This window comes from Sphingomonas sp. Ag1 (genome assembly GCF_000980895.1).
Taxonomy (GTDB): Bacteria; Pseudomonadota; Alphaproteobacteria; order Sphingomonadales; family Sphingomonadaceae; genus Sphingomonas; species Sphingomonas panaciterrae.
This window is the reverse complement of sequence record NZ_LAZX01000085.1, coordinates 1-107,946: the sequence shown is the minus strand read 5'-3', so window position 1 is coordinate 107,946 and position 107,946 is coordinate 1. Positions and strand designations below refer to the sequence as shown.

Annotated in this window: 77 protein-coding genes and 1 tRNA gene; 34 read left to right on the top strand and 44 right to left on the bottom strand. The window is 66.9% G+C overall.

The window, feature by feature from the left end; translation table 11 throughout:
• Positions 1–40: 40 nt before the first annotated feature.
• The 3 genes from XM50_RS06250 to XM50_RS06240 all read right to left on the bottom strand — a co-directional run bounded on the left by XM50_RS06250 (position 41) and on the right by XM50_RS06240 (position 8,133).
• Positions 41–2,530, bottom strand: a complete 2,490-nt coding sequence (locus tag XM50_RS06250; protein WP_052742469.1) for a TonB-dependent receptor — start codon at positions 2,528–2,530, stop codon at positions 41–43.
• Positions 2,531–2,775: 245 nt separating this feature from the next.
• The gene (locus XM50_RS06245; RefSeq protein WP_197075434.1) at positions 2,776–4,722 is read right to left on the bottom strand and encodes a TonB-dependent receptor; all 1,947 of its coding nucleotides are present in this window, start codon (positions 4,720–4,722) and stop codon (positions 2,776–2,778) included.
• An 87-nt stretch (positions 4,723–4,809) separates the two neighbouring features.
• Positions 4,810–8,133: a VPS10 domain-containing protein gene (locus XM50_RS06240; RefSeq protein ID WP_231621878.1), complete on the bottom strand. Its 3,324-nt coding sequence runs from the start codon at positions 8,131–8,133 to the stop codon at positions 4,810–4,812.
• A gap of 143 nt (positions 8,134–8,276) precedes the next feature.
• On the opposite strand from XM50_RS06240, the gene XM50_RS06235 reads away from it, so the two are divergent.
• Together XM50_RS06235 and XM50_RS06230 are read left to right on the top strand one after the other, a co-directional pair.
• Positions 8,277–8,744 carry an Lrp/AsnC family transcriptional regulator gene (locus XM50_RS06235; protein WP_046408259.1) on the top strand — a complete coding sequence of 156 codons (468 nt, stop codon included), beginning with the start codon at positions 8,277–8,279 and terminating at the stop codon, positions 8,742–8,744.
• A gap of 302 nt (positions 8,745–9,046) precedes the next feature.
• Entirely contained in the window at positions 9,047–9,583 is a 537-nt protein-coding gene (locus XM50_RS06230) for a PepSY-associated TM helix domain-containing protein (RefSeq protein WP_046408258.1), read from the top strand.
• Here XM50_RS06230 and XM50_RS06225 read toward each other — a convergent pair.
• Positions 9,575–11,218 carry an MFS transporter gene (locus XM50_RS06225; protein WP_046408256.1) on the bottom strand — a complete coding sequence of 548 codons (1,644 nt, stop codon included), beginning with the start codon at positions 11,216–11,218 and terminating at the stop codon, positions 9,575–9,577. The genes XM50_RS06230 and XM50_RS06225 overlap by 9 nt on opposite strands.
• A 74-nt stretch (positions 11,219–11,292) precedes the next feature.
• Positions 11,293–12,603 (bottom strand): serine hydrolase domain-containing protein, encoded by a 1,311-nt coding sequence (locus XM50_RS06220; RefSeq protein ID WP_046408254.1) that lies wholly within the window; start codon positions 12,601–12,603, stop codon positions 11,293–11,295.
• A 187-nt stretch (positions 12,604–12,790) separates the two neighbouring features.
• Between XM50_RS06220 and XM50_RS06215 the strand changes: the two genes are divergently transcribed.
• Positions 12,791–14,134: a M24 family metallopeptidase gene (locus XM50_RS06215; RefSeq protein ID WP_046408252.1), complete on the top strand. Its 1,344-nt coding sequence runs from the start codon at positions 12,791–12,793 to the stop codon at positions 14,132–14,134.
• A 91-nt stretch (positions 14,135–14,225) separates the two neighbouring features.
• Here XM50_RS06215 and XM50_RS06210 read toward each other — a convergent pair whose 3' ends face one another.
• The 6 genes from XM50_RS06210 to XM50_RS06185 form a co-directional block, all read right to left on the bottom strand.
• On the bottom strand, positions 14,226–15,578 hold the full coding sequence (locus tag XM50_RS06210) for a M24 family metallopeptidase (protein ID WP_231621877.1): 1,353 nt from the start codon (positions 15,576–15,578) through the stop codon (positions 14,226–14,228).
• A gap of 18 nt (positions 15,579–15,596) precedes the next feature.
• Positions 15,597–16,850 carry a M24 family metallopeptidase gene (locus XM50_RS06205; protein WP_331386560.1) on the bottom strand — a complete coding sequence of 418 codons (1,254 nt, stop codon included), beginning with the start codon at positions 16,848–16,850 and terminating at the stop codon, positions 15,597–15,599.
• Positions 16,847–18,259, bottom strand: a complete 1,413-nt coding sequence (locus XM50_RS06200; protein ID WP_197075430.1) for a M20/M25/M40 family metallo-hydrolase — start codon at positions 18,257–18,259, stop codon at positions 16,847–16,849. Before XM50_RS06200 ends, XM50_RS06205 begins: the two co-directional genes overlap by 4 nt.
• 67 nt (positions 18,260–18,326) lie before the next feature.
• Positions 18,327–21,359, bottom strand: coding sequence for a TonB-dependent receptor domain-containing protein (locus XM50_RS06195; RefSeq protein WP_052742466.1), 3,033 nt, complete (start codon positions 21,357–21,359; stop codon positions 18,327–18,329).
• Positions 21,360–21,458: 99 nt separating this feature from the next.
• Positions 21,459–23,186, bottom strand: coding sequence for a hypothetical protein (locus XM50_RS06190; RefSeq protein ID WP_052742465.1), 1,728 nt, complete (start codon positions 23,184–23,186; stop codon positions 21,459–21,461).
• A gap of 586 nt (positions 23,187–23,772) precedes the next feature.
• Positions 23,773–24,837, bottom strand: coding sequence for an NADH:flavin oxidoreductase (locus tag XM50_RS06185; protein WP_046408247.1), 1,065 nt, complete (start codon positions 24,835–24,837; stop codon positions 23,773–23,775).
• A gap of 224 nt (positions 24,838–25,061) precedes the next feature.
• Between XM50_RS06185 and XM50_RS06180 the strand changes: the two genes are divergently transcribed.
• From XM50_RS06180 to XM50_RS06170, 3 genes are all read left to right on the top strand, one after another.
• Positions 25,062–26,111: a type III polyketide synthase gene (locus tag XM50_RS06180; RefSeq protein WP_046408245.1), complete on the top strand. Its 1,050-nt coding sequence runs from the start codon at positions 25,062–25,064 to the stop codon at positions 26,109–26,111.
• A 92-nt stretch (positions 26,112–26,203) separates the two neighbouring features.
• Positions 26,204–26,857 (top strand): methyltransferase domain-containing protein, encoded by a 654-nt coding sequence (locus tag XM50_RS06175; RefSeq protein WP_046408297.1) that lies wholly within the window; start codon positions 26,204–26,206, stop codon positions 26,855–26,857.
• Positions 26,836–27,936, top strand: a complete 1,101-nt coding sequence (locus XM50_RS06170) for an NAD(P)/FAD-dependent oxidoreductase (RefSeq protein ID WP_046408243.1) — start codon at positions 26,836–26,838, stop codon at positions 27,934–27,936. The genes XM50_RS06175 and XM50_RS06170 overlap by 22 nt, the downstream gene beginning before the upstream one ends.
• A gap of 30 nt (positions 27,937–27,966) precedes the next feature.
• Here XM50_RS06170 and XM50_RS06165 read toward each other — a convergent pair whose 3' ends face one another.
• Complete coding sequence (locus tag XM50_RS06165) at positions 27,967–30,513, bottom strand: PAS domain S-box protein (RefSeq protein WP_082102803.1); 2,547 nt, start codon at positions 30,511–30,513, stop codon at positions 27,967–27,969.
• Positions 30,514–30,754: 241 nt separating this feature from the next.
• Here XM50_RS06165 and XM50_RS06160 point away from each other — a divergent pair, with 241 nt between their 5' ends.
• Entirely contained in the window at positions 30,755–31,555 is an 801-nt protein-coding gene (locus tag XM50_RS06160) for a SirB1 family protein (RefSeq protein ID WP_046408242.1), read from the top strand.
• On the opposite strand, the gene XM50_RS19165 is transcribed toward XM50_RS06160, so the two are convergent.
• On the bottom strand, positions 31,556–31,963 hold the full coding sequence (locus XM50_RS19165; RefSeq protein WP_197075425.1) for a lipocalin-like domain-containing protein: 408 nt from the start codon (positions 31,961–31,963) through the stop codon (positions 31,556–31,558).
• 75 nt (positions 31,964–32,038) lie between these two features.
• Positions 32,039–33,475 carry an aldehyde dehydrogenase family protein gene (locus XM50_RS06150; RefSeq protein WP_046408240.1) on the bottom strand — a complete coding sequence of 479 codons (1,437 nt, stop codon included), beginning with the start codon at positions 33,473–33,475 and terminating at the stop codon, positions 32,039–32,041.
• Positions 33,476–33,556: 81 nt separating this feature from the next.
• On the opposite strand from XM50_RS06150, the gene XM50_RS06145 reads away from it, so the two are divergent.
• Together XM50_RS06145 and XM50_RS06140 are read left to right on the top strand one after the other, a co-directional pair.
• On the top strand, positions 33,557–34,429 hold the full coding sequence (locus XM50_RS06145) for an acyl-CoA thioesterase (protein ID WP_197075423.1): 873 nt from the start codon (positions 33,557–33,559) through the stop codon (positions 34,427–34,429).
• Positions 34,430–34,527: 98 nt separating this feature from the next.
• Positions 34,528–35,046 carry a hypothetical protein gene (locus XM50_RS06140; RefSeq protein WP_046408291.1) on the top strand — a complete coding sequence of 173 codons (519 nt, stop codon included), beginning with the start codon at positions 34,528–34,530 and terminating at the stop codon, positions 35,044–35,046.
• Between the two features lie 49 nt (positions 35,047–35,095).
• Here XM50_RS06140 and XM50_RS06135 read toward each other — a convergent pair whose 3' ends face one another.
• Positions 35,096–36,076, bottom strand: a complete 981-nt coding sequence (locus XM50_RS06135) for an aldo/keto reductase (protein WP_046408239.1) — start codon at positions 36,074–36,076, stop codon at positions 35,096–35,098.
• A gap of 296 nt (positions 36,077–36,372) precedes the next feature.
• On the opposite strand from XM50_RS06135, the gene XM50_RS06130 reads away from it, so the two are divergent.
• The 3 genes from XM50_RS06130 (at position 36,373) to XM50_RS06120 (ending at position 41,660) form a co-directional block, all read left to right on the top strand.
• Positions 36,373–38,925: a sensor domain-containing protein gene (locus XM50_RS06130; protein ID WP_052742462.1), complete on the top strand. Its 2,553-nt coding sequence runs from the start codon at positions 36,373–36,375 to the stop codon at positions 38,923–38,925.
• A 214-nt stretch (positions 38,926–39,139) separates the two neighbouring features.
• Positions 39,140–40,381 carry an LLM class flavin-dependent oxidoreductase gene (locus XM50_RS06125; protein WP_046408286.1) on the top strand — a complete coding sequence of 414 codons (1,242 nt, stop codon included), beginning with the start codon at positions 39,140–39,142 and terminating at the stop codon, positions 40,379–40,381.
• Between the two features lie 43 nt (positions 40,382–40,424).
• Positions 40,425–41,660: an acyl-CoA dehydrogenase family protein gene (locus XM50_RS06120; RefSeq protein WP_046408237.1), complete on the top strand. Its 1,236-nt coding sequence runs from the start codon at positions 40,425–40,427 to the stop codon at positions 41,658–41,660.
• 42 nt (positions 41,661–41,702) lie between these two features.
• Here the strand turns inward: XM50_RS06120 and pbpC are convergent, their stop codons facing one another.
• The 4 genes from pbpC to XM50_RS06100 all read right to left on the bottom strand — a co-directional run bounded on the left by pbpC (position 41,703) and on the right by XM50_RS06100 (position 51,185).
• The gene (gene pbpC / locus XM50_RS06115) at positions 41,703–43,784 is read right to left on the bottom strand and encodes a penicillin-binding protein 1C (protein WP_046408284.1); all 2,082 of its coding nucleotides are present in this window, start codon (positions 43,782–43,784) and stop codon (positions 41,703–41,705) included.
• 79 nt (positions 43,785–43,863) lie between these two features.
• Positions 43,864–49,599 carry an alpha-2-macroglobulin family protein gene (locus tag XM50_RS06110; RefSeq protein ID WP_046408235.1) on the bottom strand — a complete coding sequence of 1,912 codons (5,736 nt, stop codon included), beginning with the start codon at positions 49,597–49,599 and terminating at the stop codon, positions 43,864–43,866.
• 75 nt (positions 49,600–49,674) lie between these two features.
• Entirely contained in the window at positions 49,675–50,511 is an 837-nt protein-coding gene (locus XM50_RS06105; RefSeq protein ID WP_046408234.1) for an undecaprenyl-diphosphate phosphatase, read from the bottom strand.
• Between the two features lie 2 nt (positions 50,512–50,513).
• Entirely contained in the window at positions 50,514–51,185 is a 672-nt protein-coding gene (locus XM50_RS06100; protein ID WP_046408232.1) for a DedA family protein, read from the bottom strand.
• A gap of 195 nt (positions 51,186–51,380) precedes the next feature.
• Here XM50_RS06100 and XM50_RS06095 point away from each other — a divergent pair, with 195 nt between their 5' ends.
• Positions 51,381–52,052 (top strand): response regulator transcription factor, encoded by a 672-nt coding sequence (locus XM50_RS06095; protein WP_046408230.1) that lies wholly within the window; start codon positions 51,381–51,383, stop codon positions 52,050–52,052.
• Positions 52,045–53,406 (top strand): sensor histidine kinase, encoded by a 1,362-nt coding sequence (locus XM50_RS06090; RefSeq protein WP_046408229.1) that lies wholly within the window; start codon positions 52,045–52,047, stop codon positions 53,404–53,406. Before XM50_RS06095 ends, XM50_RS06090 begins: the two co-directional genes overlap by 8 nt.
• Before the next feature lie 45 nt (positions 53,407–53,451).
• Here XM50_RS06090 and XM50_RS06085 read toward each other — a convergent pair whose 3' ends face one another.
• From XM50_RS06085 to XM50_RS06070, 4 genes are all read right to left on the bottom strand, one after another.
• Positions 53,452–53,634 (bottom strand): CsbD family protein, encoded by a 183-nt coding sequence (locus XM50_RS06085; RefSeq protein WP_046408228.1) that lies wholly within the window; start codon positions 53,632–53,634, stop codon positions 53,452–53,454.
• A 128-nt stretch (positions 53,635–53,762) separates the two neighbouring features.
• On the bottom strand, positions 53,763–54,725 hold the full coding sequence (locus XM50_RS06080; RefSeq protein ID WP_046408226.1) for a diacylglycerol/lipid kinase family protein: 963 nt from the start codon (positions 54,723–54,725) through the stop codon (positions 53,763–53,765).
• Positions 54,722–55,402: a DedA family protein gene (locus tag XM50_RS06075; RefSeq protein WP_052742461.1), complete on the bottom strand. Its 681-nt coding sequence runs from the start codon at positions 55,400–55,402 to the stop codon at positions 54,722–54,724. Before XM50_RS06075 ends, XM50_RS06080 begins: the two co-directional genes overlap by 4 nt.
• 221 nt (positions 55,403–55,623) lie before the next feature.
• Positions 55,624–57,378 (bottom strand): histidine kinase famiy protein, encoded by a 1,755-nt coding sequence (locus tag XM50_RS06070; RefSeq protein ID WP_046408225.1) that lies wholly within the window; start codon positions 57,376–57,378, stop codon positions 55,624–55,626.
• 373 nt (positions 57,379–57,751) lie between these two features.
• Between XM50_RS06070 and XM50_RS06065 the strand changes: the two genes are divergently transcribed.
• Complete coding sequence (locus XM50_RS06065; RefSeq protein WP_046408223.1) at positions 57,752–58,273, top strand: ferritin-like domain-containing protein; 522 nt, start codon at positions 57,752–57,754, stop codon at positions 58,271–58,273.
• 280 nt (positions 58,274–58,553) lie between these two features.
• On the opposite strand, the gene XM50_RS06060 is transcribed toward XM50_RS06065, so the two are convergent.
• The 6 genes from XM50_RS06060 to XM50_RS06035 all read right to left on the bottom strand — a co-directional run bounded on the left by XM50_RS06060 (position 58,554) and on the right by XM50_RS06035 (position 64,612).
• Positions 58,554–58,805: a hypothetical protein gene (locus XM50_RS06060; RefSeq protein ID WP_125945627.1), complete on the bottom strand. Its 252-nt coding sequence runs from the start codon at positions 58,803–58,805 to the stop codon at positions 58,554–58,556.
• A gap of 121 nt (positions 58,806–58,926) precedes the next feature.
• Positions 58,927–60,186 (bottom strand): acetyl-CoA C-acetyltransferase, encoded by a 1,260-nt coding sequence (locus XM50_RS06055; RefSeq protein ID WP_046408219.1) that lies wholly within the window; start codon positions 60,184–60,186, stop codon positions 58,927–58,929.
• 64 nt (positions 60,187–60,250) lie between these two features.
• Positions 60,251–61,033 carry an SDR family oxidoreductase gene (locus XM50_RS06050; protein WP_046408218.1) on the bottom strand — a complete coding sequence of 261 codons (783 nt, stop codon included), beginning with the start codon at positions 61,031–61,033 and terminating at the stop codon, positions 60,251–60,253.
• 32 nt (positions 61,034–61,065) lie between these two features.
• A complete protein-coding gene (locus XM50_RS06045; RefSeq protein ID WP_197075421.1) occupies positions 61,066–62,454 on the bottom strand; it encodes a spinster family MFS transporter in 1,389 nt (462 codons plus the stop codon).
• Positions 62,451–63,965 carry an AMP-binding protein gene (locus XM50_RS06040; protein WP_046408216.1) on the bottom strand — a complete coding sequence of 505 codons (1,515 nt, stop codon included), beginning with the start codon at positions 63,963–63,965 and terminating at the stop codon, positions 62,451–62,453. Before XM50_RS06040 ends, XM50_RS06045 begins: the two co-directional genes overlap by 4 nt.
• Positions 63,966–63,967: 2 nt before the next feature.
• The gene (locus tag XM50_RS06035) at positions 63,968–64,612 is read right to left on the bottom strand and encodes a TetR family transcriptional regulator (RefSeq protein WP_052742460.1); all 645 of its coding nucleotides are present in this window, start codon (positions 64,610–64,612) and stop codon (positions 63,968–63,970) included.
• A 301-nt stretch (positions 64,613–64,913) separates the two neighbouring features.
• On the opposite strand from XM50_RS06035, the gene XM50_RS06030 reads away from it, so the two are divergent.
• Positions 64,914–67,781, top strand: a complete 2,868-nt coding sequence (locus XM50_RS06030) for a TonB-dependent receptor domain-containing protein (RefSeq protein ID WP_052742459.1) — start codon at positions 64,914–64,916, stop codon at positions 67,779–67,781.
• 85 nt (positions 67,782–67,866) lie between these two features.
• Here the strand turns inward: XM50_RS06030 and XM50_RS06025 are convergent, their stop codons facing one another.
• The 5 genes from XM50_RS06025 to XM50_RS20030 all read right to left on the bottom strand — a co-directional run bounded on the left by XM50_RS06025 (position 67,867) and on the right by XM50_RS20030 (position 74,000).
• A complete protein-coding gene (locus XM50_RS06025) occupies positions 67,867–69,162 on the bottom strand; it encodes an Hsp70 family protein (protein ID WP_046408214.1) in 1,296 nt (431 codons plus the stop codon).
• 92 nt (positions 69,163–69,254) lie between these two features.
• Complete coding sequence (locus tag XM50_RS06020; protein WP_046408213.1) at positions 69,255–71,750, bottom strand: ABC transporter permease; 2,496 nt, start codon at positions 71,748–71,750, stop codon at positions 69,255–69,257.
• 45 nt (positions 71,751–71,795) lie between these two features.
• On the bottom strand, positions 71,796–72,476 hold the full coding sequence (locus XM50_RS06015; RefSeq protein WP_046408211.1) for an ABC transporter ATP-binding protein: 681 nt from the start codon (positions 72,474–72,476) through the stop codon (positions 71,796–71,798).
• Entirely contained in the window at positions 72,476–73,801 is a 1,326-nt protein-coding gene (locus tag XM50_RS06010) for an efflux RND transporter periplasmic adaptor subunit (RefSeq protein ID WP_046408210.1), read from the bottom strand. Before XM50_RS06010 ends, XM50_RS06015 begins: the two co-directional genes overlap by 1 nt.
• A 40-nt stretch (positions 73,802–73,841) precedes the next feature.
• Entirely contained in the window at positions 73,842–74,000 is a 159-nt protein-coding gene (locus tag XM50_RS20030) for a hypothetical protein (RefSeq protein ID WP_156167190.1), read from the bottom strand.
• Positions 74,001–74,123: 123 nt separating this feature from the next.
• Here XM50_RS20030 and XM50_RS06005 point away from each other — a divergent pair, with 123 nt between their 5' ends.
• A complete protein-coding gene (locus XM50_RS06005; RefSeq protein ID WP_046408208.1) occupies positions 74,124–75,509 on the top strand; it encodes a sigma-54-dependent transcriptional regulator in 1,386 nt (461 codons plus the stop codon).
• Between the two features lie 21 nt (positions 75,510–75,530).
• Positions 75,531–76,844 carry a sensor histidine kinase gene (locus XM50_RS06000; RefSeq protein WP_046408206.1) on the top strand — a complete coding sequence of 438 codons (1,314 nt, stop codon included), beginning with the start codon at positions 75,531–75,533 and terminating at the stop codon, positions 76,842–76,844.
• An 18-nt stretch (positions 76,845–76,862) separates the two neighbouring features.
• On the opposite strand, the gene glpK is transcribed toward XM50_RS06000, so the two are convergent.
• Positions 76,863–78,362, bottom strand: a complete 1,500-nt coding sequence (glpK, locus tag XM50_RS05995; RefSeq protein ID WP_046408204.1) for a glycerol kinase GlpK — start codon at positions 78,360–78,362, stop codon at positions 76,863–76,865.
• A gap of 95 nt (positions 78,363–78,457) precedes the next feature.
• Here glpK and XM50_RS05990 point away from each other — a divergent pair, with 95 nt between their 5' ends.
• The 6 genes from XM50_RS05990 to XM50_RS05965 all read left to right on the top strand — a co-directional run bounded on the left by XM50_RS05990 (position 78,458) and on the right by XM50_RS05965 (position 84,449).
• Positions 78,458–79,978 (top strand): glycerol-3-phosphate dehydrogenase, encoded by a 1,521-nt coding sequence (locus tag XM50_RS05990; RefSeq protein WP_046408203.1) that lies wholly within the window; start codon positions 78,458–78,460, stop codon positions 79,976–79,978.
• A 7-nt stretch (positions 79,979–79,985) separates the two neighbouring features.
• On the top strand, positions 79,986–80,768 hold the full coding sequence (locus XM50_RS05985) for a DeoR/GlpR family DNA-binding transcription regulator (RefSeq protein ID WP_231621875.1): 783 nt from the start codon (positions 79,986–79,988) through the stop codon (positions 80,766–80,768).
• Complete coding sequence (locus XM50_RS05980) at positions 80,768–82,003, top strand: molybdopterin-dependent oxidoreductase (RefSeq protein WP_046408200.1); 1,236 nt, start codon at positions 80,768–80,770, stop codon at positions 82,001–82,003. Before XM50_RS05985 ends, XM50_RS05980 begins: the two co-directional genes overlap by 1 nt.
• Positions 82,000–82,422 carry a c-type cytochrome gene (locus XM50_RS05975; RefSeq protein WP_082102779.1) on the top strand — a complete coding sequence of 141 codons (423 nt, stop codon included), beginning with the start codon at positions 82,000–82,002 and terminating at the stop codon, positions 82,420–82,422. The genes XM50_RS05980 and XM50_RS05975 overlap by 4 nt, the downstream gene beginning before the upstream one ends.
• A 353-nt stretch (positions 82,423–82,775) precedes the next feature.
• Positions 82,776–83,348: a Crp/Fnr family transcriptional regulator gene (locus tag XM50_RS05970; protein ID WP_052742458.1), complete on the top strand. Its 573-nt coding sequence runs from the start codon at positions 82,776–82,778 to the stop codon at positions 83,346–83,348.
• A 69-nt stretch (positions 83,349–83,417) separates the two neighbouring features.
• Positions 83,418–84,449 carry a LacI family DNA-binding transcriptional regulator gene (locus XM50_RS05965; protein WP_046408199.1) on the top strand — a complete coding sequence of 344 codons (1,032 nt, stop codon included), beginning with the start codon at positions 83,418–83,420 and terminating at the stop codon, positions 84,447–84,449.
• 62 nt (positions 84,450–84,511) lie between these two features.
• On the opposite strand, the gene XM50_RS05960 is transcribed toward XM50_RS05965, so the two are convergent.
• Positions 84,512–86,980, bottom strand: a complete 2,469-nt coding sequence (locus XM50_RS05960) for a TonB-dependent receptor (protein ID WP_046408197.1) — start codon at positions 86,978–86,980, stop codon at positions 84,512–84,514.
• A 155-nt stretch (positions 86,981–87,135) separates the two neighbouring features.
• On the opposite strand from XM50_RS05960, the gene XM50_RS05955 reads away from it, so the two are divergent.
• The 4 genes from XM50_RS05955 to XM50_RS05940 are packed head-to-tail and all read left to right on the top strand — an operon-like array spanning position 87,136 to position 92,203.
• Entirely contained in the window at positions 87,136–88,044 is a 909-nt protein-coding gene (locus XM50_RS05955) for an aldo/keto reductase (RefSeq protein ID WP_046408195.1), read from the top strand.
• Complete coding sequence (locus XM50_RS05950; RefSeq protein WP_046408194.1) at positions 88,041–89,117, top strand: LLM class flavin-dependent oxidoreductase; 1,077 nt, start codon at positions 88,041–88,043, stop codon at positions 89,115–89,117. The genes XM50_RS05955 and XM50_RS05950 overlap by 4 nt, the downstream gene beginning before the upstream one ends.
• Before the next feature lie 23 nt (positions 89,118–89,140).
• The gene (locus XM50_RS05945; RefSeq protein ID WP_046408192.1) at positions 89,141–91,135 is read left to right on the top strand and encodes an alpha-glucosidase; all 1,995 of its coding nucleotides are present in this window, start codon (positions 89,141–89,143) and stop codon (positions 91,133–91,135) included.
• Between the two features lie 30 nt (positions 91,136–91,165).
• The gene (locus XM50_RS05940) at positions 91,166–92,203 is read left to right on the top strand and encodes a YeiH family protein (RefSeq protein WP_231621874.1); all 1,038 of its coding nucleotides are present in this window, start codon (positions 91,166–91,168) and stop codon (positions 92,201–92,203) included.
• Positions 92,204–92,212: 9 nt separating this feature from the next.
• Here XM50_RS05940 and XM50_RS05935 read toward each other — a convergent pair whose 3' ends face one another.
• The 3 genes from XM50_RS05935 to XM50_RS05925 all read right to left on the bottom strand — a co-directional run bounded on the left by XM50_RS05935 (position 92,213) and on the right by XM50_RS05925 (position 97,456).
• On the bottom strand, positions 92,213–93,043 hold the full coding sequence (locus tag XM50_RS05935) for a DUF4336 domain-containing protein (protein WP_082102774.1): 831 nt from the start codon (positions 93,041–93,043) through the stop codon (positions 92,213–92,215).
• 69 nt (positions 93,044–93,112) lie between these two features.
• Entirely contained in the window at positions 93,113–94,900 is a 1,788-nt protein-coding gene (locus XM50_RS05930) for a class I adenylate-forming enzyme family protein (protein ID WP_046408191.1), read from the bottom strand.
• Between the two features lie 114 nt (positions 94,901–95,014).
• Entirely contained in the window at positions 95,015–97,456 is a 2,442-nt protein-coding gene (locus XM50_RS05925; RefSeq protein ID WP_052742457.1) for a TonB-dependent receptor, read from the bottom strand.
• Between the two features lie 196 nt (positions 97,457–97,652).
• Between XM50_RS05925 and XM50_RS05920 the strand changes: the two genes are divergently transcribed.
• Positions 97,653–98,267, top strand: coding sequence for a TetR/AcrR family transcriptional regulator (locus XM50_RS05920; protein ID WP_046408189.1), 615 nt, complete (start codon positions 97,653–97,655; stop codon positions 98,265–98,267).
• A gap of 179 nt (positions 98,268–98,446) precedes the next feature.
• Positions 98,447–99,784: a dicarboxylate/amino acid:cation symporter gene (locus XM50_RS05915; protein ID WP_046408187.1), complete on the top strand. Its 1,338-nt coding sequence runs from the start codon at positions 98,447–98,449 to the stop codon at positions 99,782–99,784.
• Positions 99,785–99,791: 7 nt separating this feature from the next.
• Here XM50_RS05915 and XM50_RS05910 read toward each other — a convergent pair whose 3' ends face one another.
• The gene (locus XM50_RS05910) at positions 99,792–100,691 is read right to left on the bottom strand and encodes a fatty acid desaturase family protein (protein ID WP_046408185.1); all 900 of its coding nucleotides are present in this window, start codon (positions 100,689–100,691) and stop codon (positions 99,792–99,794) included.
• Positions 100,692–100,775: 84 nt separating this feature from the next.
• Here XM50_RS05910 and XM50_RS05905 point away from each other — a divergent pair, with 84 nt between their 5' ends.
• The 3 genes from XM50_RS05905 to XM50_RS05895 all read left to right on the top strand — a co-directional run bounded on the left by XM50_RS05905 (position 100,776) and on the right by XM50_RS05895 (position 103,441).
• Complete coding sequence (locus XM50_RS05905; protein WP_046408183.1) at positions 100,776–101,534, top strand: hypothetical protein; 759 nt, start codon at positions 100,776–100,778, stop codon at positions 101,532–101,534.
• Positions 101,535–101,949: 415 nt separating this feature from the next.
• The gene (locus XM50_RS05900) at positions 101,950–102,498 is read left to right on the top strand and encodes a DUF4142 domain-containing protein (protein ID WP_231621873.1); all 549 of its coding nucleotides are present in this window, start codon (positions 101,950–101,952) and stop codon (positions 102,496–102,498) included.
• A gap of 88 nt (positions 102,499–102,586) precedes the next feature.
• On the top strand, positions 102,587–103,441 hold the full coding sequence (locus XM50_RS05895; RefSeq protein ID WP_046408182.1) for an MBL fold metallo-hydrolase: 855 nt from the start codon (positions 102,587–102,589) through the stop codon (positions 103,439–103,441).
• 58 nt (positions 103,442–103,499) lie between these two features.
• On the opposite strand, the gene XM50_RS19585 is transcribed toward XM50_RS05895, so the two are convergent.
• Genes XM50_RS19585 through XM50_RS05885 form a run of 3 tightly spaced genes read right to left on the bottom strand, consistent with a single transcriptional unit; the run spans position 103,500 to position 106,099 of the window.
• A complete protein-coding gene (locus tag XM50_RS19585; protein ID WP_082102772.1) occupies positions 103,500–103,616 on the bottom strand; it encodes a DUF2474 domain-containing protein in 117 nt (38 codons plus the stop codon).
• Positions 103,616–104,623, bottom strand: a complete 1,008-nt coding sequence (gene cydB / locus XM50_RS05890; protein WP_046408180.1) for a cytochrome d ubiquinol oxidase subunit II — start codon at positions 104,621–104,623, stop codon at positions 103,616–103,618. The genes XM50_RS19585 and cydB overlap by 1 nt, the downstream gene beginning before the upstream one ends.
• 3 nt (positions 104,624–104,626) lie before the next feature.
• Positions 104,627–106,099: a cytochrome ubiquinol oxidase subunit I gene (locus tag XM50_RS05885; RefSeq protein WP_046408178.1), complete on the bottom strand. Its 1,473-nt coding sequence runs from the start codon at positions 106,097–106,099 to the stop codon at positions 104,627–104,629.
• A 226-nt stretch (positions 106,100–106,325) separates the two neighbouring features.
• Between XM50_RS05885 and XM50_RS05880 the strand changes: the two genes are divergently transcribed.
• Positions 106,326–107,660 carry a GGDEF domain-containing protein gene (locus XM50_RS05880; RefSeq protein ID WP_046408177.1) on the top strand — a complete coding sequence of 445 codons (1,335 nt, stop codon included), beginning with the start codon at positions 106,326–106,328 and terminating at the stop codon, positions 107,658–107,660.
• A gap of 124 nt (positions 107,661–107,784) precedes the next feature.
• Here XM50_RS05880 and XM50_RS05875 read toward each other — a convergent pair.
• A tRNA-Met gene (locus XM50_RS05875) sits at positions 107,785–107,861 on the bottom strand.
• Positions 107,862–107,946 lie beyond the last annotated feature (85 nt).

The following is a 107,946-nucleotide window of genomic DNA, read 5'->3' as shown; positions in this document are numbered from 1 at the left end:
AGGCCCGATCCGTCAGGCCCGGGCCGTCAGACGTTGCCCGTCAGAAGCGGGTACGCAGGCTGAGGCCGATCACGCGCGGCGGGCTGGAGGTGACATAGACGCTGGGATAGGTCACGCCGTTGCTGACCACCGGCGATAGCGTCGAACTGGTCGCGCTGGTCGACTTGTTCACCGCGCCGATCACGTCGAACACATTGTTGGCGAAGACATAGAGGCCCCAGCGGTCCCCCTTCTGCACGCCGAAACGAAGGCCGACGGTGGCGAAACCGGGCAATTCCATCCCCGCCGCGGTAATGTTCGGCGCGGTACGATCATACACCGTCCACGAGGAGCTGCGGTAGCTGATGTTCCCGTGGTAGAAGATCTCCATGTCGTTGCCGATCGGCTGGGTGTAATCGGCCGACCCCTGCGCGGTCCATTCGGGCGAATAAGGCACGGTATTGCCCTTGCGCCCGATCCCCGCCAGCACCGCGCAGCCGAGGTACGGCGGCGCGCCGGTGCACAGGTTGATCCCCGCCGGCAGCGAAATGTTGTCCTGCAATTTTGCCGAGGTGTAGCTGCCCGAGGCGCGCAGCGCGAGGCCGTCGATCGGGTAATAGGCCGCATCCATTTCTGCACCGCGGATGCGCGTGCCGCTGGGCGTGTTGGTGATGAAGCCGAACGCGCCCTGATAGGAAGCGGAGATCTGAACGTTGCTCCAGTCCATCTGGAACACGTCGACGTTCAGCGTCACCTTGCGGTTGAACAGCGAGGTCTTGAGGCCGATCTCGTAATTCCACAGCTGATCGGAATCATAGGTGGTGGCGTAGCTCGGCAGGCCCAGCGTCTGGTTGACGCCGCCGGGGCGATAGCCCTGCGAGGCGAGGCCGTAGAGCATCACGTCGCGGCTGAACTTGTAGCTGGCGTTGAATTTCAGGAGCGTGCCGTTCTCCTTGCCCGACAGCTCAGAGAACGGCAGCCGCACGTTGCCGGCGACATAATTGGGAATGATGACCTCGGCGCCGGTGCTCTTTTCATATTCGAACCAGCGCGCGCCGGCGGTCAGCTCCAGCTTGTCGTTCACCTGCCACGTCGCCTCGCCAAACACGGCGATCTGCTTCAGCGTGTCGGCGATGGTGCGATCGAGCTGCGTCGTCGAGCCGAAGCCATAGGGCGCGTTCGAATAGCCGCTGGGATACAGCTGCCGCCCAGTCGCGGGATCGACCGTATTGAGCAGGCTGCGCGTGAAATTGTCGCGATTGCTGTGGAAGAAGCCGACCGTCCACTTGATCGCATGTTGCGCGTCGGCGAGGCGGATTTCCTGCGTCGACGTCTTGGTCGATTGCGGCTGAAAGGCGGTCAGACTGCCCCAGCTGGTGACGAAGCGCTGATATTCCTCCGGCGAGCAGCCGTTGGCACCGCCGATCAGGCCGCGATTGCAGTCATTGGCGAAATTGGCATAGCCCGGCACGCGATTGGCCGCGATGTTGCCGGTGAAATAGCGGCTGAAGAACGGCGCGTAATCGAAATTCACCGCCAGATCGCGCTTCGAATAGGAGGCGATCGCGGTCAGCGTGGCGAAGCTGAAATCCCAGTTGAGCGTGCCGCTGTACAATTGGAACTTGTCCGATTGCGGCGTCTGCGTGCGCAGGTCCTGGTCGAAGCGGCGGCCGAACAGCTGCTCGCGCGTCAGGTTCCAGTTCGGGTTGAAGCCGTCACGATCCTGATAGACCGCCATGCCGTCGATGGTGAGATTCTCCATCGGGCGGAAGCGCAGCAGCAGGCGCCCGCCATAGCTGCGGTTCTTGTTGTAATCCTTCAGCCCCAGCACGCTGTTGTCGAGGAAGCCGGCGGTGCGATCCCAATAGCCGACCGCGCGAACCGCGAGCACATCCTCGACGATCGGCACGTTGACGACGCCGTCGACATTGGCACCCGCTCCGCTGCCGTGGCTGACGGTGCTGACCTGCGCATTCACCGCGCCCTCGAAATCATCGAGATCGGGCTTGTTGAAGATCAGGCGGATAGTGCCGCCCATCGAACTGGCGCCGTAGAGCGTCCCCTGCGGCCCGCGCAGCACCTCGGCACGCTCGACGTCGAACAGGCGGATACCCGGCTGCGTGCCACCGGCGTCGTTGCTGACGCCGCTGGTGCCGGTGATCGGCGTCTCGTCATAGTAAAGCCCGACGAGCGGCTCGCCCGGGGCATAGAGATTGCGGATGATGACTCGGCTGCCGCCGTTCGCATTCTCGTTGATGATGAGGTTCGGCGTGGTGCGGGTGAGCTCCTGCGAATCCGTGATGCCCTGCGCCACCAGCGATTCCGACGTCACGGCGGAAATCGCGAGCGGCGTCTGCTGAAGGCTGGTCGCCCGCTTCAGCGCGGTGACGACGATGTCGCCGGGGCTGCTGGTGTCCGCCGCCTCCGGCTCGGCCGTCGGTACGGCGGGCACGTCGGCCTGTTGCGCGAGCGCGGAGGTGGAGGCGGCCAGCAGCGAAACGCCAAGCAGCAGCCATCGTCCGCGGAAACACCGCGTTGAACCCGTCGTCATCTTTGAGCCCCCCTAGAACCCGAATGGTTGGTTTGATCTGCGTCCCTGTTTCGATCGAAAGCGTCCGCCAGTCCGCCAAGCCGTTCACCAGCCAGCCGCAGCGCCGCTTTCTTTAAAAGACATAAAACTGTCGTGAAGCGCCGAACGCAATCCTAAATGTTGCAGCGCCGAACATTTTTTTGAGGTTTAGTGTCCTATGATACGAGTTGTTGTTAGCGCGAAACGTCTAAGTTCCTGGAACTTCTTCATCCACCTGAGATGGTAAGGCCGATTCGGAGCGTTCTGCCCGGAGCCGGCAATCCGATCTGCGGGACGATCCGGTCATCGAACAGATTGTCTCCGCGCGCGAAGACGTCGGCGGCGACCCCGGCAAAGCGCACGCGCTGGCTCAACCTGACGTTCACTGACGCTGATCGCGGCAACGCCACCAGCACGCCGTCCGCATCGGCCGAATAGGCACGGCCGGTGTAAAGCACCTCCGCCAGCGCGCCGAACCCCGACTGGCCGTCGTAATCGCCATAGACCCGGCCGATCATGTCCGGCTTTTCGGCGAGCCGATCGGTCTGGTCGCCGGTCGTCCCCTTGCGCCGCGAGCGGGCGAAGGTGCCATTGCCGCCCAGCGTCCATTCGGGCGCGGGGTGCCAATAGGCGGTCGCCTCGACGCCGATCACCTGCGAGCCGATGAGGTTGATCCGCTGGCGCAGGCGGCCGACGTTGCGCTGGTCGATCGTCCCGTCGAGATCCTGCACGAAGCCCGCGACCGATGCGCCGGCCGCGTCGCTGCGCCATTCCGCGCCGAGATCGGCGCTGACAATGCGTTCGGGCTGAAGATCGGGATTGAGCAGGAAGCGGTTGAGCGCCTGGCCGAACAATTCGCGCATCGTGGCGGGGCGGATCTTCCGACCGACCGCCGCGCGGATGCGCCATTCCTCGGCCGGGGCCCAGGAAAGCCCCACACGGCCGGTCCAGCCCTTGGCATCGGGCGTATCGGGCTTGTCCCCGGTTTCCAGATAATAGACCCGGTCGTAGCCGACGCCGATCTCGCCAGTGATCGCATCGGTCAGCGCGGTGGTGGCATCGAGGCCGAAGCTCCAGTTGCGCTGGCGATAGTGGAGGAAGGCGGGGAGCAGCGCGGGCGGCTGGCCGCGCGTGAATGTCGTGTCACGCTGGTCATGCTGCGAATCCAGCACATTGGCCGAAGCGATGATCCGCGTGCGGCCGAGCTGCTGGGTCAGCAGCACGCGCGCGCCGACGGTATCGTCGCGATTGGCCTCCTGCGAATTGCGCACGGTGTAGGTATCGTCGGTGTAGCTGTCGATCGTCTGGCGGAACCGTTGGTACCAGCCGACCAGATCGAGCGCGGTGGTCGGCCCGAGCACCAGCCCGGCGTTGGCCGACACCAATGAATGCTGGAGCGTCGGATAGCGCCAGTAGCGCGCGCCGTCCGGCCGATCGCTCTCGGGTGCTATCCCCTTGTTCGCATCGACATGGAAGGCGGTAACCGACAGCAGATGATCGCCGATCGAGGTGCCGACACGGCCGAACACGCTGGCGATCTCGCGATCGGTGTTGGTGCGCAGGGCCCCGCGCTGCGAGAAGGGCAGATCGGTATTATCGGCGATCCGCTCGCCGTCGCGGGCGGCGTAGCTGCCGCCGATCATCACATCGGTGCTGCCGCGGGTGAAGGGCGCTACCGCCTCCACCTCACGCAGTCCGCCGCTGCCGATCATGCCGCGGACATGGCCGTAGGCAGGGCGCGGCGGGGTGAAGCTGACCGCCCCCAAGGCGCTGACGCCGTAGAGCGGGGCGAGCGGAGCGCCGGCCACCTGCGCCCGGCCGGCAAGCGCGGCGGGAAATAGGCTGAGGTCCAGCCGGTTGTCCCACGGCACGTTGATCGCCGCGCCATCGTAGAACAGCGCCACCTGCCGTTCGGCGGCATTGCGGACAAAGGCCACCGCCTCGCCGCGCGAGTTCACCGGCACATAGACCGACGGCAGGCGACGCAGGATCTCGTCTGCCGCCACCGCGTCGACCAGCGCGATGTCGCGCGCATCAAGGACATGGCGGGTTTCGAGCGGCTGCGGCGCCCGGCCCTGCGGCAGGGAAACGACGATGTCGCCGGTCGGGTCGGGCCCGTCCTGCGCCATGGCGGTCGTTGCCAGCATCATCGCCAGCAACGCGCCGCCCCCCATTCTTACGCTCACCGACATTATCTCCGTCCCCAATCTCAACGGCGAACGGCCGGGGCAGCACCACACCCCGGCCGCCTTGTTGCGCGCCTAGTGCTCCATCCCGACCTGCTCGTCCTCGGGCATCCAGCTGGCGAGGGCCTCCGCCCGGTCGCGTTCCAGCTGGACGCTCGCGACCAGCTTCACCGGCGCGACGCCCTGCTGTGACAGCTGGCCGTTGAGCTGGGCGAGGTCGCCTGCCTTGATCTGTTCCCATGCGGCAAGCTGCTGATCAGCGACTGCCTTCAGCTTGGCATATTCCTCATGGTGCTGCTGCGCCGGCGCGGTGTCACCCTGCGACACGGTGCTGGCGAGCGAGATCAGCATGTTGTTGAGGCGGATCGGATAGTTGAGCGGATCCTGCGGGGCGACGTTCTTCACCTGGATAAGCACATCCTCGACCGCGGTCGCCTTTGCCTCCACCGCATCGGCGGCGCTGACCAGCGCCGGCTTGCCGGCCGCCGCCTTGCGCACGTCACCCAGCTGCTGATGCAGCGCGCGCAGTTCGAGCACCGCGGTCTGCACGCGATTGAAGTCGCGGTTGATCGCGGAGACCAGATCATATTGCTGCTTCAGCTCGGCCGGGGTCACCGTCAGGTTCGGGTTGGGCGTGATCGTCACCGGCTGGACCTGCGTCTTGCCGTCAACGGTGAGGCGGATCTTATACTGCCCGGGCAGCACCACCGGCCCGCCGCGCGCGTTGCGCCACAAGGATGCCTTGGGCACCTTGACCGGCCCTTCCTCGCGGAAGTCCCAGACGAAGCGGTTGATCCCGGCGTTGCGGGTGAGCTTCGCCGGCTTGCGGCCGCGGCCTTCCTCTTCCTCGCCGTCATCAGCGCCGGGCGCCTCGACGGCGGGATAGGTGCGGATGACGCGATCGGCCGCATCGAGGATCTCGAGCTTGATGCCATTGTCGACCGGCGGCTTGACTGCGCCGGTCGCCGTGGCGCCACCGGTCGAGGGCGCTTCGGTGGTCTTGGGCGTGTAGCTGGCGTCGGCTTTCCCCGCGGCCTTGGGCTCCGCCTGCCCTTCCTTCAGGTGGTAATAGATGATCACCCCCTGCGGCGGATTGGTGCCGGTCGGGCCGCCCGTGCCATTGCCGTAGCCGGTGTAGAGGATGCGCATCGTGTCGCGCGGCTGGAAGAGGTGGACGTCCTTCTTCGCGATGTCGGGCGACCATTGCCGCACCGCGCTGAGATCATCGAGGACCCAGAAGGAGCGGCCGTGCGTCGCCACCGCGAGGTCTCCGGCGCCGGCAATGGCAAGGTCATGCACCGGGCTGCGCGGCAGGCCCATCTGGAACGGCTGCCATTGCTTGCCGCCGTTGAAGGAGATGAACACGCCGTTCTCGGTGCCGGCATACAGCAGCTCCGGCCGCGCCGGATCGGCGCGGATGACGTGCATATAGGCGTCCGCCGGCAAGCCGTTGGTGATCGACGTCCACGTCTTGCCATAGTCGTCGGTGCGGAAGGCATAGGGCTTGAAATCGTCGAGGCGATGGCGGTCGGCGGACACGTACATCGTGCCCGGGCGGCGCGGATCGGGCTCCACCATGTTGACCGTCGCCCATTCGGGCATCGCCTTGGGCGTCACATTCTCCCAGCTGCCGCCTTCGTCACGGGTGACGTGGATCAACCCGTCGTCGGTGCCGACCCAGATCAGCCCCTTTTGCACCGGAGATTCATTCACGCTGAAGATCGTGTTGTAATATTCGACGCCGGTATTGTCCTTGGTCAGCGGACCGCCCGAGGATTGCTGCTTCGACTTGTCGTTGCGCGTGAGGTCGGGGGAGATCTTGGTCCAGCTCTTCCCCTCATTGTCGGTGCGCCACAGCACCTCCGTCGCATTGTAGAGGACGTTGGGGTTGTGCGGCGAATAGAGAAGCGGCTCGGTCCATTGCGGGCGATGCTCCAGGTCCTTCGCGGCCCAGCCCATCGCCTCGCGCGGGAAGGGGCCGATCGGCGTCAGCTGCCCGGTCTTGTGGTCGTAGCGGGTGACGTAATTGCCATAGCTGTTGGCGATGGTGACGTCGGGGTTCTTGGGATCGGCGATGACATAGCCGCTTTCGCCGCCACCGACCGCGTAGAAGCTTTCCTGCCCGATCGGCCCGCGCACGTTGCCGCTGGCGATCGACACGGTGCTGTTGTCCTGCTGCGCGCCATAGATGCGGTAGGGCACCTGCTTGTCGACGGAGATGTGATAGAATTGCGCGGTCGCCTGGTTCATGCCGGTGGTCCAGCTGGCGCCGCCGTTGACCGACACGTTCGCTCCGCCGTCATTCCCCTCCACCATGCGATCGGTGTCGTTGGGATTGATCCACAGCGAATGGTTGTCGCCGTGGAAGGTCGGCATGGTCTTGAACGTCTTGCCCGCGTCCTCCGACTTGTAGGCGTTGACGTTCAGGACATAGACCTTGTCCTTGTTCTTCGGGTCGGCGATGACATGGGTGTAATACCAGGCGCGCTGGCGAAAATCGCCGCGATCGCTGATCCGCTGCCAGCTTGCGCCGCCATCGTCGGTACGGAACAGCCCGCCCTCCGCCGCCTCGATCAGTGCATAGACGCGCTTCGGATCCGCCGACGGGGCGACGCCGATGCGGCCGAGAATCCCCGCGGGAAGGCCGTTGCCGGTCACTTTCTCCCACGTCGTGCCGCCGTCGCGTGAGCGATACAGGCCGCTGCCGGGCCCGCCGCTTTCCATCGTCCACGGCTTGCGATGGACCTGCCACATGCCCGCCCAAAGCGTGTTGGGATCGTTGGGATCCATCTGCACGTCGATCGCGCCAGTCTTCTGGTCGACGAACAGCACGCGCTGCCACGTCTTTCCGCCGTCACGCGTGCGATAGACGCCGCGTTCCGGATTATCGCCGAACGGATGGCCGAGCGCGGCGACGAACACCGTGTTGGGATCGGTCGGGTGGACGACCATGCGGCCGATCGCCTGGCTGTCGCGCAGGCCGGCGAACTGCCACGTCTTGCCGCGATCGGTGGACTTGTAGACGCCGTTGCCGGTGATGACGTTGCCGCGGATGTTCGCTTCGCCAGTGCCGACGTAGATGACGTTCTGGTCCGACGGGGCGACCACGATCGCGCCGATCGAGGGCGATGCCTCGTGCAACTTGTCCCACAAGGGCTGCCAGCTGTTGCCGCCATCCTCGGTCCGCCACACGCCGCCGCCCGACGCGCCCTGGTAGAAGGTATCGGGTTCCTGGATCACGCCAGCGACCGCACTGACGCGCCCGCCGCGGAACGGGCCGATCAGGCGATATTGCATGCCCGCGAATGGCGTCTGCGCGGCGGCCTTCGCCTCCTGCGCGACCGCAACCTGCGGCAGTATCGTCAACGGCATGCCGGCAAGCAACAAGGCGAAAATCACGCGTCTTTTCATGAGCGGTCCTCCGATGGAAAAGTTTGACGATCGCGGCGAGAAGAAGCGCAATCGAATTTGCGGTATGCTCGTCTGCGTGTAAGCGTCGCCACTGGAGATCCGTGAAGAAGCGGGCCAATGGGGACAGCAGAATGGCAACAAAGGCAAAGCTGGATGCATTCGACACGCGCATCCTGCAGATACTGACGAGTAACGGGCGTATTTCGTGGCGTGATCTCGCGGATGAAATCGGCCTTTCGCTGACGCCTACCTTGCGCCGTGTGCGCCGCCTCGAAACCGAAGGCTATGTGCTTGGCTATACGACCCGCCTGAACGAGCGGCGGCTGAGTGGAGCGATCGAGGCGATGATTTCGATCACGCTCGATCGTCAGTCGGACGAGGCACTCACCATTTTCGAACGCAACATCCAGGAGGTGGAGGAGGTCACCGACTGCTATCAGATGACGGGGGATTACGATTATCTGGTGCGCGTCGTCGTCAACGACCTTGAACATTATCAGGCCATGCTCGGCACGCTGTCGCGCATCCCGATGCTGTCGCGCATCAATTCCAGCTTCGTGCTGAAAACGGTGCTTCGGCGCCCGGTGAAGGTGTCGTAATCGATGAACGGGGGCATGGCGAGTGCGCCTGGAACACGGGCCAGCGTCGCGCGACATCGCGCGCGCGCTGGCGCAACCTGGCAACCCCCCCTGCTTCATCCGCCCCCGCTTCCGAAGCCGGCAAGCTAGGCGAGAAGCGTTGAGCCTGTCTCGCCAAAATTCAGTGCGTCATCCATAGGTTTTGGTTAAGTCGAACCAAGATTTGTTTGTCTTTTGGTGCTTATGCGCCGCAAGACACGAAAAGTTACATTGCCAGCGTTCAACATACTTGGCCGCATCGACGCAGCCGGTATGAGAGCCCGATGTCCGCCCAGCGTCTCTTGCGCAAGATCCATTACTGGCTGTCGCCGGCCCTGTTGATCAGCCTGTTCGTGATCGCAATCACCGGGTCGCTGCTGGCGCTGAAGAAGGATGTGGATTTCCTGCAGCCGCCAACGCGGGACGGCATTGCGCCGGGATTGCCCGACCGATCGCTGGCGTCGCTTGTCACATCGGTGAACGCGCTGCCCGCGCATGCCGGGGTGACGTGGAAGGACATCGACCGCATCGACGTGCGTCCCAAGGATGGCATCGCAAAAGTGATCCTGAAGTCGCGGCATGAGGTGCAGGTCGACCTGACGAGCGGGGCGGCGGTCGACACCGGCTATCGCACCTCCGACCTGTTGGAGACGATCCACGATTTCAGCTTCATGGGTGACTGGGCGAAGTATGTGCTGTCGTTCGGATCGGGGATCGCGCTGATCTTCATGGGCGCGACGGGGGTCTATCTGTTCGCGCTGCCGATGCTGGTGCGGCGCCGCAAGCGCATCGACAAGGAACGCCGCCGCCCGTCAGCTTGACCGCGACGGATCGGTCACGGCGTCGAACGCGCGGGCGTCGTCCGCACCGGCGCCCGGCATCGATCCCGTCTGCCGTTCGATCCAGCGGTGGATGACCGATGGCTGCGCATCCAGCCACAGATCGTGCAGCGCATCGCTGTTGGCGATATCGGCGCGGGTACGCCGTTCATTGTGCCGCACATATTCGAGCCAGGTCGGAAAGTGGAATCGCTCCATCCACAATTGCGGATCGGCAAGGTCGCGCATCAACGTCCAGTCGCGCGCGCCGTCGCGCCGCCGGATGCGGCGACGTTCACTCATCACGCTGAGGAAGGCGGGGATGTCTGCCTCTGCGATGCGATGTTCCACCGTGATGACGACGGGCCCGGTGCGCGGTTCCACCGGTACGGCGGTGTCGGGTTCGCGCCAGGTGTTCGCCGGATCCAGGTTGAGCTGGCTGATCTCCGGCAGGCGGCGGATCGCGCCGGCGAGGACGCTGAGCAACTGGATCCCCGCCGCACTCAGCAGCGCGATGGCGACGCCGTGCGTGCCGGCCACTGATCCGAACAGCCAGCTGCCCGCCGCCATGCCGCCGAACGCCGCCATCTGGTACAAGGCGACCGCGCGGGCGACGACCCAGCGCGGCGAGGCGAGCTGGACGCTGACGTTGAAGGTCGACAGCGCCAGCACCCAGCCAGCGCCCGCCAGCGCGAGGGCGGGCAAGGCGAGCAGGAAGATGCCCGCAGCGGTCACTGCGGCACCGACGGCGAGCGCCAGCGCGGCGATCTGCACGATCCCCTCGGTCGCCATGCGCATCCGCAAGCGCCGCGACGCCAAGGCGCCGCCGACCGCGCCGACGCCGAACGCGCCGTACAACAGGCCATAGACCAGCGGCCCGCCGCCGATCAGGTCGCGCGCGACAATCGGCATCAGCGCGGGGATCGCGCTGGCCGCGACGCCGAACAGCGCCGCGCGGCCCAGCACCATGCGGATCGACGGTGACATGCGCACGTAGCGCAGCCCCGCCGCCATCGCGAGGCCGAGCCGCTCGCGCGGCAGCTTGCGCGGCGGCAAGTTCGGGCGCCAGCGCGCAATGACGACGATCAACCCGACGTAGCTGAGGGCGTTGATGAGAAAGGCGGTCGCGGTGCCCGCCGCCGCGATGATCGCGCCACCGATCGCGGGGCCGGCGCTGCGCGCGATGTTGAACCCCATGCTATTGTACGCGACCGCGCTCGACAGCATCGGGCGGGGCACCATGTCGCCGACCGACGCCTGCCAGGCGGGACCGTTGATCGCGGTGCCGCAGCCGATCAGAAAGGTGAAGATCAGCAGCAGCCAGGGCGTGATCCAGCCCAGCCACGTGCCGATCGCGAGCAGCGCGGACACGATCAGCATGAAGCTTTGCGCGGTGAGCAGGATGCGGCGCCGGTCGAGATTGTCGGCCACCGCCCCGGCCCATAGCGACAGCAGCATGATCGGCAGCGTCGTCGAGGCCTGGACCAGCGCGATCATCTGCGCCGAGGCGCCCAGGCTGGTCATCATCCACGAGGCGCCGACCGCCTGGATCAGCCCGCCGAAGTTTGACGACAGGCTGGCGATCCATACCGCGCGAAACAATGGAAGGCTGAAGGGGGAGTCGGCGGCGAAACGCATCCCTGGTGGAATGCAGAAGCCGCCCGCATGATCCGTCCCGCGGGCGGATCATCGATCTTTTGCCGCTGCCGGGCTCAGCCGGCTCGGCCGGCCCCCGCGCGCGCCGTCCTCTGCTGACCCCTCGACGCGGGCAGATCCAGCCAGTCGGTGGGCGGCAGGCCGTACAGCATGTCGAAGAATTCCAGCTGCAGCCGCGCGGCGTTGTACGAGCCGCTGTTCCAGAGCATCACGATCCCGCTCTGCTCGGCCGGATCGAACAGCACCAGCGCGCCATAACCCTCCACTGCGCCGCGATGGCCGACCAGCGCATGGCCGGCATAATTGAAGCTGCGCCAGCCAAGGCCGTAGGAGGCCTGGGTCAGGGCGCGCTCCATGCCCGACCGGCGTCCGGCCGGCGGGGTGGAAACCCGTGGCATGTGCATCGTCTGCAGCATCTCGGCCGAGAGGACGTCTGGCGCCTTCCCCATCTGCGCCAGCATCCAGCGGGCAAGATCACTGACGGAGGAATTGACGCCGCCCGCGGCGGGCACGCGGTAATAGGCGTCCTTGACCGTTACCGGCGTGCGTCCGCGATGCGGCCGGGCCCAGCTGGGTGCGGATTGCAGGCCGAGCCGCCCGACGCTGGCGCTGGTCATGCCGAGCGGCGCGAAGAGCCGGGCGTGGGCGACATCACCATAAGGCTGGCCGGCGGCATGTTCGACGATCTCCGCCGCGGTATCATAGGCGATGTTCTGATAGGCGTAGCAGCTGGCCGGCGGGCAGAGCAGCGGCAGCGTGCCCAATTGTGCGCGCAGCGCGCGGGGATCGGCGCCCTGTTCGAGCCGGTCGTCCCATGCGTTGCGCACAATGCCGACGCGGTGCGAAAGCACGTCGGCGACGGTCACGTTGCGGCCCGCGGGCGATAGCTTCAGGCTGGTGTTCAGCCCCTCGACCGGTGCCTCCAGCGAGACGCGGCCTTCCTTGGCGAGCTTGGTCACCAGGGCGGAGGCCACGCCCTTCGATACCGAGGCCCAGCGGAATACCGTATCGGGGGTCACCGGGTCGCCCGAACCGGCGAGTGTCTCACCATAGCCGCGCAGGAAGCGCACCTTGCCGCGTTCGACCGCAGCGACGGCGAGGCCGACAAAATCCTTTTCCTGCATCAACAGCGCGATGCGCGAATCCAGCCGGCGATAATCGACACGGCCCGGTTCGGTCACGCCCTTGGTCGAGAGGAGATCGGGCACCGCCGGCTTGATCTCCTGCGTCGCCTGCACGACCACCGCGGACGAGCTTCTGAGGCTCATCATCACGACCGCGATCGCGGTGATGATCAGCAGCAGGGCCACCCCCAAGATGCGACGCCGCGTCCATGCCAGCTGCGGCGTGCGAAAGGGTTGAAGCATCGGGTTTCCGGCAAGTGGCAGAGGTCAGCGGGCTTATGCCGCGTCGCCCCGGTGGCGGCAACGTGCCCCGGTCAAAATCCTGGCGCGTTTTTCCGGGTAGTGACTGCCCCTTTCCAACCGTCAACCGGCACGCTAGCCACTCTCCCAAACAACCGTTCGCTATGTGAACAACAAAAGGGGGAGTATCATGATTACCTTGGCCATGGCGCTGGCGATCGGCGCCACGTCACCTGCCATCGCGCAAAGCCCCGCGGACCGGGCGATGCCCGCGATCCTGCCGCTGGAGCGGCGTGCGGAAACGGAGGATCGCTGGTTGAAGCAGCGGCTCGACACGCTGCTGCCGACGCTGATGCGCCGCGACAAGGTGCAGATGTGGGTGCTGGTCGCGGGCGAATATAACGAAGATCCGGTGATGGCGACGATGCTGCCCGCCACCTGGCTTCATGCCCGCCGTCGTACGATCCTCGTCTTCTTCGATCCGGGCGAGGGCAAGCCGATCGAAAAGCTGGCGCTTGCGCGCTACCCGGTCGGCGATTTCCAGCCCTCCTGGAACCCCGACGAACAGCCCGACCAATGGGCCGAACTCGCGAAGATCATCGGCCAGCGCAATCCCGCGACGATCGCGCTCAATCGTTCGGAGGGCTTCCCGCTCGCCGACGGGCTCAGCTCCACCCATTATGAGGCGATCGTACGTGCGCTCGGGCCCGACATGTCGAAGCGCCTCGTTTCGCACGAACGGCTCGCGCTAGGCTGGCTGGAGACGCGCATCCCGGAGGAAATGGCCGCCTATCCGACGATCTCGCGCATCTCGCATGCGATCATCGAGGAGGGCTTTTCCGATCGCGTCATCACGCCGGGGGTCACCACCTCCGATGACGTCGTCTGGTTCTTCCGCAACCGCATCAACGCGCTTGGCCTCGACACGTGGTTCCAGCCAAGCGTCGCCATCCAGCGCGCCGATGGCGGCAAGTTCAGCGTGCAGGAGATGGGCCATCGCGGTGACACGATCATCATGCCGGGCGACATGCTGCACGTCGATTTCGGCATCACCTACCTTGGCCTTAATACCGACATCCAGCGGCTCGCCTATGTGCTGAAGCCCGGCGAGACGCAGGCGCCCAAGGGGCTGCGCGACGGCATGGCGGCGATGAACCGCGTGCGCGCCGCAACGATCGCGGCGCTGAAGCCGGGCCGCACCGGCAACGAAGTGCTCGCCGCGGCGCGCCGGCAGGTGGAGGCGGAGAAGATCGACGGCACGATCTACTCACACCCGATCGGCCATCACGGCCATGGCGCAGGGACGTGGATCGGCGCGTGGGAAAGCCAGAAGCCGGCGCCCGGCCGCGGCGATTATCGCATCGACCCGAACACCGCCTGGTCGATCGAACTGAACGCACAGGCCAATGTGCCCGAATGGGGCGGGCAGAAGGTGCGTTTCATGCACGAGGAGAACGGCTTCCTCGCCGCGGATGGTACCTTCCGCTTCCTCGATGGCGGGCAGGAGGAATTCCTGCTGATCCCGCGCCAGTAGAAAATCGGGCTCATCCCGTAAAATCGGGATGAGCCCAGTCATGGGACAACGCAGACCGGCCGGCGCAACAGGCGCCGGCCGCAAAGGGAATCTAGCGTGCCCCGATTAGGTGAAACTTGGTCTGGCGGCCGTCGATGTAGCGAACGGTCTTGCCGTCGAAGAAGGCGTCTTCCTCGCTCTTGAAATCGACCATCTGGTTATCCCACTCGGGCACGGCCTTGGTCGCCATCAATTCGATCGACCAGGCGATGTTCGGCCGCAGCTTATATTCGCCGGTCGGGACGAACTTCTGTTCTTCCGACAGGCCGATCGAGCTGCCCGCGCCATGGCCGTGATAGCCGATCGGGTGCGAATAGATCGTCGGCTTCAGCCCGGCCGCGATCGCCTTGGCGCGCGCACGGTTGAGCACCTCGTTGCCGGTCGCGCCGACGCGGAACTCGCTGGTCACCGCATCCTGCACCAGATTATTGTCGCGCAGGCCGGCCTTCAGCCCGGCAGGCGCATCGGTCTCGCCGTCACGCAGCACATAGGCGACGTGCTGCGTATCGGTGCTGAAATTGAGGTAATGGATGCCGAAGTCGACGCGCAGCATGTCGCCCTTCTGGATGACGCTCGCCTTTTCCCGCAGCACGCCCGGCACGCCCTTGCGGGTGACCTCCACCGACGGGTGGAACCAGGATGCAAGGCCGAGGTCGGCGACACGCTGGCGATACCACCAGACGAGATCCTCGTTGGTCGTCACACCGGGCTTAACCACCGCCGGCGAGAAGCCTTCGCCGATGATCGCATGGGCGACGCGCACGATCTCGGGATAGACCTTCATCTCCTCCGGCGTGCGCGTTTCCAGCCAGCCGATCGCCAGCGGATAGCCCGAGACGATGCGGCCCTGCTGCTCGGGCGTCAGCGCCTTCATCAGATCGGTATACTGGCTGTGGGTCAGGCCATCGCCGAATGCGGTCAGCGAGGAGATGTTGAGCGCGATCTTCTTCGGGTTACGTTCGGCGATCAGCTCGCGCACGCGGGCGAACTGGTCGGGCTGCTTCTCCATGTCCCAGACGGGCGTGTAGAGATCGCCCATGCCGTGCTTGCTGACGACCAGCCGCTCGATCGGCTTGCCCGCGCCCGGATCGAAGAAAATGATGATCGTCCGCCGGCGCGCGCGCAGGTTCGTCGCGTTCAGCATCGTCGAGACCACCGGGTCCTCGAGATATTCGCGCGCGATCAGCACCCACATGTCGATGCCGTTTTCACGCATCAGCTGCGGCAGCACGGTTTCGAAGCGACGCTCCAGCCACGCGTCACGCAGCTGCGCCTGATCGCGCAGGCTCATGATCTTCGGCAGCGCCGGCGACATGGACTGTTCTTCCTGCGCCATCGCCGCGGGCGCGAGCGCCACCATGGCGAACGCCGCAGCGCCGCCCAACAGGCTCTTCAAACGTGGCATTTCAGCCCCCTCCCCTTTTTATCCGAACGGCTTGTCGAGCGACGAGGGCGGCTGCGTGAAGAAACGCGGCCCCTGCTCGGTCATGTAGAAGCAATCCTCGATGCGGATGCCGAACTTGCCCGGCAGATAGATCCCCGGCTCGTTCGAGAAGCACATGCCCGGCGCCAGCGGCGTCGTTTCGCCATGCACCAGGTTCACCGGCTCGTGCACGTCCAGCCCGATGCCGTGCCCGGTGCGATGCGACAGGCCCGGCAGCGCGTAGCGCGGGCCGTAGCCCAGCTTCTCGTAATAGCTGCGCACCGCATCATCGACGCTGCCCGCCGGCGCACCGACCTTGGCCGCGTCCATCGCGACATTCATGCCCTGGCGCATATGGCCGAACACGCGGCGCTGTTCCGCCGTCGGCTCACCGAAGACGAAGGTGCGCGAGATGTCGGAGACATAGCCGTGCGTGCTGCAGGTGCAGTCCATCAGGACGACCGTGCCCTCGGTCAGCTTCAGCCGCTCCTTCGACCCGTGCGGCAGCGCGCTGCCCGGGCCGACCTGCGCGCTGCTCGACGCGCGCTGGCCGCCGAAACGCTTCAGCTCGCGCTCCATGATTGCGTTGATGTCATTGCCGGTCATGCCCGCCTGCACCTGGCCGTGCGTGGCGCGATAGGCGGCGATCATGACGTCGTTGGCGCGCTGTAGCAGCGCGATTTCGGTCGGGCTCTTGATCATGCGCAGCGCGTTGACGACGTTGGCGCCCGACACGGTTTTCAGCCCCGGCAGCAGGCGGCGCACGCCATCGACGATGAAGAAGCGCACCGTCTCCTCCACCGCGAGCGTGCCGGCGCCGAGCTTCTTTTCCTTCAGCCAGCCGGCGATCAGCGCGAAGGGGCTTTCGTCCTCCTGCCACACGCGCACTTCGCCCGGCACGTCGAGCATTTCGCGGATCGAGGGTTCCTCGAAGAAGGGCGTGACGATCAGCACCGGGCCGTCCGCCGGGATCACGGCCGCGGTGGTACGTTCGCTGCGCCACCAGTCGATTCCGGTGAAATAAACGAGGCTCGATCCGGCCTCGACCAGCAGCGCGCCGATATTCCGGTGGCGCAATTCGGCCTGCATCCGGGCAAGTCTGGCCTCGCGCTCGGCGCGGCTGATCGGTGCGATCGGCGGGAAGGATGGCGTGGGGGCAGCCTGCCCGGCGAACACCGCCCCGGGCAGCGCGGCGAGCGCACTGCCCGCCGCCGCGCCGCGCAGCACATCGCGCCGCGCGAGCCCGCCGATCACTTGCGGCCCCCGAGGTCGCGCAAGAGGAAGTCCCAATAGTCGAGCTGCTTCAGATAGGCCGCGATCGGCACGCGTTCGTCGGTGCCGTGCGCGCGGCTGTCGTCCGCGCCCAGCGCCAGTGCGCCGGCGCCATAGGTAGGAATCCCGGCGCTGCGGAACTCGCGCCCGTCGGTGCCGCCCGACGACATGCTCGGCTTCAGCGTCACGCCGGGATAGGTCGCGTCCATCGCCTTTTGCAGCCGGGCGAACAGCGCCGGATTGACCGGCGACACCGGGCTGGCGACGCCTTCACCGACCAGCGAGACGGTCAGCTTGTCATTGCCGATCGCCTGCGCAATCCTCTTCTGCACGTCCTCCACCGACGTGCCCGGGAAGATGCGGCAGTTCACCGTGGCGGTGGCATTCTGCGGCAGCGCATTGGGCGCATTGCCTGCCTGCAACATGGTGGAGACGCAGGTCGTCCACAGCAGGTTCGACTGGTGCGGATATTTCTCCGCCACGGCGCGCGCCGCGGCATCGTTCGGGTTCGCCAGCATCGTGGTCAACGCGGTGCCGAGCTCGCCGCCCTTCTCCTTCGCCATGTCGGCGACCATGATGCGGGTGATCTCGTTGAACTCGACCGGGAAGCGAAGCGCCTCCAGCTTGGTCAGCGCGCGCGCGAGATCATAGATCGCATTGTCGGCGCGCGGCGCGGAGCTGTGCCCGCCCGGATTCTTCGCCGCGATCGCGAAATTGGCGTAGGTCTTTTCCGCCGCCTGGATGTTGAAGCGGTACTTGCCGTCCTCCCCCATCGCGCCCGAACCGGCGTCGGAATTGAGCGCGAACTCGGCACGCGAGACGAGCGGGTGCTTGGTCAGCGCGCGCGTCGTCATCATGCCGCTTTCCTCGTCGCCCGAGAAGGCGAGCAGCAAGTCACGCTCCGGCACGAAGCCGGACTTCTTCAGGCGGATGAAGCTGGCGACCAGCGCGGTCACGCCGGCCTTGTTGTCGGTCGATCCGCGTCCGTAGATATATCCGTCCTTCTCGGTCGGCACATAGGGGTCGGTCGACCAGTTTTCCTTCAGCGCGTCGACCACGTCCATATGGCCGAGGAACGCGATCGGCTTCGCCTTGGCGTTGCGCCCGGCGTAGCGGACGACCAGCCCGGCGGTCTTTTCGCCGTCGATCTCGACCGGCACGGTCATGATCTCGTCGGCGGTGAAGCCGGCCTCACGCAGCCGCCTGGAATAATTCTCGATCAGCGTCGGCACCTGCCCGCGACCCTTGGCGGTCGGGATGGCGATCGCCTCCTCCAGCATCTGGCGTGCCATCGCCCGGTCGGCGTCCGTCACGGGTGCGGCCGAAGCCGTCACGGCGACAGAGGAGAGGACAAGCGCCATCGCGGCACCGGCACACCAACGCAATTTCATAACAATTCCCCACCCACGAAAGATGCCGGAGGCGCTACAGCGCGCCTCCGGCCATTGGCAATGTTCCTTAGAAGCCAACCGACGCGCTGAGGAAGAAATAACGCCCGGTCGCATCGTAGAACTGCGGGTAGGTATTGCCGTTGCCGCCGTCCTCGATCGCCGCGGTGGTGGTGAGCGGCGGATCCTTGTCGAACAGATTGTTCACACCGGCGCGGAAGGTCAGGTCCTTGCGCACCTGGAATGCGGCGGCGAGATCGAAGTAGCTGCGCGAACCCAGTTCGCGGTTCACTTCGGAGAAGCTGCCGGTCAGCGCCGGCTGGCTGCTGGTCTGCGCGATCTTCACCGACGACACATAACGCCACGTCCCCGTCAGGCTGAACCGGTCGGCCGGTGCCCAGGTGGTCATGAACTTGTGGCGCCATTCCGGCCGCGGACGACCGCACAGGCCGGCATAGAGACCGGCGCATTCATACACGTCGGCCTGCGGCGAATTGGGCAGCGGCACCGTCTTGTAGGAGTCGAGATAGGTGCCGACCAGGTTGAAGCTGAGGCGACCGGCGTTGATGCCCAGATCGTTCAGGTTCAGGCGGTAATCGACGACCACGTCGACGCCCTTCGTCTGCAGCGATCCGGTGTTGACGTTGAAGCGGCGGAAATAGCCGTTCTCGCCCTGCCACAGCGATCCGCTGTCGGGGCTGCGCTGGATCAGGCTGCAGAAATACGGGTCGCCATTCGCCAGGCAGTTGGCGATCGACAGGTTCGGATTGACGCTGCCGACGAGGTTCTCGACCTTGATGTCGAAATAATCGACCGAGATGACGAGGCCGGGCACGAAGCGCGGCTCGAACACCGCGCCCAGCGACAGCGTCTTGGCGGTTTCCGGATCGAGCGCCGGATTGCCACCGATCAGCGAGTTGAACTGGCCGGCCGGATTGTCGACGATGTTGCCATATTGGCCCGCCGTCACGCCGGTACGGGCGCATTGCGCGAAGGTCGCAATCGGCACCGCGCCCGAGCACGGATCGAACGAGCCATTGGCATTCTCGGTCAGTTCGACCTCGAACAATTGCTGGCTGGAGAACAGCTCGATCACGTTGGGCGCACGCACCGCGCGCTGGTACGACCCGCGGAAGCGGAAATCGCGCACCGGCGACCAGTTCAGCCCCAGCTTGTACGTGTCGGTCTTGAAGCCGCTGTCATAATCCGAATAGCGATAGGCGCCTTCGAACGACAGGCTGTGGAAGAACGGCTTCTGTTCGACCAGCGGCACGATCAATTCGCCGAAGAATTCCTTCACCGCGACCGAGCCGTTGATCGGCAGTTCGGGGCTGGCGGCCGCCTGGTAGATTTCGTCCGGCTGGTAATCGACCGAGTTCTTGCGATATTCATAGCCGAACGCGACCGCGACGCCACTGTTGGCGAAGGGCGAGGTGAAGCCCCATTCGCCAAGGTCGCCGTCCACCGCTGCGACGATGTTGACGAGGTTGGTGTCGCCGGTGATCGACTTCACCTCGGCGACATAATCCACCGCATCCTGGCTGGCCGCACCACTGAAATAGTTGAGCGGCGAGCAGCGCGCGTCATTGTTGTTCGGGTTGGCATCGGCGTTGATCGCGCAGACGATCTGCCCGGCCGAATTGCGCACCGCGTTGAACGCATTGGCGGTCCGCTGGCGGTTAGCGTCGCCCGAGAAGCGGCTGCGGTAATTCACCTTCGAATAGATGCCGTAGACATCATATTTGAACGGCCCGGCGATGTCGCCGCGCGCGCCCAGCACGATGCGGTAGCTCTGGTGCGTGATGTCGTCCTGGCGGTTGCCGCCCTCGACGTTGCGGCGCGCGACCAGCACGCCGTTCGCCACCGACTGCGGCCCGACATAATTGCCCGCCGCGTCATAGATGCTGCCGGTCGACAGGCCGCGGCTGGTGCACAGGAAGTTCGCCTGCTGCGCGCTGAGGAACGGGTTGTCGCAGTTGATGCCGCTGATGCTGCCCGCGCCCACGGTGATGCCCGCACTGTTGGTGCCCGGCGCGATCTGCGCGACCGAGCGATCCTCCATGAACGACAGTTCGAGATAGGGGACGAAATTGTCGTTCACTTCATAATGCGCGTTGGCGCCGAAGGAGTAACGCTCGTCCGGGCGCTGGTAGTAATTGTAGGGCGCGAAATTGTAGGTCTGCGTGCCCGGCACGAACTGGCCGTCGCGGGTGGCGCGGAACGAGGTCGGCAGGCCGGGGATGCGGCCGGCGTTGGTGAAGTTCGCCGGATCGTTGGTCGCCGAGCCGCTGCACGAGAAGGCATTGCCGCCCGGGCCCGTCGCGCCCAGGGCGCAGGCGCTGTAATCATAATCCTTCTGCAGGATCGGATTGACCTTGCGATAGGTCGCATAGGCGGTGACGTTGCCGCGATCATCGTCGATGTTGCCGCCGACGACGGCCGACAATTCGGTGGTGAAGCCGTTCCAGACGCTCTTGTCCGGCTTCAGATACGCGCCCGGCACCGCCTGGTTGTTGCGGTCGAGCAGGTCGCGCAGCCCCTCGTCATTGTTGTTGTGCTGGAAACCGGCGATGCTGCCGGAGAAGCGGATGCCGCTGAAATTCTCCAGCAGCTTGAAATTGACGACGCCCGCGATCGCGTCCGAACCATAGACCGCCGATGCGCCGCCGGTCAGCACCTCGACCGACTGGATCAGCGGGGTGGGCACCTGGTTCAAGTCGGACGGGATGTTCTTGGGCGAACCATAAGGCAGGCGGCGGCCGTTGATCAGCACCAACGTGCGCGACGGGCTGAGGCCGCGAAGGTCGACCTGCGCGGTGCCGGTCGCCTCGTTCGAATTGGCCGCGCCCTGCGCCGCGAACACCTGCGGCAGCTGGTTGACGAGATCCTCGGTGCGCACGGTGCCGCGCACCGCGAATTCCTCCGACGACACAGTGGTCACCGGGCTGACGCTTTCCAGGTTGGGCGAGCGGATGCGCGAGCCGGTGATGACGATTTCGCCATCGTCCATCGGGCCGGCGGCCTCGGCAATGCTGTCCTGCGCCATCGCGGGCGTGGCGACGCCGCCTAGCATGACCGCCGAGCACAGCAGGAATTGACGCAAGTGTGACCTGTTCGTCATCATCTGACTCCCTGAATTTTATCGATTTTCGTTGAAGATGGGCGCGCGCCGCCGGCCCCCGCCAGCGACGCGGCCAGTGCCTTACTTGTAGCGCCAGCTCGTCAGGTCAGCGCCCTTGGGTGCCGCCGCCTCGATCCGCTTCAGGATCTTGGGCACGTACATCCAGTTATAGCGCAGCCGTCCGATGGAATTGGGCTGCGTCGGATCGCCGTTCCAGCAATGCTCGTCGCGATCACCATAAAGGATCTCGCCACCATAAGCGGGCTGCGCTTTCTTCAGGAAATCTTCCATCAGATAAACGGCGTTGTTCAGATAGAAATTGTCCATGTCGCCGACATAGATGTGGATCTTGCCCTGCAGCTTTGGCGCCAGCTTCTGCCAGTCGCGCTCCAGGATGTGGCGCATGTCGTAATTTTCTCGCCAGTAGGCGGCGACGCTGGGATCGATCTCGCCGGTCGCCTTGTTCCAGATCCGCTTGGGATAGCCGTCCTCGCCCATCGGCGAATAGACCGCTTCCCACACGTCCCACTGGCCGCCCGAACGCGTCTTGTCGCCCAGCACCAGCTCCAGCCGGTTCTCGTCCTCGATCGTGTGCGACAGATGGCCGAGGTAATCGCGCTTGCCCGGCTTCGAGACCTTCCCGAACGGGCCGGTCCAGAAATAGGCGTTCTTGTCCTTGTAGATGTCCGTCACCATCGTCTGACGGAAATCGATCGGATCCGGGCAGGCGGCAAAGGCGCCGTTATATTCGTCCGGATAGAAGACCTGCGCCGCCAGCGCTTCCCAGCCGCCGGTCGATCCGCCGTACAGGAAGCGCGCCCAGCCCTGGCCGATCCCGCGGAACTTCTTCTCCAGCGCGGGGATGAAGTCATAGGTGATGGCATCGCCATAGGGGCCGATGTTGGCGGAGTTCACCGCATAGCTGTCATCGTAATAGGGGTTCGAATGGTCGATCTCGACGATCAGCATTCGCGGGAAATCGGGCGAGATCCACTTCTGGTAGAAGTCATACGCTTCCTGCTGCTCCGTCCGGGCGTAGCAGGTTTCGTTCTTGAAGCGCTTGCTGGGCTCGCACTTGATGTCCGCATCAGGCGGCGTGGTGCGGAAACCGCCGAAATCCTCGGGGAAATGCCCGTGGAAGATCGCGAGCGGATATTTCGCCTCGGGGTGCTTGTCGAAATCCTTCGGGACCAGCACGTGGCCGCGCATATAGACGTCGCGACCCCAGAATTTTGACAGGCGTTCCGACTTGAACTTGAAGTGCCGGACGAATTCGGTGTCCTTGGGCTCTTCTACCGGGCCGATCACCTCGGTCAGCGCGACCTTGATCTCACCGGGGCGCTTGGGATCGAAGTTCACCTTCATCGGCTTGCTGATGATGTTGCCCGGCTCCTTGCGCCAGTTCTGCCCCGCACCGCGTGCGGCTGGCAGCTTCACCACCTTGCCGTTGCCCAGCTTGAACGTGTCGTATTTATGGAGGACCGCCTGCACCGTGTAGGTGCCGGCCGGCACATCGGCGAGGCTGCGACCCGGATAGCCGAGCACGTCCTTGCCGACGACGCGGGCCTGGCCGTTGCGGAACCCCTCGACCGGGATGCCGAACACCTGTGCGGCGTCGTGGCTGGCATCGACCTGGAAGCGCGGCTCGCTCTTGTCGTCGGCGGCGAGCACCAGGATGACGCGGCCCTCGTAGGGCGCCTCCTTGGCGGCCGGCGCGGAAAGCTCGACGCGAAAATCCTCTGCCTGAAGCGCACACGGTGCCGTTGCCAGCGCTGCCATCGCAGCGCCGACCGCGAATTTCCCTCGCATGTCCAACCCCCCAAAATGCCCCGACCCACTCCCGCTGCGTCGCAACACGGGGATTGCCATAGCCATCCGCCTTGTCAACTTTTATTCGCATAGCGAACTAAAGTTTACCTAGCAGAACTACAGGTTATACTTTGCTGGCGTGGATGATCCGGCGTGCGGCTATCACGCCGGGGTTGTTTCAGGTGCAACTTGTTATGCGGCGGGGCGTGCGGCGGCGGTCTGGAGGAAACTTCGCCCTGTGCAGCAGAGTAAGATGTGCCAATTCTATTGTTTACATGGCCTTAGATGATGGCGGTGGACTTGTGCCAGCCCCGCCAAACAGCCGGTCAGCACTTTTAGTAGGCCAGTAGATCGGGACAGATCCAGTGCTGCTGCCCCGCCATTTGCAATAGCCGCGACCACGGATGCCGCGGCATCGAGTCTCCTCTACGTTCAGATGGTCGCAGTGCGAACATCGCGGCGGCGCGGTGCGGAAAACGAGACGGAGGGCGTCCGATTGCCGGAGTCGCGACGCTTACCAAGCCAGGCGCCTTTCCACCGCTGAGAAAGGAACGGGGAGGCGAGTCGGCGTCGCCTCCCCGCCACATCATTCCGCGGCTTCGCTCTCCACGAAGCCGGGCCAGTTGCGCATGTAGGTGACAAACTGCGGGCTCAGCCCCTCGTCCAGCAGATGCTGGGTGCTGACCGGGATCGGCGGCGAGCGATAATCGGCGTCCTGCGCCACGCGATTGGGGAAATCGTGCCGCAGGATCGCGCCGCGGCCGATCACCGCGAAATCGCAACCGGCATCGATCACCCCGGCGGCGTCGCGCGCCGTCATCACCTTGCCCGCCGCACCGAGCCGCACGTCGCCGCGCGGCAGATCGGTGAAATAGCTCAGCAGCGACCGTCCCTGATGCTCGGCCTCGACCGGCTCCTTGCTCACGTCCCACAGCGACATGTCGAGATAATCCACGTCGCCACGCTTCAGCACCTCGGCAGCGACGTCGCGCACCTCGGCCATCTTCAGGCCGAACCGCTCCGGCGACAGGCGCAGGCCCAGCTGGAAGTCCGGCCGGCAGGCCGCGCGGATGCCGTCGATGATCTCGAAGATCAGCCGCGCCCGGTTTTCCAGGCTGCCGCCGTAGCGATCGTCGCGGCGGTTGATCTCCGGCGAGAGATATTGCGCGAGGATATAACCGTGCGCGCCATGCACCTCGACCCCGTCGAAGCCCGCCCGCTCGGCACGCTTCGCGGCGGCGATGAAGTCATCGCGCACCTGCTCGGTCTCGGCGGTGGTCAGCCCGCGCGCGCCGGTCTCGGGATCGTCCGACGGGCAGACCGGCGTACCGACCAGTTCCTTGGGCGAGCGATTGCCGGCATGGTGAAGCTGGACCGACGATACCGATCCTTCGGCCCGGATCGCGTCGGCCAACCGGGTCAGCCCCTCCAAATGATCGTCGCTGAAGACGCCGAGCTGCCCTTCGAAGCCCTGCCCGCCCTTTGCCACATGCGCGGCGGCGGTCATGGTCAGCGCGAAGCCGCCGGTGGCATGCATCGTCAGCCAGCGCGCTTCCTCCTCGGACAGCCGGCCGTCCGCGTGGCTCTGCTGGTTGGTCAGCGGTGCGAGCATGAAGCGGTTCTTCCACGCCGGTCCGCGCGTCAGGGTCATTGGTTGAAGCAGCGTTTCGACAGGCACAAAGGTCTCCTTGAAAGGTGATCGTGGCGGGCGGGCGGCGCGAGCAGAGAGCGCCCGCGCCGCGCGACCGGTTGCGCACAAGGTAATGGCGCGGGCGGAGCGAACAACCCGTTGGCCAATGATCGATTGACGGGCGATCAGTGTTGGTGCCGATTGCCCATGCCGCGCGTTGACGGCGCGAAGAGGACCCGGTTTTCGTGCATGCGACCATCCAGGCGATCGGGACCGCCGTGCCCGATCAGGATATTCACGCCGCCTTTGTCGACTGGGCGCGCCAGCGGCTGCCCGAGCGGGAGGCGCGACTGTTCGATCGCATGTCGGCGCGCTCAGGCATTGCGCATCGCTGGTCGGTGCTGCCGCTCGCCCCCGGCTCCCCGGTGGCCGAAGGCGGCTTCTACGCGGCCGAGCCGCACCCCGGCACTGCCGCGCGCATGACGCTATATGCCCAGGCGGCGCCTGCGCTGGCCTTGCGGGCGATCGAGCAGCTCGCGCAGCAGCAGCCGCTGGACGGAATCACCCATCTGGTGGTCGCCAGCTGCACCGGCTTCGTCGCGCCGGGGATCGACCAGATCATCGCCGCGCGGCTGGAGCTGTCGCCATCGGTCGAGCGGCTGCTGGTCGGCTTCATGGGTTGTTATGCCGCGGTGGTGGCGCTGCGATCCGCGCGGCACATCGTGCGATCCGATCCTGACGCGCGCGTGCTGGTCGTGACGGTGGAATTGTCGACTCTCCACCTCCAGGCGTCGCAGGCGCTGGAGCCGCTGCTGGCGATGCTCCAGTTCGGCGACGGCGCTGCCGCGGCGCTCGTCTCGGCCGAGCCCGGCGGGTTCACGATCGAGGCACCCTTCGCCACCACGCTGCCCGGCGCGGCGGAGCTGATCCGCTGGAACATCACCGACCAGGGCTTTGCCATGCATCTGTCGGGCGAGGTGCCCGGCCGCATTGCCACGGCATTGGCGGAGCCGGCGCTGCGCGCGACGATCACTGGCGCGCGGCCGGTCGATCGCTGGGCGGTTCACGCCGGCGGCCGCTCGATCCTCGACGCGGTGGAACATTCGCTGGGGCTGGCCGAGGACGCGCTGGCGCCATCGCGCAACGTGCTTGCGGAGGCAGGCAACATGTCATCGGCGACACTGATGTTCGTGCTCGCGCGGTTGCTTCAGGGTGAGCCGGTCGATCACGGCGTCGCCATGGCGTTCGGGCCTGGCCTTGCCGCCGAGGGCTTCCACTTCCGAAGCGCGGCATGACCGACGCTCGCACGCTCCTGGGGAGCCCGCACGCGCCGGGTCGTGCCTGGCTTGGCGGATCGCTGGCGCAGCGCGCCGAGGCGGAGGAGCTGATGGATGCCGAGGATCTCGATCCCGCCATCTACGCCGCCGTGGTGCGCGACCTGGCGAGGGTGAACGTCGTGACGCTCGCCGCGCGGCCGACGCTGCGCTTCCTCGCGCGCACGGCCCGGCCGGGACGACGCTATCGCGTTCTCGACGTGGGGTTCGGCGATGGCGACATGCTGCGGCACATCGCCCGCTGGGGCGCACGACGCGGCATTGCCCTTGATCTCACCGGCGTCGATCTCAACCCGCGCAGCGAGGCGGCGGCGCGGGCCCATACGCCGGCCGAGCTGCCGATCACCTGGATCACGGGCGACTATGCCGATCTGGCGGGGCAAAAGTGGGATTTCGTCATTTCCAGCCTCGTCGCGCATCACATGACACACGATCAGCTCGTCGCCTTCCTTGGCTTCATGGAAAGCGAGGCGCGCGTCGGCTGGATCGTCAACGACCTGCATCGCCACCGGCTGTCGCACCTCGGCTATCCATTGCTGGCGCGTGCGTTCGGCTGGCATCCGATCGTCCGGCACGACGGCCGCCTGTCGATCGCGCGCAGCTATCGTCCGAGGGAATGGGCGCCGATCCTGGCCGAGGCGGGCGTCACCCAGGCGCGGGTCGCGCGCCAGTTCCCGTTCCGGCTGTGCGTCGAACGCCAGCGCTGATCGTCGGCGGTGGGCCCGCAGGCGCCGCCGCCGCGATCGTGCTGGCGCGGGCCGGTGCGCCGCACCTCCTGGTGGAGCGCAGCCGCGAGACGGGCGACGCCTTGTGCGGCGGGTTTCTCAGCTGGCGAACGTTGGCCGAGCTGCAACGACTGGGTGTGGATGAGGCGGCGCTGGGCCCGGCGCGAGTGACCCGCGTGCGGGTGCTGACCGCGACCCGCGTGGCGGAGGCGCGCCTGCCGCGTCCCGCCCTTGGCGTCTCGCGTTATCGGCTCGACACGGTGATGCTGGACCGCGCGCGCGCGCTGGGCGCAGCGGTGGAGCGCGGCGTGGCGGTACGCAGCATCGCAGGCGGCGTCCGCACCGACGATGGCGCGACGATCGGGCATGACGCGCTGTTCCTGGCCAGCGGCAAGCATGACGTTCGCGGCCTGCCGCGCCCGGCGGCTGCACGCGGCGACGATCCCGCGCTGGGGCTGCGCCTGCGCCTTGCCGCCTCACCCGCGCTCGACCGGCTGGTCGGCGACGCGGTCGAGCTGCACCTCTTCGATCGCGGCTATGCCGGCGCGGTGCGGCAGGAGGACGGCAGCGTGAACCTGTGCCTCGCAGTCCGGCGGTCGCGGCTGCGCATGGCGGGCGATCCGGCCGCGCTGCTTCGCGCGATCGGCGACGAGCTTCCTGCGCTCGGCGACCGGCTGGGGCACCTCGACAGCCCCATCATCGATGCGGTGGCCAACGTTCCTTATGGCTGGCGGACGCCAGCGGGGCCGGCGGGGCTGTTCCGACTAGGCGATCAGGCCGGCGTGATCCCGTCACTTGCCGGCGAAGGGCTGGCCATCGCGATCACCAGCGGCAGCGACGCCGCACGGGCCTATGTGCGCGGGGGTGCGGCGGCGGCGCCGAACTGGCAGGCGAGCTTCCGCACGGCGTTGCGCCGGCCGATCGGCCTCGCCGCGATCATCAGGGGCGTGGCAGAGCGCCCTGCGCTGGCGACGCCGATGGTGGCGGCGGTGTCACGCGCGCCCGCGCTGCTGCGGCTGATGGCGCTGGCGACACGCACCCGGGTAGCGCGCCGCGATTGAACGGCAGAGGCGCGGCCGGTTGCGCGGCGCTCAATGCACCGCGTGGCTCAGCCCGGTCGGCGACAGCGCCATCAGGCTGGCGGCAAGCTCCGCCGCACGGAACGGCTTGGTCAGGCGCGGCAGGCTGGCGTCGATCCCCTCCTCCTCGGCATAGCCCGACACGATCAGCACCGGCAGCCCGGGACGAAGCGTCGTCAAGGCATGGGCCAGCTGCGCGCCGCTCATCCCCGGCATCAAGTGATCGGTGACGACCACATCGGGTTCGAGCCCGCCGTTGACCAAGGTCAGCGCCCCTTCGGCGGAGCGCGCCTCCACCACCTTGTAGCCAAGGTCGACCAGCATGTCGGCGGTGCTCATCCGCACCAGATCCTCATCGTCCACGACCAGCACGGTGCCGAGCGCGGTGCCTTGGGTCGGTAGGTGAAGCGTTGGGGCGCTGAGATCCGCCTCGCTGGCGCTCATGGGCAACCACAGGGTGATCGTAGTGCCCTGGCCCGGCGTGCTGTCGATCGTCAGTTCGCCGCCCAGCTGCGCGGCAAGGCCGTGCACCATCGAGAGGCCCAGCCCGGTCCCCTTGCCCACCCCCTTCGTCGAGAAGAAGGGCTCGATCGCGCGCTTCACCGTCTCCGCATCCATGCCGGTGCCGGTGTCGATCACGCTCAGCCGAACATAGCGCCCCGTCGGCAGTCCGCCGGGGCGATCAGCGCGAACCTTGTCGGGATGCGCCGCGATCGTCAGCTGGCCGCCGTCCGGCATGGCGTCGCGGGCATTCACCGCCAGGTTGAGGAGCGCCATCTCGAGCTGGTTTGCGTCCGCCATCGCGGGGGGAAGCTCGGCGGCGAGATCGGTGCGCAGCTCCACCGTCGGCCCCAAGGTGGAGCGCATCAGCCCCATCATTCCCTCGACCACCCGGCCGACATCGACCGCGGTCACCTTCAAGGGCTGGCGCCGGGCGAAGGCGAGCAGGCGCTGCACCAGGGTCTTGGCGCGCTCGGCCGATTGCAGCGCGCCGTTGATCAGCCGCCGCTCGCGATCGCTACCGACGCCGTGGCGGACGAGCATGTCGAGCGAGCCGATGATTGGGGTGAGCAGGTTATTGAAATCATGCGCGACACCGCCGGTCAAGCTGCCCATCGCCTCCATCTTCTGGCTCTGGCGCAATGCCTCCTGCGCAATCTCCAGCTCCGCCTCGCGCGCCTTGGTCTCGCTGAGGTCGCGGCCGACGGCGATGAAATTGACCCCGTCGGGTTCGGGCGCGACGGTCCACTCGATGTGCCTCCAACCGCCGTCGCGCGTCGCGATCCTGTTCTGGAACCGCGCCGCACTGCGCGTCCTGGCCATGTGGGCGATCGCCGCGAGGGTCGGGCCGGTATCCTCGTCATGCATGAAGGTCGCATAGCCGCGCGACAGCAGCTCATCCTCGCTCCAGCCCAGCACCTGAGTCCAGGCAGGGCTGACCGCGGACATCATCCCCTGATAGTCAGCCCGCGCCAGCATGTCCTGCGACAGGTTCCACAGCCGGTTACTCTCGGCGGAGCGCAGCGCGACCTGCGCCTCCAGCGTCTCGTTCAGCTCGCGCAGCGCGAGTTCGGCGCGGGCGCGCTCAATGGCGCTTTTGACGCGCTCACCCACCTCCTGCACCAGGCTTTCCTCGGCCGGGGTCCAGGCGCGTGGCGTCGCGCTCTGCACCGCCACCAGGCCGACCCATTGCTCGCCCTCGAACAGCACCACGTCGATGAAGGCACCCACCTGCCGATCGGTCAGCCCGGCGCGCGCGCCATCGCTGAGCCGATCGTCGTCGGGCACGTCACGCACCACCACGGGGGTACCGATCTGATAGGCGTTGAGGAGGTCGTCGCCGAACGACACGAGCGAATGACGCCCGACGATCGTCGCTACGCCATGATGATAATCATCGGTCACGGTCATCATGCCGTGGTCGATCTCGGCATAGAATACGCGGCTCGCGCCCAGCCATTCACCCAGTCGCACCGAGGCTGCACGGGTGATCTCCGCCGGCGTGCGAAGCGTGCGCAATTCGTCCGACATGGACAGGAGGAACTGGCTGCGCCGCTCCGCCGCCACCCGCTCGGTCGTCTCGGCGAGGATGCAGATCACCCCGGCGGGCCGGCCGCTTTCATCGGGCACCGGCGAGTAATCGAGGTCCATCCAGACCTTTTCGGGCCGGCCGTTGCGATTGAGCGTCAGTTCCTGGTCGCGATAATGGAGGGTGCGCCCGGCCAAGCACACCCGCATGACATTGTCGTTGAAATCGGCGACCTCCGGCCAGCCCTCGCGCACGTTGGAGCCGAGCAGGTCGGGGTGCCTGCCACCGGCGAACACCGAATAAGCGTCATTGTAGAGCATGACGCCCTCTTCGCCCCACAGCATCACGATCGGCACGGGGGAGCGCAGCAGGAGGGCGGTGGCGCTGCGCAGGCTGTGCGGCCAGCCGTCGAGTGGGCCAAGCGGGGTTTGCGACCAGTCCTTTGCGGCAACCAGATCGGCGCACGACCTCTCCACAACCCTGGCACGTCCATTGCCGTGGCGGAGACCCTGCGGCGAAAAATCCAACATCGTCAGAGCAAGATCCTGCATGCCGGGGATAAATACGGTCGGCGTTCGAAAGATTTAACGCGACCTAACCTAAATTGCTCCGCACGGGAATCCGCCGATCGCCCAATCCTGCGATACGATGCATGAAGATGGGACAAGCCGTGCGCGTGGACCCGCACATCGTTGTGCGCGCGGCCGAGCGTTCACCCGCCGCCGCCCCGTCGGCTTTGCAGCGGGGGCCTTGCATCCCCATGTTGCCATCATGGACGACGACGTGAACCGCCTGGGCCTGATCGATGATGAGGACATCGTGCTGGACGAAGCCGCGCTCGCGCTCGCCCGGCTGGACCAGCCGGAGGTTGATCTCGACCCCTATGATCGCGTCCTCGACGCGATCACCGCGGGGCTGGAGCGGATCGGCGAGGATCGCGAGGACGCCGCCGAACAGGCCGCGGCGTTGCAGACGGTGCTGGGCGACGAGTTTGGCTTCATCGGAGACGACCAGACCTATGACGATCCGGCCAATGCCGATCTGATCCGGGTGATCGATCGCCGCCGCGGCCTGCCGATCAGCCTGTCTATCCTCTATGTCGCGGCAGCGCGCCGACTGGGCTGGCGTGCGGAGATCCTCGATTTTCCGGGCCACGTACTGGTGCTGGTCGGGGCCGATGTGGCGCCGGTCATCATCGATCCGTTCATCGGCGGGGCGCGCGTCGATGCGGAGCGGCTGGCGGCATTGGCCACCGCCTTCGCCAGCGACAATGGCCCGGTGACACATGTCAGCGCCATGCCCAATCGCGCGATCCTGATCCGCCTGCTGCAGAACCAGGCGAGCCGCGCCGAACAGGCCGGCCAGGGCCGCCGCGCACTGACCCTCTATGAACGGATGACGCTGGTCGCGCCCGAATATGCCCATGCCTGGTGGCAGCGCGCGCGGCTGGAGCTGGTCGATGGCGACATCGCCAAAGCGCGCGCGAGCCTTGGCACGATCCTGGAAATCACCCGCGACGCCGAATTGCGCCAGCGAGTCACGGACACGCTGAACGCGCTCGCCGCCGCCTGATCAGCCTGCCGCCCCCACCCGCTGCCAGGTCAGCCGGGTGACATAGGTCTGGCCGGATTTCGAGACTTCCGGCTCGGTCACCAGCTCGATCCGGTCCTCGCCCAGCGGCACGATCAGCCGCACGAAGGTGGTGCCGACGCGCGTCGGTTGCGAGGCGAACAAAATGTCGTGCGTGACCCGCTCGCCATCGCGCCGCCAGGTGCCGGCATAGGAGAAGAACTGGGTGAAGCTGTCGGCCTTCGGGTCGCCCGCCGCCGCCCAGGCGGGGTCCATCAGGAACGCCGACATGCGGCCGTCGGCGGTATATTGCAGCTGGCCCGCCGGGGGATTCCCGAACGTGCGGCGCTCCTCGCTGCCGCGCTGGCTGACGCAGGACAGCAACGTCCAGGTGCCGAGAAGATCGATCATGAGGTCCTTGTGCATTCGAGAGCAGGCGCGGGCAGCCGCCAGTGATCGGCTGCCGCCCGCACGATAGCGACAGTGTCAGGCCGCGACGGCTTCCTTGCGCTTCTTGCGCACGATCGTCTGCGTGTTGGTATATTCCAGCAGGCCCTCGATCCCGCCTTCGACGCCGACGCCAGACTGCTTCATGCCGCCGAACGCCGCCATCGGCGACAGGTGCTGCGTCTCGTTGACCCACACGGTGCCGCTGGCGATGCGCTGCGCGATCTCGAACGCCTTGTCCTCGTCATTGCCCCAGACCGAACCGCCGAGGCCATAATCGGTCGCGTTGGCACGCGCGACGACATCGTCCACATCGTCGAACTTCAGCAGCGGCAGCACCGGGCCGAACTGCTCCTCCTGCACGATCCGCGCATCCTCCGGCGGATTGTCGAGGATCGTTACCGGCACGAAATAGCCCGGCACATCGGCCTTCTCGCCGCCGACCAGGAACGTGTAGCCCTTGTCCTTGGCATCCTGAATCAGCTCCAGCACGCGGGCATATTGCTGCTTGTTGTTGATCGGGCCGATCTGCGTGCCCTGTTCGGACCCATCGCCGACCTTCACCGTCCTGGCATAAGCAACCAATGCGTCGCGCAGCTGATCGTAGATGTCCTTGTGGACGTACATCCGCTTGGTCGCGATGCAGATCTGGCCGTTGTTGCGGAACGCCGCCCAGAACAGCTCCTCCGCCACCTTTTCCACGTCCACATCCGGCATTACGATCGCCGCGTCATTACCGCCCAGCTCCAGCGTCACGCGCTTCAGCGTCGGTGCAGCGGACTGCATCACGCGCTTGCCGGTGGCGGTCGATCCGGTGAAGCTGATCTTGTCGAAGCCCGGATGGCTCGTCATCCACGGACCCAGATCGTCGCCGCCGGTGACGATATTGAGCACGCCCGGCGGCAGCAGCTGCGCCGCCAGCTCACCGAATTTCAGCGTCGACAGCGGGGTGAAGGGCGATGGCTTCAGCACCATCGTATTGCCGGCGAGCAGCGCCGGGCCGACCTTGAACATCGCCAGGATCATCGGGAAATTCCACGGCGCGATCGCCCCCACCACGCCCAGCGGCACATGGCGCGTCTCGCTGTAGCGTTCGTCCGAATCCTCGTTGACGGTCACCGGCAGGTCGAGCTGCGAGGCGGCCATCAGCCAGTATCCTGCGCCCATCACCTCGCCCTGCGATTCCGCGTGCGGCTTGCCCTGTTCCTTGGTCAGCAGGCGCATCAGCGGATCGGCATTGGCCATGATCGCCTGCCCCAGCGCCGCGAGCTTCGCCTTGCGCTCGGCAATCGGCGTCGCGGCCCAGCCGGGATATGCCTTGCGCGCCGCGGCAATCGCCTTGTCGAGATCCTCGCGCGTCGCGTCGGGCACGCTGGCGATCACGTCCTCGTTGGCGGGATTGACCACGTCAAGCGTTGCGGAGCCGGTCACCAGCTCGCCGCCGATCAGCATGCGATAGTCACTGTCGAAGTTCATCGCGTCTCTCTCCTGATTCTGTTTGCGCCTCCCATAACAGAAGTTACGGGTGTCGCACCATCATCTGTGCGGGGGAGGATCGTGACGTTGCATTCCGAAGGTCATCAGGAGGTCGCCACTAGCGCGCACCCGGCCAGCGCCACGCCAGCCTCCTTTCTCCAGGTGGAAAATACCCCCGATCCGCTCCGCTACCGCCTCGCGATCACCGACCAGATCTGCGTCGGCCCGCCGGGCAATGTCTTCATGTTCGGCGGCGTCGGGCTGGGCGCGGCGACGATCGCGGCGGAGCGCGCGACCGGGCGGCGGGTGATCTGGTCCAGCGCGCAATTCATCTCCTACGCGCGGATCGGCGACACGCTGGATCTCAAGGTCGAGATGCTGTCCGCCGGGCGCAACATCAGCCAGGTGCGCGTCACCGGCACCGACGCCGGAAAGCCGATCATCAGCGTCAATGCGGCGCTGGGCGATCGCGAGAACATGCCCGCGCATCAATGGATCGCGGCCCCCGAGATGCCCCCGCCCGAGGAATGTTCGCCGCAGCAGATGTGGCCGGCGCAGGACGCGGCATTGATGAGCCGGCTCGACGTGCGCGTCGCGCCCGGCCGCTATGGCGCGGTGCCGCGCGATGGCACGCCCTCACCCGACGGGCGCATGGTGCTGTGGATGCGCCCGCGCGACGGATCGCCGATCGACGCCAGCCTGCTCGCCATCTTTGCCGATTTCGTGCCCTCCGGCCTCGCCGTTGCGTTCGGCCGGCGCGGCGGTGGCAACAGCCTCGACAACACGATGCGCGTGGCCACGCTGGTCCCGACCGACTGGGTGCTTTGCGACGTGCGGATCAGCGCGGCGGCGCGCGGCTTCGGCCATGGCGCGATCCACATGTTCGCCCAGGACGGGACGATGATCGCCAGCGGCAGCCAGTCGGCGATCCTTCGCTTCATGGATGGACCGTGAGATCTGGTTAAGTCTCTGTTTACCCTCATTCGCGCGGAACGATCAGCGATCCGGCGGGCTTTCCCATCATTGCATCAGCTGACGCACATGGAGGGATGATGAGCACGACCATTGTATCCGCGATCTTCGACAGCCGCCACGAGGCGGAGCGCGCCGTGTCCGACCTGCGCCAGAGCGGTGTCAGCGACAGCGCAATCTCGCTGCTCGCCCGCCATGACGAGGAGGGCCACGAGACCGGCCACGATGGTGGCACGCAGGAGTTCGTCGGCAAGGTGGCCGCTGGCGCCGGCATCGGCACGCTGCTGGGTATTGCGGCGCTCGCTATCCCGGGCGTTGGTCCGCTGGTCGGCGCCGGGGCGATCGCGGCATCGGCCGTGCCCGGTGCAGCGATCACCGGCGCGGCGCTGGGCGGTGCGGCGGGCGGCCTGGAAAAGGTGATGACCGACCATGGCGTCAGCCGTGAGGATGCCGCTTATTATGGCGACCGGATCCATCAGGGCGGCGTGTTCGTCTCGGTCGATACCAATGCGGCACGGATCGATCCGGCGACCGCCGCCGATATCCTGTTCCGCGCCGGCGGGCACAGCGCGACGCGGCCGCGCACCGCCGCCGTCTGAACTCGTCGCGGGCGGGGGTGCGTTCACCGCCCTTGCCCGCAACGGTCCCTCAGGCGAAACCGACCACAGCATGCGGCACATAGGCCGCCTCGAGTTCGGCGATCTCCGCATCGCTCAGCACGATATCGAGCGCAGCGATCGCATCCTCCAGATGTGCCACCTTTGACGCGCCGACGATCGGCGCCGACACCTCAGGCTTCGCCAGCACCCAGGCCAGCGCGATCTGCGCGCGCGGCACGCCGCGCCCGGCGGCGACCCTGGCCACCGCCTCCACGACCGTGCGATCCGCCTCGGCGGTGCGCCGGTACAATGTCTGTCCGAACTTGTCGGTCTCCGACCGCGGCGTGCTTTCATCCCAGTCGCGGGTCAGGCGCCCGCGCGCCAGCGGGCTCCACGGGATGACGCCGATGCCTTCCGCCGCGCAGAGCGGCAGCATCTCGCGCTCTTCCTCGCGGTACAGCAGGTTCAAGTAATTCTGCATGCTGACGAAACGGGTCCAGCCGTTCGCCTCGGCGACGTGGAGCATCGTGGCGAACTGCCACGCATACATGGACGAGGCACCGATGTAGCGCGCCTTGCCCGCCTTCACGACGTCGTGCAGCGCCTCCAGCGTTTCCTCGATCGGCGTGTCATGGTCGAACCGGTGAATCTGGTAGAGATCGACATAATCGGTCCCCAGCCGCATCAGGCTGGCGTCGATCTCATGCATGATCGCCTTGCGGCTCAGCCCGGCGCCGTTTGGGCCTGGCCGCATCCGGCCGTGCACCTTGGTGGCGATCACCACATCCTCGCGCCGGCTGAACTCGCGTACCGCGCGGCCAACGATCTCCTCCGAACTGCCGTCGGAATAGACGTTGGCGGTGTCAAAGAAGGTAATCCCCGCCTCGAATGCCTGGCGCAGCAAAGGCCGGCTGCGATGCTCGTCGATCGTCCATTCATGGTTGCCGCGCGCCGGATCGCCATAGGTCATGCATCCCAGGCACAGCCGGGATATTTCAAGACCCGTCATGCCAAGCCTTACATATTCCATCGCGTCTCTCCTTTGTCGCCGTGCTTTATCGCTGCATGATGGCCACCGCACGTCCGATAGCGAGAAGAAGGCGTGCACATGAACATTTGCTGCGACAGGCTATTCCGGCAGCGACGGACAAACGCAGCAGTTGAATGATCGATAAGGTTGCTGACCGTTTGTTCAACACTTCATAGGTTATTTGGCGGTTTTACCGTAGCTTAATTCCTTTGTCGCAGATCAGGGTCGTCGATTCCGTTGCTGGGCGAATCGATCGGGGGGAGCATTCGAGGGTGCAACATGTGTCGGCTCAGGTGATGCGTGCTGGTTCAGCGCCGCTGACCGGGCCGGGCGCGCATCCGCCTGCCGAGACCGCGACGGAGAGCGCCCGGCCGGGCAGCGTGCCGGGGGCGAGCCGCGCCGGGCTGGAAATCGTTCTCAGCCGGGCGCGCGTCGGCATCCTCCATCGCGATCTCGAACGGCGCGTGCTGCTGGTCAATGATGCCTTCTGCGCGATCGTGGGCCGCTCTTCGGACGAGCTGGCCGGGCTTCCGTTCGAGGCGTTCACCCACCCCGACGACCGGGAAAGGTCGAGCCGTCTGTATTTGGAGCAGCTCGCCAGGGCAGAGCCGTTCGAGATTGAGAAGCGCTACATCCGCCCCGACGGGTCGGCGACCTGGTGTGCCGTCCACGTGTCGTTCGTGCTGGATGCCGCGGGTCGCCCGCAATCGACCATCACCGTCGCATCCGACATCGGCGCCCGTTACGAGGCGCAGCAGGGCCTGCGCGAGAGCGAGGAACATTATCGCCACACGGTGGAACTCGCCCCGCAGATCGCCTGGTCGGCCGATGCCCACGGAGCGGTGGTCGAGATCAGCCCGCGCTGGTCGGAGATCACCGGCGTCGATCCCTATGATGCAACACGCGATTCCTGGCTCGACGCGATCCATCCCGATGATGTCGAGCGCACGCAGCGCGCGTGGCGGCGGGCGGTCGACACAGGCGAGCCGATCGACCTGACCTATCGCCTGTTGTGCCAGGGATCGCCGCGCTGGTTCCGGGCCCGCGCCGCGCCGCGCACCGATGCCGCCGGGGAGGTGATGCGCTGGTACGGTACGCTGGAGGACATTCACGAACAGCGGATCACCGAACAGGCCCTGCGTGACAGCGAGGAGCGGTTCCGCCTCGCCGCGCAAGCGGCCGGGCTGGGTATCTGGGATTATGACGCGGTGAACCAGCGCCGCGAATGGTCCGCCGAGTTCAAGGAGATGCTGGGCCTGTCGCCGCATACCGTGCCCTCGCTCGATACCGCCATGTCGGTGGTGGTGCCCGAGGACCGTCATCTGTTGCAGGCGCTGGCGACGGCGGCCTGGTCGGGGGACAGCAGCGCGCAGTTCGACGTGACCTTGCGCATCCGCCGCCCCAGCGACCTCGAGGAACGGTGGATGCAGACCAGCGGCTGGCGCATCCGCGCGTCGACCGGGCGGCTGGAGCGTATCCTCGTCACCATCCGCGACGTGACCGAGGAGCGTACCGCCAAGGAACGGATCCGCTGGACCGCCACGCACGACGCACTGACTGGTATTCCCAACCGCAGCCATTTCACCGGAGAACTTGAGGCGGCACTGGCGGGAACGCCGCCCGGCAGCCAATTGGCGCTGGTCCTGCTCGACCTCGATCATCTGAAGGAGATGAACGACACGATCGGCCATGACGCGGGCGACATGCTGCTGCGGACCTTCGCGCGGCGGCTGCAGCAGGCGTTCGGGCCGCGCGCGGCGATCGGCCGGCTGGGTGGCGATGAATTTGCCGTGCTGCTGAGCGGCGTGCCGGGCGAGCGCGTCCAGGCGCATGTCTCGCGCGCATTGCTGAGGCTGCGCCAGCCGTTCGAGTTCGACGGCTACACCTGCGACACGCAGGCGACCGCGGGCGCTGCGCTGTTCCCCGCGCACGGCACCACCGCCGACGAATTGCTGAAAGCGGCCGATATCGCGCTCTACGTCGGCAAGGCGCAGCGCCGTGGTGAGATATCCTTGTTCGAGCCGGCCATGCGCGCCGATGCACAGCGCCGCACCTCAATGCTGAACGTGGCGCGCGTCGCGGTGCGCGATGCGCTGGTCGTCCCTTATTACCAGCCCAAGATCTGCCTCTCGACCGGTCGGATCGTGGGTCTGGAGGCGCTGCTGCGCTGGCGCGACGACCTGCTGGGCGTGCAGGGGCCCGACACCATCGCCGCCGCATTCGAGGATCTGGGGCTGGCGATCGCGATGAGCGACCGGATGCTGGGATGCATCGCGGACGACATGCGCCGCTGGATCGACCGCGGGGTGCCGCCTGTGCCCGTCGCCGTCAATCTGTCACCCGCCGAGTTCCGCCACGACGGGCTGGTCGATCGCATCACCCGCCCCTTCCGCCAGCGCGGTGTGCCGTTCGACCGGATCGAGCTTGAGATTACCGAGACCGTGCTGCTGGGCCGCGACACCGACCGGCTCGCGGCGACGCTCGCCACCTTCCACGATCATGGCTTCCGCATCGCGCTCGACGATTTCGGTACCGGCTATGCGTCGCTGACCCATCTCAAGACCTTCCCGGTCGACGTGATCAAGATCGACAAGACGTTCGTGTCGAACCTGCGCGCCGAGTCGCACGATGCCGCGATCGTCGATGCGATCATCACGCTCGCCAAGCGGCTCGACATGGCGGTCGTTGCTGAGGGCGTCGAGCAGGACGAGCAAGCGGAATATCTCGCCCGGCGCGGCTGTGATTATGCGCAAGGCTATCTGTACAGCGAGGCTGTGCCGGCGGCGGCCGCGGAGGCGCTGCTGCGTGCTGGCGCACCTGCTGGAGACGAGTGCGCGCCGCGCGCCTGACGCGCAAAGCTGGCCTTACCCATTCCCCGAAAACGACGCCCCCGTTCTTGACACGCGGCCGCGCAACACGGATCACGTCCTCAATTAAGCGATAAGACTTAATTGGCGGGCGGGCCGATGCGGCGCGTCCGGGAGAGGGTGGCAGGATCGTTCGCCTGGGATTTCAATGCCCATGCCGGACCGTCGGGTCGCCGTTCGGTTCGAAAGGCTGGTCATGGCTCGGTTGAAGTTCGGCGCATTTCTCGCACCCCATCATCCTATCGGCGAGCATCCGATGCTGCAGATGCGCGAGGACATTCGCCTCGCCAAGCATCTCGATGAACTCGGCTATGATGAATTCTGGGTCGGCGAGCATCACTCGACCGGCTGGGAAGTGATCGCCTCGCCCGAGCTGTTCCTCGCCGCGGTCGGCGAACATACCCAGCGCATTCGCCTCGGCACGGGCGTCGTCTCGCTGCCCTATCACCACCCGTTCAACGTCGCGCAGCGCATCGTCCAGCTCGATCACATGACGCGCGGGCGTGTGATCTTCGGCACCGGCCCCGGCGCGCTGCCGTCCGACGCATACATGCTCGGCATCGATCCGATGACCCAGCGCGATCGGCAGGACGAGGCGATCGGCGTCATCCGCCGGCTGTTCGCGGGCGAGCGCGTCACCCATGAAAGCGACTGGTTCACGCTGAAGGATGCGCGGCTTCAGCTGTTCCCGCTGCAGGAGGACATGCCGTTCGTCGTCGCTTCCTCGATCAGCCCGTCGGGCATGACGCTGGCGGGGAAGTACGGCATCGGCGCGCTCTCGATCGGGTCCAATTCCGACGCCGGGCTCGCCGCGCTGCCGACGCAATGGGGCTTTGCCGAACAGGCCGCCGCCAAGTCCGGCAAGACGGTCAGCCGCGACAATTGGCGCGTGCTGATGAGCTGGCACATCGCCGAAACGCGCGAGGAGGCCCGCGCCCAGGCCGGCGCCGGCCTCATGAAATGGCACAATGAATATACCGTCGGCACGCTGATGCGCCCGGGCGCCAAGCCCTTCGCCTCGCCCGACGAGGCGGTCGACCTGACGGCCTTCGTCGATGGCGCTGCCGCGGTGATCGGCACGCCCGATGATCTCGTTGCCGCGATCCGCAAGCTTCACGCCTCGGCCGGCGGCTTCGGTACCGTGCTCGGCTTCGTCCATGACTGGGCGAACCGCGAAAATACCGCGAAAAGCTGGGATCTCGTCGCGCGCTACGTCATCCCCGAAATCCACGGCCTGCTCGAGGGCTATCGCACCTCGCGCCAATATGTCGTCGACCACCGCGACGCCTTCGAGCGCGCGGGCCAGGCCGTCCTGTCCAAGATCATGTCGCACGAAGGCGCCGCCGCCGCGCTCAAGGCCGGGCAGCAGGGCAATGTCGCGATGCGATCGCCCAACGCGCCCGATCTCATTAAGGCCGCTGCGGCGATGAAGGAATAAGCACCGGCGACAAGCCCGGGCACCCCATCAGGAGAGTGATCACATGTCGATCGATTTCGAAATCCCGGCCGAGGCCAAGGCGATCCGCGAGCGGGTGCGCCAATGGGTGCATGACGAATGCAAGCCCGCTGAAAAGCGGCTGGTCGCGGGCGAGGATTACAAGACGGTCCTCAATGAACTGCGCGCCAAGGCGCGTGCGCAGGGCCTGTGGTGTCCGTTCATCCCCAAGGAATATGGCGGCATGGGGCTTGGGCCGCTCGCCAACGCTCTCGTCCAGATGGAGCTTGGCGAAAGCCATCTCGGCGCGCTGTCGATGAACACGCAAGGCCCCGATGACGCGACGATGATGACGCTGCTGGCGCACGGCACCGAGCATCAGAAGGAGAAGTATCTCAAGCCGCTGCTCAACGGCGAGAAGCGCATCTGCTATTCGATGACCGAGAAGGCGGCAGGCGCCGACGCCACCGGCATGCAGACCCGCGCGGTGAAGGACGGCAACGAAAATTACGTGCTGAACGGCGAGAAGTGGTTCTCCTCCGCCGCCAGCGTCGCCGACATCGCGCTCGTCATGGCGATGACCGATCCCGACGCGCCGCGCCATCAGCGCTATTCGACCTTCATCGTCGAACTGCCCAACCCCGGCTATAAGATCCTCCGCGATATTGAGACCATGGCAGTGCACGGCCCGCTGACCGAAATCCTCGGCGGCGGCCATTCGGAGGTCGAGATCAAGGATCTCGTCGTCCCGGCCGAGGATCTGCTCGGCGGCGAGGGCAATGGCTTCAACATGGGCCAGCATCGCCTCGCCTACGGCCGCCTGCGCCATGGCATGCACAATGTGTCGATGGCGCAGCGCGCGCTCGACCTCGCCACCGCGCACGTCATCCAGCGCGAGACGTTCGGCAAGCTCCTGAAGGAGCGGCAGGGTGTCCAGTGGATGCTCGCCGATTGCGCGGCGGAAATCTACAAGGCGCGGCTGATGCTGCTCCACATCGCCTACAAGGCGGAGCGCGGCGACGATATCCGGCAGGAAAATTCGATCGCCAAGATCTTCCTTGCGAACATGGTGCATCAGGTGGTCGACACCGCGATCCAGCTGCACGGCGCGCTTGGCTTCAGCCTCGATACCCCGCTCGCCGCCTGGTACACCCATATCCGCTCGCAGCGGCTGGTCGACGGCCCGGACGAGGTCCACCGCTGGACGGTCGGCCGCAACGTCATCAAGGCGTATGAGCGTACCGGCACCACCGCATCGGCCTGCGGCGGCGATCTGCTCTGATCGCAGCCTGGCGCCCGGGTCATCGATCCGGGCGGCGGCCGCTCAGCGGATCGTGAAGCGCACCTCGTCGACGGTGGCGCCGCCGGCGTCGATCAGCCGCAGGCGGTGCTGGCCTGGCGCTGCGGCGATGGGCGGCGCCGCGCTCGCCGGGCCCATATCGCGTCCGTCGAGCACCAGCCGCTGCGCCACCACGTCCCCGGTTACCGCGACGGCGAACCGCTGGCGATCGGGCGGGATGTCGGGATCGATCGCATAGACGGTGCCGGTCACCGGGCTGACGATCCGCGGCCGGCGCGCCTCGCGCGGGGCGGCAGTGATGCGGGATTGCCCGGTGCCGGTAAGGAAATATTCGCGCCGCGGCTGTTCCAGCTGACCATCGAACACGATCTGGCGCGCCTCGACACCTGCCGGCTTCGGCGGCGCCCCACCTGGCGCCCGGGCGTGAAGCGCCATCATGACGTCGCGCCACACCGGCGCCGCGCCGCTGGTGCCCGACACCGCCCGCATCGGATCGCCCTCCACATTGCCGACCCAAACAGCGACGGTGAAGCGATCCGAATAGCCGATGCACCAATTGTCGCGCATCGCCTTTGACGTGCCGGTCTTCACCGCGGCCCAGAACGGCAGCCGAAGCGCGGAATCGAGGCCGAAGGTCGCCGCGCGGGCATTGGGATCGGCCATCATGTCCCCGACGATCCACGCCGCCGGGCCGGTCGTCACCTGTCGCGGCGGCGTGCGCGGTTGGTCCCTGATCACCCGCAACGGCGACCATGCGCCGCCCAGTGCCAGGCTGCGATAGGCCGCCGCCTGTTCCAGCAGCGTCACCTCCGCCGATCCCAGCGCCAGCGAGAAGCCGTAATATTGCCCGGCCTCGGTCAGCCCGCGATATCCCATGTCCCATAGCCGGTCGCGGAATGGATCCACCCCGACCAGCAGCAGGGTGCGCACCGCGGGCACGTTGAGCGAGCCTGCCAAGGCAGCGCGCGCCGATACCGGCCCTTTGAACCCTCGATCGTAATTCTGCGGCACGTAGAGGCCCGACGCAGTGTCCAGCTGAACCGGTGAGTCGTCGAGGATCGACGCCGCGGTCAGATAGCCACGCTCGATCGCCTGCGCGTACAGGAACGGCTTCAGCGTCGATCCCGCCTGGCGATAGCTGCTCGCGCCGTCCACCGCCGGCGCCGTCGATGCGCCGCCAATCCCACCAACATAGGCCAGCACGTCGCCGCTTTCATTGTCGACCACCAGCACCGCGCCGTCGCGCGCACGGCTGCCGCCCAGCCCCTGCAACTGCCGGCGCAGCGCTGCCGCCGCCATGCGCTGGGTTCGGATGTCGAGCGTCGTGTGAACGCGCGCGCCGGCGCTGGTCAGCAGCCGGTCGGACAGGTGCGGCGCCAGTCCGGGATCGAGCGCCAGGCTTCGCGCCGGGCTCAGCATCGATGCCGCCGCCGCCTGATAGCCGGTGCAGTCGCGCGCCTGCGCCAGCCGGCATGCGCGCGCCGCCAGCCGTTCGGCGCTGCCCTGCGGATCGGGCAGAAGCGCGGCGAGCAGCACCGCATCCTCGCGTGACAAGGCCACCGGCGTCTTGCCGAACAGCCCCAGCGCCGCCGCCCCAATCCCCTGCGCCTCGCCGCGGAAGGGGGCGAGGTTGAGATAAGCCTCCAGGATCTGCGGCTTGGTCCAGCGCGCCTCCAGCGCTCGGGCGGTGCGCGCCTGCCGCCATTTGTCGCGCCACCCGCGCGCGCCCGGCGCTGCGAGGTCGGGCGACAGGAACGCCGCGACTTGCATCGACAGCGTACTCGCGCCGCGCGCGCGCTGCCCCTTCACCCGCCCCCACGCCGATCCCGCGAGCGCCAGCCAGTCGACACCGCCATGCTGCGCGAAGCGGCGGTCCTCGGCCGCGACGATCGTCCGCGGCACTGCCGGAGCAATCTGGTCCAGCGGCGTCCATGCCAGTCGTCGCGCGGCGAAATCGACCCGCGAACTGTCCACCAGCACGCCGTTTCGGTCGTACAGCCACGCCTCGGAGGGGCGATAGGCGGCGCGGGCGGCGGCATAGTCCGGCAGGGGTGCGGGATAGGTCGCATAATCCGCGACGCCAAGGCCAAGCGCCGCGACCGCAATCGTGGCGACCGCGACACCCCGCGCGCCGACCCGCGGCCGCGTCTCACCCGTGCCGTCGCGACATTCGTTCGCCGGCACGTTACTGGGCGGCAACGACGACGGGCGCATTGGGGACGGCAGCGCGGATCGCGGGCGAATACAGCGCCTCCACCCGGCTGGGGGGCAGGTTGAACCGGCCGGCGCCGTTCAGCCTCAGGCTGTACGACACCTGGAACCGGCCGCGCGGCACCCAGGCAAAATAGGCGCGCCACGCTTCGCGCCCCCGTTCGACATAGGCAGGCGAGACGCCTTCGCCGTCATTCCCGGCTTGCAGCATCGCCGATTGCCCGCCGAGGTCGCCGACGATCGTCGCGCCAGCGGGGACGGGATCGCTCACCACCACCCAATTGCGCTCGGCCGAGGCGTCGACGGTGATCGTCACCTTCAACACATCGCCGCGGGTCAGCCGCCCGGCGTTGCGCGCCTGCACCACGCTGACCTCGCGCGTCATGCGATAGCCGGCGGCCAGCGGCCTGGTCAGCGGCACCGCAGCCGAGACGGAGACAGTGGCCCATGGCCCCGCCCCGCCCGTTTGCGCGAGCCGCAATGGGGCGGGCGCAGCGGCGAGCGGGAACGCCGCGTTGCGCGCGGACGCGGCGAGCGGCCAATTCTTCGCGATCTGCCGCCCCGCATAGCGCAGCATCGTCGTGCCGCCGATCGCCTCGGGAGGATACAGCGACGCGAACTTGCGCGCCGCAACCACGCCCCAGGCATTGGCGGTCGTCGTGTCCCAATGCCCGCGGTTCTGTCGCAGCGCGGTGCCGACCATCATCCGCGGCGCATCGTCCTGCCACCCCGGCCGTCCCAACGTGACCAGCGTCGCCTTGATCGCAGTCTCGTCACCCGAGGACATCAGCCACCACGGCGCGGCTGCCTGGTCGGTGAGGTCGAGCCGCGTTCCTTCATAGACCAGCCGGGTGCGCAGCACGCGCTCCCCCTCTGCGCGGAGCGCCGGGGCATTGGCCAGCCCCGGGATCCGCTCGATCGCGGCGAGATAATCGGCGAGCGTGCCGGTCGGCATGTCGCCGATCGGCATGCCGATCTGACCCAGCATCGCCGGCGTTGCGGCCCCGGCGCGCGCCAGCGCCGCCAGCGCTGCCACCCGCTGCAGCCTGACGTCGCCGAAGTCGTCGCGCCGCAAGCGGCCGTCGAGCACGGCTTTCAGCGCCTCGATCATCCTGGCCTTGGCTGTCTCCGGAAGGGCGAGCCCCGCTTCCCCCGCCATGGACAGGACATAAGCGGTCAGCACTTCCGATCCGTTGAGCTGATCGCCCGGGAAGTAACGCAACAGGCCGTCAGGCGCCTGATAGGTGGGCAGTTCACCGGCGAGCTGGCTCCACCCCGCACCATCGCCCAGCACCACGATGCGCGACAATCTTTGCTCGAAACACTGATAGGGATAGGCGGCCATATAGGCGCGCACGCCCTGCAGCGGCGGCGCGAGGCTGTCGTCGAGCCGGATGTCGAGCGTGCCGCGGCCGGGAAGCGCGCCGGCCGGTGGTGCGATCGGGATCTGCGTGTCGGCGCCGACGCGGGCGAGCGTCCCCGCCCAAACCTTGACCGGGACCGCGGGAATCACATCCTGCGTGACGGTGATCCTGTCGCTTGCGCGGCCATCGGTGGCACGTGCGCTCACCTGCCAGCGCAGCCTGTCATGTCCCTGGGGTGCGGTCAGGTTCCACGCCACCGCCTTGGCGCCACCCGCCGGGATCGTCACCGTCAGCGGGCGCCCAGCGGCAATACGCGGGAAGACGTCGACATTGGCGGTCACCGTCATCGGCCGGGCGGAGCCATTGCGCAGCGTGAAGGCGGCCGAATAATAATCGCCTGTGCGCACCAGCGGCGGCAGCCCGGCGAAGATCGACAGATCCTGCGCCGTGCGAATATCGGTGCTGCCGGTGCCGAACAATTGCGCGCCGTCGGTGGCGATCCCCACCAGCTTGAACGACGACAGCGCATCCGACAACGGCACGGCGATGCGGGCGCGGCCCTGTTCGTCGAGCGCCACCCGATCGCGCCACAGCAGCACGGGCTCGAAATTCTCACGGTTGAGCGCGGAGGCATCACCGCCGCCACCGCCAGCCTCCACCGCCTTGCGCCCGTAATGGCGCTTGCCCACCACCTGCATCTGCGCGGTGGAGGTCAGCACCGACAGCGGCCGTTCCCCCATCATGGCGGGGAGCAGGTTCCAGCTTTCGTTCGGCGCCAGTTGCAACAGCGCCTGATCGACGGCGACAAAGGCAAGGTCGGCCGACCGTGCCGGCTTCCCGTCGGGGCGGCGGACCTCAACCGCCACTTGCGCGGTATCACGCGGGGCATAACGGTCCCGGTCCGCCTTCACCGCGATGCGCAGTTCGTGCGCTTCCCAGCCGACCTTCACCCTGGCCATGCCCATGCGATAGGCCGGCTTGGCGAGATCAACGAGCGCGGTGGGAGCCTGCGCCTCGTCCGGCTTGCTCGACAACCCCAGTGTGCGCGCGATCCGGTTGATCCACGTCCAGAACCCGCTTTCCACCCGGCCGCGCACCGCCATCACCGATACATAGACGTCGGGGGCAAAGCTGCCGGCCATCGGCACAGACACGACCGGATTGTTGCCCGATAGATGGGTGACGAAGCTGGACAGCACGCCCTCGCGCTCGACCGTTACCAGCGCGGTTGCCTCGCGGAATGGCATGCGCACCTGGAAGCGCGCGGTATCGCCGGCCTTGTAAGTCTGCTGCTCGGGGATCAGGTCCATCCGGTCGCCATTGTCGCCGCCGAACCACCAATCGTCCTCGCCCGCCAGCCACACGCTGCGCACCGCGCGTGCGACATGGCCGTCGGCATCCGTGGTGGTCGCCACGGCATAGACTTCGCCCGACACCCCCGGGTCGACGGTGCATTGCGCCAGCCCCTGCGCGTCGGTGGTCGCGGTGCACCCAGCGTCCAGCTTCGTCGTGCGCATCTGATTGTCATAGGCGTAGAAGCCGCCGATCAGCCGCCGCCGCGCGGTCAACACCTCACGGCGGTACAGCGCCACCGCGATCTTCTGCCCCTTGATCGGCTTTCCCTCGGTGTTCAGCGCGACGAACCGCAGCCTGAGGTCATCCTGCTTCATCAGCCAGCCGTCGGTTCGGATGCCCAGTTGCACCCCGGAGGCATAGATGGGGATGGTGCGCGACGCGGTCAGCGTCTCGCCATTGGCATCCTGGTAATCCATCTCAACGCGCATGTCGGCGCTGCCGTCGAGTGATTGCGGTACGTCGATCGTCTGGCGTGCGGTGCCATCGGCGCCCAGGCGCACTGGCACCGTCTGCGTCGGTGGCAATTCGGTGCGATCCTCCTCGCCCTCACCGTTCAGCGGCCGTACGCCTTCGATGACCGCACGTCCGCCAAAGGTGAAATTGTCATAGCCCGCGGGCGTTGCACTGCGCGCGAACCAGCCGACGCGCAGGTCCACCGGCAGGTTGGATGCGCCGCCGCCCGACAGATAGCCGGCGTAGAGGTCAAGTGGCACACGGGCCGGCCGCACCAGCGCCGCCTTCGGACCTGTCACTGTAGCGCGCATGGTGGGCAGGCGATATTCGTCGACGCGGAAGGACTGGTTCGTCTCGATCGATCGATCGCCCGCGATGATCGAGAGGTCGTAATCCCCCATTGGCGCGCCCTTGGGGGCGGTCCAGCTGTTTTCGCCCACGCCGCTGGCATTGATCGCCAGTGGCAGCTCGAACTGTGTGTCCGATCCGCGGTGCGACAAGCGCAGCGTGCCACGAACGGCGGGCGCCAGGGCGAATCCGGCGCCGATCGGACGGCGCAGGATATGCTTCATGTGGATCGTGTCGCCCCGCCGCACGAGCGCGCGATCGAACACGGTGTGGACCATCTCGCCACGCGCGGTGTAGCCATAGGGCAGGTCGAAATCATACGGCCGGATGCCCTCGCCCCAGTCGGAGAGCGCGAAGCTGAAATCGTCGCCGCGCCGCGCGGAGACCATCAGCGCATGGGGAGAACCGACGGATTCGCAATTGGAATAGGTTTCGGGCCGCGGCAGGCCGGCGGGGATGAAGAGGCCGCCGGTGCGATCGGTCATGCCGCGCGCCAGCAGCTTGCCCGTGCAACTGTCGGTCACCTGCACCAGCGCATTCGCGGCGGGCTTGCCGTCCGACAATTGCGTTACCCAGGCAAGGCTGCGTTCCTCTCCCCATTTGAAATGGACCGCCATGTTGGTGACCAGCGCAGCAGTGGCGACATAGCGCGTCTGATCGCGACCCAGCAGCGCGCGGCCAAGCACCGGACTGGCGAGCTCGACCACGTAGAAGCCCGGCTTGGTCAGCGGAATGCCGACGACTTCGAACTCCTTGCCCTTGCCCGGCAACGTCACCGTGATCGGCGATCCGGCACCAGCGGGGAGGATGGATTTCTCGCCCGTGTGATTGATGCGGATCGTTTCCGATCCCCGTTCGACCGTCTCAATGTCGGTCTCGTCCGCGGTGGCGACCGCGCGCAACCAGCGTGCGATCTCGCCATCGCCGCCAGTCACGCGCAGGCTGTCGCCGCTAACCGCCACGCCGCGGCCCTGCAACTCAGGCTCGACGTTGCGCACCGTCACCGGCAGCACGCCGCCCTCGCCAGCCTCGAGGATGCCGAAGCTCGCGGCGAACTTCACCAGCGGGGGTGCCACATCGAAGCGGACGTCGAGGGGGAAGCGTTCGGCATTGGCGAGCGGGCGCCCGCTCTCATCCTTGATCCCCGCAGGGAGCGTGATCGTGCCGGTGGTGCCCGCCGGCAGCGGCGCGGCAAAGGTCACGTCGGTCACCGTCGCATTACGGCGCGCCTCATCCGACAGCTTGGGCGCGATCTGCTTGCCATCGGCGGTGGTCAGGCGGATCGCAGCGGCCTGGCTCAGCGGCACGGGCGCGGTGAAGCGGACCCGCGCCGGCTGTACCGGGCTGCACCCCGCTTGCGGATTGGTGCGGCTGCATTCGAACCGCGCCGTGAAAGGCGCGCGCACGCTATAGTCGAAACGCTGGTCGGCGCCGGCCAGCCTGCCGCCAGCGCCTGCGATCTTTCCGCCCCACACCAGCGCCATGTCGCGTCCCGGCGGCAGCGGGCGCCGGCATTGCAGCGCCGTCACCGCCCCCAGCATCTTCTGCCGGTCTGCGGCATTGTCGGGGAGCGCGTCGGGAAGGCCGGCATTTTCGAGGAAGCTGCGCACTTCCCAGCGATCGCTGCCCATCCCCGACAGCACCTTGGCCGGCACATCGGCGGGCAGAACGTCGACCGCGATCTTCTCGCCGATCCCATCCACCGCGCAATAGGCATTGGCGGCCACCGAGGCAGGCAAGGCGCGCATATTGGCGGCGACCAGGAACACCTGATCCTCCTCGATCTCGTCACGGCTGGCGGGAAGCACGGCACGCGCACGCGGACCGCCGGCGTCGACGGTGAAGCGCTGCTGCGCGGGCAGCGCATAGCCGCTGACGCTCTTCAGCCCGTCGCGCGTCTTGAGTTCGCAGCTCGTGCCGCCGGGGAGCGGACCGACGAATTCCCACACATAGGTCTGCTGATCGACCCAGCGACCCTCGCCGTTGATCGAACAGGTGACGGTGACGGGTGACGCCGCGCGCGGATCGCCCAGCGGCACCATCGGCTGGCTGAAGCGGATCGTGAAGCGATCGATCGTCCCGCCGCTGCCGCCGGGCGTAGCCATGACGACGCGAGGGCTGTTGTCACCCGACACGCTGGCGGGCACGAGGAGCATGGCCAGCAGCGCAAACCCAATCGTTGGCTTCATGCCCCCACCCCTCCGATGCCCGCCTTCCAGGCTACTTTCCGCGCGGCTCAAGTCCAGCGGAATAGCAGGGTGGGATCAGGCAGTCGCGGGAATGATCCCCGCGCTGACCAGTGCGAATACGGCGAGCCCGATGGCAATGCGGTAGATCACGAAAGGCCAATAGCCGCGTGTGCTCACCAGCCGCAGGAACACGACGATGACGCCATAGCCGACGATGAAGGCGATCAGCGTCGCCAGCGCGGTTTCACCCGGCCCGATCGGGCCCCAGTCACCCCAGCTTTTCGCCAACTGATACAATCCGGAGCCCAGCACGGCGGGCACGGCGAGGAGGAATGAATAGCGCGCCGCTGCCTCACGCGTGTAACCCAGCAGCAGCCCGGCGCTGATCGTGCCCCCTGACCGGGACACGCCGGGAATCAGCGCCATCGCCTGTGCAAAGCCGAGCAGGATGCCGTCGCGCACGCTCATCGATTCCAGCGGCCGGCGCTTCGCCCCGACACGGTCGGCGAAGCCGAGGACAATCGCGAACACGATCAGCATGGTCGCGGTGATGCGCAGGTCGCGCAGCACCGTTTCGATCGCATCCTTGAACAACAGGCCGAGCACCACGATCGGCAGCGTGCCGATCAGCACCAGCCAGCCGGCGCGCGCGTCGGCGTCCATCGCGCGCCACGGCTTGCCCAGCGCGCCCAGCCATGCGGTGGCGATGCGCCACAGATCGCGGCGGAAGTACAGCAGCACGGCCAGTTCGGTGCCGATCTGCGTGATGGCGGTGAAGGCGGCGCCCGGATCCGTTCCGGGGTTCATCAGCGCCCCCACGATGCGCAGATGCGCGCTGGACGAAACGGGCAGAAACTCGGTCAGCCCCTGTACCAGCCCCAGGATCGCCGCCTCGACCCAGCTGCTCGCCATCGTCAGGAGGGGTCGCGCTGCGGCGTGCGCGGGGTCAGGGCGCGGCGCTCACGCGGGGCCATGCCGCGGCGCAGGAACCGCACGCTCAGCGCGCTGCCGCCCAGCGTGATGACCGCGACGATGCCGGCCACGGCGAGAAGGTGCATCTCGGTGATCTGCACGCCGCCGACCGACCGCGCCGCGAGATAGCCGGGCAGCAGCAGCGCGGGCACCCACAGGATCGCCGAGACGACATTGGCGATCTGGAAGGTGCGCTGGCGCATGCCGAGCACCCCGGCGACCAGCGGTACGGTCGACCGCATCGGACCGAGGAACCGGCCCAGCAGGATCGACGCCGCGCCATAACGGCGAAACACCAGCCGCGCCTTTGCCGCCGCCAGCCGATAGCGGTTGAGCGGCCAGCGCCGGAACGCCGCCGGTCCGAACTTGCGGCCGAGCACATAGGATACCCAGTCGCCGAGGACCGCGCCAACGATGGCCCAGATCAGTACGCTCGCCGGATCCAGCAGACCGGTGCCGATCATCCCACCGATCGCGATCATCAGCGCGGTGGCGGGGATCAGCATGCCGATGACGACCAAGGATTCGCCAAAGGTCAGCAGCATGACGATCGGTCCGGCCCAGATGGCATGATCGGCGATGAAGGTGGCGACGCGGCCGATTGCTTCATCCACGTCAGCGGCTCCCGATGGGGCGAGTGGAACGGCGGGTGGCGGGGGACAGGGCACAGGTCACGGGGTTGCGGCACTAGGCGGACCGACGCGGACGCTCAATCGCCCGCCCCGAAGATTGGGAATTTGCAACCTTTCTGCCGCGCGATGCCGCGCAACAGCGTTTATGAGTGAGGGGATCACGGCGGGAGGTGGTGCGTGCGATTGCTGATTGTCGAGGACGAGGCGGAGGCGGGCGCGCGGATCCTCGATGCCTTGACCGCGGAGGGACATACGGCGGTCGTTGAACCCAGCGCCGAGGCCGGGTTGCGCAGCTTGCAGGCGGATGCCCCCGACCTCCTCGTCGTGGACCGCATGCTGCCCGACACGGACGGCGTTTCGATGGTGATCGAGGCGCGCGGCCGCGGCTATCTAGGCCCGGTGCTGATGCTCACGGCGCTAGGATCGATCGAGGACCGGGTAACCGGGCTGCGCGCGGGGGCGGATGATTATCTGGTGAAGCCCTTTGCGGTGGCGGAACTGGTCGCGCGCGTCGAGGCGCTGCTGCGGCGGGGCATGAACCTGCAGGCGGTCGCCACCTTCGGCAGCATCCGGATCGATCGGCTGCGCCGCGAAGCGTGGCGTGGCGACCAGCGCATCGTTCTCCAGCCGCGCGAGTTCGCGTTGCTCGAACGGCTGGTCAGCCAGAATGGAAAGACCGTGTCGCGCACCATGCTGCTGGAGCAGGTCTGGCACCTCCATTTCGATCCGCAGACCAACATCGTCGAAACGCACATGAGCCGGCTGCGGCAGAAACTGAACGCGGGCTTTGCCGTCGACGCCATCACCACGGTGCGCGGTGTCGGCTACCGATTGAATCCCGATGCCTGACCGCGCGCATACGGTCCGGCAGATCACGCTGTTCTTCACCGCCGGCTTCGCGCTGGTCACCCTGCTGCTCGGTGCCGGCGCCTATCTGCTCGGCGAGGACGTGGTGCATGAGCAGCTCGACGCACAGATCATCGCCGAAACCCGCGCGCTGCGGGCCGTTGCCGAGGAAGGCGATCTTGCCGCGCTGATGGAGGCGCTGCGCCGGCGCGACGATCGCGGCGTCAACAGCTTCGGCTATCTCCTGACCGCGCCCGACGGGCAACGGCTGGGCGGCGAACTCGTTACCGAGGCGCTGGGCGAGGGCTGGCACGACATCCGTTTCCGCGATCCCGATGGCGAGGGACACCCCGCGCGATCGCTCGTCACCCGGCTGCCCGGCGGGCTTCAGTTGACGGTGGCGATGGAATCGGACCTGCCCGTCCAGCTGCGCAATCGCCTGCTGTTCCTGTTTGCGCTGGGACTCGTATTGCTGGTCGCCATCGCCATCGTCGGCAGCGCGCTGTTCGGCCGCACCATCATCGGCCGCCTCAACACCATCAATCGCATCGCCAGCGCGGTCAGCCGCGGGCAGCTCGACGCCCGGATACCGGTCAGCCAGCAGAATGACGAGTTCGACCAGCTCGCCGCGACGCTGAACGATATGCTGGATCGCAACGCGGCGCACATCGTCAACCTTCGCCGTGTATCGAGCGACGTCGCGCATGAGCTGCGCACGCCGATCATGCGGCTGCGGCTGCGGATGGAGCAATCGCTGGCCGATGCCGGAGAGGGTACGCCGGAAGCTGCGGCGATCGAGCGGTCGATCGCCGATATCGATTCAATCCTGTCGCTGTTCGCGGCGCTGCTGCGCATCGCCGAGGTCGAAGCAGGCGGGCTTCGGGCCTATTTCCGTCCTGTCGCGCTCACCGCCACGGTCGAGGCGCTCGCGGAAAGCTATGCGCTGGCGGCGGAGGACGGGCGACGCGCGCTTGTCACCCGGCTGGAGCCGGGCATCACCGTCAACGGCGACCGCGACCTCCTGGCGCAGATCGTCGTCAACCTGCTGGAAAACGCCTTGCGCTACACGCCGCCGGGGACGCGCATCACGCTGTCACTGACATCGGGCAAGGACAGCGCCCATCCAACGGCCGAGCTGACCATCGCCGACGATGGCCCTGGCATTGCCGAGGCGGATCGGGCGCGCGCGCTGCAACCGTTTGAGCGAATGGCGAGTGGCGGCAGCGGCCACGGGCTGGGCCTGAGCCTGGTGGCGGCGATCGTCGCCTCGCACGGTGGCACGATCGAGCTGGCCGACAATGCGCCGGGGCTCAGCGTGCGGATCATCCTGCCGCGGATGCAAAAGGCCGCACATTGATCGCCCGCCGCGCCGGACATCTTCCCGGCGCGGCAGGCCATCGGTTCAGATCTTGTCGCCCAGCGCGCCCTTGACGCTGCCCTTCACATCCTGGCCGGTGCCCTTGAGTTGCTGCGCCTGGCCTTCGGCGGCGAGATCGGGATTGTTGGTCGACTTGCCGACCGCTTCCTTGATGTTGCCAGCCAGCTTGTTGCCGGCGGCGGCGAGCTTGTCGGTGGCTTCACCCATGGTCGTTCTCCTTGTCACGGCCCCGCAACGGGGTCGCTTCGGATCATTAACGCGTCACAAGGCGGGCGGGTGCCGTTCGCGCCGGCCGCCGGGCACAACATTGGCAGCTTTCAATGATTGTCGATGGATCAGCGGCCGGCGATGAAGGTCACGACCGGGCCGCGCCGGATCATGATCCGTCCGCCATCGAACCGCTCGCCGTCGATCACGAAGCCGCTTGTGGTGTCCAGCTCCACCTGACGGTCGCGGCAGCGGTGATAGCCGGCCCGTGCGAGCGCATCGTCGGCACCGCCGCGCAGCAGCGCCGGCAAGTAGCGTGGCAAGTGCCGCGGCGGTGCGTCGATGGTGAGGCTGGCGACACGGTCGTCCGCAAACGGCCCATTCCCGAGCGGCGCTAATCCCAGCGGGAAGCGGGTCAGCGCGGCGGCCAGAAACATATAGGTCTGGTGGTCGATCGCGACCCTGCCGTCGCGTGCCAGCGCCATCGGCTCCCCACGGCGCCAGACGCCATTGTCACCGCCAAATAGCGTCCGGCCGATCACCGAGGCGAGCGACAGTCCCACGGCGACCCCGTTGAACGCGCCGAAGCGATGTGCCCGCTGCGCCAGCGCAGTGGCGCGCACGAAGGCGCCGCTGCCCAACAAGAAGCCGTGCAGCACCGTCGCCTCCCCTGCCCGCGTCACTGCCAGCGCGCGGCGCGTGACCCGCCGGCCGTCTGCGATTGCCCGCACGGCATCCTCAAGCGAGCGCGTGCCAATGCCGAGGTCATGCGCCAGCGCATTGGTCTTGCCGGATGGGGCCGGCGCGATCGCCGGCATTCGGGCACCGAAGAGGGGCAGGCCGATCGTCAGGATATCACGGATCGTTCCGTCACCGCCGTCAACGACCAGCGTCTCCACCCCCTCGGCCGCAAGCTGCGCCAGATGGCGTTCCAGCGCCGCCTTGCTGGCAGGCTCGTGCACCGGGATGCCCGCGACCGTGGCTGGCTGGTGCGCGTCGGCCCGACCCCGATTGTGCCGGCTGTAGATGTTGCGGACGATCGCCACGCGATGAGTTGCGGCCGGGATGGCCGCGGCAAGGGCGAGGGTCACGGACGCGCCGCCTCCCGCGCGTCCATCCCACCGCGCACCCGGCCGCGCTCTCCGCCAAACAGCCGCTTCATCGCGGCGGTGCTGATCGCGCTCGTCAGGATCACCATCGCGGCAAACAGGATCAGCTTGCCCGTCGCGCCGATCGCCACCTCATCAAGTGCAGCGGCGGCGAGGCTGCCGATCGTCAGCAGCGACAAGACCCACAGCACTGCGGCCGCCGCATCTGCGATGTGGAAGCGCGACCGGCGCATGTTGAGGATGCCGGCCACCATCGGCACGGTCGCGCGCGCCGGCGCATAATAGCGCGCTGCCAGCAGCAGGGCGACACCGTGGCGGCTGAACAGCAATCGCGCCCGCGCCGCAGCGGGGCGATGGCGCCGGAACGGCCGGCGGTACAGCACCCGCGGGCCAAGCCAGCGACCCATCCGGAACGACAGCCAGCCGCCCAGGATCGCCCCGATGATCGCAGGCGGGCCGATGACGATCGGGTCGAGCAGCCGCGCGCCGACCATCCCCCCAATCGCCAGCATCGTCGCCGTCGCGGGAAACAGCACGCCCACCACCGCGGTACATTCCAGAAAGGTGAGCGCGCCGATCAGCAGGCCCGCGATCTCGCGATGGGCCGCAATCAGCTCGGCAACATCGGACCAGCGATCGTGCATCGTTCGGACGTCCATTCGATCGTCGCTGCGACTACCGGGGGTTGCCCGGTCACATGGCGGCAGCGGCGGAACCGTCGGGCAACCGCCCGACGCAGATGGGGCGCAGACACGCGCCCCGCGTTCAACGGGCGCTAGCCGCCTGTCCCGCTCCTGCGCAATCGCCCCACGGAAAGATTGGGGCTTTTCAATCTACTGGCTGATAGGTGCCCCGGATCGGGCGAGGAAGCGGTAGAGGTTCAGGCCTGCGCCGCGCCGAAATCCGACCGACGACGTCGGTCGCCGTTCTCACCACGCCGATTGAGCGCCTGACGCACCCGGTCCAGCAGTTCGGCACGGCGGTACGGTTTGCTCAGCACGTCCGATGCTCGGGCGCGCGGGCCGTTAACGACCAGTTCCTCATTATAGCCCGTCGTCATCAGGATCGACACCGATGGATCGCGCGAAATGATCGCGTCGCCGAGCATCAGGCCGTTCATGCCGCCCGGCATCACCAGATCGGTGAACAGCAGGTCGATACGCGTCTTGGGGTGCAGTTCATCGAACAGGCGCAGTCCATCTTCGCCGGTAACCGCGGTCGACACCTTGTAGCCCTGGCTTTCAAGGATCTCGCGCGCCAGTGCCAACACCTCGTCATTGTCCTCGACGACGAGGATATGTGCCGGACCCAAGGTATCGTCGAGGCGTTGCTCCTCCTGCTGCTGCTCGCGCGCCGGCTCCACCTCGGCGTCGCGGCGGACCGGAAAGATCATGCGGACGGTGGTGCCGGTACCCGGCGCCGTCTCGATCTCCAGCCGCCCGCCCGACTGGCGCACGAAGCCGCTGGCCATCGCCAAGCCAAGACCCGTGCCCTTGCCCACGCCCTTGGTGGTGAAGAACGGCTCAGTTGCGCGCTCGGCCACGTCGGGGTTCATCCCCGGTCCCTCATCCTGCACCTCAAGGACGACATAGTCGCCGGGTTCCAGGTCGGTGGCGGCGGTTTCCTCGGTCAGGCGCAGCGGGCGCGTGGCAATCGTCACCAGCCCACCGTCGCTCATCGCGTCGCGTGCATTGTTGACGATATTCAGCAGCGCCATTTCGAGCTGGTCAGGGTCGAGCACGACATAGGGCAGGCCGCGCCGCAGGCTGAGATGAATGTCGACCTGCTTGTTGACCGAGCTTTCGATCAGCTCGCTGAATTCCGACACCAGCTGCGTCAGGTTGACAGCGCGCGGCTCAAGCCGGGTCTTGCGTGCGAAGGCCAGCAATTGCCGTGTCAGCTTGGCACCGCGCTCGGCCGCCGATTGCGCCGCCGCGACGTAGCGCCTGATCCGGGCGGGATCGTCAGTCGCGGTGACCAGTTCCAGATTGCCGTTCACCACCTGCAGCAGATTGTTGAAATCGTGCGCCAGCCCAGCCGTGAGCTGGCCGATTGATTCCATCTTCTGGGCCTGGCGGTAGGATTGCTCGGTGTTGCGCCGCCGCGTGACATCCAGCTGACTGGCAAAGAAGAATTGCAGCTTGCCATCGGTGTCATAGACCGGGCCGATGAACACCGCATTCCAGAACGGCGTACCATCGCGGCGATAATTCAGGATCTCGAGCGCGATCGAACCCTTCTCCGCCACGGTCTCGCGGAGCTCAGCGACCGAGTTGCGGTCGGTCTGCGCTCCCTGGAGAAAGCGGCAGTTGCGTCCGAGCACTTCCGATTCCTCATAGCCGGTGAGGTCAAGGAAGGCCTTGTTGGCGAAGACGATCGGATTGTCCTCCCGATTGGGATCGGTGAGGATCATCGGCATCCGCGTCATCTCGATCGCGGCAAAGAACACGCCGCCGCGATTCTGCAGATCGGGATCGGTGATCGTGCTTTCGCGCCAATGATGCAGCCCCGGCTGCGGCATCGTCTCGGTGCTGCCCTGATCCAGCTTCCCTGCCGCGGGGCGGCCGGATGCCTGCCCCCCTCCTTCGGAGTCGGTGTGCTTGGCGGGGTCGGACGGTTCGTGCGGGGCAGGCATCAGTAATGCGGTACGAGCCAGCAGTCTAAAAGTTCAAGCCATGTTTGCGCTTCCTTGCGACGAAACGCAATGATGAGGCCGCGTTGCACGCCAGTCATGCAGACGGCGACCGTGGGCATCTCATCACCTTGCCAGGCATGTAGAGAAGCCGTTTTCCCCTACTTCATTCCGCGATGACAAGCGGAAGCCGCCAAGCAATCTGCGCAGGCTGATCGAAGTTAGCGGGTTTTCCCGTCGTCGCCGGCCTTTGCGCGGAGACGATCCGCCGGCTCATGGGTTGAGGACCGCAGAAGATCGATGGCGGGCATTATCCCATCATATCGGGGTCCTGCCCCCGATCTTCGCTGTCTGTCACGCAAAGGAGTCAAGCCTGATGCCCAGTCACGATGTGCTTCGCGAATTGTTCATCACCGGCCTGGTCAACGCGCATGCGGTGGAAAAGCAGGCCCTTTCGATCATGACCCCGCAAGTGGCGCGCATCGAACACTACCCCGAAGTCGCCGATCGGCTGCGCGCTCATATCGAGGAGACCAACGGCCAGATTGCGCGGCTGGAGGAGATCCTGGCGAGTTTCGAGACCAGCAGTTCCACGATCAAGGACCTTGGCCTCAGCATGTCCGGCAGCATGGCCGCGATCACGCACAGCATGGCGGGTGACGAGATCGTCAAGAACAGCTTCGCGAACTACGCCTTCGAGCATTTCGAGATCGCCGCGTACAAGTCGCTGCTGGTCATGGCCGATGACGGCGGCTTCTCCACTGCCACGGCGGCGCTGAAACAGTCGCTGGGCGAAGAAGAGGCGATGGCCGCGTGGATCGATGAATCGCTACCAATGGTCACGCGCCGTTATGCGACGCTCTATGCTGAGGGCGGCTCCCTGAAGGCCAAGGTGTGAGCGCCAGCGCGGGCGCCGCTCTATAGCCCCCGCTAAGCTCTTGAAAGAGCGGCGATGATTTCCATATCGCCGCTACCCTGCAACAACTGAAAGGAGGTGGTCGAATGTCTCATTGTCTCACGCCGCTCAAGGCTCACTCGATGAACGCGGCCTCCACCAAGGTGGTCGTCGCCTGACGAAGGCCCTGAACGGCTGACAATGGAAAGGCCGTCCTCGCAAGAGGGCGGCCTTTCGCTTTTAAAGGTCGAACGGGAGACGCATTGATCGGGCGCGGGCGCGCCTATTCGGTCGAACCTGCATTGGGCTGCTCGCCGGTCTTCTGCTCGCCGAGCTGGCCGGTGCCATGATAGGCGCGTTCGGACTGGCCGCCGTCGAACTTGCCGCCCTTCTTGCTCCCATTCTTGTCGCTGTGTGGGTTGGGATAGGCGCCGCCCTGGCTCTCGCCGCCGCTCTTCTCCTGCCCGGGCGTTTCACCGCTGCGCGCCGTCTTGCTCGCGGCGCCGTCTGCCTGCATCGGCTGCTTGCTGCTCATCATCACCTCCGGATGCCGATCACGCGGTCACAAGACCCTGATCGGCTTGGGTTCTCCAGAGGCAACGAAGCGCCGGACCGCCCGTTCCCGGCGCGGCCCAACGCCGCCGACGCGGAAAGCGTCAGCCGTCCAGCCGCTCGATGATGATCGCCGGCGCCATGCCGCCAAAGGCGCATTGCGTGATCAGCGCATAGCGTCCGCCGGAACGCTCAAGCTCGTCCAGGGCGGTCCCGATCAACATCGATCCTGTCGCCCCGATCGGATGGCCGAGCGCAATGGCGCCACCATTGATGTTGACCTTGCCACGGTCGAGCCCGAGATCGCGGATCGCCTTTTCGGTGACGACGGCGAATGCCTCGTTGATCTCCCACACGTCGATGTCGTCCACGGTCAGACCGGCACGCTCGAGCGCCTTGCGCGCGGCGGGCACCGGCGCGTTGAGGATCAACGTCGGGCAATCACCCTGGTTGACGGCGGTGACGATGCGCGCGCGCGCCTTCCAGCCATTGGCCCGCAAGCCCTCCTCGGAGGCGAGCAGCAGCCCTGCCGAGCCATCCACCACGCCCGATGACGTCCCGGCATGATGCGCCGGCTCCCATTCCAGCTCGGGATATTTGCGCTGGATCATCTGCTTCATCGTGGTGCCATCAGGGGATGCCGGCACGTTGGCGATCGCGGCGAAGCTGGGCTTCAGCGCCGCGAGGCTTTCCGCGGTGGTTTCCGGCCGGGGATATTCGTCGTGGTCCAGCGCAACCGTGCCGTCGTCGTTATGGACCGGGACGATGCTGCGGTCGAAGCGGCCCTCCGCCATGGCAAGCGCGGCGCGGCGCTGGCTCTCGGCGCCAAATGCATCGAGTTCGGCGCGTCCGATGCCCTCCATCGCGGCGATCGCGTCCGCGGCGACGCCGACGTGCGAGATCGGATGCTCCTCGTACAGCGCGTAATTGCCCTTGGCGCGCCCAAGCTCCGCGAAGGGCGTTCCCTGCTCCCAGCCGTCCGCCTCGGCATGGTGGCTCATCATCTCGGTCCCGCCGGCGATAACGACATCCTCGAACCCGGCGATGATCTGTGACGCGGCAAAGCCGACGCTGCTGATCCCACCGCCGCAGTAACGGTCAAGCGTCACGCCCGACGCCTTGACGTCATAGCCCGCGAACAGCGCGGACAGCCGGCCCAGATCACCGCCCTGCTTGCCGCGCTGCTGGCTGGTCGACCAGATGATGTCGTCCACCCGCGACGTATCCAGCGCGTTGCGGTCGCGCAGCGCCTTCAGCACGGTGGCGCCAAGGTGCTGGGGATGCAGATGCGTCAGGGCACCCTTGCCCAGCTTGCCCCCCCCGCGCGGGGTGCGGGCGGCATCGACGATATAGGCAGCGGACATGGCAGCTCTTCCTTCCATGAGGCATCAAATCGACCCTGCAGCGTTGCCGCAGGGATCGGACGGATCAGCGCGGCGCCATGCGGATGGCGCCGTCGAGGCGGATCGACTGGCCGTTGAAATAGGCGTTGCGCACCAGTTCGAGAACCAGCGAGGCATATTCCTCCGGCTTGCCCAGGCGCTTGGGGAAGGGCACCGACGCGTTGAGATTGTCGAACACCTGCTGTGGCAGCTTGCCCAGCAGCGGCGTGCCGAAGATGCCCGGCATGATCGCGTTCACGCGAATGCCCAGGTCCATGAGGTCACGCGCCATCGGCAGCACCATGCCGTTTACGCCCGACTTGCCGGCGCCGTAAGCCACCTGCCCGATCTGCGCGTCCTGCGCCGCTACCGATGAGGTCAGGATGATCGCGCCACGCTCGCCATCCTCCAGCGGCTCCAGCCCGGCCATCCCGAACGCCGACAGCGAGGCCATGCGGTAGCTGGAGATCAGGATGCCGTCGGTGGCAAAGGCGAAATCCTCGGTGGAGAAGCGGGTGAACTCGCCGGTCTGCTTGTTGCGGCCGACAGTCTTGCCCTTGCGGTTGGCCATCGCGCAGTGAACCAGAATACGCTCCTGCCCGTGGGCGGCACGCGCCTTCTCGAAACCGGCGAGGACCGACTCCTCGCTCATGATGTTCACGTGGCAGGAGATGCCGCCGATCGCGTCGGCGACTTCCTGTCCCGCTTCCTCGTTCAGATCGAAGATGGCAACCTTCACGCCGGCGGCGGCGAGCGCCTCCGCACTGGCGCGGCCGAGGCCGGAGGCGCCGCCGGTCACGACGGCGGCGGTGTCAGCGGTGATCTGCATTCAGTGATTCCCTTCAGAAAAGAAAGCGTTGCTCACGCGCCAGCAGCTTCGCGGCGCATCACGACGGCGGCCCGCCAGAAACAGGCCGCCGACAGGAAGGAGACCAGCGACGTCGCCGCCAGCGCGTAGCGTACCCCCTCCGCCTCGCCGTAGCTGGTGGCGAACAGGTCGCTGATCAGCCCGGTGAGCAGCGCGCCCAAGCCCAGCCCGCCTGCATTGAGGACAAACAGGAAGATCGCGGTGGCAGTGGCGCGTGAGCGCTGGGCGATCATGCCCTGGATGGCGGCGAACACCGGGCCGAACCACATGTTCTTGAAGAACAGGGGCACGGTCAGCAGCACGAGGATCGTCAGGCCGCTGCCGAGAAAGAATACCGCGGCGAGAAGCGGGCCGGAGATCAGCATCGAAATCGCAGCGACCATGCCATAGCCGCCGGGTCCACGCGCGACATAGCGATCGCCGAGGCGCCCGCCGATCAAGGTGCCAAGGCCGCCGGACACGCCCAGCACGATGCCCAGGGTGACGCCGATGAAGGCGAGCGGCCCGGCGAAGCCGACCGCCTGCGCCGCGGCGGTGAGTTCCGGTGTGTAGTTGCGCAGAAAGAAGGAGACGTAGAACGCTTGCTGCCCATAGCCGACGAAGGAGGTGATCGCCGAGCCCGCGGCAAGCCACCAGAAGGCAGGCTGACCGCGCAATTGCTTCAGCACCGCGCTGAGCGGCAGCAGGTTCGCGCGATCCTTCGGCGTTCCCGCGGGGCGCGGGTCGCGCAGCGTGGCAAAGGCGATCACGCCCAGCAGGATGCCCGGCGCGCCAGCGACCATGAAGGCCGCCCGCCAGCCATAGCTTTGCGCAATCAGCCCGCCGATCATCAGGCCCGCGAGCGATCCGATCGGCACGCCCATCGAGAAAGTGCCGAGCGCCGACGCGCGCCGGTTCGCCGGCACGCTGTCGGCAATCAGCGACTGCGCCGAGGGCGTGCACCCCGCTTCCCCCACACCGACACCGATGCGGGCGAACAGGATTTGCGCAAAGGTCGTCGTCAGGCCGCACAGGATGGTGAAGCCACTCCACACGACAAGACACCCGGAGATGATCCGGCCGCGGTGATAGCGTTCCGCGAGGCGTGCCATGGGGATGCCCAGCGTCGTGTACAGCATGGCGAAGCCGAGGCCCGTCATCGCACCCAGCTGCCAGTCGGCGAGCCCCAGATCGCGCTTGATCGGTTCGGCCAGGATGTTGACGATCTGCCGATCGACGAAGTTCAGCATGTAGATGACGGTCAGCAGCCACACCGAATAGCGTGCGGCCGCAGCGCTTGGCAGCGGGAAGGACGCCGCACCCTGCGGTTCCGCCGCCGGTGCAGCGGGTTGCAGACCCCCCGGCACCGTGTCCGATCGACCCATCGTTGCCGCGTCGCTCATTGGATCACCATTTCTGTATCCTCGGCCAGCAAGGTGTCGCGCAGTCGCCGCTTCACCAGCTTGCCCGCATCGGTACGCTCCAGCGTGGGTCGGAAAACGTAGCGGCGCGGCACCTTCACCGGACTGAGGCCCTGGCGGGCGAAGGCGTCGAGGTCGGCGGCCAGCGCTGCTTCGTCCAGGAGCGGCCATATGCGCGGCTCGACCAGCGCCACCACCCGCTCGCCCATCTCGGGATCGGGCAATCCGACGACCGCCACATCGGCGACCTGTGCGTGCTGCAACAGGCGGTTCTCCACCTCCTGCGGGTAGACGTTCACGCCGCCCGAGATGATCATGAAGCTGGCGCGATCGGTGAGGTACAGGAAGCCGTCGGCATCGATGCGCCCGATGTCGCCGAGGGTGGGCCAGCCATGCTGGTTGTACGCCGCGGCAGTGCGTTCGGGATCCTTGTGATAGGCGAAGGGATTGGCGTTGGCGAAGCGCACGAGGCCTTCGTCGCCCGTCGGAAGCGGCTCCCCATCCTCGCCACAGATGCGGATCTCGCCCTGGACCGCGCGGCCGACGGTGCCGGGATGCGCGAGCCAGTCGCTGCAGGTGGCTACGGTGAGGCCGACCCCTTCGGTCCCGCTGTAGAATTCGCCGACGATTGGCCCCAACCACTCGATCGCGCGGTACTTCAGCGGCACGGGACAGGGTGCGCCGGCGTGGAACACGGAGCGGAGCGAGGAGATGTCGTGGCCTCCGCGCTCCTCGGCGGGCAGCGCGAGCATGCGGGCAAGATGCGTTGGCACCACCTGCGCGATGTTCACGCGGTGGCGGGCGATCGCCGACAGCGCCGCGGCGGCGTCGAACCGTTCCATGAGGATGACGGTGCCGCCGAGGCGATGGATCGCAAGGCTCCAGCGCAGCGGGGCGGCATGGTATAGCGGCGCGGGGCAGAGATAGATGCTGTCCTGCGCATAGCCGAAGAAGCGGGTGCCGATTTCGACCGCGCGGGGCGGCTGGTCGAAGCTGGCGGGAAGCGGCGACTTGATGCCCTTCGGGAAGCCCGTGGTGCCCGACGAATAGAGCATGTCGGTGCCGGGCGCCTCGTCGCGCACGGGATGATCGGGGTAGCGGCGCACCGTCGCGCCCAGATCATCGTCGAGGCATGCCGTGCGCCCCGGCAACGGCGGCTCGCCGAGGCGTTCCAGTACGCGCGCCGAGAGGATGGCGATCCGCGCATCGGCGTCGCGCAGGATATAGTCGACCTCCCCGGCGGTCAGCGCGGTCGCGATCAGCAGATAATGGACGCCAATCCGCTGCGCCCCCCAAATGAACTCGTACAAACGCGGGTGATTTTCCGCCATGATCGCGACGACGTCGCCGGCGCGAGCGCCCTGATCGCGCAGCCAGTGCGCCACCTGATTGGCGCGTGCCTCAAGCTCGGCATAGGTGACGGCCTCACCCGTACCGGCCATGATATAGGCCGGTTTGTCAGGGGTTTGCGTGGAAAATCGGCGGGGGTGCATGGCTAGGGTCGCAGCCCGCGCAGGATGAAGTCCACCGCCTCTGCGGTGAAGGTGCGCACGAACGTGTCCTGCGAGGGCGCGCCGTTCATCAGGTCGCCGAAGGGGACGCGGGTGGCGAACAGATACTGGCAGGCGCCGACGATGAGGAAATAGGCGTGGTCGGGATCGATCGCGCGGAATTCGCCTGCGGCGACCCCCTGCTCGATGATCCGGCGCTGGGCGTTGATCAGCGGCTCGACGAAATTGGCCTTGATCCGCTCCGACGCCTCGTTGCCAGAGTCGCGCACCAGGCGGTTGAGCAGCCCGTTCAAATACGGGTGACGGGCATAATTGCGAATGATTCCAGTGACATGCAGGGTCAGTTTTTGGGTGGCCGACACATCCATCGCGAGCAGCCCCTCAAGCTGGGTAAGCGAGCGGCTGGTATCGGCCTCCACCAGCGCGGTGAGCAGCCCTTCCTTGCCACCGAAATAATATTTCACGAGCGGGGCGGTGACGCCGGCGCGGCGGGCGATGGCGTGAAGCGAGACATCGCTGCTGCCGGTTTCGATCATCAGGTCGCGCGCGGCGTCGAGCAGGATATCGCGTGCGGATGCCCCAAGACGGGCCGCACCGGCGGCCGCGCCGCGATCAGTGGCGGCCGTCATGCGGCCTGCCGCCGGCCTGCCAGCGGAGACAATCGGCCACGGAACGCCCGACGCTGGCCACATCCCCGATCATCCATTCCGTCGCCGTTCGCCATCACCCGCCCATTTTTCGTTCGCCGCTGAATAGACCCGATTTTTCACGCTTGTAAAGCAAAGTGTGAAAGGGCATTAAAGGCATTCTTGTTCATCCGTTAAAAAGATGATCAGTCGACCTGCGGCCATGCCCTGCCAGCGATATCCGAGGATACGGAGCGCGCGGGGACCGGGTGGATCGAAGGTGCGTGCAAGGGAGAGGGAAGTCTTGAAGCTCATCAACATGCTGGCGTGCTGCTCCATCATCGCCATCAGTGCGACCAGCGCGGCGGCGCAGACCGCGCCGACCGGCCTTGGCACCGTGCCCGACGATGCGGTCGCCGGTACCGCGCCGACCGGCACCCCCGGCCAGTCGCAGACCGAATCGCTGGAGCCGGCAGCATCGGCCGAGCGCGAATCGGCCTCCTCCACCGATGGTGACATCATCGTCACGGGTTCGCGCGTCGTCAGCAACGGATACCAGGCGCCGACGCCGATCACCGTCGTCGGGAGCCAGGACCTGCGCAACGCCGCGCCGAACCTGACCGAGGCGCTGCGCCAATTGCCGCAGCTGACCGGATCGACCGGGCCGTCGACCCCGAGCTTCACGCCGGGCGGATCGGTATCGAGCACGTCGAGCACTGCCAATCTGCGCAACCTGGGCATCACCCGCACGCTGGTGCTGCTGGACGGGCGCCGTCCGCCGGCGTCGGGCGTGACCGGCACTGCGGACATTTCGATGTTCCCGCAGCAGCTGATCAAGCGCGTCGACATCGTGACCGGCGGCGCATCGGCGGCCTATGGATCGGACGCCGTGGCGGGCGTCGTCAATTTCGTGCTCGACACCAAATTCCGCGGCGTGATGGGCGAGCTGCGCAACGGCATCTCGACGCATGGCGACGGGCATAGCTGGGCCGCCGAGGCATCGGCCGGCTTTGGCTTCGACGACGATCGCGGCAGCATCGTCATCAGCGGATCGATCAACGAACAGGCGCCGGTCGACGGGCGCGCGCGCGAATGGGCCAATCGCGGCTGGGCGATGGTGCCCAACCCGCTGTCCGGCCAGGCGGGGCAGCCGCAGCTGCTGCTGCGCGAGAATGTGAACCTTGCGGCCGCGACCTATGGCGGGCTGATCACCGGGATGCGCCGCGACGGGACGCGGATCACCACCGGGCCGCTGCGCGACATCCAGTTCGGCGCGGATGGTTCGCAATCCGCCTATCGCCACGGCGAGCTGTTCACCGGGACGGTCGAGGTCGGCGGCGACGGCCCGCGCTACCCGGCGGCGATCGTGTCGGAACTGAACGCCAAGAACATCTTCGGCCATGCCGAATATGAGTTCAGCAACAATTTCTCGGTCTTTGCCGAGGGTGCCTATGGCTATTCACGCAGCGAATATCCGCTGCTGGCGCCGTTCTTCATCGGCACCGCGGCGCTGGTGGTGCAGGCGGACAACGCCTTCCTGCCCGACAATCTGCGCAATGCGATGGCCGCCAACGGCTATAGCGCGATCGAGCTGGGCAAGGTCGACATGACCTTTGGCCAGAACCGCGTGACCAACACGACCAAGACGCTGAACCTGACCGCCGGGTTCAAGGCGACGGTCGGCCAGTTCACCATCGACGGCTATTACGAACATGGCGAGTCGCGGTACCTGCTGGAAACCAGCAACCAGCGGATCAACGCCAACACGCGCCTGGCGGCGGATGCGGTGGTCAATCCGGCCACCGGCCAGATCGTCTGCCGTTCGTCGCTGACCAACCCCGACAATGGCTGCGTGGCGTGGAACCCGTTCGGCCAGACGCCAATGACGGCGGAGCAGCGCGCCTATCAGCAGGGTGCCGGTTTCGCACGGTCGATCGCCAAGCAGGACGTCGTCGCGCTGACGGTGCGTGGCAATCTGTTCTCCACCTGGGCGGGCGACGTGGCGGCCGCGGTGGGCGCCGAATATCGCGACATGTCGGGCACGATCACGGTCGATCCGATTTCGCAGGGGATCGGGTTCGTCGCGACCAACCCGCAGCCGTCGGGCGGCGGGTACAATGTGAAGGAAGCGTTCGGCGAAGTGCTGGTGCCGCTGTATCGCGGTGACAATTTCCTGCAGTCGATCGACTTCAACGGTGCGATCCGCCGCACCGATTACAGCACCAGCGGCGGCGTGACGACGTGGAAGCTGGGCCTGACCAGCGAGGTGGTATCCGGCCTGCGGCTGCGCGGCACCTATTCGCAGGACATCCGCGCACCCAATATCGGCGACCTGTTCGGGCCGCGTTCGCGCAACGTCGTGGCGATCGTCGATCCGTTCAACAACAATCTGGTGACGCAGAACGTGTTCACCTTCACCGGCAGCAACCCCGACCTGCTGCCCGAGCGCGCCAAGACGATCGCGGCCGGCCTGTCCTATCGCCCCGAATTCCTGCCGGGGCTCGGCTTCTCGGTCGACTATTACAAGATCAAGATCGACGACGCGATCCAGACGCTGTCGGCGCAGCAGCTGGTCAACCAGTGCTTTGCCGGCGATCAGGGGCTGTGCGCGCTGACGGTGCGCGGCGCCGACGGGCGGCTGACCGACGTCAACGGCGTCGCGCTGAACATCGCGACCGTGGACATTTCGGGCATCGACTTCGACGCGAGCTACCAGACGCGCTTTGCCGGCGGGCAGCTGAGCCTGCGCGGGATTGCCACCTATCTCGACAATTACACGCAGGAAGCGCGCGGCGTGGCGGCGGTGCAATATGCCGGCACGGGTTCCTTCCCGAGCTGGCGCGCGAACCTGCAGGCGACCTATACGTCGGGCGGCACCACCATCGCGATCCAGGAGCGGTTCATCGGCGCGCATCGCCGCGTGATCCCGCCGGTCACGATCGACCAGGATCATGTCCCGGCGGTATTCTACACCAACCTCACGATCCGCCAGCAGATCGAGGCGGGCAACGCCAAGCCGGAGCTGTTCCTGTCGATCAACAATCTGTTCGACAAGGATCCGCCGCCGTCGGACACCAACAACATCTCGCTCGGCACGTCGCGCGTGGTGGACCCGCTGCTGTACGACACGATCGGGCGGTACATCACGGTCGGCGGGCGCATTCGCTTCTGAGCATTGGGCGGGGGTGAGCGCCCCTGCCCTTTTCTCGAAAAGCCACGGCCCGGTCGCAGGTTCGCTGCGGCCGGGCCCTTTGGTGTCAGGCGGTCCAGCCGGCGAGATCGGGCTGTTCGCCGATCAGCGCCAGGCCATGCGCGATCGAGGTGAGTTCGCCGCCGGTGGCGATCCGCTCACTGCCGAAGCGGCGGTCGAAGATCGCGCGGATCGCGGGGATGAGCGACGAACCGCCGGTGAGGAACACGCGGTCGATCGCGGCCGCGTCGGTTGCGGCGCGCGCCAATGCCACGTCCATCGCCGCCTCGATCCGGATGAGGTCGTCGGCGATCCATTGTTCGAACGCTTCGCGCGTGACGGGCGCACGCAGGGCGACACCGCCGCCCTCGAAATGGAACACCGCCTCCTCCCCCTGCGACAGCGCGCGCTTCACCTGCCCCACGGCATCGTAGAGCGGGAAACCCTGTTCATGCTCGATCAGCGCGATCATTCGGCCGATGGGCACGGGATCGATGCAATCGCGCTGAAGCCGGCGAAGCTCCTCCAGCGTGCGACGGTTGCGCATCATGGCGAGGCGCGACCAATCGGCGAAATCGGCGAAATAGCCGCCGGGAATGTCGAGCACCTTGCCGAACGAGCGATAGTGGCCGCCCTTGCCCAGCAGCGGCAGCAGCAGCTGGCTGACGATGCGCTGGTCGAAGCGATCGCCGGCAATACCGATGCCGGCGGAGGCGAGCGGGACACAGCGGCGCGCGGCGCCGGGCGCCTCGACCCGGACGATCGAGAAATCGGTCGTGCCGCCGCCGAAATCGGCGACCAGGATCGTCGCTGGTTCCGTCAGCCGCGCGGCATAGCTGAACGCGGCGCCGAGCGGTTCATAGACATAGTGAAGCTCTACCCCGAAATCGGCCAGCATCGCGTCATAGCGTTGCCGCGCGAGTGCCGGATCGGGCCGCGCGCCGGCATATTCGACTGGACGGCCGACGATGACGCGGCGCGGGCGGCGATCGAGCCGGCCGCCGCTGTGCGCGACGAGCCGCTGCAGGAAACGCTGTCCCAGATCCTCGAAGCGGAACGGCTTGCCGAAGATCAGCGCGCGTTCGAACGAGGCGCTGGCCGCGACGGTCTTGAACGATTGCACGAAGCGGCTGTCGAGCGGGGAATCGAGATATTCGCCGATCGCCCAGGGCCCCGCCTCATGTGCGATGCCGTTCCACGCGTCCTCATCCTCCCAGAAGCATAACGCCGAGCGGAATACCGGGCCGGTGGCGCGATCACCGGCGAAGGAGACGAGGTGCGATTCGCCCGTGCCGTCGGCCAGCGCGGCGACGGTGTTGGTGGTGCCGAAATCGAGGCCGAGCGCAGTGGCGGCGCTGTCCACGCGATGTCTCCCTTGTTGGTCGTGGCGAGACCCGCCGAAAGGGCGGCGCCTATCGCACGGCCGACAGGGGCGAACAAGCGTGGCGGCGGCCGCTATTCGTAGCGCAGCGCGCGGATCGGGTTGGCGCGGGCGACCTTGAACGCATGGCCGGCGATGGTGACGACCGCGATTCCCAGCGCGACGCCGCCGGCGAGGAAGAACGGCACCGGGGTCAGCGCCATGCGCGTGTCGAAGCCGTTCAGCCAGTCACGCATCGCCCACCAGGCGACCGGCCAGGCGATGAGGTTGGCGATCAGCACCGGGCGGCTGAACTGCCAGACGAGCAGCCGGACGATATCGATCGTGCGCGCGCCCAGCACCTTGCGGATGCCGATCTCCTTCGTACGGCGCTCGGCGGTGAAGGCGGCGAGGCCGAACAGCCCGAGGCAGGCGATCACCACCGCGAGCACCGCGAATCCGGCGAAGATCTGCGCGCGCTTTTCCTCCGCATCGTAGAGATCCTCGATAATCGCCTCGCTGAATTTTCCCTCGAACGGTACGTCGCTGGCGGCGGCACGCCACTCGCGCTCGACCGCGGCGCGGACGGCGGCGGGATCACCGTCGTAGCGGATCACCATGGTCGAGGGCCCCTCACGCGAACCGATGAACACGATCGGCTCCAGCGGCTCGCGCACCGAGCGGAAGCGGGAATCGCGCACAACGCCGACGACCGTGATCGGCACGTCGCCATATTGCTCGCCCAGCGCCATGCGGAAGGTCTTGCCGAGCGCCGCCGCGGGATCGGCGGCGCCAAGCTTTCGCGCGGCATATTCGTTGACCACCACATTGGCGCCGCGGGCGACCAATGCGCGGACCTCGGCCGGATCCTCCGGGAAGGAGAGCGTCTGATCGTCCATCGGGCGGGCAGGGTCGAACCAGCGACCGGCGACGAGCTGAAGCCCGATGGCGTCGCGGAAGTCGTGGTCGACGCGGTAGCGGCCGAGCGCGACGGGCTGCGGATTGCCCGGAACGAGCACGCCGGTGGTGTTGGTGTTCTGCGTCGCGACGCCGATGTCGGTGCGGCCGACCGCGACGACCCCGGGCACGCGCTTCATCCGCTCGGCAATCTGCTCGCCCCGGCCGATCAACTGGTAGCGGCTCATGTTGCCGACCTGCAGCAGGTGATCGCGCTGGTAGCCGGGATCGACCGAGCGGGCGTAGACGGTCTGGCCGTAGACGATCGCGGTGCAGATGATGAGGCCGATCGAGATGGCGAATTGCGCCACCACGAGCATGTTGCGCAGCATGCCGGTGCCGGGGGTCTCGGTGGAGGACTTGTTCGCCTTCAGCACGCTGGCCGGCTGAAAGCGCGACAGGAAGAAGGCGGGGTAGAGGCCGCCGGCGACACCGACGATCAGCATCAGCGCGAGCGCCGGCCACAACATGCCGTCGGCGCCGAAATAGCTGAAGCGCAGGTCGGCACCGAGGAAGGCGGCGAAGGGGCGGACCAGCAGCTCACCCAGCGCCAGCGCGATGGCGACGGCGATGGCGGCGATCAGCAGCGATTCACCGACGAACTGAACGATCAGCTGGCGGCGCGTCGCGCCCAGCACCTTGCGCAGCGCGACCTCGCGGGCGCGCTGGCCGGCGCGGGCAGTGGCAAGGTTGGTGAAGTTCACCACCGCCATCAGCAGGATCAGCACCGCGATGATGGCGAAGGTGACGATCGAGCGGTGATCGTTGCCCGGCGCCATCGAGCCGGCCTGCGCGACCCCGAGGTGAACGTCCGCCACCGGAACGAGTGCCCAGTCGGTATCGTCGCCGGCATTGTAGCGCGTGCCGGCGAGATTTTCGTCGGGGATGTTTCGTTTCTCCCAGGCGGGAAGCTGCGCGTTCAGCGCGTCGGCGTCGGTGCCGGGTTTCAGCCGGGCATAGACCCAGCCGGACTGGCATTGCCAGCAGGTGAGGAATTCGGGTTCCTGCGTGAAATAGGAGCCGAAATCACGCCGCACGACCGCGTTGATGCGAAGGTGCGAGTTCTTGGGCAGATCCTGAAGCACCGCATTGACGCGGTAATCATAGGTCTTGCCCTTCTGAATGAGGCTGAGCGTCCGGCCGACGACATCGTCGGTGCCGAACTGGCGGATTGCCTCCGACCGGGTCAGCACCGCGGTGTCGGGGGCGTTCAGCGCGTTCTTCGACCCGCGCAGGATCGGCAGGTCGACCACGGCGAGGAAATCATTGTCGGCAGTAAGATAGTCTTCCGCCGTGCTCACCTGCCCCTGGCGGAGGATCGAGGGGGTGCCGCCGAGCACGTAGCTGACCGCCTCCACCTGCGGGAAATCCTTCTTCAGCCGCTCGGCCGTGATGTAGCTCGACATCTGCAGCATGTACGGCGCGCCATCGCGCGGATTGGGCATCCACGTCTGGAATTGATAGGTATCCTCGCCGCGCGGCAGCCAGCGATCGTAGCTGGTTTCGTAGCGGATGAAGACGAGGATCAGCAGGCACGCCGCCATGCCGATCGCCAGCCCCAGGAGGTTGATGATCGAATAAGCGCGGTTCTTCGCCAGGGCGTTGACCGCAACGGTGAGATAGTTTCGCCACATGGCCGGCGGTCGCTTTCGATCGAGGTGGGGGTCAGGCGATGGCGATCACGCCGCGCGGCGCCGTTCCTGCAGGACGCGGCCATCGAGCATGTTGACCACGCGGCTGGCGTAATCGGCATGCGCCGGCGAGTGGGTGACCATGACGATCGTCGACCCTTCGGCGTTCAGTTGCTGCAACATGCGCATCACCTCCTCCCCGTGATTGGTATCGAGGTTGCCGGTCGGCTCGTCGGCGAGGATGAGCTTGGGCGCGGCGATCAGCGCGCGGGCGACGGCGACGCGCTGCTGCTGGCCGCCCGACAATTGGCTGGGGCGATGGCGCGCGCGGTGCGCGATGCCGACGCGGTCCATCACCACCTCCGCCCGCGCGCGCCGCTCCTTCGCGGAGACATTGTGGTAGAGCAATGCGAGTTCGATATTGTCGCGCACCGTCAGTTCATCGACCAGATTGAAGCTCTGGAAGATGAAGCCGATGTTGGCCTTTCGAAAGTCGGCGAGCTTCGCCTCGGGCAGGCCGGCGACTTCGGTGCCGTCGAACACATAGGAGCCGCTGGTCGGGCTATCGAGCAGGCCGATGACGTTGAGCAGCGTCGATTTGCCGCAGCCCGACGGGCCCATGATCGCGACGAATTCGCCATCGGCGATATCCAGGTCGATCCCGTCGAGCGCGACCGTCTCGACGCTGTCGGTCCGGTACAATCGCATCACGTCGCGCATACGGAGCATCAAACGTCCTTTCCTTGGGCAAGATCGAGCACGTCCTTGTCGGCGAACCCGGTATAGGGGGAGATGATCACACGCTCGCCCGGCGACAGGCCGTCGAGCACCTCGACATGATCGGCATTGCGGCGGCCGAGGCGGACCGTGCGGCGCACCGCCGAGCGCCCGTCCGGCGCGGCGACGAAGACCCACGCGCCGCCGGTGTCGTTGAGGAAGGCACCATAGGGCACCAGGATAGCGGGCGACGGATCGCTGAGCGTCAGGCGCGCCTGCACCGTCTGGCCGCGCTGCAACCCCTGTGGTTCCTCACCGAGGAATTGCAGCTCGACCTGAAACTGGCCGTTCTGCACCTGCGGCAGGATGCGGGTGACACGTGCCCGGTAGCTGCGCCCGCCGGCGTCGATCCGCGCCACCTGCCCTGTCGCGACGCGACCGAGGAAGAATTCGTCGACGCCGGCCTGCAGTTTGTTGCGCCCCGGGGAATCGATCTGGCCGATCCGCTCGCCGCGCTGCATCGACTGGCCGACCTGGATCGAGAAGCCCGACAATTGCCCCGCGACCGGCGCGCGCAGCCTCAACGCGTCGAGATTGGCGCGGGCGAGCTGCAACCCGGCGGTGAGCGAGGCGGTGGAGGCGCGCTGCTGCGACAGCTGGCTGTTCTGCAGCCGATCGTCGGTGGCGCGGCCGCGGCGCACCACCGCGAGCCGTTGCCGCTCGAAGCGCAACTGATCGGTCGTATCGGCGAACTGGCGGCCGGCGACGAAGCCCTTGGCGGCGAGCGGCGCCTCGCGATCGTAAAGCCGCTGCGCCTTTTCGAGCGCCAGTTCCGCCTCCAGCACGGCGCGTTCATTGGCGACGCGGGTCTGGGCGAGGCTCAATTCCTGCGCGCGCATGTTGTTGATCTGCTGCTCGACCTCGGTCTGGCGGGCGAGCGTCGACAGTTGCAGCTCGGCGTTGGAGAGGATGGCGATCGGCTGTCCCTTGGCCAGCATGGTGCCGTCCTCGACCAGCACCTCCTCCACCCGGCCGCCCTCGATCGCGTCGATATAGACCGTCACCAGCGGGGTGACGCGGGTGCGCAGCGGGATGTAATCCTCAAAGGTGCCGCGCTGCACCGTCGCGATGGTGAGCCGGCTGGCGGCGACCGACTGGCTGCCGGCGCGCGGCGCGAACCACCAGAAGAGGAGCGAAGCGGCGAGCAGCACGGCAAGGCCCGCGGCGATGAGCGCGAGGCGCGGCAGGCGGCGACGCTGCACCACCCGGTCCATGCCGCTGCCCGATGCGGGGCGTGCCTCCTCAACGCGGTCCTGCGGCAGGCGAAGGACGCTCATCGTGTCCGCTTCCGGACGATAGTGTTCAGAAGCGGACGCCTCACAGCGAAACCGACAGGCTGAGATGCGGGGTGTGGAGCGACACCGACAGCGTCGGATCGGCGCTGATGCCCGAGGCGGCGGGCCGTTTCACCCAGCCGCCAAACGCGACAATGGCGGCGGCGAGCAGCAGCAGTCGGGAAAGGGGCGCTTTGGTCATGCCGGCGGCTTTGCACGGCCTGTGCCAAGTGATGTCGGTCACCAGTCAGTGGCGTGCCGGGGCGGGATGGCACAGGAATTGATTGTCCGGCCGCGAACACTTGCGTTACGAAAGCGGACGATCATGGGCCCGGAATTTGACCGCTGTGTTGTTGTCGATGACGACGACGACATCCTGCTCGCCGCGCGGTTGCTGTTGCGGCCGTTGTTCCATGAGGTGATTACCGCGCGCACGCCCGACGAGGTGCTGCCCGAGATAACGCGCGCGACGCCCGACGTGATCCTGCTCGACGCCAATTTTGCGCGCGGTGCGACCGATGCGAGCGAGGGGCTCGCGTGGCTCGATCGGCTGACCGGGATCGACCCCGAAATGGTGGTGGTGATGATCACCGCGCACGCCGGGGTGCATGTCGCGGTGGCGGCGATGAAGCGCGGGGCGACCGATTTCGTCCCCAAGCCGTGGTCGAACGACCGGCTGGTGGCGACGGTGCGGACTGCGGCGGCGCTTCGCCGGTCGCGTGTCGCGGCAGGTGCGCCAAGGGCGATTGCGGCGCCGGGCAATGGTTCGCCGCTGCTCGGCCAGTCGCCGGCGATGGCGCGGGTCCAGTCGCTGATCGAGCGCGCCGCGCCGACCGACGCCAACGTCCTGATCCTGGGGCAGAACGGGACGGGCAAGGAAGTGGTCGCGCGTGCGCTTCACGCCCGGTCGCAACGTGCCGGCCAGGTGCTGCAGACGGTGGACCTCGGCGCGATCGCGACCGAATTGATCGACAGCGAATTGTTCGGCCATGTGAAGGGTGCGTTCACCGATGCCCGGGCCGACCGCGTGGGGCGGATCCAGGCGGCGGACGGGGGGACGCTGTTCCTCGACGAGATCGGCAATTTGCCGCTTCACCTGCAACCCAAGCTGCTGACCGCGCTGGAGCAGCGGCAAGTGACGCCGGTGGGGGCGAACAGCCCGGTCAAGGTGAACATCCGGGTGATCGCGGCGACCAACATGCCGCGCGAGCGGCTGATGGACGAGCGGGTGTTCCGCCAGGACCTGCTGTACCGGCTGAACACCGTGGAAATCACGTTGCCGCCGCTCAACGAGCGGCCGGAGGATGTGATCGAGCTGGCCGAGCATTTCCTGGCGCATTACGCCGCCCGCTATGACCGGCCGCGGCCCGAGCTGAGCCAGGCGGCGCGCGCGGCGCTGATCGCGCATGAATGGCCGGGCAATGTCCGCGCGCTGCGCCATGCGGTGGAGCGGGCGACGATCCTGGCGGCGCATCCGGTGCTGGAGCCGGAGGATTTCGGGCTGGAGGCGGCCACCCCGCGGGCCGTCCCGGCCCCGGTGAGCGGTGTTGCAGGCGGCGGCGTGGCCGCTGACCTGAACCTCGACCGGGTCGAGCGGCGGCTGGTGGAGGAGGCGCTGCGCAAGCACGGCTACAACATCACGCTGGCCGCGTCGGAACTGGGCCTGTCGCGCGCGGCGCTGTACCGGCGGATGGAGAAGCACGGGCTGTGAGCGCGACGCGAGCGGCCCGCCATGGGATTTGACCGCCACTTCACGCTTGGCCTGATCTTTCGCATGTCGCTGCTGATCCTGGCGCTGATCGCGGTGGTATGGGCGTTTCGCACGCCGTCGCTGCTGATGGTCCGGGTGGTGATGATCGGGGTCGCGATCCTCGCCGCGATGACGCTGTGGCGGCACGTGTCGCGCACCAATATCGAGCTGGCCCGATTCCTGGAGGCGGTGCGGCTGGGCGATTTCGCGGCGCATTTTCCCGAGACCGGCGGCGCCGGGTTCGGCCGGCTGGGCGCGGCGCTGAACGATACGATCCGCGCACTGCGCGAGCAACGCGGGCAGACCGATGCGGAGCTGCGCTATCTGGAGGCGCTGATCGACGACATGCCGGTCGCGCTGCTGACGATCGACGAGGGGCGGGTGGCGCCGGGCAACAAGGCGGCGCGGGCGCTATTCACCCGCCACAGCGGCGTCCGGCCGGCCGATTATGCGGTGTATGGCGCGACCTTTGCCAACCGGCTGGCGGATGAGGCGGCGGGGGGCGAGGAGATGCTGATCCTGAACCTCGACGGGCGGGCGAAGCGCACGCTGGTGCGGCAGGCGACGCTGAACCGGCTGGGCAAGCGCACCCGCGCGGTGGTGATCCAGCCAGTGCAGGAAACGCTGGATGCGGTGGAAATGGCGGCGCAGACCGACATCATCCGCGTGCTGACGCATGAGATCCTGAATTCGCTGACCCCGGTCATGTCGTTGGCGCAGACCACCGCGTCGTTGCTGGCGGACGAGCGGGTCGATGCGGCGCAGATCGCCGACGCGCGCGACGCGGCGGCGACGCTGGCAAGGCGCACGCAGGGGCTGGGGCAGTTCATCGACAGCTATCGCGTCGTGGCGCGCGAGCCGGCGGTGGTGCGCCATGCCTTCGCCGCGGCCGAGTTCGCCGAGGAACATGCCCGGCTGTTCCGCGCCGAATGGCCCGGCGTCGCGTTCACCGTCGACTGCACGCCGATGACGATCCACGGCGACCGCGCCTTATTGTCGCAGCTGCTGCTGAACCTGATGCGCAATGCAGCGCAGGCGGCGAGCGAGCATCGCGCCGATCCCGCCGTCACGCTGACCATCGCCGCCGCCGACCCGGTCATGATCGAGGTGGCGGACAATGGCCCGGGCGTGCCCGAGAAGCTGCGGCAGGAGGTGTTCCTGCCGTTCTTCACCACGCGTGCGAAGGGGACCGGCGTGGGGCTGAACCTCGCGCGGCAGATCGCGGTGGCGCATGGCGGCACGCTGGAGGTGCATGACGCGCCGGGCGGGGGCGCGGTGTTCCGCCTGCTGCTGTAGCGATCAGGCCTGTAGCGATCAGGATTGGCGCGGCCCTGCGCTGAGCGTGCGGGCGACGGCATCGTGCCAGCCAGTCACCAAGGGCGCGCGCGCCGCCGCCGTCATCGACGGTTCGAACAGGCGATCGGGCGACCACAAGGCGGCAAGTTCATCGAGGCCGGACCACAAGCCGCTGGCGAGGCCGGCATGGAAGGCCGCGCCGCGCGCGGTGGTTTCGAGATCGGCGGGCCGCTCCACCGCCATGTCGGTGAGGTCGGCGAGGAAGCCGCACAGCCAGTCGTTCGCCGCCATGCCGCCATCGACACGCAGCCGTTCGGGCCGATTGCCGCCGTCGGCGACCATCGCCTCCGCCAGATCGAGCGTCTGATAGGCCACCGCCTCCAGCGCCGCACGGGCAAGATGCGCGGCGGAGCTATCGAGCGTCAGGCCGTGGATCGAGCCGCGCGCGGCGGGATCCCAATGCGGCGCACCGAGGCCGACGAAGGCGGGCACCATATAGACGCCATGGCTGTCGGGCACCTTGGTCGCCATGTCGTTGGTCTGGCTGGCATGGGTGATGATGCCGAGCCCGTCGCGCAGCCATTTGATCGCCGCGCCGGCGACGAAGATCGATCCTTCGAGCGCATAGGTGGTGACGCCATCGAGCCGGTAGGCGGGGGTGGTGATGAGGCGATGCTGCGAGCTGACCGCCTCCGTCCCGGTGTTGAGCAGCATGAAGCAGCCGGTGCCATAGGTCGATTTGGCGCTGCCGCGATCGAAACAGGCCTGGCCGAACAGCGCCGATTGCTGGTCGCCCGCCATGCCGGCGATCGGGATCGGCGCGCCGAACAGATCGGTGGCGGTGGTGCCATAGACATGCGCATTGTCGTGCACGTCGGGCAGCATCGCCATCGGCACGCCGATCAGGCGGCACAATTCCTCATCCCAGCAGCCGCGATGGATGTCGAACAGCATCGTGCGGCTGGCATTGGTGATATCGGTCGCATGCACCGCGCCGCCGGTGAGCCGCCACAGGAGGAAGCTGTCGATCGTGCCGAAGGCAAGCTCGCCGCGTTCGGCACGCGCGCGGGCATCGGGGACGTTGTCGAGGATCCAGGCGATCTTGGTGGCGGAAAAATAGGGATCGATCAGGAGGCCGGTGCGCGCGCGAACGAGATCCTCCGCGCCGTCGGCACGCAGCGTCGCACAGCGATCCGCGCCGCGGCGATCCTGCCACACGATCGCGCGATGAATCGGTTCACCCGTGGCGCGATCCCACACCACGGCGGTTTCGCGCTGGTTGGTGATGCCGATCGCGGCGATGCTTCGCGCGGGCACGCCGCTTTCCTCGATCGCCTGGCGCGCGGTGGCGAGCGTGTCGCGCCAGATATCCTCCGGATCATGTTCGACCCAGCCGAACTGCGGATAATGTTGCGGGAATTCGGTCTGCGCGATCGCGACCCGGCGGGCGGAGGCATCGAACAGCACGCTGCGCGTCGAGGTGGTCCCCTGATCGATCACAAGAATGTGGGACGCCATCCTACCTCTCCAAACGAAACCTGAAACGAACCTTGGCAAGTTTCATACGAACGTCAACGCTTTCATTTGAACGCGCCGGTCGGTATGATGGCGCGATGAGCGAAGAGCGCGAGATGGAGCGGATGGTGGACCTGCTGATCGTCGGCGGGGGCATCAATGGCGCGGGGATCGCGCGCGATGCGGCGGGGCGCGGGCTGTCCGTGCTGCTGGTCGAGCAGGACGATCTGGCGAGCCATACGTCGTCGGCATCGACCAAGCTGATCCACGGCGGGCTGCGATACCTGGAATATGGCGAGTTCCGGCTGGTGCGCGAGGCGCTGATCGAGCGCGAGCGATTGTTGAACATGGCGCCGCACATCATCTGGCCGCTGGAATTCGTGCTGCCGCAGAACCAGTCGCCGCGCCCCGCGTGGATGGTCCGGCTGGGGCTGTTCATGTACGATCACCTCGGCGGGCGCGAGAAGCTGCCTGGGACGCGCACGGTGAACCTGGCGACGTCCGCCGCCGGCGCCGGGCTGAGCCCGCGCGAGGGCAAGGCGTTCATCTATTCCGACTGCTGGGTCGAGGACAGCCGGCTGGTCGTGCTGAACGCGATGGATGCCGCCGCGCGGGGCGCGGTGATCGAGACGCGCACCCGGCTGATCGACGCGCGGCGCGAGGGCGATGGCTGGGTAGCGACGATCGCCGATGCGCGAGGCACGCGAGAGGTGCGTGCGCGGGTGATCGTCAATGCCGCGGGGCCGTGGGTGGCCGATGTGCTGGGCCGGGTGCCCGATGCGCGGACCGATCGCGGCGTGAAGCTGGTCAAGGGCAGCCATATCGTGGTGCCGCGGCTGTACCCGGGGGCGCATGCCTTCATGCTGCAGAACCCCGACCGCCGCATCGTCTTCGCCATCCCGTACGAGAATGATTTCACGCTGGTCGGCACGACCGACGAAGTGTGGAACGAGAAGCCGGGCAAGGCGCAGATCAGCACGGGCGAGACCGATTACCTGCTGGAGACGATCGGCCGCTATTTCGCGCAGCCGGTCGACAAGGCGGACATCCGCTGGAGCTATGCCGGCATCCGGCCGCTGTACGACGACAAATCGACCAACGCCTCCGCCGTCACGCGCGACTATGTGCTCGATCTGGATGCGGGCGAAGGCCGCGCGCCGATGCTGAGCATCTTTGGCGGCAAGATCACGACGTACCGTAAGCTGGCGGAACATGCGATGAAGGAGCTGGCGCGCTTCTTCCCGGACGCGTCGGGGGCGTGGACCGCAGGCGCGGTGCTGCCGGGCGGCGACATGGCCGATGCCGATTTCGACCTGTACCTCAGCAGGCTGATGACGAGCCGCCCTGCCCTGCCGCCCAAGCTGCTGCGGCGGCTGGCGCGCGCCTATGGCACGCGTACCGATGACCTGCTGGGCGCGGCGCAGAACGTGCGCGATCTGGGCACGGCGTTCGGCGGCGACCTGTATCAGGCGGAGGTCGATTATCTGGTGGCGCGCGAATGGGCGCGGACCAGCGAGGATGTGCTGTTCCGCCGCAGCAAGCTGGGGCTGCATGTGCCCGCCGGGACGGCAGAGGCGCTGGACGCCTATCTCGCCCGCGTCGTCCCCGTCGCGGCGTGAGCGCGGTGTGAGCCAGACCGGCGCAGACGTGGTGGCGGCGCGGCATCGCGCGATCCTGGAGACGGCGCGGCATACCGGCAGCGTCGCCGTCGACGCGCTGGCCGAGCAATTAGGCGTCACGCCGCAGACGATCCGCAAAGACCTGAACCTGCTGGCGCGGCGATCCATGCTGGCGCGGGTGCATGGCGGCGCGGTGGTGACGTCGGGGGTCGACAATCTGCGCTATGCCGAGCGGCGGCATGTCGCAGCGGACGTGAAGGACGCGATCGGCGCCGCCGCCGCCGCGCTGGTGCCCGATGGCGCGAGCCTGTTCATCAACATCGGATCGACGACGGAGGCGATCGCGCGCCATCTGATCGGGCGGCGCGACCTGATGGTGATCACCAACAACCTGAACGTGGTCGACATATTGGCCGACAGCCCGGGCATCGAAGTGATCGCCGCCGGCGGGCGCGTGCGGCCCGGCGACCGCGCGGTGGTGGGCGCGCTGGCGATGGATTTCATCCGCAGCTTCCGCGTCGATTATGCGCTGATCGGCGCATCCGCGATCGAGCGCGACGGCACATTCCTGGATTTCGATGTCGATGAGGTGCGGGTGTCGCAGACGATCATCGCACAGGCGCGGCAAGTGATCCTGTCGCTCGATTCCTCCAAGCTGGGGCGGCCGGCGCCGGTGCGGATCGGGGACCTTGGCGATATCGACTATCTGGTCACCGACGAGGTAGACGATGAACTCGGCCGGGCATGCGATGCCGCCGATGTGGCGATCGTCGACGTGGAGAAGATGTAGTGGATCGGCTCGATTTCGAGGCTGCGCGCAGCGTGTCGCGGCGCAGGCTGCTGACCGCAGGCATAAGCGGCGGCGCGGCGCTGATCGCGGCGCGCGCGCTGGGCGCCGACGTCGACCTGCGGCTGCCAGGGGGCAATTCCGCCCGGCCGCTGACCAGCGACTTTCCGCAAAAGGGCGAGATGATCCTGCAGCGCGCGCGCCCGGTGCTGCTGGAGACGCCGATGGAGGTGTTCCAGCACAACCTCTACACGCCCAATGACCGCTTCTACGTGCGCTGGCATTGGAGCGACATGCCGACCAGCATCGACGTCGACCAATATCGCATCGCGATTGGCGGGCATGTCGAGCGGCCGCTGTCGATCTCGCTCGCGCAGTTGTTGCGCATGCCGCGGGTCGAGCTGGCGGCGGTGAACCAATGTTCGGGCAATTCGCGCGGATTGTTCGAGCCGCGCGTGCCCGGCGCGCAATGGGGCCATGGCGCGATGGGCAATGCCAAGTGGATGGGCGTATCGCTGCGCCACCTGCTCGACCTTGCCGGGGTGCGCGGCGGCGCCGTGGCGGTGCGGATCGGCGCGCTGGACAAGCCGCTGGTCGAGGGGGCGCCGGCGTTCGAGAAGGCGCTGGCGATCGACCATGCGCGCGACGGCGAGGTGATGCTGGCGTTCGCGATGAACGGCGAGCAGCTGCCGTTGCTGAATGGCTTTCCCGTGCGGCTGGTCGTGCCCGGCTGGTATTCGACCTATTGGATGAAGACGGTGAACACGATCGAGGTGCTGACCGCGCCGGACGACCGATACTGGATGGCCAAGGCGTACAAGATCCCCGACACGCCGCGCGCGCATGTCGCGCCGGGGACGAAGGATTTCCCGACCGTGCCGATCAACCGGATGAACCCGCGATCCTGGATCACCAGCATCGCCGATGGCGCGAGCTATGGCTATGACCCGGTGCTGCCGGTGGAGGGGATCGCGATAGGCGGCGACAGCGGCGTCGCGCGGGTCGAGATTTCGGGCAACGGCGGGCGCACGTGGGAACCGGCGACGCTGGGCCGCGAGGACGATCGTTATGGTTTTCGCCGCTTCACCGCGCGGATCGGCGTGCCGCGGCCGGGGCGTGTGCAGGTGATGGCGCGCTGCACCAACACGGCCGGCGAGACTCAGCCGATGGAGGCGAACTGGAACCCTGGTGGCTATATGCGCAATTGCGTGGAGCCGGTGACGGTGGCGCTGACGTGAGGCGCGCACCATCATTTGCCGCCATCGTCGTCGTCCTGATCGGGGCAAGCCTGTTGGTGCTGATCGCCATCAGCAGCCGCGGGCCAAAGGCGCCCGCCGCGCCGGCGCCCGCGGTTGCCGAGAACGCCGGGATCAGCGCGGGCGGGGTGACGCTGACCTCTACCAGCGTCGAACTGCCCGATGACGCCGCGACCTTCCCGGCGGGGCCGAACGTCGACCTCGTCAACCAGCGGTGTCTGTCGTGCCATTCGGCGAGCATGGTCCTGACCCAGCCGCGGCTGAAGCCCGAGCAATGGACCGCGATCATCGAGAAGATGCGCGACGCCTATCGCGCGCCGATCGGCGATGGCGAGATCCCGGCGATCACCGATTATCTGGTCGCCCGGCAGCAGACGCCGCCGGCGGCAACAGCCCGCTGATCCCGAGCGGAGGATAAATCGCGGCAAAGTGCATGCTAGCTTGATGTGCCTCAAGCCAGCGGGCGTTTGTTCGTGTATGGTGAAGCATCACTGCCCGATCGTCTGCAGGCGGCAGTGACTGAGAGATATTACGCGCTCCCGCTTGCTCAACGGGAGTTGTGCCATGGTAATCGCGAGCGCGCATGGGCTGGCGCCGTTCATTGATCGACTCGCGCTGAGATCGGTCCTGAGCCCCCGGTGAGCAGGACGCGCTGCTGGCGCTGCCGTTCGATGCCATCACCATCGGTGCACGGCGCAATGTCACCCGGCTGGGCGAGATTTCGAGCCACGCGAGTTTTGTCGCCACCGGGCTGGTGGGGCGGTTCGGCCAGACGGCGAGCGCGCAACGGCAGCTGACCGGGATCCACCTGAGCGGCGACATGGCGGACCTGTTGTCGGTGGTTCGGCCGACCGGCGTCGGCGCGCTGCTGGCGTTGACCGAGACGACGATCCTGCGCGTGCCGCATCGCGCGCTGCGCGCCGCGGCGGCGCAATTCCCCGCGATCGCCGAGGCGTTCTGGCGGCATTGCGCGGTCGACACGGCGACGCTGATGCAATGGCTGCTCAACATCGGGCGCGGTGATGCGGTGGGGCGGCTGGGGCATCTGATGTGCGAGATGGCGATGCGCTTCGGCGGGGAGCGTGAGTACCGGTTGCAGTTCGACCTCCCGCTGACGCAGGAGCAGCTGGCCGATGCGACCGGCATCACGCCGGTGCACGTCAACCGATCGCTGCGCCGCCTGCGCGAATTGAAGCTGGTGACGATCTGCCGCAAGCGTGTCGACATCCATGACTGGGACGGTCTGGTCAGCCTGTCGGGCTTCGACCCCGATTATCTGGCGCTGGACATCGGTAACCGGCCCAAGGTGCGCCTGTTGAGCGCGTGATCGCGGGCCGGGGGGCCTGGCGCGTTATGGCTATTGGCCAACGGCTTGGCTGCCCTATGAGGGGCAGTGATGAGCACAGCAACCGACACCGCGCGCCCGACCATTCGTGATGTCGCGCGGTTGGCGGGCGTTTCGATCAAGACCGTGTCGCGGGTCATCAACGACCAGCAATATGTGAGCGCCGAGAAGAAGGCGCGCATCCTTGAGGTGATGGCGGAGACCGGGTTCCAGCCGAGCCATGCGGCGCGCGCACTGGCGGGGCACCGATCGCACCAGATTGCGCTGATCTGCGACAATCCCAATCCCTGGTACATCTACGAAATCCAGCTGGGGGTGCGCGAGCGATGCGCGCGCGACAAGATCCGCATGATCGCCCAGCCCTATGACCGCGCGTCGCCGACGCTGCTGGAGGATATCACCGCGCTGATCGACCAGGCGAGCCCCGACGGGCTGGTGCTGGCGCCGCCGGCCTGCGACGACCAGCGCGTGCTGGACGAACTGAAGCGGCGCGGCATCCCCTTTGCCCGGTTGCAGCCGGGGCTGCGTGTCGAGGAAGGGCCGAGCGCGTCGATCGACAATGACGGCGCGGCGTTCGACATGACCAGCCACCTGTTGACGCTGGGGCACCGGCGGATCGGCTTCATCGTCGGCGACCGCAGCTATGCCGCGTCGGGGCAGCGGCTGGCGGGGCATATCCGCGCGCTGGGCGCGGCCGGCGTCGAGCTGGACATGGCACTGATCCGGCAGGGGCAGTTCGATTTCGCCTCGGGCGAGGCGGCGGCGGATGCGCTGCTGTCGATGGACGCGCCGCCGACCGCGATCTTCGCATCGAGCGACGACATGGCGGCGGGCGTGCTGGCGGCGGCGCACCGGCGCGGCATCCGCGTGCCCGATACGCTGACCGTCGTGGGGTTCGACGACGGGCCGACCGCCCGGCTGGTATGGCCGGCGCTGACCACGGTGCGCCAGCCGGTACGCGCGCTGGCCGATGCGGCAACCGACCTGTTGCTGTCGCCACCGGCGGCGGGTGCCGCGCAGCAGCGGCGGCTGCCGCATGAGCTGGTGCTGCGTGGATCGTCCGCGCCGCCGGGCGGCGGCTGATACGAAAACGGCCCCGGATCGCTCCGGGGCCGCGTCGTTTCAGGCGATCGTCAGGTGCGGGATCAGAAGTTGATCCGGCCGGTCACGCCATAATAGCGATCCGCCTCACGCGGGATCTGGTAGCGGTACGAGCCCGACGGGCCGCCATTGGCGATCGCCGCCGCGAAGCTCTGGTCGAACAGGTTGCGCACCTGGAAGGTCAGGCGGAAGCGATCGTCCTGATCGCCGATGCCGGCCGACAGATTGACCAGGCCATAGCCGTCGATCGTCGCGAGGCTGCGCTGCACGGGATCGGGCGAGAACAGCGCGAGCTGCTCGGACTGGTAATTGCCCTGTGCGCCCAGGAACACGTCAACCGCGCCGCCGGTGCGCACGCGATAGTCGATGCCCAGCGAGCCCTTCCACTTCGGCGCGAAGGCGAGCGAGGTGCCCGGTGCGATGACCGCCGTCGGCGGCGCGCCCGGCGCCTGGAAGAAGCGGTCGACGTGCGCATCGGTGTAGGCGACGCCGCCCGAGATCGACAGGTCGTCGATCGGGCGCAGGACGATGTCCGCCTCCACGCCGCGGGTCGACACTTCGCCCGCGTTGGTGAAGCGGGTGACCACCACGCCAGCGACCAGATCCGGGTTGTTGGCCTGGAAATTGTCGTACTTGGCGTAGAAGGCGGCGAGGTTCAGCGTGAGCGCGCCGTTGAACAGCGTGTTCTTGAGGCCGATTTCATAGCTGTCCGACGTTTCCGGCGCGATCACGTTCGTGCCGTTCGAGTTCAGGTTGTAGAACACGTTGAACGCCGGGCCCTTGTAGCCGCGCGTCCAGCCGCCATAGGCCACCACATCGCGGCTGACATCGAACTGCAGCGAGGCCTTGCCCGACCAATTGTCATTGGTGGTCTTGCCGCGCCACGGGATGCCGTTCGAGGCGGCCACCGCCTGCGTCTGCGCCGCGCCGGGAGCAACGCCCTGGCCGAGCAGCTGGTTGTAGCGATCGAACACGCCCTGGTCGAAATTCGGGTTCACGCCCGGGCCGGCCAGCGACGTCTGGCGGCGATGCCATACGTTGAGCTGGTCAGCGGTGTAGCGCAGCCCGCCGATGAAGCGGAAACGATCGGTGAAGTTGACCGTGAACTGGCTGAAGGCGGCGATGTTCTGGAACACCGAGCCGAAGTTCGCGACGCCGAACGGGTTGGTCGTCGCCGGTGCGCCCGGCGCGCCGCACGGGATCAGCGTCGACGGGACGGTCGCCGCGTTGCAGTTCACCACCGCGCGCGAGAAGGTCCGCTCCGACGCAGCGCGCGAATAATAGACGCCCACGACATAGGAGATGAACTGCTGCGACGGCGAGGTCAGGCGCAGTTCCTGGCTGAACGTGTCGCCCGTCTGCGGCCCGAGATCGTGCAGCTGGTTGAAGCCGACATACGGCGCAGCAAGGAAGTCACCGTCGCGGATCTCGGTGTTGGAATATTCGCGATAGGCGGTGATGCTCGTCACCGTCTGGTTGCCGAGTTCCGTGTCGATTTGCAGCGAGGCGCCGTAGCTTTCCTCTTCGGTGCGCGTGATCAGATTCTGGTTGATCCGGCGCGTCTCATTACCCTGCGGCGTCGGCAGGACCGAGAAGATCGGGCTGGTGATCGGCTGACCAGCGGCGTTCAATGCGCCAGTGCCAATGACCTCGGCGCAGCAATCGTCGTTGTTCTTGCGATAATCGGCGATGAAGGCGACGGTGGTCGCGTCGCTCGGCATCCACTTCAGCTGGACGCGGCCGCCGACATGCTCATAGCCGTTGACGCGGCGGCCGTCGAAGGCGTCGTTGCGGATGTTGCCGTCGAAGCGGCTGTAGAAGCCGGTGAAGCGCGACAGCAGGTTTTCGGTGATCGGCACGTTCAGCGCGCCGCGAATGCGCGCCTCGTCACCGCCGGTGAAGTAGCTGCCCTCAAGGTAGCCGCCGAAGTCGCGGGTCGGCTGCTTCGTGACGATGTTGATGACGCCGGCCGAGGCATTCTTGCCGAACAAAGTGCCCTGCGGCCCGCGCAGCACTTCCATCCGCTCCACGTCGACGAGATCGCCGAACGCTTCGCCGGTGCGGGCGAGGACGACGCCATCGACCACGGCCGAGACCGACGGTTCGCCCGCGATCGAGAAGGTCGTGGTGCCGACGCCGCGCAGGAACAGCGACTGGTTGAGCGTGGTGCCCGACTTCAGGATGTTGAGCGCGGGGACCAGCGTGGTCGCGCCCTCGAGACCCGGCGAGCCGGTGTTGGCGAGCGCCTCACCGCCGACGACCGACACGGCGAGCGGCACGTCCTGCAGACGCTCGCTACGCTTTTGCGCAGTGACAACGATGTCGCCGTTCGAGACGCCCGAGGCATCGTCCGATTCGGCCGCGACGCCGGGCGCCGGGGGCGTTTCCTGTGCGGTTGCGGGTGCGGCTGCCTGCCCCTCGGGCGACATGGCCTGCGCCGACGCACCCTGCGCCGCGACAGCGAAAGCTGCGCTGGCCGCAAGTAAAAGCGCCTTGTTTGAAAAACTTACCATTACCCTCTCCTACCCCAAACCAGTCATGCGCCGCGAATTCCGCGGCCCCATCGCTTTATCCCCCTAGTAGATGGAGATTGGCGTGGCGACCCCGAATTCGGCGACGTTCCATTTGACTGCTTCCCTGTAGGCCGGATCCTACGTATAAGACAACGGTGTCTTATTTGCCTTCTCCCGCTCGCTCCGTCGCCCTGGGTGACACTGGCCTAACCATCAGCACCATCGCCTGGGGCATGTGGCGTTTCCGCGGCACTGACGTCGCCGCGGCGCGCGCGCTGGTCGAGGCGGCGTTCGATGCCGGCGTGACGCTGTTCGACACCGCCGACATCTATGGTCCGGACAATGACGAGGATTTCGGTGCGGCCGAGGCGCTGCTGGGCCGCGTCTTCGCCGAAGCACCGGCATTGCGCGACAAGATGGTGCTGGCGTCCAAGGGCGGCATCCGCATGGGCGTGCCGTATGATTCGAGCGCGACCTATCTGGCCGAGGCGATCGACGCGTCGCTGAGCCGGCTGGGCTGCGAGAAGATCGACCTGTATCAGATCCACCGCCCCGACCTGCTGGCGCATCCGCAGGAAGTGGCGCGCGCGCTGGACGATGCGCGTGTCGCGGGCAAGATCACCGCGATCGGCGTGTCCAACCATACGCCCTCGCAGACCGCGGCGCTTGCCGAATATCTGACCGTGCCGGTCGTCAGCCATCAGCCGGAATTCTCGGCATTGGCGATCAAGCCGCTGTTCGACGGCCTGTTCGACCAGGCAATGCAGCGCGGCATGGCGGTGCTGGCCTGGTCGCCGCTGGGCGGCGGTCGCCTGGCCGATCCGACGGACGAGCGCGCGCGCGCCGTCGCCGCATTGCTCGACGTGAAGGCGCATGAGGCGGGCGTCGATCGCGCCGCTGCCGCCTATAGCTGGATCATGGCGCACCCGGCGCGCCCGATCCCGATCGTCGGCACGCAGAATGTGTCGCGGATCGCCACGATCCCCGACGCCTACAAACCGCAATGGACGCGCGAGGAATGGTACGCCGTCCTTCAAGCCAGCATGGGAGAGCGTTTGCCGTGACCGGTTCGACCAATAAACAGTGCGAAGTCAGCTGGTTTTCGGCGCTGTGCGATGACGATTACGAGTTTCTCGGCGTTCCCGATCCCAAGCTGAAGTCGAGCTGGGAGCATTGCCGCGACATCGTGCTTCAGGCCGAGAGCGGCGGGTTCGACAATATTCTGCTGCCGTCGGGCTATGCCCTGGGCATTGACACCACCGCCTTCGCCGCGGCGATCGCGACGATGGTGAAGCGTATCCGGCTGCTGATGGCGGTGCGCATCGGCGAAAGCTGGCCGCCGCAGCTGGCACGGCAGATCGCGACGATCGACCGCATCCTGGGCGGGCGGCTGACGGTCAACATCATCTCCTCCGACCTGCCGGGCGAGACGCTGGCCTCCGCACCGCGCTACGCCCGCACGCTGGAGGCGATGCAGATCCTTAAAGCCATGCTGAACGGCGCGCCGCTGGACCATCAGGGCGAGTTCTGGAAGCTGAAGCTGGACCCGCCGGCCGTCACCACCGTGTCGGGCAAGTGCCCGCCGCTGTATTTCGGTGGCCTGTCGCCGGACGCGCGCGAGACCGCGGCGCAGGGCGCCGACGTGTATCTGATGTGGCCCGACAAGAAGGAAGCGGTGCAGTCGATCATCGACGACATGACCGCGCGCGCCGCCAAGCACGGCCGCACGCTGAAGTTCGGGTATCGCGCGCATGTCATCGTGCGCGAGACCGAGAGCGAGGCGCGCGCCGCTGCCGATCGCCTGCTGTCCAAGCTGGACGCGGCGCAGGGCGAGGCGATCCGCAACAAGTCGCTAGACACCCAGTCGACCGGCGTCGCGGCGCAGGCCGCGCTGCGCGAGAATGCCAGCGACGACGGCTATGCCGAGGAAAACCTGTGGACCGGCGTTGGCCGGGCGCGCTCCGGCTGCGGCGCGGCGATCGTCGGTGATCCCGACCAGGTGCTCGCCAAGCTGAAGATGTACCAGGACATGGGGATCGAGGCCTTCATCCTGTCGGGCTATCCGCATGCCGCGGAGGCCGATTTGTTCGCGCGCCATGTGCTTCCCAAGCTGCAGCACGGCCCGCTGACGCTGTAACAACCTTCCCCGGAGGCTTTTGAATGACGGTGACGCTTCGCCCCGCGGAGAGCGGTTTCGATATCTTCGCGGGCGAGGTGCTGGTCATTCGCCACCGCGCCGACGCGCCTGCGCTGTTCGTCGGTGCGGGGCGGCCGCTGGTCGACATGTACCGCGGCAATTACTTCCTGGAGGACCGGGTCGACGAGCGGATCGCGCTGCGCGAGGCGAGCGTCGCGGGTGACACCGTCACTCTTTCCGCGGGTGGGCGCGCGCTGCTGACACTGACGCTGCGCGACGATGCGCTGCATCTGGAGGCGCTCGATCCGGCGCTCAATCGCTTGTGGCTCAACACCGTCGGCGAGGCGGGCGAGCGGCTGTGGGGCGGCGGCGAGCAGATGTCCTATGTCGACATGGCGGGGCGGCGCTTCCCGATGTGGACGTCGGAGCCCGGCGTCGGGCGCGACAAGTCGACGCTGCTGACGTTCCAGTGCGATCGCGATCACCGCTCGGGCGGCGACTATTGGAACACCAATTATCCGCAGCCGACATATCTGTCGTCGCGGCGCTATGCGCTGCATGTCGATACGACCGCCTATAGCTGCTTCGACTTCCGGGACGCGGACGCGCCAGCGATCGAGGTGTGGGAGATCCCGGCGCGGATCGAGCTGTTCGCCGCGACGCGCTTCGCCGATCTGGTGACGCAGCTATCGACGCGGTTCGGGCGCCAGCCGCTGCTGCCCGAATGGGCCTATTCGGGTGCGATCCTGGGGCTGAAGGACGGCGCCAACAGCTTCGACCGGATGGAGAAGATCATCGCGGCGGGCGCGGTGGTCACTGGCCTGTGGTGCGAGGATTGGGTCGGGCTTCGCGTCACCAGTTTCGGCAAGCGGCTGTTCTGGGACTGGAAGGCGAACGAGGCGCGCTATCCGCATCTGCGCCAGAAGATCGCCGAGCTGAACGAACGCGGCATTCGCTTTCTTGGCTATGTGAACCCGTATCTGGCGGTCGACGGATCGCTGTATGTCGAGGCGGCGGAGGCGGGGTATCTCGCGCTGAAGCTCGACGCCGATGAGCCGTATCTGGTCGATTTCGGCGAATTTGATTGCGGGATCGTCGATTTCACCAATCCCGCCGCCGCCGACTGGTTCGCCGATCGCGTGATCGGGCGCGAGATGCTGGATTTCGGGCTGTCGGGCTGGATGGCCGATTTCGGCGAGTACCTCCCCACCGACGTTCGCCTGTTCGACGGCACCGACGGGATGCTGGCGCACAATGCCTGGCCGACGATCTGGGCCGAGGTGAATGCGCGCGCGATCGCCTCGCGCGGGAAGACGGGCGATGCGCTGTTCTTCATGCGCGCCGGGTTCAGCGGCGTGGGCGCATATTGCCCGCTGCTGTGGGCGGGCGACCAGAGCGTCGATTTCACGCGGCATGACGGGATCGGCACGGTGATCCGAGGGGCGCTGTCCTCCGGCCTGGTTGGCAATGCCTATCACCACAGCGATCTGGGCGGATACACCAGCCTGTACGACAATGTCCGCACCGCCGAGCTGCTGATGCGGTGGAGCGAGTTGTCGGCATTCTCGCCGATCATGCGCAGCCATGAGGGCAATCGGCCCGACACAAACCTTCAGCTGGATGGCGACGCCGAGGTGCTGGCTCATTTCGTCGCCATGACGAAGGTTCATGCCGCGCTGGTACCTTATGTCGCGGAACTGTGCCGCGAGGCGGCAGCGACTGGCCTGCCGCTGCAACGGCCGCTGTTCCTCGATTATGAGGATGATGCCGGCTGCTGGGGCGTAGAGACGCAATTCGCTTATGGCCGCGACCTGATCGTCGCGCCGGTGATTGAGGCGGGTGCGGCGCGGTGGAGCGCCTATCTGCCGGCCGGGGCGGAATGGCGCCACGTCTGGTCGGGCGAGACCTTCGCCGGCGGCGACACGGTGGAAGTGGCGGCGCCGATCGGACAGCCGCCGGTATTCTACCGCACCGACAGCGCGCATGCCGCGCTGTTCGCCGGACTTGCCACGCTCTAACATGATCCGCGCGACCAAGGAGGCGCGGGCGTGACGCGCTATGCATCAGTGCCGCTGGCAGCGGACCTGTACAACGACCTGGAGCCATCGCCCAAGAGCAGCTGGCGCGACCTGCTGCCGGGGCTGACGGTCGCGGTGCTGGCGACGATGGCGGCGGCGTTCGTCGCCGACCATTATGGCGCGCCGCTGACGCTGATGGCGCTGCTGATCGGGCTGGCGCTCAACTTCATCGGTGCTGATCCACGCATGGGACCGGGGCTGGGGTTCGCGTCCAAGACGCTGCTGCGGCTGGGCATCGTGCTGGCCGGCGCCCGCATCACCGTGGGGCAGATCATCGACCTTGGGCCGCTGACGCTGCTGGCGGTGCTGGTGATCCTGCTGGCGACGCTGGGCGCGGGGATCGCGTTTGCGCGCGCGGCGGGCCTCGGCAGCGCATTCGGCACGCTGGCGGGCGGCGCGGTGGCGATCTGCGGCGCGTCCGCCGCAATGGCGCTGGCGACGACGCTGGGCGAGCGGCGCGCGAACCAGGCGCAGCTGGCGCTGGTGCTGGTGGGCATTTCCGCCGCCAGCGCCGCCGCGATGTTCCTGTATCCGATACTGGCGCACCAATTGGGGCTGAACGACCGGCAGGCGGGGTTCATGCTGGGCGCGTCGATCCATGACGTCGCGCAGGCGATCGGCGCCGGCTACAGCTTCTCCGACGAGGCGGGCCAGGTGGCGGCGATCGTCAAGCTGACGCGCGTCGCGCTGCTCGCCCCGGTGCTGGCGCTGGTGGCCGCGTTCTTCCGGTCCGAGGACGGCAAGAAGACCGGCATCCCCCTGCCGTGGTTCGTGGTCGGTTTCTTCGTATTCGCCGGGATCAACTCGCTGGGCGTGATCCCGACGATGGTCAGCAACGGGGCGCAGGATGTCGCCACCGCGTGCCTGGCGTGCGCGGTCGCCGCGACCGGCATCCGCGCACCGATGAGCTCGCTGCTAGAAACCGGGTTCAAGCCGCTGCTGGTGATCATCCTTGCCTCGCTGGTCGCGCTGGCGCTGTCGCTGGGCGGGGCGCTGATCCTGCTTTAATCGCTGGCGTCAGGCGGGGGCCTTCAGCCACGCGAAGGCCTGACGCAGCTGTTCGGTCCCGCGCCCGCGGAAAATGTCGCCGTGCGCGAACACCACGGCCTCCGGAGCGAGCGCGATCATCCGGTCGACCTGCGCCCGCACCTCGCCGGCATGGCCGCGCAGGGCGGCGCGGGCGTGCAGTGCGCTGGTGCCGCTGGTCGCCTTCACCGCGCGCATCAGCGGGGCGGTGACGGGGCCGAGTTTCTGCGGATCGAGATTCTCGATGAGGTCGGTCAGCACCAGCGTGCGGCTCGGCTTGTGGAAGAACCATGCCTCCTGAAAGCCGCCGCTACCGGTGACCAGCCCCTGTTCGATGTCGCCCGCCCATGCGGGGGGAGCAGATTGCCCCAGATCGCTGTCGATGCGCAGTTTCGCGCTACGCACCTGCGCACGATCACGCAGCACTGGCACCGCCCAGGTGGTCGCATCGGGATAGGCCGCCTGCCATTCAGGAAGGAACGTCCAGTGCGCCATGCTGGGCGCGACCAAGTGACGGATCGGGCCGAGGTCGCGTAGCGCGCGGGCCAGCGCGGGCGTATATTGCGTGGGCGAATGAAGGACGAGGCCGCCGTCAGCGGGACGAAGCACCGTCATGCGGATCGGCAATTGCATCCCCATCGCGTTGATCGGGCCGCTGTCGACGATCCACAGCCCCTCACCCAGCGGCTTGGGCACGTCGAGCGGCGGATAGGCGATGGCGTTCCTGTCGCGGGGCGCGCCGCGCGTGAGGTACAATGCCGCGCCGATCGCTGCCGCGCCGACGCCCAGCAGAAGCGTCCGTCCGTGTCGCCGTTCGGCCATGTTCCATCTCCCGTATCGATCGGTGCCGGCAGCCGGCCGCATCCCGGCAGGAGGCCCCTGCCCTTTCGGTCAGGAAGCGCCGGAGCGGCCCGCAGGTTCCGCCTGATGCCGCGCGACGAGCTCTGCGCGCAAGACGGGTTTCAGCGTCTTGCCGCTGGCGTTGCGCGGGAACTCCTCGCGGCGGACGTCGATGCGCACGGGCACCTTGAAGGGCGCGAGGAGGCGCGCGGCATAAGCGATCAGCTCCTCCTCGGTGACGTCAGCGCCGGGGCGAAGCTGCACCAGCGCGCCGACTTCCTCGCCCAGGATGCGGTGCGGCAGGCCGACGACGGCGGCGTCCATGACCTGCGGGTGCGCTACCAGGGCGTCCTCGATTTCCACGCAATAGACGTTCTCGCCGCCGCGGATCAGCATGTCCTTGGCCCGGTCGAGGAGATAGACGAAACCTTCCTCGTCGATGCGACAGATGTCGCCGGTGTGGTACCAGCCGTCGGTGAAGGTTTCGGCGGTTGCCTCCGGCTTGTTCCAATAGCCGACGACCACATTGGGGCCGCGGATCCACAATTCGCCGGCCTCCCCGCGCGGCAGCTCCTGCCCGTCGGTACCCACCACCTTCACGTCGCAGACCGGAACGGCGAGGCCGACGCTGTCGGGGCGGCGCAGGTAATCCTCCGCGCTGTTGCCGATCGACACCGATGACGTTTCGGTCGCACCATAGCCCTGGCCCGGCTTGAACCACGGAAACAGCTCAGCGAATTTCAGCGTCAGTTCGGGGGCAATCGCGGCGCCGCCATAGCCGTAGCTGTCGAGGCTGGAGAGATCACGACGGGTGAAATCGGGGGATTCGAGCACCTGCCACACCATGGCGGGGACGCCGGTGGTGGAATTCACCCGCTCCGCCTCGACCAGTTCCAGGAAGCGTTCGGGGTGCCATTTGTGCATCAGCACCAGCTTCGCGCCCGCCATGACGGTGGGGATCAGCATCGAATTGGTGCCGGTGACGTGGAAGAGCGGGACCGGGAGCAGGTTCACCCGCTGGGGCGCGGCAGGATCGGGCTCCGGCAGAGAATCGCCGCGGCGGATGGTGGCGCGGGCGTTGTTGAAGGCGATCGAGATGACGTTGGTGAGGACGTTGCGGTGGGTGCCGAGCGCGCCCTTCGGCCGCCCGGTGGTGCCGCTGGTATAGAGGATGGTGGCGGGGTCATCGGTGTGGAGGCCGGGATCGGGCATGGGATCGTCGGGGAGGTCGGCGTAACGATCGCGCGGGCCGATCAGATGGTCGAGCGGGATCGCGCCGGTGCCGTGATCGGTATCGCTGCGCACCGAGATGAGCCCGTCGAGCGCGAGATCAGCCACGAAAGGCGCGAGGCGTTCGAGCCGGTCGGCATCGACGATCGCGACGCGCGCACCCGAATCGGTGATGCCATAGGCGAGCTCGTCCCCCAGCCCCCAGGCGTTGAGCGGCGTGACGACGGCGCCGATCGAGACGCCGGCCCAGAAGGCGAGCGACCATTCGGGAAGGTTGCGCATCGCGATGACCAGCCGGTCGCCCTTGCGCACCCCGAAGCGATCGTGGAGCACGCGCCCGAGTTGCCCGGCGGCGCGGAAATGCGCGCCATAGCTTTGCCGTTCGCCCTCATAGATGATGAATTCACGGTCGCCCCAGCCGCGACCGAGATCGAACACCTGGCGCAGGTCGTTGAGCGCGTTGGCATAGGTGCGCAGCGGCACGCCGCGGATGACCTCCTCACGCATTTCGAACGGGGCGCCGGGGGCGGTCAGCGTGCGGTAGGTTTCCTCAAGGGAGACTGCCGGCCAGTTTTCAACGGCCGGCGCGGCGGCAGCGCGCTTATCCATATGCTCATCCTCTCGCCTCGCCGGTAAGCCGGCTGTTTTAGAATGAGTGTTGGATCGGAGCCGCGGGGGCAAGGCCAAAAGCATCGCCCCCGCGCGAACCGGCTGCTGTCGCGATCAGAAGCGGACCCGGCCGGTCACGCCGTAAAGGCGCGGCTGGCCGATGAACGCGCCATAAGTGCCGCTTTGCAGCGGCTGGTCGACGATCACCTGATAATAGTTGGAGTTGGTGAGGTTCTGCGCCCAGACCTCAAGCGACCAGGCCTCGTTGGTCGGTTCGATCCCGACACGGGCGTTGAGCAAGGCGAACGGCTGCTGCACCTTCAACGGATCGAGGTTGGAGCCGGTATTGTAGCTCGACGTCCATTTGAGCGACGCGGACGACAGGAAGTTGAGATCCGAGGTCATCGGCTGCTTCGACGTGAAGCCGGCGGTGACGTTCCATTTCGCCGCATAGGGCAGCTGGTTGCCCGACAGGCGCGTCAGGTTCGGCAGCGGCGGGGGAAAGTCGCCGAACTTCGTATCGGCATAGGTCGCGCCGGCGTTCAGCGTCAGGCCCTGGATGCCGGTGTTGAAGAGAAGGTCGAGGTCGACGCCCTTTGACGTCACCTTTGGGATCGAGGTCACGACGAAGCTGACCCCGGTGTAGGTGTTGAGCTGGAAGTCCGTGTACGTCTGGTAGAAGCCAGCGATGTTGGCGAGCAGCCGCTGGCCGAGCCAGCTCGTCTTGGTGCCGATCTCGTAGCTTTCGACCTTTTCGGTGGCGAAGGACGTGTCGGGATTGATGACGCCGATCGCGGTGCGGGCGCGATCGAGGTTGAAGCCGCCCGATTTGAAGCCGTTGGCGTAGGAGCCATAGGCCATGACGGTGGGCGAGAAGCGATATTGCAGCTTGGCCGAGCCGGCCCAGCGGTTTTCCGGGCGGCGCTGCTGCGTCGTCACATCGTTGAACGCGACATCCGAGGTGGGCGAGCAGAGCGCGGTGATCGCCGCCGCCGGGAGCCGGCGCGCGAGGGCGGCGGCGCAGGCGTTGGCGGGCGAGGTGTTGGTGTAGTGCGAGGTCGTGCGCTTGACCTCGTCAGTGTAGCGGATGCCCAGCGTCAGATCGAGACCATCGGCGATCGTGAAGGTATTGTCGGTGAAGACCGCGAAGGACGAGGCGCGGTGGCGGTGGAAATCGCGCTGGCCGGTGTTGGGCACGAAATTGCTGCCCGCGGCGATACCGGTGAGCGCCGAGACCGCATTGGGATTGGTGCCCCCGGACAGCAGCAGGCCGAAATAGCGTTCGTAATCGCTGCCGAAGAAGGTGTTCTGGCGCGCTTCCAACCGCTCGTCGGCGTAGAAGACGCCGAGGATCGAGTTGATCCTCTCGCTGTTATAGGCGAGCCGCGCCTCCTGCGAGAACACCTTGAACTGGTTCGAATTGCCGTCCGAGCCCCGATACCAGATGTCGGCGGAGGAATAGTCGATGTCGACGCCGCTGTTCGACTTGTAATAGCGATAGGCGGTGATCGAGGTGAGGCTGAGCGCGTCGCTCAATTCCCAGTCGAGCTGGCCCGAGACGCCGCGGTCGCGGATGCGGAAATCGGTTGGGCGGTTGGCGTAGGTGATGCGGTCGAACGGCTTGCCGTTGCGCAGCGTACCGGCGTCCGGCGCGAGCGCATCGACGAAGGCGGCGGTCGGACCGGGGATGCTCGGCGCGTTGACGCAGCAATCCTCGTCGCGTTCGGACCAGTCGCCGATCAGCCGGATGTCGACCCGGTCGGTCGGGCGGATCAACAGCTGCGCACGCACCGTCCAGTTGTTCTCGTTGTCGGCGCGCGTGCTGGTGCGCGGGCCGGCGCCGGTGCGCACCTTCCAGAAGCCATCGCGTTCGCGCTTCAACGCGAAGATGCGGCCGGCGACGGTGTCGCCGATCAGCCCGCCGGTCGCCGCGCCCGACACCGTCCAGGCGTTGTAATTGCCGTAGCTGCCGACGAATTCGGCCGATGGGTTGAAGCTGGGCGAGGCGGAGATGACGTTGATGACGCCGGCCGACATGTTCTTGCCGAACAGCGTCGATTGCGGACCCTTCAGCACCTCCACCCGCTCAAGTTCGCCAAGGTCGCCGAAGGCGACGCCGCTGCGCGCGCGATAGACGCCGTCGACGATCGTGCCGACCGAGCTTTCAAGGCCGGGATTGTCGCCCACCGTGCCGACGCCGCGGATACGGATCGAGGTTTGCGCGGGCGAGGTGGAGGAGGTGACGTTGAGGCCAGGGGTGATCGTCTGGAGATCCTTGACGTCGCGCACGCCGGCATTTTCGAGCTGCTGCTGGTTAAGCACCGACACCACGACCGGCACGTCCTGCAGCCGCTGTTCGCGCTTCTGCGCGGTGACGATGATCTCGCCGTCGTCCGCCTGTGGGCTGCGCGTGGCGTCGGCCGTGCTGGTGGCGGGCACCGGTGCGGCGGGATCATTTGCCGGATTGGCGCTGGCCGAAGCGGCTTCCTGCGCCGCCGCGCTGACCGAGACGGTCGATATCGCCAGCGCAAGGATGGACGCGGTAGAACGCAACATCACATTTTCCTCCCATAAAGACGTGCGGCGCGTGTCACGCCGTTCTCGTTCTTCGCCGGTCGCAGAACCGGCATGTTCTTGTACGATCGGAAAGGGTGCGGCGGACCTGCCACTTGTGCCAGGGTGATGAGGCGGGAAGGGTGCGCGCCGCCCGGGCGCTTGAGAGATCGCGCCAAATCCTTATATACTAAGCGTTATGGAATCGATCACCGCACCGGCCGCCGCGAAGGGACGCCCGCGCGAGTTCTGCGTCGACGAGGCGCTGAGCAAGGCGCTCGGCGTGTTCTGGGCCAAGGGCTATGAGGGCGCGTCGATGGCCGACCTCACCGAGGCGATGGGAATCACAAAGCCCAGCCTGTACGCCGCATTCGGCAACAAGGAAGCGCTGTTTCACAAGGCGCTGGACCTCTACGAGGCGGAGAAGCTGGCCTATACCCGCGAGGCGCTGGAGCAGCCGACCGCGCGCGCGGTGGCCGAGCATTTCATGCGCGGTGCGATCGACGCGCAGACCAGCAAGTGCGATCCCAAGGGGTGCCTGGGGGTGATCAGCGCAACGGCGTGCGGCGCGGAGGCGGAATCGATCAAGGCCGACGTGATCCAGCGGCGCGCCTCGTCGCAGGCCGCGCTGGTCGAGCGGTTTCGCCAGGCCAAGCGCGACGGCGACCTGCCCGACCATGTCGATCCCGAGGCGCTGACGTCGTACCTCTACGCGATCCTGCAGGGCATGGCGGTGCAGGCCGGATCGGGCGCGAGCCGTGCGGAGCTGGAACGCGTGGTCGAGACCAGCCTGATGATGTGGCCGACCGCCTGAGCCAGGCGCCGGTGCGGGGCTGAAGCCCGCCGCTTCCCTTGTCATTCCGGGGGCCACACCCGTTCTTTTGCACGGCGAATTGCAGCCGACGCGATTTCTGATCGTGCGCAAAGCCGCCAACGTCCTCTATCATTGTCGGCGCGGCCCCCGTTGGGCCGTAGCCCGGCGATGCTGAGAGGATGATCGGCTTGATTACATTGGAAGCGGTTTCGCTGCCCCGCAAACCGCGCTGGTATTCGCACCTTTACGTCCAGGTGCTGATCGCGATCACCGCCGGCGTGCTGCTGGGCCATTTCGCGCCCGCCACCGGCGAGGCGATGAAGCCGATCGGCGATGGCTTCATCAAGCTGGTGAAGATGATCATCGTGCCGGTGATCTTCCTGACGATCGTCACCGGGATCGCCGGGATGCGCGACCTGAGCGCGGTCGGGCGGGTGGCGGGCAAGGCGTTCGCCTATTTCCTGTTCTTTTCCACGCTGGCGCTGATCGTCGGGTTGATCGTCGCCAATGTCGTGCGCCCGGGCGCGGGGCTCAACATCGATCCTGCGACGCTCGACCCCTCGAGGGTCGCGACCTATTCGGAACAGGCGCACGAGACGACGCTGACTGGGTTCCTGATGAGCATCATCCCCGACACGTTCCTGTCGGCGCTGACCGACGGCAACATCCTGCAGACCTTGTTCGTCGCGATCCTGTTCGGCATCGGGCTGGCGATGATCGGCGAGCGCGGCAACCGGCTGCTCGTCGCGCTGAACGACGTGTCGCTTGCGGTGTTCAAGATCGTCGCGATCCTGATGAAAGCGGCGCCGGTCGGCGCGTTCGGCGCCATGGCGTTCACGATCGGGCGCTATGGCGTGGGAACGCTGGCCAATCTCGCCGCGCTGGTCGGCACCTTCTACCTGACGTCGTTGCTGTTCGTCATCGTGGTGCTGGGCGCGGTGGCGCGGCTGTGCGGCTTTTCGATCTTTCGCCTGATCGCGTACCTCAAGGCCGAGTTGCTGCTGGTGCTGGGCACGTCATCGTCGGAGAGCGCTCTGCCCTCCCTGATCGAGAAGATGGAGCGGGCGGGCTGCCCCAAGACGGTCGTCGGCCTGGTCGTGCCGACCGGCTATTCGTTCAACCTGGACGGCACCAACATCTACATGACGCTCGCCGCGCTGTTCATCGCGCAGGCGTGCAACGTCGAGCTGACGCTGGGGCAGCAATTGCTGTTGCTGGGCGTGGCGATGCTGTCGTCGAAGGGCGCGGCGGGGGTGACGGGTGCCGGCTTCATCACGCTGGCCGCGACACTGTCGATCGTGCCCGACGTGCCGATCGCGGGCATGGCGCTGATCCTGGGTGTCGACCGGTTCATGTCGGAATGCCGCAGCCTGACGAACTTCATCGGCAATGCCGTGGCGACGATCGTGGTCGCGCGCTGGGAGGGGCGGCTGGATCGCGAGCAGCTCGACGCGGCGCTGTCCGGCCGGGCGGTGCCGATCGACGAGCAGCCGGCCGGGGCAGTGCCGGCCGGGTGAAGCGCGGTCAGTGGGCAGGGAGCGGCTGCACCGCGCGGCGGATCACGTCGGCATAGCCGCGCGAGATGCACTGGAAACCGTCGTAATAGCCGCGCGCCACCAGCAGCCGGTGCATCGCGCGCAGCCGATAGGGCGGCACACCCGCCGCGAGATGGTGTTCGAGATGGAAGTGAACGTCGTTGGGGGCAACGAACAGCTTCTCCCACCAGCGCGCGACGGTCGTGGAGGTGTTGCGGCGCGGGTCGAGATCGCTGCGCTCCTCCGCCACGCCATGCTCGCCGATCTGGCGGAGGCGAACGATCGCGGGATAGACGAACAATTGCGCCGCCCACCACAGCCCATAGGCCCACCAGCCGCCGGCGAGCGCAAGCGCGGTGAACAGGGCGAGGTGGAACGCGACCCACGGCCATTGCTCCGCCAGCCGGAACGTCTTCAGCTCGCGCGCCAGATCCCGAACGCCCGTGCGCCCGGTCAGGTCGCGCACGAACTTGCGGCGCAGCGAGGCACGGGTGACGGGATAGGCGCGGACGAAGCCGATGTCGGGATCCTGCGGCGTGCCGGCGAAGCGATGATGCTTCAGATGGTAGCTGCGGTATTTCGCCAGCGACGTATTCATCGGATAGCCAGCCAGCCACTGGCCCGCGATCTCGTTCGCACGGCGCGAGGCGAACAGCGCATGGTGCGCGCAATCATGAACAATGATGCCCAGCCCGAGCTGGCGCCCGGCGAGCAGCAGGACGGCAAGCACGATCGTCAGCGGATTGGGCCAGGCGATCGCCAGCGCAAAGGCGAACGCGATGATCGCCCAATTGACCGCGATCGTCCAGGCGCCGCGCAGGTTGGACGGTCGCATCAGCGCCGCCAGTTCATCCTTGCTGAGAAAATCGGTGATCGGTGCGGGCTTCATGCGTAGGCTCCCCGAATGACCGGACAACTTGTAACGCATAATGACGGTGTGAGTCAATTTTCGTTACAAGACTGGCGAGCACCCTTGTCGGCGCGGTCGCTGGCACTGGGGTTCCTGTCAGCGGTGCGGCGCCCGATGCGTGTCGCCGAGCTGGTGCGGCGCGGCGAGGTGATGGGGCTGGAGGGCGGTGCGATGCGCGTGGCCCTGGGCCGGCTGTGCCGCGAGGGCACGGTGCAGCAGGTCGAACGCGGGCTGTACGCGATCGGCCCCGGCGGCAAGGCGCTCGACGAGCGGGCACGCGGCTGGGCGAGCGCGGAAACGCGCGTGCGGGACTGGGACGGGCGATGGCTGATCGTGCTGGTCGACCATCTGGGTCGCAGCGACCGTCGCCGGCTGCGCGAACGCGAACGGGCGCTGACGCTCCATGGCCTGGCGCGGACGCCGTCGGGCGCCTGGGTGCGGCCACACAATCTGGCCGATCCGATGCCGCAGCTTGCCCGGCAGCTTCATGCGATCGGGCTCGACCGCGAGGCGACGATCATCGGCGACGCATGTTCGAGTGATGACTCAGCCTGGAAGGCGCTGTGGCCGCGCGACGCGATCGAGGCGGGGTATCGCCATTGGATCGGCGAGATGGACGCCAGCGCCGCGCGGCTGCCGACGATGACCGCCGACGGGGCGGCGCGCGAGACATTGCTGCTTGGCCAATCGGTGATCCGCGCGATCAATCGTGATCCGATGCTGCCCTCCGCCCTGATCGACACCGGGCTGCGCGCGGCGATGATCGATGCGATGCGGCATTATGATGCGGTGGGCAAAGCCGCCTGGGACCAGGTGGCATAGAGTCTGCACGGGCCCGAAGGACCTCGTGAGCGCCGCCATGAAGAATAAGCGGGGGCGGTCGAAGTAGCCGCCAAGTTGATCCAAGTTGCTCAGAAAGTTTGGCAAAGCGCCTGGCACTGACGCGACCATCCGCCCGCTCGTTTGTTGGAGGCAACAAGCAGGGGCTTCCTTGCCGGGGAATGGAGGATCAACGGAACAATTGCGGGCCGCCGCCCCAGCGCGAGGGACAAAATAGGTGTCCGGAAGCGCAAGTCGGTGAGGCGCGCATCGCTAGACCAACGACGAGACCCGCGCTTCACGCCTCGGACCGCTCGCAGCACCTGCGCAAGGAAGCGTTGGCCGGCCCTTCTGCCGAACCTTGTCGCGACAGGCACGCACGATCCCCATCGCCCGTGACGCACAACAGGAGAGAATGATGATGAAGACATTTGGTCTTACCATGGCGATGGCGCTGGCCGGAACCGCGTTGCCAGCAATGGCGCAAACCCCGCCCCCGCCGCCCCCGCCCGAAGCGAAGACCCAGGCGGCGCCCTATGTGATGGCGGCGGGCAAGAGCGACCTCTACGAAATCAATTCAAGCAAGATCGCGCTGGAGAAGGCGCAGCGGCCAGAAGTGAAACGCTATGCCCAGATGCTGATCGATCACCATCAGACCACCACGGCAGCGACCATGGCCGCCGCGCGCAAGGCCGGGATGACCCCGCCACCCCCGGCACTCGATGCCGGTGTGACCGCGTCGCTGGCCGAATTGCAGAATGCGGCGCCGGGCGATTTCGACCGCCTGTACCTGGCGCAGCAGGTGCCCGCGCACCAGGCCGCGCTTGACCTGCACCGCAGCTATGGCACCGGCGGCGACCAGCCGGCGCTGCGTTCCTCCGCCAACAAGGCCGTGCCCGTCGTGCGCCAGCACCTGACCGACGCGCAGCGCATGATGAAAGCGACCGCAAAGTCCGGTAGCATGTGAATCATGAACCGCGCGCGGCGGTGATCGCCGCGCGTGACCGGGGGGCGTTGCGGCGCGGCGCCCTCCCCTTGCACATGGGCAAACCCTTATGCGGATCCATCACCTGAATTGCGGCACCGATTGTCCGGTGGGCGGCGCGCTGTACGACGGGCGCAGCCTGGGCGTTCACGGCACGCTCGTCTGCCATTGCCTGTTGATCGAAACCGATGCTCACGGCCTGGTGCTGGTGGATACCGGCTATGGCCTGAACGATGTGCACCATCCGCATGAACACGGGCGGATCCGCATCCCGCGGCCGTGGCGGGCGATGCTGAACATCAAGCTGCGCGAGGAAGATACCGCGATCCGGCAGGTCGAGGCGATGGGCTTTCGCCCCACCGACGTGCGGCACATCATCGTCACGCACCTCGATTTCGACCATGCCGGCGGGCTGGACGACTTTCCCGCCGCGACCGTGCACGTGATGCAGCGCGAGTTCGACGATGCGACGACGGCGCACGATGCCTTTGTCGCGCGCAACCGCTGGCGCACGCCGCACCTCAACGATGTGCGCAACTGGCGCCGGTACAGCTCGGCGGGGGAGCCGTGGTTCGGGTTCGATGCGGTGCGCGACCTGCCCGGGCTGCCGCCCGAGATCCTGATGATCCCGCTACCCGGCCACACCTGGGGCCATGCCGGCGTCGCGGTGCAGCGCGATGACGGGCGCTGGCTGCTGCACGCGGGCGACGCCTATTTCTATCGCGGCGAGATGCGCACCGCGCGGCGGCGATGCACCCCGGGGCTACGCGCCTACCAGCGGCTGATGGAGGTCAGCGCGGAGCATCGCCTAGGCAACCAGGATCGGCTGCGCGCGCTATCGCTGGAACGCCGCGGTGACGTATCGATCGCCTGCGCGCACGATCCGGTCGAACTGGAGCGCTGCCAGGCGGGCCGGCCGCTGTAGTAGCCCAGCGGACCGCGACAAGCGGACGAGGTGTTCCGCGGTCAGCGGCAGCGGAACGTCACGTCTTCAGCCAGAATCGGATCAGCGTTGCCACGATCCCGACGGCAGATACGCTGAGCGCCCAGATGAACGCCATCCACCCGACCCGCTGCCACAAGGGCACGTCCATATCCATCAATGATAACCCTCCATGCCAACCTTCCCGCGGAACACCCAATAGGACCAGGCCGTGTAGACCAGGATGATCGGCACCAGCACCAGCGCGCCGACCAGCATGAATATCTGGCTGCGTTCGGGCGCCGCGGCCTCCCAGATCGTCAGCGCCTCCGGCACGACATAGGGCCACATGCTGATCCCCAGCCCAATAAAGCTCACCAGGAACAAGGCCAGCGCGAGGAAGAACGGCCGCGCCTCCCGCCGGCGACGCAGCGAACGGTGAAAGGCGAAGGCGATGATCGCGCTGAGCAGCGGCACCTGAGACGTGAGATAGATCGCCGGCTCGCCCAGCCATTTCTGGCGGTAATCAGCGTCGAGGCCGAGGGTGGAGAAGCTGACCAGCACGATGGCGACCAGGGTCGCCTGGAAGAAGCGGCCGGCAAGGCGATAGGCGTGATCCTGTGTCGGCCCTTCCGTCTTCCAGATCAGCCAGGTGGCGCCGAGCAGACCATAGCCGCACACCACGCTGATCCCCGTGAGCATGCTGAACGGGCTCGCCCAATCTAGCCACCCGCCGGCATAGGCGCGATCGGCAACCGTCACCCCCTGAAGCAGCGCGCCCAATATCACCCCTTGCGAAAAGGCAGCGACGAACGAGCCGGCGGTGAAGGCGAAATCCCAGCCGGCGCGATGTGCCGGATCACGCCAGCGCGCCTCAAAGGCCACGCCGCGGAAGACGAGACCGAGCAGCATGGCGATGATCGGCGGGTAGAGCCCCGTCATCACCACGCCATAAGCGAGCGGAAAGGCGGCGAGCAGCCCCCCGCCGCCCAGCACCAGCCACGTCTCGTTCCCGTCCCACACCGGCGCGATCGCATTCATCGCCTGATCGCGCTCCGGCCCGACGCCAAAGGCGGGGAAGAGGATGCCGATCCCCAGATCGAACCCGTCCATCACCACATAGGCGAAGACCGCAAAGGCCAGGATGAAGGCCCATACGATCGTGAGGTCGATGTTGACGCCCATGGCTCAGGCTCCCGCCAGTTGCGTGGGACCAGGCGTGATGCCGGCGGTGCGGATCGGACCCGAACCCTCTGTTGGTTCGGGCTCGTGGATCTGCACGCCCTTGTTCATCAGGCGAAGGATGTACCAGGTGCCAAAGCCGAACACCGCGAAATAGACGATGATGAAGGCGACGAGCGAGGCGGCGACGGCAGGTGCCGCAAGCGGCGACACGCTGTCCGCGGTCGTGAGCAGGCCGTAGATCGTGTAGGGCTGGCGTCCGACCTCGGTCGTCACCCAGCCGGCGATCACCGCCACGAACCCCGACGGCCCCATGAACACCGCAGCGCGATGCAGCATGGGAGTATCGTACAGTCTGCCCGTGGCGCGCGCGTACAGGCTCCATAGGCCCAGCGTGAGCATCGCCAATCCCGTCAGTACCATGATGCGGAAGGCCCAGAACACCATCCCCACCGGCGGCTGTTCAGCGAGGGGCACGGTGTTGAGCCCCGCGAGCGGGGCGTTCAGATCATGCTTCAGGATCAGCGACGACAATTTGGGGATCTCCACCGCGTGGTCGACCCGCCGCTCCTGTGAATTGGGGATGCCGAACAGGATCAGCGGCGCGCCATCAGGGTAGCTTTGATAGTGCCCCTCCATCGCCATCACCTTGACCGGCTGATGATCGAGCGTGTTGAGCCCATGCATGTCGCCGGCGATGATCTGCAGCGGGGCGACGATCGCGGCCATCCACATCGCCATCGACAACATGGTCCGCGCCGCCTCGCCGGATCGCGGTGCGTCGGCGATCAGTTCCCGGGGATCGCTGCCCTCGTGCGAGGCGACGGAATGGCCACGTCGCTGCTTGAGCAATTGCCACGCGCCGACCGCGCCGACCGCGAAGGCCGTGGTCAGATAGGCGGCCAGAACGGTGTGCAGCAGCCGATAGGGGAAACTGGGGCTGACGATGATCGCCATCCAGTCCGGCCCCGGCACGAACTGGCCATCCGAATTCATCGCATAGCCGGTCGGCGTCTGCATCCAGCTGTTGACGCTGATGATCCAGATCGCGGAGATCAATGTGCCCGCCGCGACCATAAGCGTGGCGAAGAAGTGGAGCGACCGCCCGACCTTCTTCATCCCGAACAGCATGACGCCGAGGAATCCTGCCTCCAGGAAGAAAGCGGTCAGCACCTCATAGGCCATGAGCGGACCGATCACGGGCCCCGCCTTGTCGGAGAAGACCGCCCAATTGGTGCCAAACTGATAGGACATGACGATGCCCGACACGACGCCCATGGCGAAGGTGATGGCGAAAATCTTCAGCCAGAAGCGGAACAGGTCAAGATAGACCGCGCGCCCGGTGCGCAGCCACAAGCCCTCAAGAACGGCCAGATAGCTCGCCAGCCCGATCGAGAAGGCCGGAAAGATGAAATGGAAGCTGACCGTGAAGGCAAACTGGATGCGGGCGAGGAGCAGTGCATCAAGGCCATCGAACATCGGCGTTCATCCTCAAGAAGCGCGCAACCGCCGGACGTGTGCGGAATCTTGAGGCCGAAGCCGACCACGGCGATACCCGTAAGTCCCACAGGGGCCGGCGGACGCACGTCCGGAACCGACGGATGCGCACCCGTCGACCTTTTGCTAACCAGAGCACACCAAAGGCAGGGGAGGCAGGTCTGGTCGGCACCCGCGTCGATGGTGCAATCGTTAGGTGTTAGGTGAAATGGTAGCGAATGAGGCTCTGGGCGATAGCGTCGCAATCCTGCGGCAGATCGCATCGGAGCATGGCGCCGATATGGTGGCGCGTTTCTACGACACGCTGCTGCAGGACGAAGAGGCGCAGCGGTTCCTCAGCCATTCGGTGGTCCACGGGCGGCTGAGCGCCTCACTGCTCGACTGGCTGACGGCGCTGTTCGACGAGGCCGATATCCGCGATTGCCCACGCCTGCAGGAAAGCCAGCGCGTGATCGGGCAGGTTCACGCGCGGATCAACATTCCCATCCATCTGGTGATGCAGGGCGCGGCGACACTGAAAGCGCGGCTGGCGCAGCTTCTCTCCGCGCGTGCGGAGCCGCAACGCTGCCTGGCGGCGCTCCAGCTGGCGCATGAGCGGATCGACGTCGCAATCATGATGATGAGCCAGGCCTATGTGAAGGACACAACTGCTCGGGCTCGGCTCGATGAGGCATACCGGCTGTTCTCGATCGATCAGGACGTCTCCACCGAGAAGGAGGCGCAGAAGGCAAGCCTGATGGAGTGGAGCCAGAAGACGCTGTTCAGCCTGTTGCAGGGGGAGGCTGATCGCGGGCTAACGCGGCTGCTGGATTCTCCCTTCGGGCTGTGGCTGCGGCACCGCGCGAGCTTCATGTTCGAACGATCGGTGATCTACCAGGACCTGCTGGCGGAGACGCAGCGGATCGACCGCGTGCTGCTGCCCGAACTGGAAACGACTGGCGGTCCGAACCAGCGCATGGAGACGCTGTCCGAACTGCAGGCCGCGGTGAGCCGGGTATCGGCGCTGGTCATGGAGCTGTTTCAAAGCCTGACGGCGCTCGAAAGCGGGCGCGACCCGCTCACCCGCGCGCTGAACCGTCGGTTCCTGCCGGCAATCCTCGGGCGGGAGATCGAATTCGCCACGGCGAACGACAGCGGGCTGTGCATCATCCTGCTCGACGTCGACCATTTCAAACGGATCAACGATCGGCACGGGCACCAGACCGGTGATCTGGCGCTCCGTCAGGTGGCGCAGATCGTCGTGGATCATGTGCGACCAAGCGACTTCGTCTTCCGCTATGGCGGCGAGGAATTCCTGATCGTGCTTAACGAAACGCACGCCGGGCAGGCGCACGAGATTGCGGAACGTATCCGGGCTGCATTGCAGAAGACGCGGATCGATGCCGGGAGCGACGATCCACTGGCGATCACCGCGTCTATGGGGGTGGCGGAGCATCATGGCCATCCCGATCAGGCGCATCTGATCAAGGCTGCGGACGCGGCGCTGTATCGGGCGAAGGCGGCCGGCCGCAACCGAATCGAGATAGCGCCGACAGCGAGCTGATGCCGCTCCCCAGCGCAGTCAGCACGAGCGGCTGTGTCGGCCAGCCGCCTTGCGTTCCAGTTCCTTGGCCAGGCCCTACAAACGACAACGCCGCCCCGAAGGGCGGCGAGCGTGTGTGTGTATTTGGTTGCGGGGACAGGATTTGAACCTGTGACCTTCAGGTTATGAGCCTGACGAGCTACCGGGCTGCTCCACCCCGCGACACTGTGTTTTTGTCCGTTTTGGAAACACGAACGCCTCCGTGATTAGCGGAGGCGACGGTGTGTCCTTGATGGACGACAAGATG

Bases quoted from the DNA above. Each gene is read 5' to 3' on its own strand.
- XM50_RS06250 (WP_052742469.1), bottom strand. From the start codon at position 2,530: ATGACGACGGGTTCAACGCGGTGTTTCCGCGGACGATGGCTGCTGCTT.
- XM50_RS06245 (WP_197075434.1), bottom strand. From the start codon at position 4,722: ATGGGGGGCGGCGCGTTGCTGGCGATGATGCTGGCAACGACCGCCATG.
- XM50_RS06235 (WP_046408259.1), top strand. From the start codon at position 8,277: ATGGCAACAAAGGCAAAGCTGGATGCATTCGACACGCGCATCCTGCAG.
- XM50_RS06230 (WP_046408258.1), top strand. From the start codon at position 9,047: ATGTCCGCCCAGCGTCTCTTGCGCAAGATCCATTACTGGCTGTCGCCG.
- XM50_RS06225 (WP_046408256.1), bottom strand. From the start codon at position 11,218: ATGCGTTTCGCCGCCGACTCCCCCTTCAGCCTTCCATTGTTTCGCGCG.
- XM50_RS06220 (WP_046408254.1), bottom strand. From the start codon at position 12,603: ATGCTTCAACCCTTTCGCACGCCGCAGCTGGCATGGACGCGGCGTCGC.
- XM50_RS06215 (WP_046408252.1), top strand. From the start codon at position 12,791: ATGATTACCTTGGCCATGGCGCTGGCGATCGGCGCCACGTCACCTGCC.
- XM50_RS06210 (WP_231621877.1), bottom strand. From the start codon at position 15,578: ATGCCACGTTTGAAGAGCCTGTTGGGCGGCGCTGCGGCGTTCGCCATG.
- XM50_RS06200 (WP_197075430.1), bottom strand. From the start codon at position 18,259: ATGAAATTGCGTTGGTGTGCCGGTGCCGCGATGGCGCTTGTCCTCTCC.
- XM50_RS06190 (WP_052742465.1), bottom strand. From the start codon at position 23,186: ATGCGAGGGAAATTCGCGGTCGGCGCTGCGATGGCAGCGCTGGCAACG.
- XM50_RS06185 (WP_046408247.1), bottom strand. From the start codon at position 24,837: ATGACCCTGACGCGCGGACCGGCGTGGAAGAACCGCTTCATGCTCGCA.
- XM50_RS06175 (WP_046408297.1), top strand. From the start codon at position 26,204: ATGGATGCCGAGGATCTCGATCCCGCCATCTACGCCGCCGTGGTGCGC.
- XM50_RS06165 (WP_082102803.1), bottom strand. From the start codon at position 30,513: ATGTTGGATTTTTCGCCGCAGGGTCTCCGCCACGGCAATGGACGTGCC.
- XM50_RS06160 (WP_046408242.1), top strand. From the start codon at position 30,755: ATGGACGACGACGTGAACCGCCTGGGCCTGATCGATGATGAGGACATC.
- XM50_RS19165 (WP_197075425.1), bottom strand. From the start codon at position 31,963: ATGATCGATCTTCTCGGCACCTGGACGTTGCTGTCCTGCGTCAGCCAG.
- XM50_RS06150 (WP_046408240.1), bottom strand. From the start codon at position 33,475: ATGAACTTCGACAGTGACTATCGCATGCTGATCGGCGGCGAGCTGGTG.
- XM50_RS06140 (WP_046408291.1), top strand. From the start codon at position 34,528: ATGAGCACGACCATTGTATCCGCGATCTTCGACAGCCGCCACGAGGCG.
- XM50_RS06135 (WP_046408239.1), bottom strand. From the start codon at position 36,076: ATGGAATATGTAAGGCTTGGCATGACGGGTCTTGAAATATCCCGGCTG.
- XM50_RS06130 (WP_052742462.1), top strand. From the start codon at position 36,373: ATGCGTGCTGGTTCAGCGCCGCTGACCGGGCCGGGCGCGCATCCGCCT.
- XM50_RS06125 (WP_046408286.1), top strand. From the start codon at position 39,140: ATGGCTCGGTTGAAGTTCGGCGCATTTCTCGCACCCCATCATCCTATC.
- XM50_RS06120 (WP_046408237.1), top strand. From the start codon at position 40,425: ATGTCGATCGATTTCGAAATCCCGGCCGAGGCCAAGGCGATCCGCGAG.
- XM50_RS06110 (WP_046408235.1), bottom strand. From the start codon at position 49,599: ATGAAGCCAACGATTGGGTTTGCGCTGCTGGCCATGCTCCTCGTGCCC.
- XM50_RS06105 (WP_046408234.1), bottom strand. From the start codon at position 50,511: ATGGCGAGCAGCTGGGTCGAGGCGGCGATCCTGGGGCTGGTACAGGGG.
- XM50_RS06090 (WP_046408229.1), top strand. From the start codon at position 52,045: ATGCCTGACCGCGCGCATACGGTCCGGCAGATCACGCTGTTCTTCACC.
- XM50_RS06085 (WP_046408228.1), bottom strand. From the start codon at position 53,634: ATGGGTGAAGCCACCGACAAGCTCGCCGCCGCCGGCAACAAGCTGGCT.
- XM50_RS06075 (WP_052742461.1), bottom strand. From the start codon at position 55,402: ATGGACGTCCGAACGATGCACGATCGCTGGTCCGATGTTGCCGAGCTG.
- XM50_RS06070 (WP_046408225.1), bottom strand. From the start codon at position 57,378: ATGCCTGCCCCGCACGAACCGTCCGACCCCGCCAAGCACACCGACTCC.
- XM50_RS06065 (WP_046408223.1), top strand. From the start codon at position 57,752: ATGCCCAGTCACGATGTGCTTCGCGAATTGTTCATCACCGGCCTGGTC.
- XM50_RS06060 (WP_125945627.1), bottom strand. From the start codon at position 58,805: ATGAGCAGCAAGCAGCCGATGCAGGCAGACGGCGCCGCGAGCAAGACG.
- XM50_RS06055 (WP_046408219.1), bottom strand. From the start codon at position 60,186: ATGTCCGCTGCCTATATCGTCGATGCCGCCCGCACCCCGCGCGGGGGG.
- XM50_RS06050 (WP_046408218.1), bottom strand. From the start codon at position 61,033: ATGCAGATCACCGCTGACACCGCCGCCGTCGTGACCGGCGGCGCCTCC.
- XM50_RS06045 (WP_197075421.1), bottom strand. From the start codon at position 62,454: ATGAGCGACGCGGCAACGATGGGTCGATCGGACACGGTGCCGGGGGGT.
- XM50_RS06040 (WP_046408216.1), bottom strand. From the start codon at position 63,965: ATGCACCCCCGCCGATTTTCCACGCAAACCCCTGACAAACCGGCCTAT.
- XM50_RS06035 (WP_052742460.1), bottom strand. From the start codon at position 64,612: ATGACGGCCGCCACTGATCGCGGCGCGGCCGCCGGTGCGGCCCGTCTT.
- XM50_RS06020 (WP_046408213.1), bottom strand. From the start codon at position 71,750: ATGTGGCGAAACTATCTCACCGTTGCGGTCAACGCCCTGGCGAAGAAC.
- XM50_RS06015 (WP_046408211.1), bottom strand. From the start codon at position 72,476: ATGCTCCGTATGCGCGACGTGATGCGATTGTACCGGACCGACAGCGTC.
- XM50_RS06010 (WP_046408210.1), bottom strand. From the start codon at position 73,801: ATGAGCGTCCTTCGCCTGCCGCAGGACCGCGTTGAGGAGGCACGCCCC.
- XM50_RS20030 (WP_156167190.1), bottom strand. From the start codon at position 74,000: ATGACCAAAGCGCCCCTTTCCCGACTGCTGCTGCTCGCCGCCGCCATT.
- XM50_RS06005 (WP_046408208.1), top strand. From the start codon at position 74,124: ATGGGCCCGGAATTTGACCGCTGTGTTGTTGTCGATGACGACGACGAC.
- XM50_RS06000 (WP_046408206.1), top strand. From the start codon at position 75,531: ATGGGATTTGACCGCCACTTCACGCTTGGCCTGATCTTTCGCATGTCG.
- glpK (WP_046408204.1), bottom strand. From the start codon at position 78,362: ATGGCGTCCCACATTCTTGTGATCGATCAGGGGACCACCTCGACGCGC.
- XM50_RS05990 (WP_046408203.1), top strand. From the start codon at position 78,458: ATGAGCGAAGAGCGCGAGATGGAGCGGATGGTGGACCTGCTGATCGTC.
- XM50_RS05965 (WP_046408199.1), top strand. From the start codon at position 83,418: ATGAGCACAGCAACCGACACCGCGCGCCCGACCATTCGTGATGTCGCG.
- XM50_RS05960 (WP_046408197.1), bottom strand. From the start codon at position 86,980: ATGGTAAGTTTTTCAAACAAGGCGCTTTTACTTGCGGCCAGCGCAGCT.
- XM50_RS05945 (WP_046408192.1), top strand. From the start codon at position 89,141: ATGACGGTGACGCTTCGCCCCGCGGAGAGCGGTTTCGATATCTTCGCG.
- XM50_RS05935 (WP_082102774.1), bottom strand. From the start codon at position 93,043: ATGGCCGAACGGCGACACGGACGGACGCTTCTGCTGGGCGTCGGCGCG.
- XM50_RS05930 (WP_046408191.1), bottom strand. From the start codon at position 94,900: ATGGATAAGCGCGCTGCCGCCGCGCCGGCCGTTGAAAACTGGCCGGCA.
- XM50_RS05925 (WP_052742457.1), bottom strand. From the start codon at position 97,456: ATGTTGCGTTCTACCGCGTCCATCCTTGCGCTGGCGATATCGACCGTC.
- XM50_RS05920 (WP_046408189.1), top strand. From the start codon at position 97,653: ATGGAATCGATCACCGCACCGGCCGCCGCGAAGGGACGCCCGCGCGAG.
- XM50_RS05915 (WP_046408187.1), top strand. From the start codon at position 98,447: ATGATCGGCTTGATTACATTGGAAGCGGTTTCGCTGCCCCGCAAACCG.
- XM50_RS05910 (WP_046408185.1), bottom strand. From the start codon at position 100,691: ATGAAGCCCGCACCGATCACCGATTTTCTCAGCAAGGATGAACTGGCG.
- XM50_RS05900 (WP_231621873.1), top strand. From the start codon at position 101,950: ATGATGAAGACATTTGGTCTTACCATGGCGATGGCGCTGGCCGGAACC.
- XM50_RS05895 (WP_046408182.1), top strand. From the start codon at position 102,587: ATGCGGATCCATCACCTGAATTGCGGCACCGATTGTCCGGTGGGCGGC.
- XM50_RS19585 (WP_082102772.1), bottom strand. From the start codon at position 103,616: ATGGATATGGACGTGCCCTTGTGGCAGCGGGTCGGGTGGATGGCGTTC.
- cydB (WP_046408180.1), bottom strand. From the start codon at position 104,623: ATGGGCGTCAACATCGACCTCACGATCGTATGGGCCTTCATCCTGGCC.
- XM50_RS05885 (WP_046408178.1), bottom strand. From the start codon at position 106,099: ATGTTCGATGGCCTTGATGCACTGCTCCTCGCCCGCATCCAGTTTGCC.
- XM50_RS05880 (WP_046408177.1), top strand. From the start codon at position 106,326: ATGGTAGCGAATGAGGCTCTGGGCGATAGCGTCGCAATCCTGCGGCAG.